General features: G+C 64.4%; 102 protein-coding genes (1 of these 102 only partly in view). 57 read left to right on the forward strand and 45 right to left on the reverse strand.

From position 1 onward, the window contains the following. Together urtB and urtA are read right to left on the reverse strand one after the other, a co-directional pair. Positions 1–1,183, reverse strand: partial view of an urea ABC transporter permease subunit UrtB gene (gene urtB, locus CIT37_RS36285; RefSeq protein ID WP_095424674.1) — the 5' portion only. 425 nt of this gene lie to the left of the window's left edge; the window shows 1,183 of its 1,608 coding nt (coding positions 1–1,183); it begins with the start codon at positions 1,181–1,183; the stop codon falls past the left edge of the window. An 84-nt stretch (positions 1,184–1,267) separates the two neighbouring features. Further along, entirely contained in the window at positions 1,268–2,590 is a 1,323-nt protein-coding gene (gene urtA, locus CIT37_RS36290; RefSeq protein ID WP_026202068.1) for an urea ABC transporter substrate-binding protein, read from the reverse strand. A gap of 480 nt (positions 2,591–3,070) precedes the next feature. On the opposite strand from urtA, the gene CIT37_RS36295 reads away from it, so the two are divergent. From CIT37_RS36295 to CIT37_RS36305, 3 genes are all read left to right on the forward strand, one after another. After that, positions 3,071–4,669, forward strand: coding sequence for a DEAD/DEAH box helicase (locus tag CIT37_RS36295; RefSeq protein WP_095424673.1), 1,599 nt, complete (start codon positions 3,071–3,073; stop codon positions 4,667–4,669). A 23-nt stretch (positions 4,670–4,692) separates the two neighbouring features. Further along, positions 4,693–4,980: a translation initiation factor IF-1 gene (gene infA, locus CIT37_RS36300; protein WP_008131890.1), complete on the forward strand. Its 288-nt coding sequence runs from the start codon at positions 4,693–4,695 to the stop codon at positions 4,978–4,980. A gap of 258 nt (positions 4,981–5,238) precedes the next feature. After that, positions 5,239–5,451 carry a cold-shock protein gene (locus CIT37_RS36305; protein WP_028142093.1) on the forward strand — a complete coding sequence of 71 codons (213 nt, stop codon included), beginning with the start codon at positions 5,239–5,241 and terminating at the stop codon, positions 5,449–5,451. Between the two features lie 102 nt (positions 5,452–5,553). On the opposite strand, the gene CIT37_RS36310 is transcribed toward CIT37_RS36305, so the two are convergent. The 4 genes from CIT37_RS36310 to CIT37_RS36325 form a co-directional block, all read right to left on the reverse strand. Next, positions 5,554–6,180 (reverse strand): TadE/TadG family type IV pilus assembly protein, encoded by a 627-nt coding sequence (locus CIT37_RS36310; protein WP_028142094.1) that lies wholly within the window; start codon positions 6,178–6,180, stop codon positions 5,554–5,556. 22 nt (positions 6,181–6,202) lie between these two features. Then, positions 6,203–6,784 (reverse strand): TadE/TadG family type IV pilus assembly protein, encoded by a 582-nt coding sequence (locus tag CIT37_RS36315; RefSeq protein ID WP_028142095.1) that lies wholly within the window; start codon positions 6,782–6,784, stop codon positions 6,203–6,205. A 229-nt stretch (positions 6,785–7,013) separates the two neighbouring features. Beyond that, positions 7,014–7,511, reverse strand: a complete 498-nt coding sequence (locus CIT37_RS36320) for a pilus assembly protein N-terminal domain-containing protein (RefSeq protein WP_038950036.1) — start codon at positions 7,509–7,511, stop codon at positions 7,014–7,016. Between the two features lie 150 nt (positions 7,512–7,661). Beyond that, the gene (locus CIT37_RS36325) at positions 7,662–8,489 is read right to left on the reverse strand and encodes a sterol desaturase family protein (RefSeq protein WP_028142097.1); all 828 of its coding nucleotides are present in this window, start codon (positions 8,487–8,489) and stop codon (positions 7,662–7,664) included. A gap of 269 nt (positions 8,490–8,758) precedes the next feature. On the opposite strand from CIT37_RS36325, the gene CIT37_RS36330 reads away from it, so the two are divergent. The 10 genes from CIT37_RS36330 (at position 8,759) to CIT37_RS36375 (ending at position 17,685) form a co-directional block, all read left to right on the forward strand. After that, a complete protein-coding gene (locus tag CIT37_RS36330) occupies positions 8,759–8,923 on the forward strand; it encodes a Flp family type IVb pilin (RefSeq protein ID WP_007599783.1) in 165 nt (54 codons plus the stop codon). A 71-nt stretch (positions 8,924–8,994) separates the two neighbouring features. After that, positions 8,995–9,141, forward strand: coding sequence for a hypothetical protein (locus CIT37_RS36335; protein WP_162832269.1), 147 nt, complete (start codon positions 8,995–8,997; stop codon positions 9,139–9,141). Between the two features lie 123 nt (positions 9,142–9,264). Then, complete coding sequence (locus tag CIT37_RS36340; protein WP_028142098.1) at positions 9,265–9,789, forward strand: A24 family peptidase; 525 nt, start codon at positions 9,265–9,267, stop codon at positions 9,787–9,789. 128 nt (positions 9,790–9,917) lie between these two features. Next, positions 9,918–10,715, forward strand: a complete 798-nt coding sequence (cpaB, locus tag CIT37_RS36345) for a Flp pilus assembly protein CpaB (protein WP_028142099.1) — start codon at positions 9,918–9,920, stop codon at positions 10,713–10,715. A gap of 11 nt (positions 10,716–10,726) precedes the next feature. Then, positions 10,727–12,202, forward strand: a complete 1,476-nt coding sequence (locus CIT37_RS36350) for a type II and III secretion system protein family protein (RefSeq protein ID WP_028142100.1) — start codon at positions 10,727–10,729, stop codon at positions 12,200–12,202. 20 nt (positions 12,203–12,222) lie between these two features. After that, positions 12,223–12,957 (forward strand): CpaD family pilus assembly protein, encoded by a 735-nt coding sequence (locus CIT37_RS36355; RefSeq protein ID WP_028142101.1) that lies wholly within the window; start codon positions 12,223–12,225, stop codon positions 12,955–12,957. Continuing rightward, positions 12,954–14,222: a CpaE/TadZ family protein gene (locus CIT37_RS36360; RefSeq protein ID WP_095424672.1), complete on the forward strand. Its 1,269-nt coding sequence runs from the start codon at positions 12,954–12,956 to the stop codon at positions 14,220–14,222. Before CIT37_RS36355 ends, CIT37_RS36360 begins: the two co-directional genes overlap by 4 nt. 21 nt (positions 14,223–14,243) lie before the next feature. Then, entirely contained in the window at positions 14,244–15,713 is a 1,470-nt protein-coding gene (locus CIT37_RS36365) for a TadA family conjugal transfer-associated ATPase (protein ID WP_028142103.1), read from the forward strand. Between the two features lie 10 nt (positions 15,714–15,723). Beyond that, a complete protein-coding gene (locus CIT37_RS36370; RefSeq protein WP_028142104.1) occupies positions 15,724–16,701 on the forward strand; it encodes a type II secretion system F family protein in 978 nt (325 codons plus the stop codon). Between the two features lie 9 nt (positions 16,702–16,710). Then, positions 16,711–17,685: a type II secretion system F family protein gene (locus CIT37_RS36375; protein ID WP_028142105.1), complete on the forward strand. Its 975-nt coding sequence runs from the start codon at positions 16,711–16,713 to the stop codon at positions 17,683–17,685. A gap of 75 nt (positions 17,686–17,760) precedes the next feature. Here CIT37_RS36375 and CIT37_RS36380 read toward each other — a convergent pair whose 3' ends face one another. Continuing rightward, positions 17,761–18,573: a tetratricopeptide repeat protein gene (locus tag CIT37_RS36380; RefSeq protein WP_095424671.1), complete on the reverse strand. Its 813-nt coding sequence runs from the start codon at positions 18,571–18,573 to the stop codon at positions 17,761–17,763. A gap of 234 nt (positions 18,574–18,807) precedes the next feature. After that, the gene (locus CIT37_RS36385; protein ID WP_018318792.1) at positions 18,808–19,011 is read right to left on the reverse strand and encodes a hypothetical protein; all 204 of its coding nucleotides are present in this window, start codon (positions 19,009–19,011) and stop codon (positions 18,808–18,810) included. A 200-nt stretch (positions 19,012–19,211) separates the two neighbouring features. Between CIT37_RS36385 and CIT37_RS36390 the strand changes: the two genes are divergently transcribed. The 3 genes from CIT37_RS36390 to CIT37_RS36400 all read left to right on the forward strand — a co-directional run bounded on the left by CIT37_RS36390 (position 19,212) and on the right by CIT37_RS36400 (position 21,901). After that, positions 19,212–20,585 (forward strand): leucyl aminopeptidase family protein, encoded by a 1,374-nt coding sequence (locus CIT37_RS36390; protein ID WP_095424670.1) that lies wholly within the window; start codon positions 19,212–19,214, stop codon positions 20,583–20,585. Continuing rightward, the gene (locus CIT37_RS36395) at positions 20,578–21,420 is read left to right on the forward strand and encodes a C40 family peptidase (RefSeq protein ID WP_095424669.1); all 843 of its coding nucleotides are present in this window, start codon (positions 20,578–20,580) and stop codon (positions 21,418–21,420) included. Before CIT37_RS36390 ends, CIT37_RS36395 begins: the two co-directional genes overlap by 8 nt. Before the next feature lie 199 nt (positions 21,421–21,619). Beyond that, the gene (locus CIT37_RS36400) at positions 21,620–21,901 is read left to right on the forward strand and encodes a hypothetical protein (protein ID WP_028142109.1); all 282 of its coding nucleotides are present in this window, start codon (positions 21,620–21,622) and stop codon (positions 21,899–21,901) included. Positions 21,902–22,244: 343 nt separating this feature from the next. Here the strand turns inward: CIT37_RS36400 and CIT37_RS36405 are convergent, their stop codons facing one another. From CIT37_RS36405 to CIT37_RS36430, 6 genes are all read right to left on the reverse strand, one after another. Further along, positions 22,245–23,882 (reverse strand): ABC transporter ATP-binding protein, encoded by a 1,638-nt coding sequence (locus CIT37_RS36405; RefSeq protein ID WP_095424668.1) that lies wholly within the window; start codon positions 23,880–23,882, stop codon positions 22,245–22,247. 4 nt (positions 23,883–23,886) lie between these two features. Then, the gene (locus CIT37_RS36410) at positions 23,887–25,065 is read right to left on the reverse strand and encodes an ABC transporter permease (protein ID WP_028142112.1); all 1,179 of its coding nucleotides are present in this window, start codon (positions 25,063–25,065) and stop codon (positions 23,887–23,889) included. After that, complete coding sequence (locus tag CIT37_RS36415) at positions 25,065–26,174, reverse strand: microcin C ABC transporter permease YejB (RefSeq protein ID WP_095424667.1); 1,110 nt, start codon at positions 26,172–26,174, stop codon at positions 25,065–25,067. Before CIT37_RS36415 ends, CIT37_RS36410 begins: the two co-directional genes overlap by 1 nt. Positions 26,175–26,176: 2 nt before the next feature. Further along, entirely contained in the window at positions 26,177–28,063 is a 1,887-nt protein-coding gene (locus CIT37_RS36420) for an extracellular solute-binding protein (RefSeq protein ID WP_095424711.1), read from the reverse strand. 14 nt (positions 28,064–28,077) lie between these two features. Beyond that, positions 28,078–29,979: an extracellular solute-binding protein gene (locus CIT37_RS36425; protein WP_038971333.1), complete on the reverse strand. Its 1,902-nt coding sequence runs from the start codon at positions 29,977–29,979 to the stop codon at positions 28,078–28,080. Between the two features lie 212 nt (positions 29,980–30,191). After that, a complete protein-coding gene (locus tag CIT37_RS36430) occupies positions 30,192–30,746 on the reverse strand; it encodes a c-type cytochrome (protein ID WP_028142116.1) in 555 nt (184 codons plus the stop codon). Between the two features lie 233 nt (positions 30,747–30,979). Between CIT37_RS36430 and CIT37_RS36435 the strand changes: the two genes are divergently transcribed. After that, on the forward strand, positions 30,980–31,720 hold the full coding sequence (locus CIT37_RS36435) for a 3-deoxy-manno-octulosonate cytidylyltransferase (RefSeq protein ID WP_095424666.1): 741 nt from the start codon (positions 30,980–30,982) through the stop codon (positions 31,718–31,720). 39 nt (positions 31,721–31,759) lie between these two features. Then, positions 31,760–32,620 (forward strand): prephenate dehydratase, encoded by an 861-nt coding sequence (locus CIT37_RS36440; RefSeq protein ID WP_028142118.1) that lies wholly within the window; start codon positions 31,760–31,762, stop codon positions 32,618–32,620. 127 nt (positions 32,621–32,747) lie between these two features. Here CIT37_RS36440 and CIT37_RS36445 read toward each other — a convergent pair whose 3' ends face one another. After that, a complete protein-coding gene (locus CIT37_RS36445) occupies positions 32,748–33,761 on the reverse strand; it encodes an LLM class flavin-dependent oxidoreductase (protein WP_095424665.1) in 1,014 nt (337 codons plus the stop codon). A gap of 398 nt (positions 33,762–34,159) precedes the next feature. On the opposite strand from CIT37_RS36445, the gene metF reads away from it, so the two are divergent. Both metF and metH read left to right on the forward strand, forming a co-directional pair. Further along, entirely contained in the window at positions 34,160–35,080 is a 921-nt protein-coding gene (gene metF, locus CIT37_RS36450; protein WP_095424664.1) for a methylenetetrahydrofolate reductase [NAD(P)H], read from the forward strand. Between the two features lie 6 nt (positions 35,081–35,086). Beyond that, a complete protein-coding gene (metH, locus tag CIT37_RS36455) occupies positions 35,087–38,938 on the forward strand; it encodes a methionine synthase (protein WP_095424663.1) in 3,852 nt (1,283 codons plus the stop codon). Positions 38,939–39,769: 831 nt separating this feature from the next. Here the strand turns inward: metH and CIT37_RS36460 are convergent. The 10 genes from CIT37_RS36460 to CIT37_RS36505 all read right to left on the reverse strand — a co-directional run bounded on the left by CIT37_RS36460 (position 39,770) and on the right by CIT37_RS36505 (position 52,459). Beyond that, complete coding sequence (locus CIT37_RS36460) at positions 39,770–40,399, reverse strand: glutathione S-transferase family protein (protein ID WP_095424662.1); 630 nt, start codon at positions 40,397–40,399, stop codon at positions 39,770–39,772. Between the two features lie 307 nt (positions 40,400–40,706). After that, the gene (locus CIT37_RS36465; protein ID WP_095424661.1) at positions 40,707–41,300 is read right to left on the reverse strand and encodes a GNAT family N-acetyltransferase; all 594 of its coding nucleotides are present in this window, start codon (positions 41,298–41,300) and stop codon (positions 40,707–40,709) included. 182 nt (positions 41,301–41,482) lie between these two features. Beyond that, positions 41,483–42,988: a glycerol kinase GlpK gene (gene glpK / locus CIT37_RS36470; protein WP_028142123.1), complete on the reverse strand. Its 1,506-nt coding sequence runs from the start codon at positions 42,986–42,988 to the stop codon at positions 41,483–41,485. 272 nt (positions 42,989–43,260) lie between these two features. Further along, a complete protein-coding gene (locus CIT37_RS36475; RefSeq protein ID WP_334262657.1) occupies positions 43,261–43,638 on the reverse strand; it encodes an endonuclease domain-containing protein in 378 nt (125 codons plus the stop codon). Between the two features lie 122 nt (positions 43,639–43,760). Beyond that, positions 43,761–44,534, reverse strand: a complete 774-nt coding sequence (locus CIT37_RS36480) for an SDR family NAD(P)-dependent oxidoreductase (protein WP_161966270.1) — start codon at positions 44,532–44,534, stop codon at positions 43,761–43,763. Positions 44,535–44,661: 127 nt separating this feature from the next. Further along, positions 44,662–45,804 carry a pimeloyl-CoA dehydrogenase small subunit gene (gene pimD / locus CIT37_RS36485; protein WP_095424659.1) on the reverse strand — a complete coding sequence of 381 codons (1,143 nt, stop codon included), beginning with the start codon at positions 45,802–45,804 and terminating at the stop codon, positions 44,662–44,664. A gap of 130 nt (positions 45,805–45,934) precedes the next feature. Next, the gene (gene pimC, locus CIT37_RS36490) at positions 45,935–47,125 is read right to left on the reverse strand and encodes a pimeloyl-CoA dehydrogenase large subunit (protein ID WP_038950077.1); all 1,191 of its coding nucleotides are present in this window, start codon (positions 47,123–47,125) and stop codon (positions 45,935–45,937) included. Between the two features lie 150 nt (positions 47,126–47,275). Next, positions 47,276–48,463, reverse strand: coding sequence for an acetyl-CoA C-acyltransferase (locus CIT37_RS36495; protein ID WP_028142127.1), 1,188 nt, complete (start codon positions 48,461–48,463; stop codon positions 47,276–47,278). Beyond that, on the reverse strand, positions 48,460–50,142 hold the full coding sequence (pimA, locus tag CIT37_RS36500) for a dicarboxylate--CoA ligase PimA (RefSeq protein WP_095424658.1): 1,683 nt from the start codon (positions 50,140–50,142) through the stop codon (positions 48,460–48,462). The genes CIT37_RS36495 and pimA overlap by 4 nt, the downstream gene beginning before the upstream one ends. A 220-nt stretch (positions 50,143–50,362) precedes the next feature. Beyond that, positions 50,363–52,459, reverse strand: a complete 2,097-nt coding sequence (locus CIT37_RS36505) for a 3-hydroxyacyl-CoA dehydrogenase NAD-binding domain-containing protein (RefSeq protein ID WP_091955910.1) — start codon at positions 52,457–52,459, stop codon at positions 50,363–50,365. A gap of 131 nt (positions 52,460–52,590) precedes the next feature. Between CIT37_RS36505 and CIT37_RS36510 the strand changes: the two genes are divergently transcribed. The 9 genes from CIT37_RS36510 (at position 52,591) to CIT37_RS36550 (ending at position 62,509) form a co-directional block, all read left to right on the forward strand. Beyond that, positions 52,591–53,457, forward strand: coding sequence for an IclR family transcriptional regulator (locus tag CIT37_RS36510; protein WP_028142130.1), 867 nt, complete (start codon positions 52,591–52,593; stop codon positions 53,455–53,457). A 66-nt stretch (positions 53,458–53,523) separates the two neighbouring features. Next, a complete protein-coding gene (locus CIT37_RS36515) occupies positions 53,524–54,321 on the forward strand; it encodes an ABC transporter ATP-binding protein (protein ID WP_095424657.1) in 798 nt (265 codons plus the stop codon). Continuing rightward, positions 54,318–55,031 carry an ABC transporter ATP-binding protein gene (locus CIT37_RS36520; RefSeq protein ID WP_018318824.1) on the forward strand — a complete coding sequence of 238 codons (714 nt, stop codon included), beginning with the start codon at positions 54,318–54,320 and terminating at the stop codon, positions 55,029–55,031. Before CIT37_RS36515 ends, CIT37_RS36520 begins: the two co-directional genes overlap by 4 nt. A 13-nt stretch (positions 55,032–55,044) precedes the next feature. Continuing rightward, on the forward strand, positions 55,045–55,923 hold the full coding sequence (locus CIT37_RS36525) for a branched-chain amino acid ABC transporter permease (protein ID WP_028142132.1): 879 nt from the start codon (positions 55,045–55,047) through the stop codon (positions 55,921–55,923). Positions 55,924–55,925: 2 nt separating this feature from the next. Then, positions 55,926–56,945 (forward strand): branched-chain amino acid ABC transporter permease, encoded by a 1,020-nt coding sequence (locus tag CIT37_RS36530; protein WP_028142133.1) that lies wholly within the window; start codon positions 55,926–55,928, stop codon positions 56,943–56,945. Between the two features lie 30 nt (positions 56,946–56,975). After that, on the forward strand, positions 56,976–58,211 hold the full coding sequence (locus CIT37_RS36535; RefSeq protein WP_028142134.1) for an ABC transporter substrate-binding protein: 1,236 nt from the start codon (positions 56,976–56,978) through the stop codon (positions 58,209–58,211). A gap of 121 nt (positions 58,212–58,332) precedes the next feature. After that, positions 58,333–59,559, forward strand: a complete 1,227-nt coding sequence (locus CIT37_RS36540; protein WP_028142135.1) for an ABC transporter substrate-binding protein — start codon at positions 58,333–58,335, stop codon at positions 59,557–59,559. Positions 59,560–59,797: 238 nt separating this feature from the next. After that, positions 59,798–61,027, forward strand: a complete 1,230-nt coding sequence (locus CIT37_RS36545; protein ID WP_028142136.1) for an ABC transporter substrate-binding protein — start codon at positions 59,798–59,800, stop codon at positions 61,025–61,027. Positions 61,028–61,225: 198 nt separating this feature from the next. Next, on the forward strand, positions 61,226–62,509 hold the full coding sequence (locus tag CIT37_RS36550; protein ID WP_028142137.1) for a glycerate kinase type-2 family protein: 1,284 nt from the start codon (positions 61,226–61,228) through the stop codon (positions 62,507–62,509). 119 nt (positions 62,510–62,628) lie between these two features. Here the strand turns inward: CIT37_RS36550 and CIT37_RS36555 are convergent, their stop codons facing one another. Further along, the gene (locus tag CIT37_RS36555; protein ID WP_038950084.1) at positions 62,629–63,165 is read right to left on the reverse strand and encodes a MarR family winged helix-turn-helix transcriptional regulator; all 537 of its coding nucleotides are present in this window, start codon (positions 63,163–63,165) and stop codon (positions 62,629–62,631) included. Between the two features lie 176 nt (positions 63,166–63,341). Here CIT37_RS36555 and CIT37_RS36560 point away from each other — a divergent pair, with 176 nt between their 5' ends. Genes CIT37_RS36560 through CIT37_RS36570 form a run of 3 tightly spaced genes read left to right on the forward strand, consistent with a single transcriptional unit; the run spans position 63,342 to position 66,887 of the window. Then, positions 63,342–64,382 (forward strand): branched-chain amino acid ABC transporter permease, encoded by a 1,041-nt coding sequence (locus tag CIT37_RS36560; RefSeq protein ID WP_028142139.1) that lies wholly within the window; start codon positions 63,342–63,344, stop codon positions 64,380–64,382. 7 nt (positions 64,383–64,389) lie between these two features. Next, a complete protein-coding gene (locus tag CIT37_RS36565) occupies positions 64,390–66,159 on the forward strand; it encodes a branched-chain amino acid ABC transporter ATP-binding protein/permease (RefSeq protein WP_095424656.1) in 1,770 nt (589 codons plus the stop codon). Further along, on the forward strand, positions 66,156–66,887 hold the full coding sequence (locus CIT37_RS36570) for an ABC transporter ATP-binding protein (protein WP_028142140.1): 732 nt from the start codon (positions 66,156–66,158) through the stop codon (positions 66,885–66,887). The genes CIT37_RS36565 and CIT37_RS36570 overlap by 4 nt, the downstream gene beginning before the upstream one ends. Before the next feature lie 176 nt (positions 66,888–67,063). On the opposite strand, the gene CIT37_RS36575 is transcribed toward CIT37_RS36570, so the two are convergent. Next, on the reverse strand, positions 67,064–67,693 hold the full coding sequence (locus tag CIT37_RS36575) for a pyridoxamine 5'-phosphate oxidase family protein (protein ID WP_095424655.1): 630 nt from the start codon (positions 67,691–67,693) through the stop codon (positions 67,064–67,066). Positions 67,694–67,813: 120 nt separating this feature from the next. Here CIT37_RS36575 and CIT37_RS36580 point away from each other — a divergent pair, with 120 nt between their 5' ends. Continuing rightward, a complete protein-coding gene (locus CIT37_RS36580; protein WP_038950088.1) occupies positions 67,814–68,698 on the forward strand; it encodes a LysR family transcriptional regulator in 885 nt (294 codons plus the stop codon). A gap of 151 nt (positions 68,699–68,849) precedes the next feature. Here CIT37_RS36580 and CIT37_RS36585 read toward each other — a convergent pair whose 3' ends face one another. Together CIT37_RS36585 and pobA are read right to left on the reverse strand one after the other, a co-directional pair. Next, positions 68,850–69,269 carry a PaaI family thioesterase gene (locus tag CIT37_RS36585; RefSeq protein WP_028142143.1) on the reverse strand — a complete coding sequence of 140 codons (420 nt, stop codon included), beginning with the start codon at positions 69,267–69,269 and terminating at the stop codon, positions 68,850–68,852. 221 nt (positions 69,270–69,490) lie between these two features. Beyond that, entirely contained in the window at positions 69,491–70,660 is a 1,170-nt protein-coding gene (gene pobA / locus CIT37_RS36590) for a 4-hydroxybenzoate 3-monooxygenase (RefSeq protein WP_095424654.1), read from the reverse strand. A gap of 252 nt (positions 70,661–70,912) precedes the next feature. Between pobA and CIT37_RS36595 the strand changes: the two genes are divergently transcribed. The 9 genes from CIT37_RS36595 (at position 70,913) to CIT37_RS36635 (ending at position 79,874) form a co-directional block, all read left to right on the forward strand. After that, positions 70,913–71,929: a TRAP transporter substrate-binding protein gene (locus CIT37_RS36595; RefSeq protein ID WP_028142145.1), complete on the forward strand. Its 1,017-nt coding sequence runs from the start codon at positions 70,913–70,915 to the stop codon at positions 71,927–71,929. Between the two features lie 225 nt (positions 71,930–72,154). Further along, the gene (locus tag CIT37_RS36600) at positions 72,155–72,664 is read left to right on the forward strand and encodes a TRAP transporter small permease (protein ID WP_018321429.1); all 510 of its coding nucleotides are present in this window, start codon (positions 72,155–72,157) and stop codon (positions 72,662–72,664) included. A 2-nt stretch (positions 72,665–72,666) separates the two neighbouring features. Beyond that, entirely contained in the window at positions 72,667–73,986 is a 1,320-nt protein-coding gene (locus CIT37_RS36605; protein ID WP_038971320.1) for a TRAP transporter large permease, read from the forward strand. A 12-nt stretch (positions 73,987–73,998) separates the two neighbouring features. Beyond that, positions 73,999–74,460, forward strand: coding sequence for a DUF3237 domain-containing protein (locus tag CIT37_RS36610; protein ID WP_038971319.1), 462 nt, complete (start codon positions 73,999–74,001; stop codon positions 74,458–74,460). A 262-nt stretch (positions 74,461–74,722) separates the two neighbouring features. Further along, positions 74,723–75,532, forward strand: a complete 810-nt coding sequence (locus CIT37_RS36615; protein ID WP_095424653.1) for a crotonase/enoyl-CoA hydratase family protein — start codon at positions 74,723–74,725, stop codon at positions 75,530–75,532. After that, positions 75,529–77,412 (forward strand): feruloyl-CoA synthase, encoded by a 1,884-nt coding sequence (locus CIT37_RS36620; RefSeq protein ID WP_028142149.1) that lies wholly within the window; start codon positions 75,529–75,531, stop codon positions 77,410–77,412. Before CIT37_RS36615 ends, CIT37_RS36620 begins: the two co-directional genes overlap by 4 nt. Before the next feature lie 27 nt (positions 77,413–77,439). Then, a complete protein-coding gene (locus CIT37_RS36625; protein ID WP_028142150.1) occupies positions 77,440–78,201 on the forward strand; it encodes an SDR family NAD(P)-dependent oxidoreductase in 762 nt (253 codons plus the stop codon). A gap of 12 nt (positions 78,202–78,213) precedes the next feature. Continuing rightward, positions 78,214–78,633, forward strand: coding sequence for an acyl-CoA thioesterase (locus tag CIT37_RS36630; RefSeq protein ID WP_028142151.1), 420 nt, complete (start codon positions 78,214–78,216; stop codon positions 78,631–78,633). An 89-nt stretch (positions 78,634–78,722) separates the two neighbouring features. Continuing rightward, entirely contained in the window at positions 78,723–79,874 is a 1,152-nt protein-coding gene (locus CIT37_RS36635) for an ABC transporter substrate-binding protein (RefSeq protein ID WP_038950093.1), read from the forward strand. A gap of 151 nt (positions 79,875–80,025) precedes the next feature. Here the strand turns inward: CIT37_RS36635 and CIT37_RS36640 are convergent, their stop codons facing one another. Then, a complete protein-coding gene (locus CIT37_RS36640; RefSeq protein ID WP_028142153.1) occupies positions 80,026–80,754 on the reverse strand; it encodes a glutathione S-transferase family protein in 729 nt (242 codons plus the stop codon). A 37-nt stretch (positions 80,755–80,791) separates the two neighbouring features. Then, entirely contained in the window at positions 80,792–81,052 is a 261-nt protein-coding gene (locus tag CIT37_RS36645; RefSeq protein ID WP_018321420.1) for a hypothetical protein, read from the reverse strand. Positions 81,053–81,164: 112 nt separating this feature from the next. On the opposite strand from CIT37_RS36645, the gene CIT37_RS36650 reads away from it, so the two are divergent. Together CIT37_RS36650 and CIT37_RS36655 are read left to right on the forward strand one after the other, a co-directional pair. Beyond that, the gene (locus CIT37_RS36650; RefSeq protein ID WP_026202551.1) at positions 81,165–81,863 is read left to right on the forward strand and encodes a helix-turn-helix transcriptional regulator; all 699 of its coding nucleotides are present in this window, start codon (positions 81,165–81,167) and stop codon (positions 81,861–81,863) included. An 18-nt stretch (positions 81,864–81,881) separates the two neighbouring features. After that, entirely contained in the window at positions 81,882–82,205 is a 324-nt protein-coding gene (locus tag CIT37_RS36655; RefSeq protein WP_028142154.1) for a YkgJ family cysteine cluster protein, read from the forward strand. Here CIT37_RS36655 and CIT37_RS36660 read toward each other — a convergent pair. After that, entirely contained in the window at positions 82,202–82,600 is a 399-nt protein-coding gene (locus CIT37_RS36660) for a hypothetical protein (protein WP_028142155.1), read from the reverse strand. The genes CIT37_RS36655 and CIT37_RS36660 overlap by 4 nt on opposite strands. Before the next feature lie 272 nt (positions 82,601–82,872). Then, positions 82,873–83,220, reverse strand: coding sequence for a DUF3307 domain-containing protein (locus CIT37_RS36665; protein WP_049801962.1), 348 nt, complete (start codon positions 83,218–83,220; stop codon positions 82,873–82,875). Between the two features lie 404 nt (positions 83,221–83,624). Between CIT37_RS36665 and CIT37_RS36670 the strand changes: the two genes are divergently transcribed. The 4 genes from CIT37_RS36670 to CIT37_RS36685 all read left to right on the forward strand — a co-directional run bounded on the left by CIT37_RS36670 (position 83,625) and on the right by CIT37_RS36685 (position 87,574). Beyond that, positions 83,625–85,070 carry a TAXI family TRAP transporter solute-binding subunit gene (locus CIT37_RS36670; RefSeq protein ID WP_038950098.1) on the forward strand — a complete coding sequence of 482 codons (1,446 nt, stop codon included), beginning with the start codon at positions 83,625–83,627 and terminating at the stop codon, positions 85,068–85,070. A gap of 223 nt (positions 85,071–85,293) precedes the next feature. After that, the gene (locus CIT37_RS36675; RefSeq protein WP_028142158.1) at positions 85,294–85,512 is read left to right on the forward strand and encodes a hypothetical protein; all 219 of its coding nucleotides are present in this window, start codon (positions 85,294–85,296) and stop codon (positions 85,510–85,512) included. Positions 85,513–85,669: 157 nt separating this feature from the next. Further along, positions 85,670–86,776 carry a cyclic nucleotide-gated ion channel gene (locus CIT37_RS36680; protein WP_028142159.1) on the forward strand — a complete coding sequence of 369 codons (1,107 nt, stop codon included), beginning with the start codon at positions 85,670–85,672 and terminating at the stop codon, positions 86,774–86,776. Between the two features lie 12 nt (positions 86,777–86,788). Next, positions 86,789–87,574: an enoyl-CoA hydratase/isomerase family protein gene (locus CIT37_RS36685; protein ID WP_095424652.1), complete on the forward strand. Its 786-nt coding sequence runs from the start codon at positions 86,789–86,791 to the stop codon at positions 87,572–87,574. A gap of 188 nt (positions 87,575–87,762) precedes the next feature. On the opposite strand, the gene CIT37_RS36690 is transcribed toward CIT37_RS36685, so the two are convergent. After that, on the reverse strand, positions 87,763–88,407 hold the full coding sequence (locus CIT37_RS36690; RefSeq protein ID WP_095424710.1) for a glutathione S-transferase family protein: 645 nt from the start codon (positions 88,405–88,407) through the stop codon (positions 87,763–87,765). Between the two features lie 88 nt (positions 88,408–88,495). On the opposite strand from CIT37_RS36690, the gene CIT37_RS36695 reads away from it, so the two are divergent. Together CIT37_RS36695 and CIT37_RS36700 are read left to right on the forward strand one after the other, a co-directional pair. Further along, a complete protein-coding gene (locus CIT37_RS36695) occupies positions 88,496–89,476 on the forward strand; it encodes a helix-turn-helix transcriptional regulator (RefSeq protein ID WP_028142162.1) in 981 nt (326 codons plus the stop codon). 138 nt (positions 89,477–89,614) lie between these two features. After that, positions 89,615–89,863, forward strand: a complete 249-nt coding sequence (locus CIT37_RS36700; RefSeq protein WP_028142163.1) for a hypothetical protein — start codon at positions 89,615–89,617, stop codon at positions 89,861–89,863. A gap of 56 nt (positions 89,864–89,919) precedes the next feature. Here CIT37_RS36700 and CIT37_RS36705 read toward each other — a convergent pair whose 3' ends face one another. The 3 genes from CIT37_RS36705 to CIT37_RS36715 form a co-directional block, all read right to left on the reverse strand. Continuing rightward, a complete protein-coding gene (locus tag CIT37_RS36705; RefSeq protein ID WP_028142164.1) occupies positions 89,920–90,867 on the reverse strand; it encodes a fatty acid desaturase in 948 nt (315 codons plus the stop codon). A 2-nt stretch (positions 90,868–90,869) separates the two neighbouring features. Further along, positions 90,870–91,892 carry an alpha/beta fold hydrolase gene (locus tag CIT37_RS36710; protein WP_095424651.1) on the reverse strand — a complete coding sequence of 341 codons (1,023 nt, stop codon included), beginning with the start codon at positions 91,890–91,892 and terminating at the stop codon, positions 90,870–90,872. A gap of 155 nt (positions 91,893–92,047) precedes the next feature. Next, a complete protein-coding gene (locus tag CIT37_RS36715; RefSeq protein ID WP_095424650.1) occupies positions 92,048–92,851 on the reverse strand; it encodes an MBL fold metallo-hydrolase in 804 nt (267 codons plus the stop codon). 152 nt (positions 92,852–93,003) lie between these two features. Between CIT37_RS36715 and CIT37_RS36720 the strand changes: the two genes are divergently transcribed. Continuing rightward, positions 93,004–94,206, forward strand: a complete 1,203-nt coding sequence (locus tag CIT37_RS36720) for an MFS transporter (RefSeq protein ID WP_038950105.1) — start codon at positions 93,004–93,006, stop codon at positions 94,204–94,206. A 130-nt stretch (positions 94,207–94,336) separates the two neighbouring features. Continuing rightward, positions 94,337–95,350 carry an AraC family transcriptional regulator gene (locus CIT37_RS36725; protein ID WP_244611330.1) on the forward strand — a complete coding sequence of 338 codons (1,014 nt, stop codon included), beginning with the start codon at positions 94,337–94,339 and terminating at the stop codon, positions 95,348–95,350. 37 nt (positions 95,351–95,387) lie between these two features. On the opposite strand, the gene CIT37_RS36730 is transcribed toward CIT37_RS36725, so the two are convergent. Together CIT37_RS36730 and CIT37_RS36735 are read right to left on the reverse strand one after the other, a co-directional pair. Continuing rightward, positions 95,388–97,001, reverse strand: coding sequence for an acyl-CoA synthetase (locus CIT37_RS36730; RefSeq protein ID WP_095424649.1), 1,614 nt, complete (start codon positions 96,999–97,001; stop codon positions 95,388–95,390). Between the two features lie 66 nt (positions 97,002–97,067). Further along, positions 97,068–97,835: a FadR/GntR family transcriptional regulator gene (locus tag CIT37_RS36735; protein WP_038971312.1), complete on the reverse strand. Its 768-nt coding sequence runs from the start codon at positions 97,833–97,835 to the stop codon at positions 97,068–97,070. Between the two features lie 165 nt (positions 97,836–98,000). Here CIT37_RS36735 and CIT37_RS36740 point away from each other — a divergent pair, with 165 nt between their 5' ends. The 4 genes from CIT37_RS36740 (at position 98,001) to CIT37_RS36755 (ending at position 104,393) form a co-directional block, all read left to right on the forward strand. Then, positions 98,001–99,206, forward strand: a complete 1,206-nt coding sequence (locus CIT37_RS36740) for an ABC transporter substrate-binding protein (protein WP_095424648.1) — start codon at positions 98,001–98,003, stop codon at positions 99,204–99,206. 239 nt (positions 99,207–99,445) lie between these two features. Beyond that, positions 99,446–100,513 carry an HlyD family secretion protein gene (locus tag CIT37_RS36745; protein WP_095424647.1) on the forward strand — a complete coding sequence of 356 codons (1,068 nt, stop codon included), beginning with the start codon at positions 99,446–99,448 and terminating at the stop codon, positions 100,511–100,513. Further along, on the forward strand, positions 100,510–103,278 hold the full coding sequence (rbbA, locus tag CIT37_RS36750; RefSeq protein ID WP_167456554.1) for a ribosome-associated ATPase/putative transporter RbbA: 2,769 nt from the start codon (positions 100,510–100,512) through the stop codon (positions 103,276–103,278). The genes CIT37_RS36745 and rbbA overlap by 4 nt, the downstream gene beginning before the upstream one ends. Positions 103,279–103,280: 2 nt before the next feature. Next, a complete protein-coding gene (locus CIT37_RS36755; RefSeq protein ID WP_038950110.1) occupies positions 103,281–104,393 on the forward strand; it encodes an ABC transporter permease in 1,113 nt (370 codons plus the stop codon). 8 nt (positions 104,394–104,401) lie between these two features. On the opposite strand, the gene CIT37_RS36760 is transcribed toward CIT37_RS36755, so the two are convergent. From CIT37_RS36760 to CIT37_RS36770, 3 genes are all read right to left on the reverse strand, one after another. Further along, a complete protein-coding gene (locus tag CIT37_RS36760) occupies positions 104,402–104,890 on the reverse strand; it encodes a DUF2059 domain-containing protein (protein ID WP_038950111.1) in 489 nt (162 codons plus the stop codon). Between the two features lie 29 nt (positions 104,891–104,919). Next, complete coding sequence (locus CIT37_RS36765) at positions 104,920–106,134, reverse strand: OpgC domain-containing protein (RefSeq protein WP_038950112.1); 1,215 nt, start codon at positions 106,132–106,134, stop codon at positions 104,920–104,922. Between the two features lie 317 nt (positions 106,135–106,451). Then, positions 106,452–109,508: an ATP-binding protein gene (locus tag CIT37_RS36770; protein ID WP_095424645.1), complete on the reverse strand. Its 3,057-nt coding sequence runs from the start codon at positions 109,506–109,508 to the stop codon at positions 106,452–106,454. A 263-nt stretch (positions 109,509–109,771) separates the two neighbouring features. On the opposite strand from CIT37_RS36770, the gene CIT37_RS36775 reads away from it, so the two are divergent. After that, on the forward strand, positions 109,772–110,263 hold the full coding sequence (locus CIT37_RS36775) for a hypothetical protein (RefSeq protein ID WP_028142178.1): 492 nt from the start codon (positions 109,772–109,774) through the stop codon (positions 110,261–110,263). 120 nt (positions 110,264–110,383) lie between these two features. Here CIT37_RS36775 and CIT37_RS36780 read toward each other — a convergent pair whose 3' ends face one another. The 3 genes from CIT37_RS36780 to CIT37_RS36790 all read right to left on the reverse strand — a co-directional run bounded on the left by CIT37_RS36780 (position 110,384) and on the right by CIT37_RS36790 (position 115,242). Next, entirely contained in the window at positions 110,384–111,280 is an 897-nt protein-coding gene (locus CIT37_RS36780) for an alpha/beta fold hydrolase (RefSeq protein ID WP_028142179.1), read from the reverse strand. Between the two features lie 697 nt (positions 111,281–111,977). Continuing rightward, the gene (locus CIT37_RS36785) at positions 111,978–113,606 is read right to left on the reverse strand and encodes a methyl-accepting chemotaxis protein (protein ID WP_095424644.1); all 1,629 of its coding nucleotides are present in this window, start codon (positions 113,604–113,606) and stop codon (positions 111,978–111,980) included. Positions 113,607–113,892: 286 nt separating this feature from the next. Beyond that, positions 113,893–115,242, reverse strand: coding sequence for an MFS transporter (locus CIT37_RS36790; protein ID WP_092215509.1), 1,350 nt, complete (start codon positions 115,240–115,242; stop codon positions 113,893–113,895). Between the last annotated feature and the right edge of the window lie 101 nt (positions 115,243–115,343).

A 115,343-nucleotide genomic window follows, 5' to 3' on the forward strand; every position in this document is an offset into this window, starting at 1 on the left:
ACACGGCGAGCGTGAACACGAGGATCCAGAGCCGGTTATAGGTGATGGTGATCTGGCCGAGCTCGAAGGCGCCGCTCATCCAGGAGGGATTGCCGACCTCGCGGTTGGTCGGGCCGAACATGGTGCGCACGGCCTGCTGCAGCACCAGCGACAGGCCCCAGGTCGCGAGCAGCGTCTCCAGCGGACGACCGTAGAGGAAACGGATGATGCTGCGCTCGATCAGCACGCCGATCGCGCCGGCGACGACAAAGGCCAGCGGCACCGCGATCAGCAGCGAATAGTCGAACAGGCCGGGATAGCGGGTGCGGATCACCTCCTGCACCGCGAAGGTGGCGTAGGCCCCGATCATCACCATCTCGCCATGCGCCATGTTGATCACGCCCATCACACCGAAGGTGATGGCGAGCCCGATCGCGGCGAGCAGCAGCACCGAGCCGAGCGAGAGGCCGTACCAGGCGTTCTGCACCATGGACCAGACCGCGAGCGAGTTCTGGATCGAGCCGATCGCGCTCGCGGCAGCCTTGGTCACCGACGCCGGCTGGTCGCCCATGCCTGTGAGCAGGGCCAGTGCCTCCTGGTCGCCGCGCCCCTTGAGGGTGGCCACCGCCTCCAGCTTCTCGACCTCGGTGGCATCAGGCTTGAACAGCAGGATGGCCGCGCGGGCGTCGCCGAGCGCAGCCTTGACGGATCTGTTGGTTTCCTTGGCGAGCGCGGCATCGACCGGCTCGAGCGCGGTCTCCTCATGCGACTTGAAGACGGATTGCGCGGCCTGCAGCCGTGTTCCGACGTCCGGCGACTGGAGCGTCAGGCTGCCGAGAGCTGCGTCGACGCTGCGGCGCAGGCGGTTGTTGAGGCGAACTGCGCTCGCGCTGTCGGGAACGCTGGCCACCGCCTGGCCGGTCGCGGCGTCGATCGACTTGCCGTCGGTACCGGTGACGTAAACCTTCTTGCTGTCAGGGTCGGCCATCAGGCGGCCGTCCTGAAGCGCACTGATGATGGGGAAAGCCAGCGGATTGCCGCTGCTTGCGACCACGCCGATCGCCTCGTCCGTATCGGAATAATCATCGTTGGCGAATTTGGCGACCGCATCCTCGAACGGACCGGCGAGGGCCGGCAGCGCGAACGCGATCAGGAACAACGAGAGCGCAAGCGAGCAGAGGCGCGCGGACAAATGGGCTGGCACTGTGAATGACCCCGGCAGAAATGAGTGGAGAAGGCGGCGGGATCGCCGCCTTCTCCGGGCGTGCTATGGCGTGTCAGATCAGGATCAGGAGCCCGAACCGAGGCACTTGTTGGTCTTGGTGTTGAAGTTGCCGCACTTCTTGCCGACCCAGTCGCCGACCAGGTCCTTGGAGCCGTCCAGTTCCTTCGACCAGGCATCGCCCGCGACGAGACCCGGGGTCTTCCAGACCACGTCGAACTGGCCGTTGCCCTTGATCTCGCCGATGAACACCGGCTTGGTGATGTGGTGGTTCGGCAGCATCTTCGACACGCCGCCGGTCAGGTTCTTGGCTTCGATGCCCGGGAGAGCGTCGATCACCTTGTCCGGATCAGTCGACTTCACCTTCTCGACCGCCTTGACCCACATGTCGAAGCCGATCACGTGCGCTTCCATCGGATCGTTGGTCACGCGCTTCGGGTTCTTGGTGTAGGCCTGCCATGCCTTGATGAACTTCTCGTTCTCCGGCGACTTGATCGACTGGAAGTAATTCCAGGCGGCAAGATGGCCGACCAGCGGCTTGGTGTCGATGCCGGCGAGCTCTTCTTCACCCACCGAGAACGCGACGACCGGGATGTCCTTCGCCTTGATGCCCTGGTTGCCGAGCTCCTTGTAGAAGGGAACGTTGGCGTCGCCGTTGATGGTCGAGACCACCGCGGTCTTCTTGCCGGCCGAGCCGAACTTTTTGATGTCGGCCACGATCGTCTGCCAGTCGGAGTGACCGAACGGCGTGTAGTTGATCATGATGTCTTCCTGGGCGACACCCTTCGACTTCAGATAGGCTTCCAGGATCTTGTTGGTGGTGCGCGGATAGACGTAGTCGGTGCCCGCGAGCACCCAGCGCTTCACCTTCTCGTCCTTCATCAGGTAATCGACGGCGGGGATCGCCTGCTGGTTCGGCGCCGCACCCGTGTAGAACACGTTGCGCTCGCTCTCCTCACCCTCGTACTGCACGGGGTAGAACAGGATGTTGTTCAGCTCCTTGAAGACGGGCAGCACCGACTTGCGCGACACCGAGGTCCAGCAGCCGAACACGACCGAGACCTTGTCCTTGGTGATCAGCTCGCGCGCCTTTTCGGCGAACAGCGGCCAGTTCGACGCGGGGTCGACGACGACGGCCTCGAGCTTCTTGCCGAGAACGCCGCCCTTCTTGTTCTGCTCGTCGATCAGGAAAAGGATGGTGTCCTTCAGCGTGGTTTCGCTGATGGCCATGGTGCCGGAAAGGGAGTGCAGCACGCCGACCTTGATGGTGTCATCCGCGGCCTTCGCGCCAGTCAATGAAGCCAGACCCAGCACCAGTCCGGCGGTCGCGGCGAGCACGCCGCGGCGGCTAAATGACGCCGCTATATCGTGAGTGGATTTGCTAAACATGAGTGTCTCATCTCCCTGACGCAGACGTGAAAAACGCTGCGAAACGGCCCCACGGCCGCCTGCGATTAACGGATTCGCAAGAACCATGCCATGGCCTGGGCACCTTCCAACCAATTGGTTTTGCTAACAAAACTGGCCGAAATCAAAGTATCCCGACCTCGAGACAGCCTAAAAATTGAGCCATCCAAATGTATGCCAAAGCGGCAGGCTGTTCATTTTCTGAGCAAAATGCCCGTTCTGGCTAAATTTCCGGCATAACTATTTCTGCACCGCAATCGCCATTTTGAACGAGCTTGCCTTGAAAGCGCCCCCTCGATGTTCCATATAAGCGGCCGAGACCTCTTGCGAATCAAGGGGTCGTTGCGAGCCGCGTGTTCTTAAGCCCTTACGGGCCTCTGGCTTGCCCCATATCTCCCAAGCCATCCGACACCCCAAACACGCAGGTGTCTTCTCGACACCCTTTTGCGTGCGCCGCGCTGAATGCGCCGGGCGCCCGCTTTTGACATGGAAAGAACCCCTCTTTTGACTTCGTTTCAGGACTTCGGCCTCGCCGAACCCATCGCGCGCGCTCTTCAAGAAGAGAATTACGTCACCCCCACCCCCATCCAGGCCCAGACCATTCCCACGGCGCTGACCGGCCGCGACGTCGTCGGTATCGCCCAGACCGGTACCGGCAAGACCGCGTCCTTCGCACTGCCGATCCTGCACCGCCTGCTCGAGCACCGTATCAAGCCGCAGCCCAAGACGACCCGCGTCCTGGTGTTGTCGCCGACCCGCGAGCTGTCCGGCCAGATCCTCGACAGCTTCAACGCCTATGGCCGTCACATCCGCCTGTCCTCGACGCTCGCCATCGGCGGCGTTCCGATGGGCCGTCAGGTCCGCTCGCTAATGCAGGGCGTCGAAGTGCTGGTCGCCACCCCCGGCCGCCTGCTCGACCTCGTGCAGAGCAACGGGCTGAAACTGTCGAGCGTCGAGTTCCTCGTGCTCGACGAGGCCGACCGCATGCTCGACATGGGCTTCATTAACGACATCCGCAAAATCGTCTCCAAGCTGCCGATCAAGCGGCAGACGCTGTTCTTCTCGGCCACCATGCCGAAGGACATCGCCGAGCTGACGAACGCGATGCTGCGGGACCCCGCCCGCGTCGCGGTGACCCCGGTCTCCTCGACCGCCGAGCGCATCAATCAACGCATCGTCCAGGTCGATTTCTCCGCCAAGCCCGCCTTCCTGACCAAGCTTCTGAAGGACGAGCCGGTCAACCGCGCCCTGGTCTTCACCCGCACCAAGCACGGCGCGGACAAGGTGGTGAAGTCACTCGAGAAGGCCGGCATCCCCGCCAGCGCCATCCACGGTAACAAGTCGCAGAACCATCGCGAACGGACGCTGGCCCAGTTCCGCTCGGGCGAGATCCGCACCCTGGTCGCCACCGACATCGCCGCCCGCGGCATCGACGTCGACGGCATCAGCCACGTCATCAATTTCGACCTGCCCAACGTGCCGGAAACCTACGTCCACCGCATCGGCCGCACCGCGCGCGCCGGCGCCGACGGCACCGCGATCTCGCTGGTCGCGGGCGGCGAGGAACTCAGCTATCTCCGTGACATCGAACGGCTGATCAAGGTGGCATTGCCGCGCGAAGATCTCCGCACCGACGCCGGCCGCCGCGATGCGGGTCCTCCCGCGCCGCAGCAACGACAGGGCCGCGGAGGCCGCCCGGGCCAACGTCCGCAAGGCGCAAGGCACGGCGAGGGACGCCACGGTGACGGGCGCCGTAGCGACGAACGACATTCCGACGGACGCCACCATAGCGCCGGCAAGCACGGCGATGGACGCCCCGGTGAAGGCCGACATGGCGGCGAAGCGCGACATGCTGACGGGCGGCCCGGCAATGGCCCGAAGGGCTCAAAGGGGTCTCGTCGTCCACGCTCTGGCGGGAAGCCGCATTCTTCTGCAGGCAGTCGTCCAGAACAGCGTTCCGCGCATAGCGCCGGGGCAGCTGATGGGATACAAGGCGTTGCCTTTTTGCGCCGTGAGAGTCGGCCGAACGGCCAACCGAACCGCAAACCCTATTCGCACTAGCCGTCCACGACCTGGAGAAATTCATGGCTAAGGAAGAGCTGATCCAGTTCGAAGGACTGGTCACCGAAATCCTCCCCGACGCACGCTACCGCGTGCAGCTCGACGCCGGACACGAGATCGTCGCCTATACCGCCGGCAAGATGAAGAAGAACCGCATCAAGACGCTGGCCGGCGACCGCGTGACGGTGGAGATGTCGCCCTATGACCTCGAGAAGGGCCGGCTGATTTTCCGCCACAAGGACGAGCGTCCCAGCGGGGTGGGTGGACCGCCTCGCCCGGGCCAGCGCGGCGGCCAGTTCCGCCGTCGCTAGGCGCTTGAGCGCGGAAGTAAGATTCCGACCTTTATGTGGATCCGCCGCGGACATCGCGGCGGATCAAAAAATCGTGCATGTCCGGATTGTTTTGAGGCCTCAATTCCGATAAAATGAATTTATCGATTTTCGGCCGGACGACATTAGCATCCACCGGTACAGCCGGTTCAGACACGCTGACGACCCTTCCAAAATTCGATCTAACCGGCCTGCGCAAGCAGGCTCTAACATTGTGTTATCTGAGAAGGGACTATCCCCGTGAGCATGGGAACCGTGAAGTGGTTTAACGCGACCAAGGGCTTCGGCTTCATTCAGCCCGACGACGGCGGCCAGGACGTGTTCGTCCACATCAGCGCTGTGGAGCGTGCGGGCCTCGGCACGCTGCGTGAAGGCCAGAAGCTTTCCTACGAGATCGTGGCCGACCGCCGTTCCGGCAAGTCGGCAGCGGACAACCTCCGCTCCGAAGGCTGAGTCCGCCGGGCGCTTGGCCCGATCGGCTCGCGCAAGCCAAAGAAAGCAAGAAGGCCGTGCGCAACGCACGGCCTTTTTCATTTTGGCGCCTGCTCGCCGATGTCAGCACGTCGTTTGGTTGTTGTTATCTGGGTAGGGATAGGGAACGCAGGCGACCTGACGCGGCCGGGTGTAGGACACATCGCTCAAGGGTAAGCTCGACTTCAACACATAGCCTACGGAAGGCGTGTAAGTGTAGCTTGCCTCGCTGAGTATGAGGTAGGTCGACGGAATCAACAGCGACGCAGGAATCATGCTGGTGACCTTGTCGCCGGGCTTGCGGGCCGAGGTCGCCAGCGTCGCTTGCGTCGCACCGCTCGCAATGGTGCCGGCCCTGCTCCACTGGATCGTGGCGATGCTGTTGGCATCGATCTGGATCTGGGAGACCGTGCCCTTCACCAGGGTAGCGTCGTAGGGCATGATGACCGAGATGCTCGCCGTGAACGTATCCTTCATGTCGGCATCGGTGAGCTTGACCGACTGCGATGCCAAATCGGACAGAGCCCGCGCGATCAACGTGACCTTGCGATCTATCGCCACGGCCGACGAAAACTCGACGGTGCCGAAGAACATCACCAGCATCAGCGGAACGATGACCGCAAATTCGGTCGCCGCGAGCGCGCGCTTGTCGGCGACGAAGTCGCGCACGGAACAACATCCATTCCGCCAGATATTCGCAATCGCCTGCATCGGTCCGCTCGGATCCATCGTCTCAGAAGGGTTCGTTCTTGAAGGCCGTGGTCGCCACCATCAGCCGTTTGTTGCTGCACCCGATATTGTAACCGAGGCCGGTGACGATGAGCGGCCACTGATAGAACAGCCGCACCACGACCACCTGGCCGGAGGTCCCGGCACTGTACTGCATGCCGGTCGGGTTGAAATTGCAGGAATCGCCGTAGTTCGTCAGGCTTAGCGCCCCGAAGGAGCTGGTGCTCACGACGTCGACGTAGAGTTTGCTGCAATCAAACAGTGCCGGGATCTGCGTGCACACATAGGCCTTGAACGTCGTCTGGTCGCACGCCATGACAACGTTGGGCGTGGTCTGACAAGCCGCCACCGAACCGCCCTGCGCTTGCGCCTGGCCGGTCAGAATCGCGCGCGCGGAATTTTGCGAGATGGTCTCGAGCACCTGGCTCGCGAAGAACATGAGCGCCGTTTCGATGATGGCGAACAGCAGCCCGAAGAACATCGGCGCGACCAGGGCGAACTCGACGGCCGCGGAACCGCGGCGGTTGCCGCAAAACCGGCCCAGCGCTTTCTGGAGTGTGAACCTCGTAGGTGCAGGCGATGGCATCGCGTCAAATTCCCCAGCAACGGGCGATCAACTGTCCCGTTCAATAGCGGAAACTGATTGTTTAAGTGTTTCAGGCGATCCGCAGCCGGCGGACCGCGCCGTTAAGAATGCGCTAACCAGCAGCGCCCCGAGCCCACGGAAAGCGCGGCGGGCGCGCAGAGCCCTCTGGCTCGCATCTGCAAAGCGGTCTGGCAGGATACTGTCCGGGCAAACCCGCCGATCGGTGCCGCTAGTTGGACTTGGGCGGACCGCCACCACCACCGCTGGCGCTGGCGCTCAGCGAGCCGGCCTGGCTCATCGTGTTGTTGAAGTAGGTGTCGCTGTCGCCGAGCGTCACGCGACGCTGGCAAAGCGGCACGCAGCTGTAGGACTCGCGCTCGATCCCGCGATAGACGGTGACGAGCCGGTCGCTCGGACCTTCGACCTGGATCTGGCGATCGACCAGAATCTCGCCGGCCCGGTCGAGCGCGATGAAATTGGTGGCACCATAGCCCTTGCCGGTCACGACGATCATGCCGCCGGGCTGGAGCGTGACGTCGGCGATCAGGGGATTGCCGACCACGATGGTCGCCACCTTGCCGGGCAGCCGCACCAGCTTGGCCTGGTCGACATTGACAGCGATGGTGTCGGCGGTGGGGTCGGCAAGGCCGGCAGCCGGCGATGCCAGCACCGCGGCCGCAACCAGAAGACAAACGCGCGCCCGACGGCGCAGCAATTCTTTACGCATACTCTTACCCCCGGGACGTCACAAACCGGCAGAAGCGACTCGATAGAGCAGAGCCAGTGCCCGACCCGGCTAACCTGCCCTTAATTCGTGAACGTTCCGCAAACTCGCCGACTATTGTTTGAACAGACTGGCGTTTTACCGCCTTCGAGGCTAGCGGCGGAATGGATAGGCGAACTGGCCCGCGATCTCCTTCGGCATGGTCGCTTCGTCCTTGCCGTAATCCTGCGGCAGTTTACCCTCGGGCATACGGAAGGTGCCGAACAGAACGTCCCAGATCGGGAACGTGCCGGCAAAATTGGTGTCGCCGCCCTCCTCGAGCGAGGTGTGGTGCCAGCGGTGGAACACCGGCGTCGCCAACAAATATCTGAACGGCCCGAAGCTCCAGTTCAGGTTGGCGTGCACGAAGGCCGAATGGAAGGTCGTGAACGGGGCGAGCCAGACCATCGCGTTCGGGGAAATGCCGGCCATCAGCAGCACGACGTCGACGCCGATGGTGCCGAGCACGAGATTGACGGGATGGAAGCGGGCCGCCGAAATCCAGCTTATCTCCTCCGAGGAGTGATGGATCGCGTGGTACTTCCAGAACCCGCCGCCGTGGAACAGCCGGTGCAGCCAGTACAGCATGAAGTCGGACAGGACCAGGAACAATACGGCCTGGACCCAGAGCGGCATCAACGACAGCGGGCCGTGGCCATTGTCGTAGAAGGCGATGAGTTCGTCGGCGTCGTGGATGTTGAAGACGAGGCTCGCGCCGACGATCAGAAGTCCGATCCGCATCGTGCGGGCGAACACCGGAACGAAGAACCAGTAGCAGATGTCGGTGACGATCTCGCGCTTGCGCCACCACGGCGCGCCGGCATTGCAGGCCCAGAAATGCTCGAGCACGGTGAAGACCGCCGCGAGTGCGAAGGTGACGGGGATCACCTTGACGATGGTCTCGCCGAGCATCAGGGCGACTTGCATGGGCAGGCTCGACATCGTCGCCTCTCTTGCGAATTCCAGCTCAGTTACGCCTACGCCGCTAAATTTAAGGGAGCGTGAAGCCGGTGCTGCGCCGACGGTACATCTGGAACCGGAACGAATTACAGGCGCCGCCTTAAGACGAAATTCACTCTGGGCCAAAGCATCGCGCCGCAAGCGGGTTTGCCCGATCGAATTAACTCTACCGAAAGAGCTCGGCTCTCATGGTCATCGGGTCAAAGACGGCGCCGAACGAGGCGATCCCCACCCCAGATGGAGTTATGTTCATGAAGAACTTGATTGCACGTTTCGCGAAGGATGAATCCGGCGCCACCGCCATCGAATACGGTCTGATCGCCGCCGGCATCGCGCTGGCCATCATCACCGTCGTCAACAACCTCGGCACCACGCTGAACGCCAAGTTCACCTCGATCAGCAGCTCGCTGAAGTAAGCGACCGACGAACGACGGCAAAAGCCCCGGATCTCCGGGGCCTTTGTTTTTCCGAAGACGGCGAGTTTCCAGTGGCGTTGCGTAAGTACAGAACCGATGCCGCGATCGCGGCAAACGAGACGGCGGCGGCTCAGGCCGGCTCGCCGGTCTATTGGGTCTGCCTTGCGCTGCTGCTTGCGACGGCCGCGCTCGCCGTGCGCATTGCCAGCCTCTGGTAACGACGCGTTCCGCGGTTTCAGCCGCGTGGGTCGCTTGCTGCCGTTGTCGGTTTGTTTAGCACTGCCGGCTAGCATCGCCCGACGCCCAATTCCCGCGGCAAACCCAGGCCTCAAGACGCAGCCATGATCCTCGACCTTGCGCGCCTTCTGCTCTTTCCGGCCCTGATGGCGTTTGCAGCCGCGAGCGATCTCTTCACGATGACGATCTCGAACCGCGTGTCGCTGGCGCTGGTCGCTGGCTTCTTCGCACTTGCCCTCGCCGGTGGCATGGCACCTTACGAGATGCTCAGTCATGTCGGCGCCGGCGCGCTTCTTTTGGTCATCGCCTTCACCTGTTTTGCGATGGGCTGGGTCGGCGGCGGCGACGCCAAGGTCGCGGCCTCCGTCGCACTCTGGTTCGGCTTCGCACAACTGATGAACTTCCTGCTCTACGCCTCGCTGTTCGGCGGGGCGCTGACGCTGCTCCTGCTCCAGTTCCGGCAATGGCCGCTGCCCTACGGGCTGGCGGGCCAGGCCTGGCTCGCCCGGCTGCATGCCAAGGAGAGCGGCATCCCCTACGGCATCGCGCTCGCACTGAGTGCGCTGATGGTCTACCCGGAGACCGAATGGGTGAAGGCGATTGATCTCGCTCACCTCGCGCTGCGCTGAACGCACCGGGTAAACCCGGCGTTAAGGCGATTTAGATACGCCTCATTAACCATGCTTTGACGAATAGCTGGTCAACTGCCGATTACGGCGGCGTCAGCGTCGCGGCGTTTTGTTGGAAAGTGAAGCGTATGAATAGGGCACGCATTGTCGTCCTGGCGGTCGCCATCTGCGCCGGCGGTGTCGCCGCGTACCTGGCGAGCGGCTCGGACAATTCTGCGCCGCCTCCGGCGCCGGTCGCGCAGCTTCCGACCGTCGACGTCCTCGTGGCCAAGAACGACATCGGCCTCGGCCAGACCGTGAAGCCGGAAGATCTGCAATGGCAGACCTGGCCGGCCGCGACCGCCAGCGCCACCTTCATCCGCCGCAACGAGCGTCCCGAGGGCGTGACCCAGGTGACCGGTTCGATCGCGCGCGCCCCCTTCATTCAGGGTGAGCCGATCCGCGACCAGAAGCTGGTCAAGGCCGAGGGCTCCGGATTCATGGCGGCCATCCTGCCCAGCGGCATGCGGGCCATCTCGACCGAAATCTCGCCGGAGACCGGCGCAGGCGGCTTCATCCTGCCCAATGACCGCGTCGACGTCCTGCTCACGCGCCGCCTCAAGAACCCGGACCAGGCCTCCGGGGGCCAGGACGTCGTCACGTCCGAGATCATCCTGGTCAATGTGCGCGTCCTCGCCATCGACCAGGCCCCGAAGGAGAAGGACGGCCAGAACGCCGTGGTCGGCAAGACCGTGACCCTGGAACTCACTTCCGCACAGACCCAGGCGCTTTCTTCGGCCCGTCAGGCCGGAACGCTCTCGCTGGCGCTGCGCAGCATTGCCGACGTCAAGATGAGCGAGATCACGCTCGACGAATCCGCCCAGAAGCGCGACGGCGTCTCGATCATTCGCTACGGCATTCCGAGCTCGACGGCGAAAGCACGATGAGGACAGGCGACATGAAATGCAGGGCAGATATAGCGACGATGCGAACCTCATTGGTCCGCGCCCTGTCGTTCTCGGCCGCCTTCGCGCTGGCATTCAACCCGGTGCTGACCCCCGTGGTCGCCGCCGACTATCGCCCCGGCGCGCCGGCCGCTGCCGACGGTCAGATGAACGCCCGCTTCCTCTCGCTCGGCATCGGCAAGTCCGTGGTGATCGACCTTCCGCGCGACATCAAGGACGTGCTGGTCGCTGACCCCAAGATCGCCAATGCGGTGGTCCGCTCGGCGCAGCGCGCCTACATCATCGGCGCCGCGCTCGGCCAGACCAACATCGTGTTCTTCGATTCTGCAGGCCAGCAGATCGCGGCCTATGACATCGCCGTCAAGCGCGACCTCAACGGTGTGCGGGCGGCGCTGAAGCAGGTCCTGCCGCATTCAGACATCCAGATCGACGGACTCGGCGACGGCATCGTCCTGACCGGCACGGCGGCGAACCCGATGGAAGCGCAGCAGGCCAACGACCTCGCCGCGCGCCTGGCCGGCGGCGCCGACAAGGTGGTGAACTCGATCGTGGTCCGCGGCCGCGACCAGGTCATGCTCAAGGTGACGGTGGCCGAAGTCCAGCGCAACATCGTCAAGCAGCTCGGCATCGACCTGACCGCGAACCTCAACTACGGCACGTCGGTGGTGAGCTTCTCCAACTCGAATCCGTTCACCGCTCTCGGCCACAACCTCGTGGACGGCAACAATCTGACCACGAAGTTCGGCGCGGCGCCGTCGGTGCAGGCCACCCTGCGCGCGATGGAAACCGCTGGCGTGATCCGCACGCTGGCCGAACCGAACCTGACCGCGATCTCCGGTGAATCGGCAACGTTCATCGCCGGCGGCGAATTCCCGGTGCCGGCGGGCTATGCGTGCGATCCCACCACGCATGTCTGTACCACCCAGATCAGCTTCAAGAAGTTCGGCATCTCGCTCAACTTCACCCCCGTGGTGCTGAGCGAAGGCAAGATCAGCCTGCGGGTGATGACCGAGGTCTCGGAGCTGTCGAACGAGAATGCGATCACGCTGTCGCAGGCCGTGACCTCGACGTCGGTGAACTCGGTGACGGTGCCCTCGATCAGGACCCGCCGTGCCGAGACCTCGCTGGAAATTCCCTCCGGCGGCGCGATGGCGATGGCCGGCCTGATCCAGCAGCAGACCAAGCAGGCAGTCAGCGGATTGCCGGGACTGATGCAGCTCCCGGTCCTCGGCACGCTGTTCCGCAGCCGCGACTTCGTCAACAACGCGACCGAGCTGGTCGTGATCGTGACGCCCTACGTCGTTCGCGCGGTGGCGCCAAAGGACCTGTCGCGGCCGGATGACGGCTTCGCCCCGCCTGCGGATCCACAGGCCCAGCTGCTCGGCAATATCAACCGCATCTACGGCGTGCCCGGCCGGACCGAGCCGGCCAAGAACTACCGCGGCACCTACGGCTTCATCACCGACTGAGGCGGAACGGGGACTTCACGATGATCACAAGACCACCCCAGCTTCGCAAACGCGCCATCCGTCTCGGTGGCGCGCTCATCGGCATGGCGCTCGCGCTCGGCGGGTGCCAGCATGACGAAGCCGTCACGGCCTCCATTCCCGACGACTACAAGCAGCGCCATCCGATCGCGATCGAGGAGCAAAATCGTTCGATCGTCGTCTTCGTCGGCCATGCCCGCGGCGGATTGACCGCCGCCCAGCGCGCGGACGTGATGGGTGTCGCATCGGCATGGTTGCACGAAGGCACGGGCGCCATCCGTATCGACGTGCCGTCCGGCACGCCCAATGCGCGTCCGGTCGCGGACACGATGCGTGAAATCCAGGCGATGCTGGCGGGAGCAGGCGTTCCGCCGCGCGGCGTCAATGTTCGGCCCTACCAGCCGGAAGACAAGCGCTTCCTGCCGCCGATCCGGCTCACTTATTCCAAGATCGCCGCGGTCGCGGGTCCCTGCGGCCTGTGGCCGGAAGACGTCGGCCCTTCGATGAAGAACAAGAGGTGGTTCGAGAACAAGGACTACTACAATTACGGCTGCGCCTATCAGCGCAACCTCGCGGCGATGGTCGACAATCCGTCGGACCTCGAGCAGCCGCGGCCTGAAACTCCGTCCTACACGCCGCGGCGCATCACCGCTCTCGAGAAGTATCGCAAGGGTGTCACGACGACGACCACCTATCCCGAGGCCGACAAGGCCAAACTCAGCGACACCGGCAAATGATCAGCTACGCTCGCCAGATACACGAAGAGCAGCCGGACGCAGCTCCTCCGCCAGTCGAGGAGCATATTGCGCCCGCGCCGCGCGTCTCGGTCCAGGCCTTCTGCGAGACCGTGGAGACTGCTGCTGCGGTCCAGTCGGCCGGCGAAGACCGCCGTCTCGGCAAGGCCCATCTGAAGATCCAGATGGGGGGCATGGCCGCTGCAACCGAGGCCTACCGCTCGGCCCCGACGCCGAACGTCATCGTGCTCGAAAGCGACGGACGCAACGACCTGCTGGGCGGGCTCGACCAGCTCGCCACCGTCTGCGACGCCGGCACCCGCGTGGTCGTGATCGGCCGCATCAACGACGTCACACTCTACCGTGAGCTGGTGCGACGCGGTGTCAGCGACTACGTGCTCGCGCCGGTCGGCGCGATCGATGTCGTGCGCTCGATCTGCAACCTGTTTTCCGCACCGGAAGCCAAGGCGGTCGGCCGCATCATCGCCGTGGTCGGCGCCAAGGGCGGCGTCGGGGCTTCCACCATCTCCCATAATATCGCCTGGGCGATCGCGCGCGACCTCGCCATGGACGCCGTCGTCGCCGATCTCGACCTCGCCTTCGGCACCGCCGGGCTCGACTACAACCAGGACCCGCCGCAGGGCATTGCCGACGCCGTGTTCTCGCCCGATCGCGTCGACACCGCCTTCATCGACCGCCTGCTGTCGAAATGCACCGACCATCTCAGCCTGCTGGCGGCGCCGGCGACGCTCGACCGGGTCTATGATTTCGGCACCGACGCCTTCGACGCCGTGTTCGACACCCTGCGCTCCACCATGCCCTGCATCGTGCTCGACATACCGCATCAATGGTCGGGCTGGACCAAGCGCGCCCTGATCGGAGCGGACGACATCCTGATCGTGGCCGCGCCCGACCTCGCCAATTTGCGCAATACCAAGAACCTGTTCGATCTGTTGAAGGCCGCGCGCCCCAACGACCGGCCACCGCTCTACTGCCTGAACCAGGTCGGCGTGCCGAAACGCCCCGAAATCGCCGCCGCGGAGTTCGCCAAGGCGATCGAGAGCCAGCCGATCGTCTCGATCCCGTTCGAGCCGCAGATCTTCGGCTCGGCCGCCAACAACGGCCAGATGATCGCGGAGATCTCCGCCAACCACAAGTCGATCGAGATGTTCCTTCAGATCGCCCAGCGCCTGACCGGCCGAAGCGAGACCAAGAAGCAAAAGTCGTCCCTGCTTTCACCCCTGATTGACAAGTTGCGGGGAAAATAAGCCGCCGCATGGAGTTGTTAAGTGTTCGGTAAGCGTAGCGGAACAGACACCGACCTTCGGGCGCCCAAGCCCGGCGCCGTGTCGCCCGAGCCTGCCCAGGCTCCGGCGCCGACGGTGTCGCGCGCCCCGCCTCCGCCGGCCGTCGCCTCGCCGCCGCTTGCGCCTGCCAAGGCGCCGCCGCCTCCGGCCATGGAGAGCCGGCGGTCGGACAATTATTACGAGGTCAAGGCGACCATCTTCGGCGCGCTGATCGAGGCAATCGACCTCGCCCAGCTCGCCAAGCTCGATTCGGAGTCCGCGCGCGAGGAAATCCGCGACATCGTCAACGAGATCATCGCGATCAAGAACATCGTGATGTCGATCGCCGAGCAGGAGGAACTGCTCGACGACATCTGCAACGACGTTCTCGGCTACGGCCCGCTCGAGCCACTGCTGTCGCGCGACGACATCGCCGACATCATGGTCAATGGCGCCAACACCGTCTACATCGAAGTCGCCGGCAAAATCCAGCGCACGGGAATCCGCTTCCGCGACAACCAGCAGCTCCTCAACATCTGCCAGCGCATCGTCAGCCAGGTCGGCCGGCGCGTCGACGAATCCTCGCCGATCTGCGACGCGCGCCTTGCCGACGGCTCCCGCGTCAACGCCATCGTGCCGCCGCTGTCGATCGACGGCCCCACGCTCACCATCCGCAAATTCAAGAAGGACAAGCTGACGCTCGATCAACTGGTCAAGTTCGGCGCGATCTCGCCGGAAGGCGCCGAAATCCTCCAGATCATCGGTCGCGTCCGCTGCAACGTGCTGATCTCCGGCGGCACCGGCTCCGGCAAGACCACGCTGCTCAACTGCCTGACCAACTATATCGAGCATGACGAGCGCGTCATCACCTGCGAGGACGCCGCCGAGCTCCAGCTCCAGCAGCCTCACGTGGTGCGGCTGGAAACCCGACCGCCCAACATCGAAGGCGAAGGCCAGATCACCATGCGCGAGCTGGTGCGCAACTGCCTGCGTATGCGCCCCGAGCGCATCATCGTCGGCGAGGTCCGCGGACCCGAGGCGTTCGACCTGCTCCAGGCCATGAACACCGGCCATGACGGATCGATGGGCACGCTGCACGCCAACAACCCGCGCGAAGCCCTGTCGCGCTGCGAATCCATGATCACGATGGGAGGCTTCTCGCTTCCCTCACGCACCATCCGCGAGATGATCTGCGCCTCCATCGACGTCATCGTCCAGGCTGCGCGCCTGCGCGACGGCTCGCGCCGCATCACCCACATCACCGAGGTGATGGGCATGGAAGGCGACACCATCATCACCCAGGACATCTTCCTCTACGACATGATCGGCGAGGACGCCAACGGCAAGATCATCGGCCGGCACCGCTCGACCGGCATCGGCCGTCCGAAATTCTGGGAACGCGCCCGCTATTACGGCGACGAGAAGCGCCTTGCCGCTGCGCTGGACGCGGCGGAAGTCGCGCCGAAGACGTGAGCAGTTCAGCATGAACATGCAGGTCCTCGCCCTCGCATTCCTTGCCACCGCAGCGGTCGGCGGCATCGCCTGGGTCTTCCTCTATCCGCTGCTGTCCGGGGAACGAAAGGCCGAAAGCCGCCGCGCTTCGATCTCCCGCGCCGAGGCGCCCACGGCCCGCCAGGCCGAGAAGACCCAGCGCTCGCGCCGCGAGCAGGTCGAGACCACGCTGAAGGATCTCGAGGCGCGACGCCTGCAGGAGAAGAGCGCTCCGCTCCCCGTCCGCCTGTCGCAGGCGGGGCTCGATTGGACGCCGCAGAAGTTCTGGATCGTCTCCGCCGCCGTGGCGGGCGCGTTCTTCGCAGCCGCTCTGTTCGCCGGCGGCGGCCTGATCGGTGCTGCCGGCCTCGCCTTTGCCGGCGGCTTCGGCCTGCCGCGCTGGGCACTGGGCTTCCTGAAAAAGCGCCGCGAGGCCAAGTTCCTGGCGGCACTGCCCGATGCGGTCGACGTGATCGTCCGCGGCATCAAGGCAGGCCTGCCCTTGTTCGAATCGATCAAGGTCGTCGCGGCCGACGCGCCCGAGCCGCTGCGCAGCGAGTTTCTGGCGATCATCGAGACCCAGGCGATCGGCATGCCGCTCGGCGAGGCCTGCTCGCGGCTCTATGATCGCATGCCGTTGCCGGAGGCCAACTTCTTCGGCATCGTCATCTCGATCCAACAGAAATCCGGCGGCAACCTCTCCGAAGCGCTCGGCAACCTTTCCAAGGTGCTGCGCGACCGCAAGAAGATGAGGGAAAAGATCCAGGCCATGTCGATGGAAGCCAAGGCCTCGGCCGGCATCATCGGCTCGCTGCCGCCGATCGTGATGTTCCTCGTCTATCTCACGACGCCACATTACATCTCGGTGCTGTGGACCCATCCCACCGGCCAGCTCATGCTGGTCGGCTGCGTCGTCTGGATGGCGGTCGGCATCATGGTGATGAAGAAGATGATCAATTTCGATTTCTGACGGTGCAGTATGGTCCAGTTTCTTGTCGCGAAACTACATGACGTCCACTTCATGACCATGATGCTGGCGGCCATTGCCGCCAGCGCCACCGTCTATACGCTGGTGATGCCCCTGTTCGCCGGCGAGGGCCTCTCCAAGCGCATGAAGGCGGTGGCAAGCGAGCGCGAGCGCATCCGGCAGCGCGAGCGTGAGCGCCTTCACAAGAATGAAAAGGTCACGCTGCGCCAGACGCCGAAGCAGCTCGTCTCCAAGGTCGTCGAGGACTTCAACCTCACCAAATGGCTCGCGCAGGAAGCTGCGCGCGACAAGCTGATCATGGCGGGTTACCGCGGTCAGGCGCCCTACATCACCTTCCTGTTTGCCCGCATGGTCGCGCCGATGGTGCTCTTCATCGGCTCGGTCGTCTACGTCTTCTTGATCGCGCATCTGCAGCAGGCCATGCCGATCAAGATCGGCATCTGCATCGGCGCCGCCTATCTCGGCCTCCAGGCGCCGATGCTGTTCCTCAGGAATGCGATCTCCAAGCGCCAGCTCTCGATCAAGCGCGCCTTTCCCGACGCGCTCGACCTGCTTCTGATCTGCATCGAATCCGGCATGTCAGTCGAGATGGCGTTCCGGAAGGTCGCCACCGAGATCGTGGGGCAGTCGATCGCGCTGTCGGAGGAGTTCACGCTGACCACGGCCGAATTATCCTATCTGCAGGATCGCAAGGTCGCTTACGAGAATTTGGCGCGACGCACCGGACTCGAGGGGGTCAAATCGGTCTGTCTCGCGCTTCAGCAGGCGGAGCGTTACGGCACCCCGCTCGGACATTCCCTGCGCGTCATGGCGCAGGAAAATCGCGACATGCGCATGAACGAGGCTGAAAAGAAGGCTGCCGCCCTGCCGCCGAAGCTGACCGTGCCGATGATCCTGTTCTTCCTGCCCGTGCTGTTCGTGGTCATTCTTGGACCGACCGGCATCAAGATCTCCGAGATGCAATGACGCGGGACCCGGGCCGCGCATGCGGCTCGCGGGCAGCTTTCAGGATGAGACGATAGAAGAGACGATCAGCTCTGATCAGTCGGGTTGGCTGAGCGAGGCCACCGGCGTCCGCTTCGGTGCGCCGCGGGGAGCGTCGCTGCGGCTGAGCATCTCCTTGAGATAGGCGACGTTGGCCGCGGCCTGATCCGGTGGCAGATCTGCCTTTACGATGGTCTCGGCTTCGGCGAAGCGGCCCTGCAGACCGACGACAAGGCCGAGATTCTGCCGCACCCGGATGCTCGCACGCGGCGAGGCGTAGGCCTGCCGCAGCGCCTCTTCGGCCTTCGGAAGGTCTCTCGACAACATGTAGGACAGGCCGAGATTGGAGAGCACACCGGGATCACCCGGTGCGATCTTGAGCGCGCTCGCGTAGTAGGAACGCGCCTCCTCGTGGCGGCCCATCTGGTCCAGTGCGGTGCCCTGCACCGAGAGCAGGCGCCAGTCCGGATTGTCAGGCGAATGCGCTTTCGACAGCACATCGTAGGCCTGCTGGAAATTGCCGTTGTCGGCGAGGGCGCGGCCATATTGGGCGAGCAGCGCCTTGTTGCCGGGATTCGCGATGGTCGCCTGCTCGAGCATAGCGGCGGCCTGGGCACGCTGACCGTTGGCGCGCAACGCCTGACCGTAAGCGAGCGCGGCATCGGCGTCCTTGGGATTGGCGCGGTAGCGCTCGCCATAGACCTCGACGGCGCGCGCCGGATCGGTGGGAGTCGCCTCCGCCCGTGGCCCGACCGAGCCCGTCACGTCGGAGAGTTTCGACATGGCCGTGCAGCCGCCGAGGCACATGGCCACCGCCGCGACCAGCGAGGTGGACGCAAGAAGCCGGGCAAGACTGAACCGTAGACGCATGACGCTTTGACTCTCGAGCCGATTGATCGAGCCGAACGCGCCAGCAATAGACTGTTAACCCTAACGGCCGGTTAACACCGCTCCCGGGCCGTGCTCTCGTCGATACTCCCGCTCGCAAGCGTCGTCAGGCTTGAGCGGTTGCAATCCAGCAGCAGGTCGAGGCCGCGCTCTCGGGAACGGCAGCCCTCAACACGAGATACGAGATCCGTGCGACGACGTTTTCGTCTTGCCCGATCAATATTCGATGGCAAGCCGTTTGCGGATTTCGTCGACGCGCCTGTCGAGCGCATCGAACCGCGCGTGGACGGAGCGGTCGTGGAGATAGAAGACGTAACCGCCGGCAAGGAACGCGAAGATCCAATGGTGGTGCTCGACATAGCCGAAAATCGCCTCGATGGCCTCGCCAATGAATGTGACCACGCTCCACACAAATTCCATTGCATTTCCTCCCGGCGCGCTTTGTCGTCGGTCGCCTGATCTCCAACTCTGGCGACCGTTGCCGGAACCTAGCATGGCCCCCTCGCCGCGAGTAGCGGCTCGCTGAACGGTGACAGCAAAGCCGATTGCAGCGGCGGCGAAACTCTGCGAAGTCTCATCCATTCGCATGACCCGTTTGATCTGACGATCCGGACCCGCCAATGCCTTCTGTCTTCGAGACGTCACCCGCCGCCATCCCGATCACCTTCGTCACCAAATCGAGCTGGGATCAGGTCGCCGAGGCGCTGCCGCCGCAGCAACGCGCGTTCGCCGCGGCATGCGCCTTTGCCGCCAAGCCGGGTGCCTATCTGGCGCTGCCTGCGCCCGACGGCGCAATCGCACAGGTGCTGTTCGGCCTCGAGGACGAGGGGGCGAGATCGCGCGACCTGTTCCGGCCCGGCGCCCTGCCCGGCCTGCTGCCGCCGGGAATCTATCGCTTTGCCAATGCACCCCACGATGCACGGCTGGCGGCGCTCGCCTTTGCGATCGGGCGCTACCGCTTCGCGCGGTACCGCAAGGCTGACAGGTCCGACGTCCGGCTGGCGCCGCCCGATGGCGTCGATGCGGCCGAGATCGAGCGGATCGCTGATGCGGCGATGCTCGCGCGCGACCTCATCAACACGCCCTCCAACGACATGGGGCCGGCGGAGCTGGCTGCCGCCGCGCAAGACCTCGCCGCAGAGTTCGGCGCAAGCTTCGCCTGCACCGTCGGCGATGATCTGGAGAAGAACTTCCCGCTGATCCACGCCGTCGGCATGGCCTCGAACCGCGCGCCGCGTCTGATCGACATCGGCTGGGGCGATCCCGATCATCCCAAGGTGACGCTGGTCGGCAAGGGCGTCTGCTTCGACACCGGCGGTCTCGACCTCAAGCCGTCGAGCGGCATGCTGATCATGAAGAAGGACATGGGCGGCGCGGCCAACGTCCTCGCGCTGGCGCGCATGGTGATGGATGCGAAGCTGAAGGTGCGGCTGCGCGTGCTGATTCCCGCGGTGGAGAACGCGGTCGCCGGCAACGCCTTCCGCCCGCTCGACATCTTTACTTCGCGCAAGGGCATCACGGTGGAGATCGGCAATACGGATGCGGAGGGCCGGCTGGTGCTCGCCGACGCGCTGGCGCTGGCTGATGAGGAAAAGCCCGATCTGCTGATCGATCTGGGCACGCTGACCGGTGCCGCGCGTGTCGCGCTGGGACCGGATTTGCCGCCCTTTTACACCAATGATGAGAGCCTTGCCGCCGACCTATCGCGCTGCGCGATGCAGGAGAACGATCCGTTGTGGCGCATGCCGTTGTGGCCGCCTTACGATTCCTGGCTGGACACCAAGACCGCTACCATCACCAACGCACCATCAGGCGGCTTTGCCGGCTCGATCACCTGCGCGCTGTTCCTGCAGCGCTTCGTCGATCAGGCGAAGAGCTGGCTGCATGTCGACATCTACGGCTGGACGCCGTCGGCAAAGCCGGCCCGTCCCGAAGGCGGCGAGTGCCAGGCCGCACGCGCCATCTACACCTTGCTGAGCGAGCGCTATGCATGATCCGCGAATAACCCCGGCGCGGGGCGACCTCGCCGCGAAATATCTCGAAGGCAAGGTCGAGGCTGATCGCTTCGTCACCGGCGAGGAATTCGAGGTGGTCGATCCGGTCGCGCCGGTGCGCGAGCAGCCGTCGTCGGGCGCGATGCTGATGACGGAGGCGCTGCGCGGCGAACGCGTCACGGTCTACGACCGCAACGGCGAGGGCTGGGCGTGGGGCCAGCTCAATGGCGATGGCTATGTCGGCTGGCTGCCCGATGCAGCGCTCATGAAACCCTCGGCGACGCCGACCCATGTGGTCAGCGCGCTGCGGACGTTCGCCTTCCCCGGTCCGTCGATCAAGCTGCCGCCGGCCGATACGCTCGTGATGGGATCCAGGCTGGCTGTGGCGCGCGAGGACGGCAGCTTCACCGTGACGCGCGATGGACAATATTTGCCCAAGGCCCATCTCGCCCCGCTCGATCATCGCGAGCCGGATTTCGTGACGGTCGCCGAACGCTTCGCCGGCACGCCCTATCTCTGGGGCGGCAAAAGCAGTTTCGGCATCGATTGCTCCGGCCTCGTCCAGGTGTCGCTGACATCAGCGGGCATCGGCTGCCCACGCGACAGCGACATGCAGCAGGCGGGGCTCGGCCGCGCGCTGGAGCCGCATGAGCGCAGCAGCTTGCTGCGCGGCGATCTCATTTTCTGGAAGGGCCATGTCGCCATCGTCCGCGATGGCAGCACGATGGTTCACGCCAACGCGCATCACATGGCGACGGTGATCGAGGCGATCGAGCCTGCGATTGCGCGGATCAGGCAGGCCGGCAGCGAGGTCGTCGCGATCAAGCGGCTTTAGGGCCGTGGATCGCGGGGATCATACCCGATCTTTGTTCTCGGCATCCGAACAGGTTTCGGACGCGGTTGCTGACGGAACCTGCGCATTGGCACCGGAAGTATGGTTTACCTTGCGGCGCAGCTACGGAACAACGTTACATCTGAGGAGATTTGCGGAACGAAACGCGGCGCCAGTCTTTCTCTGGCTTTAGGAGGTGCCCATGAGTTCTCAAGCCAGAGAAGGCGCGTGTGCGTTCGCTTGGCGAAACTATTTGCTGCTCCACAGCGGCATCAGCGAGAACGACGACAGGCGTTCCGCCCTCTACAGCTACATCTCCAATCTTCGCGGTACCGGCGAGGATGATTTCGATCTCCTGCAGATAGCCGCGGTCGCCTACTTGAAAAAGCTCGATGAATTGCATGACGACCAATGCGCGCGCCGCGCGGCAGATGAACTTCTGGCCGAGCGTTTGGAAGCAAGCAGTTCGCAACAGGACAGATAGCTTAGGTCATAACACCAGAGCGAAGGAACGAACAGCATGGCAGACGACACCAATGCAAACCGTTTCGTGCGCGACCCTCAACGGCGCATCGCCGCAGCGACAGCAATCGGCATGAATGCCTTTAGCCGATGATGCACTTCCAGGTCTCAATGCTGAGGATGTGGGCCGATAGTATCGAGAGGCTCGAGGCCAATTACGACAAGAAGCTGGAAGACACTGCGGCCACACTCGAGGAAGCGCCAGACAAGGAACGCGCCGCGTAACATCAAGGCGGGCTGCCCCGTGCAGCCTGCTCCGGCGAAACGCTCAGGGCGCCGCAATGTCGCGCGTCTGGAATGACGCGCTACGTCGCCACCGACCCGTTGCCCGCCGTCTCCAGCCGGAACGCCGCCGCGAACAGCGCGCGCGTGTATTCGGTCTTCGGGTTCTTGAACAGCTGGGCGGCCTGCCCCTCCTCGACGACCTTGCCGCCGCGCATCACGATCAGATGGCTCGCAAGCGAAGCGACGACGCGCAGATCGTGCGAGATGAACATGTAGGTGAGCTCGCGCTTGCGCTGGAGCTCGCGCAACAGATCGACCATCTGCGCCTGGAACAGCATGTCGAGCGCGCTGGTCGGCTCGTCCAGCACGACGAAATCCGGCTCCAGCACGACCGCCCGCGCGATACTGATGCGCTGGCGCTGGCCGCCGGAGAATTCATGGGGATAGCGGTGGCGGGTGTCAGGCTTCAGCCCGACGTCCTCCAGCGCCTTGACGACGCGCGCCTCGCGCTCTTCGTGCGACAGCTTCGGCTGATGCACCGAGAGACCTTCGGCGATGATGTCGGCGACCGACATGCGCGGTGAGAGCGAGCCGAACGGGTCCTGGAACACGATCTGCATGTCGCGCCGGAACGGCCGCATCTCCTTGAAGCGCAGGCCCTGGATGTCGTTCCCCAAGAACACGATACGCCCGTTTGAGGAGATCAGCCGCAGCAGCGCCAGCCCCAGCGTGGTCTTGCCCGAGCCTGACTCGCCGACCACACCGAGCGTCTCGCCCTTGCGCACGGCGATGCTGACGCCGTCGACCGCCTTGATGTGGCCGACGGTCTTGCGCATCAGGCCGCGCTTGATCGGAAACCAGACCTTCAGGTCGTTGGCGGACATCACCAACGGCGCATCCGGTTGCGGCGGCGCCGGATCGGGCTTCGGCTCCGCCGCGAGCAGGTCGCGCGTGTAGGGATGCTTCGGGCCCTTGAAGACTTGCTCGACCGGCCCCTGCTCCACGATCTCGCCGCTCTTCATGACACAGACGGTGTCGGCGATGCGGCGCACGATGCCGAGATCGTGGGTGATGAAGAGCAGGCTCATGCCGAGCCGCGAGCGGATCTCGGCGAGCAGCGCCAGGATCTGCGCCTGCACCGTGACGTCTAGCGCCGTCGTCGGCTCGTCCGCGATCAACAGATCCGGCTCGTTGGCGAGCGCCATCGCGATCATCACACGCTGGCGCTGACCGCCGGAGAGCTGATGCGGATAGCTCTTCAGTCGCGTCTCCGGCTCGGGAATACCGACCTGCGTCAGCAATTCCAGCGTTCGCCGGCGCGCCTCCGCGTTGCTGGTCGGATTGTGCAGCTGGATGATCTCGCCGATCTGCGCCTCGATCGTGTGCAACGGATTGAGCGAGGTCATCGGCTCCTGGAAGATGATGGAGATGTCGCTGCCGCGAATCTCCCGCATCTGCTGCTCGGATCGGTCGATCAGTTCCTGCCCCTTGAAGCGGATGCTGCCCGAGGGGTGCGAGGCGTTCGGATAGGGCAACAGCTTGAGGATCGAGAGCGCGCTGACGGACTTGCCTGAGCCGGATTCGCCGACCAGCGCCAGGCATTCGCCGCGCTTGATCTGGAACGAGACCTTGTCGACCGCGAGCGTGGTGCTGCCGCCCTGGTGGAAGGCGACCGAAAGGTCGCGAACGGCAAGCAGGGGCTGGTTGATCGCGTCCATCGGCTTACCTGAACGTCTTGCGCGGATCGAAGGCGTCGCGCACGGCTTCGCCGATGAAGATCAGGAGCGACAGCATGCTCGCGACCGAGAAGAAGCCGGAGAAGCCGAGCCAGGGGGCCTGCACATTGGCCTTCGCCTGCGACAGCAATTCGCCGAGCGACGGCGATCCCGGCGGCAGGCCGAAGCCCAGGAAATCGAGCGCCGTCAGCGTCATCACCGAACTCGACACGATGAAGGGCAGGAACGTCATGGTCGCGACCATCGCGTTCGGCAGCAGGTGGCGGAACATGATGACGGGGTTGGAGACGCCGAGCGCCCGCGCCGCCTGGATGTATTCGAAGTTGCGTCCGCGCAGGAACTCGGCCCGCACCAGACCGACCAGCGAGACCCAGGAGAACAGCAGGAGGATGCCGAGCAGCACGAAGAAGCCTGGCACGAGCACCGAGGACAGGATCAGGAGAAGATAGAGCGAGGGAATCGCCGTCCAGATCTCGATGAAGCGCTGGAAGATGAGATCGACCCGCCCGCCGAAATATCCCTGCACCGCTCCTGCTGCGATGCCGATGACGGACGAGACGATGGTGAGGCAAAGGCCGAACAGCACCGAGATGCGGAAGCCGTAGATCAGCCGCGCGACCACGTCGCGCCCCTGGTCGTCTGTCCCCAGCCAGTTGTATTCGAGGTCGCGGCAGCTCTTCAGCCCCTTCTTCTCCACCACCGGCTTGCATTGCGCTTCGGTCAGCATCCAGGTCGGCTTCGACGGCGCCGGCGTCGGCAGGTCGAGATTGTGGGTGTCGTAGGAGTAGCGGATCAGCGGCCAGACGATGGTGCCGTTCTTGTCCTTGATCAGCTTCTGCAAATAGGGATCGCGATAGTCGGCCGCGGTTTCGAAGTCGCCGCCGAAGGTGGTTTCCGAATAGGTCACGAAAGCGGGCCAGTAGAGCCGGCCGTCGAACTTGATCAGGAAAGGCCGATCGTTGGCGATCAGCTCCGCAAACAGCGAGACCACGAACAGGATGATGAAGATCCAGAACGACCAGTAGCCGCGGCGGTTGGCCTTGAAGTTCTGCCAACGCCGCCTGTTGAGCGGCGAAGGCGCGAAGGGCTTGCGCGTGATCGGAACGACCTCGCCCAGCGGGGACTGGGTCGTGGTCTCGATCGGCGTCGGCGCGGTAATCGTCATCAGACCTCCCGCGCCTCGAAATCGATCCGTGGGTCGATCCACATATAGGTCAGGTCGGAGACCAGATTGATCACGAGGCCGACCAACGAAAAGATGTAGAGCGTGCCGAACACCACGGGATAGTCGCGATTGAGCACGCTCTCGAAGCTGAGCAGCCCAAGCCCGTCCAGCGAGAAGATGGTCTCGATCAGAAGCGAGCCTGAAAAGAAGGCGTGGATGAACGTCCCTGGGAAGCCCGCGATCACGATCAGCATCGCATTGCGGAAGACATGGCCGTAAAGCACCCGGCCCTCGCCGCAGCCCTTGGCGCGCGCAGTCATGACGTATTGCTTGCGGATCTCGTCCAGGAACGAGTTCTTGGTCAGGAACGTCATGGTCGTGAAGGCACCGAGCCCCATGGCGATCAGCGGCAGCGCCAGATGCCAGAAATAATCGATGATCTTCCAGTACCAGGGAAACTGCGACCAGCCGTCGGAGGTCAGTCCGCGCAGCGGGAACCAGTTGAAGAAGGAGCCGCCGGCAAACAGGATGATGAGGAGGATCGCGAACAGAAAGCCTGGAATGGCATAGCCCAGCACGAGAACGGTCGATGTCCAGGTGTCGAAGCGCGTGCCGTCCTTCACCGCCTTGCGGATGCCGAGCGGGATCGAGATCAGATAGGTGATCAGCGTCAGCCAGAGACCGAGCGAGATCGAGACCGGCAGCTTCTCCTTGATCAGTTGCAGAACGCTGACGTCGCGGAAATAGCTCTTGCCGAAATCGAAGCGGGCAAAGTTCCAAACCATCAGCGCGAAGCGTTCCGGCGCCGGCTTGTCGAAGCCGAACTGTGCCTCGAGCTTCTTGATGAAGTCGGGATCAAGGCCCTGCGCGCCGCGATATTTCGAGTTGATGGCATCGCCGCCGGCCCCGACCTGCCCGGGCGCGCGCTGCGCAAAATCGCTGCCGCCCGAAATGCGCGAGGTGCCGCCGGTGTCGGCCCCCGAGAGCTGCGCGATCACGCGCTCGACCGGGCCGCCGGGCGCGAACTGCACGACGACGAAGGAGACGAACAGGATTCCGAGCAATGTCGGGATCATCAGGAGGATGCGGCGGGCGATATAGGCACTCATGGCTATTTCGCCTGCTCGAGCTTGGCCGCCTTGGCGCGGTCGGACCACCAGATGTCGGGAGCGCCGACGCCATTGGCGTAGCGCGGCAGCTTCTGGGAATGGCTGAACTGATCCCAGTACGCGAGCCGGTGCGTCTTGTTATACCATTGCGGCACCCAATAGCGGCCGGCGCGGAACAAGCGGTCAAAGGCACGGCAGGCGACAGTCAATTCCTCGCGGCTCTCGGCTGCCATGATCTTCTCGATCATGGCGTCGATCGCCGGGCTGGCGACGCCCGCGAGATTGTACGAGCCCTTGGTTGCCGCGACTTGCGACGAGAAGAACGCCCGCATGGCATCGCCGGGCGTTGCCGACATGCTGAAGCGCTGGATCGTCATGTCGAAGTCGAAATCTTCCACGCGCGCGCGATATTGCACGGCATCGACGAGGCGGAGGCTCGCCTCGATGCCGAGCGTCCCCAAATTCTTGATATACGGCGCGTGATGCGGCTGGAGCGAGGGCTCCTCCGCCAGGAATTCAATCTTGAACACCTCTCCGCTCGGCAGCATTCGCTTGCCATCCTTGATCGGAAAGCCGGCTTCGTTGAGCAGCTGCTGCGACTTGCGCAAGAGCGCGCGGTCCTGCCCCGATCCGTCGGACACCGGCGGTGCGAAGGGCGCAGCGAACACCTCCTCGGGAACCTGACCGCGGAATGGCTCGAGCAGCTTCAGCTCTTCCGGCGAAGGAGGTCCGTTGCTCGCCATGAGATCGGAGTTCTGGAACGGCGACACCGTACGGGCATAGGCGCCGTACATGATGGTCTTGTTGGTCCACTCGAAGTCGAAAGCGTCGATCAGGGCCTCGCGTACGCGGGGATCCCTGAATTTCTCGCGCCGGGTGTTGATGAACCAGCCCTGCGCACCGGACGGCGTGTCGTCGGGCACGATCTCGAGCTTGACGCGGCCGTCCTTCACGGCCGCGAAGTCGTACCGCGTCGCCCATATGCGCGAGGTAAACTCTTCCCGGTAGAGATAGTTCTTGCCGGTAAATCCTTCGAAAGCGACGTCGCGGTCGCGATAGAACTCATAGCGCACGACATCGAAATTGTAGGTACCGCGGCAGGGCGGCAGATCGGCAGCCCACCAGTCCTTCACCCGCTCATACTCGATATAGCGATTGACCTCGAACTTGCCGACCTTGTACGGACCCGAGCCCAGCGGGATCTCCAGAGACGATTCATCGAACGGGCGAGACGCATAGTACGCCTTCGAGAAGATCGGCAGGCTGGCGGCATAGAGCGGCACGTCGCGCGCCCGCCCCTTGGCAAAGGTGACGACGAGCGTTGCATCGTCGGCCGCCTCTGCGCTGACCATGTCGCGCAGCTGCACCAGGATCAGGGGATGTCCCTTGGTCTTCAGCGTCATCAGCGAAAACGCCGCATCCTGCGCGGTGAGCTTCGTGCCGTCGTGGAATTTCGCCTCCGGACGCATCGTGAAGCGGTAGACCAGCTTGTCCGGCGATATTTGAACGGATTTGGCGGCAAGCCCGTACATCGCATCAGGCTCGTCGCTTGCGCGCACCATCAGCGGCGCGAAGGTCATGTCCATGCCTTGCGCGCCGTCCCCCTTCAGGATGAAGGCGTTGAGCGAGTTGAAGGTCTGGTAGGATTGGTTGTAGGCGCGCACCGACGGAATGAGCGAGAACGTGCCGCCCTTCGGCGCATCGACGTTGACGTAGTCGAAATGGTGGAAGTCGGCGGGATATTTGAGATCGCCGAACGCCGAGATGCCGTGAGCTTCGATCCCCGCTTCCGATGCATGCGCTCCGCGCCACGGCTGCGCGCCCAGCGACATCCCGAGGGTGCCGCCGACACCGAGGGCCAGCACGTGGCGGCGTGACATCTGCGTCATGCGGGGAATGTCCTTCACGACTTCTTTGCGATCCGCGCCGCCTTCTCTGCGTCGTACCACCAGATGAACGGGAAGCCGGATTGGCCGTATTTGGGCATTTCCGTCGGCCGGCCGAAGCGATCCCAGCGTGCCGTACGCACCTTGTTATAAGTCCATTGCGGCACGACATAATGATTCCACAGCAGCACGCGGTCGAGTGCCTTGGTGGCCGCGACGAGATCGTCGCGATCGGCGGCGTAGATCACCCGCTCGATCAGCTTGTCGATTGCGGGATTCTTGATGCCCGCAATGTTGCGCGAGCCGGCGATGTCAGCCGTCTTGGACGACCAGAACTCGCGCTGCTCATTGCCTGGCGACTGCGACTCGCCCCACGAGTTTGTGACGATGTCGAAATCCCACTCGCGCGTCCTGTTCTCGTACTGGGTCGGGTCGACCGTCCGCACGTTGACGGCAATGCCGAGCCGCTCCAGGGACGGCTTGTAGAACAGCGTGATCCGCTCGAAGCTCGGATCCGAGTTCAGCAGTTCGAGCGTGAACTGGACGCCGGTCTTGACGTCGGTCAGCTTGCGGTCGCGCACCTCGTAGCCGGCCTCCTTGAACAGGCGGAGCGCCTCGCGCAGATTATCGCGCACGGCTTCCGGATTGCCGCCGACCGGATTGGTGTAGGCCGTGGTGAAGACTTCGGGCGGCACCTGGGTGCGGACGGTCTCGAGGATCTCAAGCTCCTTGCCCTGCGGCAAGCCGGTCGCCATGAGTTCGTCGATGCCGTCGAAATAGCTGTTGATGCGCTTGTACTGGCCGTAGAAGATCTGCTTGTTCATCTCCTCGAAGTCGAACGCGTAGTTGAGCGCGCGCCGCACGCGCGGGTCGCTGAACTTGCCGCGGCGCAGGTTCGGCACGAACGCCTGCATCACGCCCGAGCTGCGATTGGCGAACTCCTCGAGGATCACGCGCTTTTCGCTCACGGCCGGGAAGTCGTAGGCGGTCGCCCAGTTCTTCGCGCTGTTCTCGGTGCGCCAATCGACCTGGTCGGCCTTGAAGGCCTCGATCGCGACGGTGGCGTCGCGGAAATATTCGTAGCGCAGCTCGTCGAAATTGTTGCGGCCGACATTGGAGGCGAGGTCGCGGCCCCAATAGTCCTTGACGCGCTCCAGCGCGATCGACCGTCCCGCAACGAAGTCCTTGACCCTGTAGGGGCCAGAACCGAGCGGGACTTCAAGCGTGGTGGCGGACACGTCGCGCTTGCGGCCCTGCGCGTCGGTCCCTTCCCACCAATGCTTCGGCAGGACTGTGAGTTGCCCGACGATCTGCGGCAGTTCGCGGTTGCCCGGCGCGTCGAATACGAATTTCACCTCGCGCTCGCCGAGCTTCTCGGCCTTCACCACATGGCTGTAATAGGCCGAGTACATCGGGTGGTGCTTCTTGAAGGAATCGAGCGAGAAGATCACGTCATCCGCGGTAACGGGCTTGCCGTCGTGCCATTTGGCCTCCGGCCGCAAACGATAGGTGACGAAGGAAAAATCGTCCGGATGGCTGACGGCCTCGGCGAGCGCGCCGTACTCGGTCGAGACTTCGTCGAGCGAGGGCGTCGTGAGGGATTCGTAGATGAATGCGACGGCGCCGGCGACCTGCCCCTTCACGCCCGACACGACGATATTGAAATTGTCGAAGGTGCCGACCGCGATCTGGCGCGCGACGCCGCCTTTGGGCGCTTCAGGATTGACGTAGTCGAAGCGCGTGAAGTCGGCGGGGTACTTGACCTTTCCGAACAGCGACAAAGCATGGCGCCAAGGAAGCTCATTCGCCGATTGCGCCTCGGCACGGCCGACGACGGAAAGGCCCGCTACGGAACCGAGGGCGGGGAGCGCTGCGGCCGCAGTGCCGGTGAGCAGGAGATCGCGTCGGGTTATGGCCAAATCAATAGTCCTGTCTTGAAGGAGGCTACTCCTTTAAGGTCCCAATATAGGCGAGGTTTCGACCGAATATGTTGCTTTTTCCTCATCTTGGAAGGCCGGGCGGCCTGTCTGATGCGGCCAAACGCCCCGATAAACTCGCCGCGAGGCCCGGATAAGCAAACGGCCAGGCTTTTCAGCCTGGCCGCATATTCCAAGATCGGGTTCTTGAGGCCTTACTTCGACGCGGTCGGCAGCGGCTGAGGATGCTCCGACAGCGAGTTCAGATAGGCAATGACGTCGGCGCGCTCGGAATCCTTGGCAATGCCGGCGAAGCCCATCGCGGTGCCCGGGATGAAGCCCTTCGGATTGGCGATGAACTTGTTGAGGTCGTCGAACGTCCAGGTACCGCCCTTGCCCTTCATGGCAGCGGAGAAGTTGAAGCCGCCGCGGCCCTCACCCCTCTTCTCGCCGACGACGCCATAGAGATTCGGACCGACGCGATTCGGGCCACCCTTCTCGAAGGTGTGGCAGGCGCCGCACTTCTTGGCGGCGGAGGCGCCCTTTTCGACGGAGGCGGTCTGGAGCAACTTTTCGATCGGCTCGGAGGCCGCGGCGGCAGCGCCGCCTTCCTTGCCGTGGCCGGCATCTTCCTTCACGGCGATCTCGAAACCCGGCTTCTCGAGCGGCTTCGGCGTGAACAGCGCGTTGGCGGTGAAGCTGGTCACCAGCAGAAGGAGACAGGTGCCGAGCACAGCACCGAGAATTTTATTGAGTTCGAAAGAGTCCATTTCCGGCCAGGCCCCACACCGCAAGAAGAATCGAGCGGCCAGGCGGCCGCCAGGACGAGCCTCGGGAGAATCAAGCGTTCCCTATCGTTTCCCCGAGTTTTGCCATTGAGATATCGGTTTGCCCGGGGTCTGGCAACCCGTATAAGCGACCCGGCTTTCGGCCCGTCCCCACCCATTTCCCGGCGCGGAAAACGCCCCGTTTCCAGGCTCTTGACCCCAGACCTTTGAACCCGATGATCGATCCTCGCATCCTGGTGCTGATCCCGGCCCGCATGGCCGCCACCCGCCTGCCCGGCAAGCCACTCGCCGATATCGCGGGATTGCCGATGATCGTGCACGTGCTGCGCCGCGCCGAGGCCGCGGCAATCGGCCGGGTCGCGGTCGCGACCGATACGCCCGAGATCGCTTCGGTCGTGACGGCCCATGGCGGCGAGGCTGTGATGACCAGCCCCACACACCCCTCCGGCTCCGACCGCATCCACGAGGCCATGCAGAAGCTCGATCCGGACGGCAAGGCCGAGATCGTGGTCAATCTGCAGGGCGATTTCCCCACGATCACGATCGACAACATCCGCGAGGTGCTGCCGCCGCTGCAGGACCCGGCCGTGGACATAGCGACACTGGCCTCGCAGATCCACACCGAGGAGGAGGACCTCGCCCCGAGCGTCGTGAAGGCGATCGGAACCTCGCTCGGCGGCAAGCGCATGCGTGCACTTTATTTCACCCGCGCCACCGCGCCGACCGGCGATGGACCGCGTTACCACCATATCGGCCTCTATGCCTATCGCCGCGCCGCGCTGGAGCGTTACGTTTCGCTGCCGCCCTCGCCGCTGGAATTGCAGGAGAAGCTCGAACAGCTCCGGGCGCTCGAGGCCGGAATGCGCATCGACTTCACCATCGTCGACACCGTCCCCCGCGGGGTCGACACGCCGGCGGACCTGGAAACCGCCCGCAGCATCCTTTCCAAATCCTGAGCCGCTGTTACAAGGCCGACCCAGGAGCACTTTTAAGACATGAGCAAGATGAAGATCGCATTCCAGGGCGAGCCCGGGGCCAATTCCCACATCGCCATCGTCGAGGCCTATCCCGACGCCGAGCCGATGCCCTGCGCCACCTTCGAGGACGCGCTGTCGGCGATCTCCTCCGGCGAGGCCGATCTCGGCATGATCCCGATCGAGAATTCGGTCGCGGGCCGTGTTGCCGATATCCATCACCTCTTGCCGGCCTCCGGCCTTTTCATCATCGGCGAATGGTTTTTGCCGGTCCGGCATCAGCTGATGGCGGTGAAGGGCACCAAGCTCGACGACATCAAGAGCGTCGAGAGCCATGTGCATGCGCTCGGCCAATGCCGGCGCATCATCCGCAAGCTCGGCGTCAAGCCGATCGTGCATGCCGACACCGCCGGCAGCGCTCGCGACATCTCCGAGCGCAAGGACAAGACGGTGGCCGCGATCGCCTCCCGCCTCGCCGCCAAGATCTACGGCCTCGACATCCTCGCGGAGGACATCGAGGACGAGGCGCACAACACCACCCGCTTCGTGGTGCTGGCGCGCGAGCCGAAATGGGCCGCCCAAGGCTCCGGCCCGCTGGTCACGACTTTTGTGTTCCGGGTGCGCAATTTGCCGGCCGCGCTCTACAAGGCGCTCGGCGGCTTTGCCACCAACGGCGTCAACATGACCAAGCTCGAAAGCTACATGGTCGACGGCAATTTCTTCGCAACGCAGTTTTATGCCGACGTCGACGGCCACCCCGAGGACAAGGGCCTCGCCTTCGCGATCGAGGAGCTGAAATTCTTCTCGCGCGAATTCCGCATCGTCGGCGTGTATCCCGGCCACCCCTTCCGCGCCACGTTCAGCGAAGCGCAGCAGGATTAGTCGCGTGTCCCGGACGCGCGAAGCGCGAGCCGGGACCCAGGGGCCAAGATACCCGGAGGCGCGATGGGCCCCGGCTCTGCAGCGCATCGCTGAAGGAGCGCTGCGCTGCGTCCGGGGCACGATATTCTTACGCGGTCGCTTTAAGCCCGAACGCCTCGGCGAGCAGCGAATACGACTTCTTCCGCGCCTCGTGATCGTACACCGCTGTGATCGCCATCAGCTCGTCCGGCTTGCTCGCGTCGATCAGCGGCTGCAGTTTCTTCCGTACCGTCGCGGGGCTGCCGACGAACAGGCGGGAACGGTTGCGGAGGATCGAGGTGCGCTCGGAGTCGGAGTAAGGATAGGCCTGGGCCTCCTCGACGCTCGGCAGCGGCAGATATTGACCGCGGTCGCGGCGCAGCCGGTTGAGGTCGAACGAGCTGGCAAGGCGTTCGGCCTCCTCATCGGTATCGGCGGTGACGACGGCGACCGCGAGGATCGCTTGCGGGCTCGCACGCCAGGCCGAGGGCTGGAAGCGGTTGCGGTAATGCACCATCGCGTCGACCGCGTCGTGGGACGCGAAATGATGCGCGAAGGCGAAGCCCATGCCGACCTGTGCCGCCAATTCCGAGGAATAATCGCTGGAGCCGAGCAGCCAGATCGGCGGCAGCTTGGTGTCGTCGGGCATGGCGACGACGTTGTGGTAGGGGTGCCCTGCGGGGAATTCACGGGTCTCCCACAGAATCAGCTCGTGCAGCCGCTCCAGGAAATCATCGCCCTCGCGGCGGTCGAGCCGGCTCCGGAGCGCATAGGCGGTGGCGCCATCGGTGCCGGGCGCCCGGCCAAGGCCGAGGTCGATACGGCCGGGAAACAGCGCCTCCAGCATCTTGAATCGCTCGGCGACGACCAGCGGGGCGTGGTTGGGCAGCATCACCCCGCCGGAGCCGACGCGGATATGCTTCGTCACCGCCGCGATCTGGCCGATCATGACGTCTGGCGCGGGACTCGCGACCGAGGCGAGGTTGTGATGCTCGGCGAGCCAGTAGCGGACATAGCCGAGCCCATCGACATGGCGCGCCAGGTCGATGCTGTTGCGCAGCGCCGCGGCGGGCCTGGTGCCTGTGGTGACGACGGAGAGGTCGAGGACTGAGAGCGGGATCATGGCGCGCTAACCTAGTGGAGGGCCGCGCGGCGACAATGGGGCGGCTGCGCAGATCTGACGTGTGCAGACCGCGAGCCCGCGCAGTCGACCGAAGCGAGGCGGTGGGCCAAGAGCAGTCCAAACAACATTTCTTTCATATTGCCCACCTACCGTGCCCGCCCCGGCCAGCCCCCAATTTTCTGACAAATAGTTGAAATAGCTAGATTATTGTAAGTCCACCGACATCCCACTCAAATCGATAGACGCTCAATAATTCATCTATTGTCGACAGAAGTGGGCCATTTCCCATCCCTGATGGGCTGTCGATCAGACCGCCTTTGCCCTATCTTGGGCTCTCCCAAGCTGGACCTGACCGTCGGCCGCCAGGATCTGGCGACACATCTGGAGCGAGTGGTGCCATGACCGATCTGACGATTCCTGCCCGAGCCGACGGGCAAGACGGGCACCTGAAGCGGCCTGCGATCTCCTTCGAGTTCTTTCCACCCAAGACGGAAGATATGGAGCGCAATCTCTGGGAGACCATCAACCGGCTCGCTCCGCTCGACCCGAAATTCGTCTCGGTGACCTACGGCGCCGGCGGCTCGACCCGCGAGCGCACCCATTCGACCATCGCCCGTATCCTGAAAGAGACCGCCCTGCTGCCGGCGGCGCACCTGACCTGCGTCGGTGCCTCGCGCGGCGAGATCGACGAGATCGTCGACCGCTATCACGAGGTCGGCGTCCGCCATATCGTGGGCCTGCGCGGCGATCCCGCCGGCGGCATCGGCACGCCCTATGCCAGCCATCCCGACGGCTATCAGAGCTCGGCCGAGCTCGTCGCGGGGATCAAGAAGCGGCATGCCGACATCGAAGTGTCCGTGTCGGCCTATCCCGAGAAGCACCCCGAAGCGCGCGACTTCGATGATGATATCGACACGCTGCAGGCCAAGGTCGATGCCGGCGCGACGCGCGCGATCACCCAGGTGTTCTTCGACAACGACCTCTACTTCCGCTATCTCGACCGCGTGCGGGTGCGCGGCATCAACATTCCGATCGTGCCGGGCATCATGCCCATGCACAATTTCAAGCAGGCCCGCAATTTCGTGACGCGCGCCGGCACCACCGTGCCGGACTGGTTCGCCGCGAAATTCGAAGGCCTCGACGAGGACGCCGAGACCCGCAAGCTGGTGGCCGCAACCGTCGCGGCCGGCCAGGTGCAGAAGCTCGCCAAGCACGGCGTCGACACTTTCCATTTCTACACCATGAACCGCGCCGATCTCGTGTTCGCGATCAGCCATCTGCTCGGCATTCGCGCCAAGAGCGCCCAGAAAGCGGCCTGAGACAACATGACCGTACCTGTTTCCGCGAAACGTACTGCCCTGCTGAACGCCGCGCGCGAGCGCATTCTCGTGCTCGACGGCGCCATGGGCACGATGATCCAGAACCTGCAGTTCGACGAGGCCGCCTTCCGCGGCGAGCGCTTCAAGGACTTTCATCGCGACCTGCGCGGCAACAACGATCTGTTGATTCTGACCCAGCCGCAGGCAATCGAGGACATCCACGCGGCGTATTTGCGCGCCGGCGCCGACATCGTCGCGACCAACACCTTCTCCACGACGTCGATCGCGCAGGCCGATTACGACCTCACCGACATCGTCTACGAGATGGCGCGCGAAGGCGCCCGCCTCGCCGGCAATGCCGCGCGGCGCGTCGAGGCCGAGGACGGCAAGCCGCGCTTCGTCGCGGGCGCCATCGGCCCGACCAACCGCACCGCCTCGATCTCCCCCGACGTCTCCAATCCCGGCTACCGCGCCGTCACCTTCGACGATCTGCGCAAGTCCTATGGCGAGCAGATCAACGGCATGCTCGACGGCGGCGTCGACCTCTTGCTGGTCGAGACCATCTTCGACACGCTGAACGCCAAGGCGGCGCTCTATGCGATCGCCGAGATCACCGAAGCGCGCGGCATCGACATGCCCGTGATGGTGTCGGGCACCATCACCGACAAATCCGGCCGCCTGCTCTCGGGCCAGATGCCGGAGGCGTTCTGGAATTCGGTGCGACACGCAAAACCCGTCACGATCGGCTTCAACTGCGCGCTCGGCGCCGAAGATCTGCGCGCCCATATCGCCGATATCGGCCGCGTCGCCGACACGCTGGTCTGCGCTTACCCGAACGCCGGCCTGCCCAACGAATTCGGCCAGTATGACGAGACGCCGGAATATATGGCGCGCCTGGTCGGCGAGTTCGCTGCGTCCGGCCTCGTCAACATCGTCGGCGGCTGCTGCGGCACCACGCCGGAGCATATCGCCGCGATCGCAGCTAGCGTCGCCCCGCACAAGCCGCGCATCGTGCCGGAGATCGAACCGCGCCTGCGGCTCTCCGGCCTCGAGCCCTTCATCCTGACCGACGCGATCCCGTTCGTGAACGTCGGCGAGCGCACCAACGTCACCGGCTCGGCCCGTTTCCGCAAGCTGATCACGGCCGGCGACTACACGGCGGCGCTGCAGGTCGCGCGCGACCAGGTCGAGAACGGCGCGCAGATCATCGACGTCAACATGGACGAGGGCCTGCTCGACTCTGAAGCCGCGATGGTGACGTTCCTCAATCTCGTCGCCGCCGAGCCCGATATCGCCCGCGTCCCCGTGATGGTGGACTCCTCCAAGTTCTCGGTGATCGAAGCCGGCCTGAAATGCGTGCAGGGCAAGCCGGTCGTCAACTCGATCTCGATGAAGGAAGGCGAGGAGAAGTTCATCTTTGAGGCCAAGATCGCCCGCCGTCATGGTGCGGCTGTGGTCGTGATGGCGTTCGACGAGGTCGGCCAGGCCGACACGTTCGCGCGCAAGACCGAGATCTGCAAGCGCGCCTACGACATCCTGGTGAACAAGGTCGGCTTCCCGCCCGAGGACATCATCTTCGATCCGAACGTCTTCGCGATCGCGACCGGCATCGAGGAGCACAACAATTACGGCGTCGATTTCATCGAGGCGACGCGCTGGATCCGCCAGAACCTGCCCGGCGCGCATATCTCGGGCGGCGTCTCCAACCTCTCCTTCTCGTTCCGCGGCAACGAGCCGGTGCGCGAGGCCATGCACTCGGTGTTCCTGTATCACGCCATCAAGGCCGGCATGGACATGGGCATCGTCAATGCCGGGCAGATGATCGTCTATGACGACATCGATGCCGAGCTGCGCCAAACTTGCGAAGACGTCGTGCTCAACCGCGACCCGGGCGCGTCCGAGCGCCTGCTGGCACTCGCGGAAAAATTCCGCGGCAACAAGACCCAGACCAAGGAAGCCGATCTCGCCTGGCGCGAATGGCCGGTGGCGAAGCGGCTGTCGCATTCGCTGGTGCATGGGATCACCGAGTTCATCGAGCAGGATACCGAGGAGGCCCGCAAGGCGTCCTCGCGTCCGCTCGACGTGATCGAGGGCCCGCTGATGGCCGGCATGAACGTGGTCGGCGACCTCTTCGGCGACGGCAAGATGTTCCTGCCGCAGGTGGTGAAGTCCGCGCGCGTGATGAAGCAGGCGGTGGCCTGGCTGATGCCGTTCATGGAAGAAGAGAAGGCGCGCAATCTCGCCAACGGCATCGGCACCGAGGGCTCCTCGTCCGCCGGCAAGATCGTGCTCGCGACCGTCAAGGGCGACGTCCACGACATCGGCAAGAACATCGTCGGCATCGTGCTCCAGTGCAACAATTTCGAGGTCATCGACCTCGGCGTGATGGTGCCCGCCGCCAGGATCGTCGAGACCGTGAAGGCGGAGAAGGCCGACATCGTCGGTCTCTCCGGCCTGATCACGCCCTCGCTCGACGAGATGGCGTTCTTCGCCGGCGAATTGCAGCGCGAGGGCCTCAAGCTGCCGCTCCTGATCGGCGGCGCCACCACGAGCCGCGTGCACACCGCAGTCAAGATCGACCCGAGCTATCGGGCCGGCCCCGTCGTGCATGTCAACGACGCCAGCCGCGCCGTCGGCGTTGCGTCCTCGCTGCTCTCGCCCGAGAAGCGCGAAGCCTATGCCGCCGAGGTGCGTGCCGAATACGCAAAAATCTCGGAGGCACATCTGCGCGCGCAGGCCGACAAGAAGCGCCTGAAGCTTGCTGCCGCCCGCGCCAACCGCGTGCCGGTGGACTTTGCCAAGAACAAGCCGGTGAAGCCGACCTTCCTCGGCATCCGCAGCTTCGACGACTATGACCTCACCGAACTGGTCGACTGCATCGACTGGACGCCGTTCTTCCAGACCTGGGAGCTCGCGGGGCGCTTCCCCGCCATCCTCGACGATGCCAAGGTCGGCGAGGTCGCGCGCTCGCTCTATGACGACGCGCGAAAAATGCTCGACACTATCGTCAAGGAAAAGTGGTTCCGGGCGCGCGCGACGATCGGCTTCTGGCCGGCGAACGCGGACGGCGACGATATCGCTGTTTACGCCGACGAGAGCCGGACCAAGAAGATCGCGACGCTGCACACGCTGCGCCAGCAGCTCGAGAAGCGCGAAGGTCGGTTTAATGCCGCGCTCGCCGACTTCGTCGCGCCCGCGGGCGTGCCCGACTATGTCGGTGGCTTCGTCGTCACGGCCGGCATCGGCGAGGATGCGGTCGCCGACCGCTTCAAGATGGCGAATGACGACTACTCCTCGATCCTGTGCAAGGCGCTGGCCGACCGTCTCGCCGAGGCCTTCGCCGAGCGCATGCATTCCCGCGTGCGCCGCGAATTCTGGGCCTACGCGCCGGACGAGACGCTCTCCAACGACGAGCTGATCCTCGAGAAGTATCAGGGCATCCGCCCCGCGCCCGGCTATCCCGCGCAGCCCGACCACACCGAGAAGGCGACGCTGTTCGAGCTGCTCGATGCGGAAGCAACCTGCGGGGTGAAGCTGACCGAGAGCTTTGCGATGTGGCCGGGCTCCTCTGTGTCCGGGCTCTATTTCGCCAGCCCCGAGAGCTATTATTTCGGCGTCGGCAAGATCGAGCGCGACCAGGTCGAGGACTATGCCGCACGCAAGGGCATGAGCGTCGCGGAAACCGAGCGCTGGCTCGCGCCGGTGCTGAACTACATCCCGTCGCGAGAGGACAGCGACAAGGCCTTTGCGGCAACGGCGGCGAATGACGAGACGTCGAAGGATCTCGCCTCGCATCCGCCGGGCTGCACCTGCGCGGTGCACCTGGTCTGGCAGAAGAAGCGCGCTGGCGCGGGATAGGGGCTCGCGCTCTCCCCTTCATGGCGAAGGCCTCCGTGTCCCGGACGGCGCGGCATCGCGCAAGCGACGTGGCGCCGAGCCGGGACCCAGGAGCCGCACGGCACGCGGCAAGATGGGCCCCTGCTCTGCAGCGCACCACCCCGGACGATGCTGCGCATCGCCGGACCGCTGCGCTGCGTCCGGGGCGCGAGTCCTTTGTTTAATAGACACACCTTTGCATCCTCGCGGCGCTTCCGCCCGAGCTTTGCGCTTCGCGTCACGCCCTCATAGCGAAAGGGCGCAGGGAAGGCCGGGCGCCGGCTGGCACCCACGGTCCGTCGTGCGATGAGATGCACACGCAATGCACAACGGATCAACAGGTGAAGCCGAAACGTCCGGCCTTCCCTGCGCGATGGTCTGACGGCGTATGGCGCGCTCTCCCCGGAGACGAGTTCCTGCTTGCCTCCGTCACCTCGCGGATTGGCGATGCGCTTCGCCCGGTCGGGCTTGGCGCACCTCCGCAAGGCTTGACTGTAGCAACGACAGCTAGGACCACGCGATTTGGCCGTACGCATCAGCGCCGCTCGTCTGCACGCCGCCGGGACCTCACGGGGTTCTCCCGCCCTGCTCCCGCCTCTCGTGCACGACGCTGCCGCGTCCACCGCTCCCCGATCCGCGGCTCGTGACGACGTACGACCGCCCCTTTCGCCGGATCAGGATGGGCGACACATACGCCGAAACCGAATTTCGGTAAAGTGGAATATTTTGATCGAGGCTGATTGACCCAGCGCTGGCGTGTTTTGCCCGTCAGGCAACCCACGATCTGGTAGCTTGGGGCCGAGCACCGGGGCCTCACCCCTTCGGCGGGGCCAGTGGCTGCACGATCTCCTGGAACGGCGCCAATGCCTCGCAGCGCTCGCCGTGGGCTGCCAACGCCGGATAGCGCGACGCATCGAATAGCTGCGGATGCGCCTCGCGGGTGAAGCGGACGACGCAGGCAACCGCAACGTCGGCATGGCCGATCCGACCGCCCAGCCAGTACGGCGTCGTCACCTTGGCGCGCTCGGCCTCGAGCACGGCGAGCACGTCCGCAATCTGCGCCTGGCAGCGCGCGACCCACAACGCGAGCTGCTCCTTCCGCAGCACGCGCTCGTAGAGCAGGCTCACCGCCTTGTCACCGAGACCGGAAGCGAGCGCGCAGATGCGCAAATGCCTGCGCCGATCAGTGCCGCTGCGCGGCAGCATCGCCTTGTCCTCGCCGACGAGTTCGTCGAGATAGTCCAGGATCACCGTGCTCTCGATCAGCGCCTCGCCGTCGTCGAGCACCAGCGTCGGCACGCGGCGCAGCGGATTGTACGGCGCGATCTTGTCGGCGTCGCCGAAGGTCGACCACGGCCGGTGCTCGAAGGGAAGGCCGTAAAGCCGCAGCGCGATCGCAACGCGGCGGACGAAGGGGGAATCATATTGGCCGATCAGGAACATGGTTCTCGCTCTTCCAGCGGTTGGACGTGGCAGGGCCGTCCAGTTCACCGCCAATGCACGCTGCCTGCAACAACTATGTTGGAACCGGAGCATTGCGCGTGACGCAACAACGAGAGATCAATAGACAATGTACCAGCCGGAGCTCCTCTCATGAATCTGCGATCTCTCCTCTCGCTCGTCCTGCTCGCAAGAGCGCGCACCTCAGGATGACGGCGGAGCGTGTAGCAGCGGACGAGCTTGGCCAACATGTGCTAGAGCGAGATGCGGCGACGGACCAGCCGCTCATCTGAGCTACATTGCTCACGCGCTACCCGATAACAGGCACATGCTTCGCCGCGTCGCGCGGCGCGGTGCCGTCGAGGCGCGGATCGTCGGCGATCTCGATCTGGCGGCGGAACGGGCGGAAGCCGGAGCGCTGGTAGAAGGCGACGGCGGATGGGTGGTCGAGCGTGCAGGTGTGCACCCAGACGCGGCGGACGTCGCGCGACCAAGCGAGGTCAAGCGCGCGGTTCATCAGGAAGCGGGCCGCTCCCGTGCCGATCAGAGGCGCGGTGACGCCGAAATAGGCCAGCTCGCACTGACCGGCCTCGCGAAAATCCAGCTCCAGCAGGCCTTCGTCGCGGCCGTCTACGGCGAGTGCATAGACCTCGACGCCCGCTGCGTGGATGATTGCGGCGAGCTCTGTGTCGTTCATCCGCGCCCGGGAGAACCACAGCCATTCCTCGCCGACGCGGCGGTGGAGATCGCGGTACCAGTCGAGCGCGGGCGCATCGACCTTGCGCAGGACCCACGCACCGGGAGGATCGTCACGGCGTGCGGGAGGCGCGGTCATCTCAAGGTGGGTGACGACGGCGGCGATCTTGCCGGTGGGGACGTCCGAATAGCCGTCGGGGAGGATCATTGCGGTTTCCTGTGGAGCCGAGTGCGAGCTACATATCCGATGTCGTCCCGGCGAAGGCCGGGACCCATAACCACGAATGTGGATTACTTTGCGAGGCTGGAACGACGGGTCCCGTTCACAACATCTGCTGCGGAGTATGGGTCCCGGCCTTCGCCGGGACGACTCGGAGAAAGAGAGGCGTACTACCCCTCCCCCTCGTCGCTCGCCAGCACGCCCTTCACCGCGCGCGCCCACCCCGCGAGCTTTCGCTCGCGCGTGGCCTGGCTCATGTTCGGCTTGAAGCGGTGCTCGAGGCGCCAATTGTCGGCGAACTTTGTGGGCTCGGGATAGACGCCGGCCTGGAGGCCAGCGAGGTAGGCGGCGCCCAGCGCTGTCGTCTCCTGGATCACGGGGCGATCGACCGGCGCGTCCAGCAAATCTGCGAGGCGCTGCATGGTCCAGTCCGATGCCGTCATGCCGCCGTCGACGCGGAGCACGACGCTGGCGGTCTCCGAGCTTGGCCAGTCGGCGCGCATCGCGGCCCAAAGGTCGAACGTCTGGTAACAGACGCTTTCGAGTGCGGCATGGGCGAGTTCGGCGGGGCCGGTGTTGCGGGTGAGGCCGAACAGCGCGCCGCGGACGCGCGGATTCCAATAGGGCGCGCCCATGCCGACGAAGGCGGGGACGAGATAGACGCTCTGCATGGAGTCCGACTGATCCGCCAGAGGTCCGGTCTCGGCGGCGTGCTTGATGATGCCGAGGCCGTCGCGCAGCCATTGCACCGCTGAGCCGGCAACGAAGATCGAGCCTTCGAGCGCGTAAGTGCGCTTTCCGTCGAGCTGATAGGCGACCGTCGTGAGCAGCTTGTTCTTCGACACGACCGGCGTGGTGCCGGTGTTGAGCAAGGCAAAGCAGCCGGTGCCGTAGGTGGACTTCATCATGCCCGGGCGGAAACAGGCCTGGCCGATGGTGGCGGCCTGCTGGTCGCCGGCGATGCCTGAGATCGCGATCGCGCCGCCGAACAGATCGGGCGTGCTCTCGCCGAAGCGGGCAGAGGAATCCTTCACCTCTGGCAGCATCGAGCGCGGCACGCCGATGATCTCCAGCAGTTCGTCGTCCCACTGTCCCGTGTGGATGTTGAACAGCAGCGTGCGCGAGGCATTGGTGGCGTCGGTGGCGTGCACCTTGCCGCCGGTGAGGCGCCAGAGCAGGTAGCAATCGACCGTGCCGAACATCAGCTCGCCGCGCGCCGCGCGCGCCCGCGCGCCGGGGACGTGGTCGAGGATCCAGGCGACCTTGGTGCCGGAGAAATAGGGATCGATGATCAGGCCGGTCTTCTGCGAGATCACGGGCTCGCGGCCATCGGCCTTGAGCTTGGCGCAGATGTCGGCGGTGCGGCGGTCCTGCCAGACGATGGCGCGGTGCACGGCCTGCCCGGTGGCGCGGTCCCACACCACGGTGGTCTCGCGCTGGTTGGTGATGCCGATCGCCGCGATGTCCTTCGCGGCGATGCCGGCCTGCTCGATCGCCTCGCGGCAGACCATCACCGTCGAGGTCCAGATGTCCTCGGGCTCGTGCTCGACCCAGCCCGAGGCCGGGAAATGCTGCGGAAACTCCTGCTGCGCCTTCGCCGCGATGGATATGTCGCCGCGAAACACGATCGCGCGCGAGGAGGTGGTGCCCTGGTCGATGGCGAGGACGAAAGACATGGCGGCTTACCCTTGGCGTTTTCCCTGAGGGGGTCATTGTGTCGCGGCAAAGAAACGGGATTGCCGGTCCGAGGTCAAGGCGGGTCTCCTCTTACCCTCCCCTGGAGGGGGAGGGTCGGCTCACATTGAGCGCAGCGAAATGCGAGACGGGGTGGGGTGACGGTCTCTCCTCATCGAACACTGCCCGAGCGGAGAGATCACCCCACCCCGCTCGCGCTACGCGCGATCGACCCTCCCCCTCCAGGGGAGGGTAAGAGAAGAGACGCGCACCGCTACGTGCGACGGTGCTTCAAAGGTGTGATTTCAGCTTCACGCGATCCGTACAACTCGACATAGATGCGTTCGAGTACGGCGGTCAGGTCGCTCCCGATCTCAGAATTCCAGAAGCGGATGACGCGGTAGCCTTCGTTCTCGAGCCAGCGTTGGCGCTCGAGGTCGCGGGCAGCCGTATCGTCTTCGTTGTGATGCCCGCCATCGAGCTCGATGATGAGCCGCTTGGCCGGACAGAAGAAGTCAACGACGTAGGGGCCGATCGGCGCTTGTCGGCGGAAGTGCGATCCGTCCATCGGGAGGCCTTTGAGCGCACGCCATAGTATCCGCTCGTGCGGCGTCGCGTTCGCCCTAAGCCTCTTCGCGGCGGCGCGTCGGATTGATGTTGAGACCATTCTTGTGGCTTCACCCCACCCCGCTCGCGCTTAGCGCGAGCGACCCTCCCCCTCCAGGGGAGGGTGAAGTGAAGCGCCACTTCACTACAATTACAAGTCGCTAGAGTCTACACCGCCGCCGTGGTCACGCCGCCGTCGATGACGATGGTCTGTCCGGTCATGAAGCTCGACGCATCCGAGGCGAGATAGGCGACCGCGCCGGCGATTTCGTCGGGTTCGCCGATGCGGCGCAGCGGCGTGGTGGCGGTGCGGCGCTTCAGCACGGCTTCGTCTTCCCACAGCGCGCGGGCGAAATCGGTCTTGACGAGGCCGGGCGCGATGCAGTTGACGCGGACGCCTTTCGGGCCCCACTCGCCGGCGAGCGAGCGGCACAGCGCGAAGTCGGCCGCTTTCGAGATGCCGTAGGCGCCGATCACGGTGGAGCCGCGCAGGCCGCCGATCGAGGAGATGATGACGACGGAGCCGCTGCCGCGTTCCGCCATTTGCGGGATCGCGAGCGCGGAGAGCCAGATGTTGCTCTTGACGTTGCTCCCCATGATCTTGTCGAAGGCCTCGTCGGTGATGTCGAGCAGCGGGCCGTAATAGGGATTCACCGCGGCGTTGCAGACGAGGATGTCGATCTTGCCGTAATGCTTCGCGGCGCCCGCGATCAGCGCCTCGACCTCGGCCTTGCGTGCGATGTTGCATGGGATGACGGTGGCGTCACCGCCGGCCGCCTTGATGCCGTCGACGACCTCCTGGCAGGCGTCGGCCTTGCGCGAGGACACCACGACCTTGGCGCCGAGCTTGGCGAGGAGTTCAGCGGAGGAGCGGCCGATGCCGCGGCTGGAGCCGGTGACGACCGCGACCTTGCCGGTGAGATCGAACGGGGTGTTCTTCATTGTCGGCTCCTTCTTCCTGGTCATTCCGGGGCGCGCATAGCGCGAACCCGGAATCCATTTCACCGCGCGTATTGCCGCCCGATGGATCCCGGGTTCGCGCTACGCGCGCCCCGGGATGACAGCGAGGCTAGATCAACCCGCCACCATCAGCGACGCGGCGCTGGTGGTAGTCGGTGTCACCGAACGAGTTCTCGATCATGGTGAGGCGCTTGAAGTAGTGGCCGATCTTCGCCTCCATGGTCATGCCGATGCCGCCGTGCAGCTGGATCGCCTGCTGTCCGACGAATTTCAGCGACTTGCCGATCTGCACCTTGGCCGCGGCAATGGCATTGCTGCGCTCCTTGGCGTTCTCGAAGTCGTTCGCCATGGTCGCGAACATCGACATCGAGCGCGCCTGCTCGGCCGCCACGAACATGTCGGATGCCCGGTGCTGCAGCGACTGGAACGAGCCGATCGCGACGCCGAACTGCTTTCGCGTCTTGATGTACTCGACGGTGGTCTTGAGCGACTCGTCCATCAGGCCGACCGCCTCGGCGCAGAGCGCGACGCGGGCTTCGTCGACGACACGTTCGATCAGCGCGAGCGAATCGTCGGGATTGCCGAGCACGGCATCAGCGCCGACCTCGACACCGGTGAGGGTGATGTCGGCGGCGTGCAGGCCGTCCTGGGTCGGGTAGGACTTCCTGGTCACGCCCTTGGCGTTGGCAGGAACCAGGAACACGCCGATGCCGGTCCTGTCGCGACGCTCGCCCTTGGTGCGGGCGGTGACAACGAGCGTGTCGGCGTTCTCGCCGTTGAGCACGACGAATTTCTCGCCGTCCATGACGTAAGCCTCGCCCTTCTTCTTCGCGGTGGTCGCGACGTCGAAGAGATCGTAGCGCGAGTTCTTCTCGAGCTGGGCAAACGCCAGCGTCTTGCTGCCGTCGATGATGCCGGGCACGTGCGCCGCCTTCTGCGCGTCGGTGCCGGCATGGCGCAGGAAGCCGCCGCCGATCACGACCGTTGCCAGATACGGCTCGAGCACCAGCGCCTTGCCGAGCGCTTCCATCACGATCATGGTCTCGACGCCGCCGCCGCCGAAGCCGCCATCGGCCTCGCTGAAGGGCAGGCCGAGCAGGCCCTGCTCGGCGAGCTTGAGCCAGACCGCTTTGCTCCAGCCGCCCTTCTCCTTCATGTACTTCTTGCGGCTTTCGAAATCGTAGGAATCGGTCAGCAGGCCGTCGATGCTGTCCTTGAGAAGCCGCTGCTCCTCGTTCAGATCAAAATCCATGTCTTTGGTTCCTCGTACCCGGAATTTCTGCTTCGTCATCCCGGGGCGCGCGTCGCGCGAGCCCGGGATCCATACTCCCGATCGTGGTTATGGATTCCGGGCTCGCGCTGCGCGCGCCCCGGAATGACGCCTAGAGCCCCAGCACCGCCTTGGCGATGATGTTGCGCTGGATCTCATTGGAGCCGCCGTAGATCGAGACCTTGCGGTTGTTGAAGTAGCTCGGCGCGATCTGGGCGGTCCAGTCCATGGCTTCGTTCGAGCCATCGTCGCCGTGCACGTCGAACGGCGCGGCGAACGGTCCGATCACTTCCATGAGCAGCTCGGTGGTGGTCTGCTGGATCTCGGAGCCCTTGATCTTCAGCACCGAGGAGGCCGGATTGGGCTTGCCCTTGCCGTGCTTGCCTTCATCCGCCACGACGCGCAGCTGGGTGAGCTCGAGCGCCTTCAGCTCGATCTCGCAGGCGGCGAGCTTCTCGCGGAAAGCGGCGTCCTGGATGATCGGCTTGCCGCCGGATTCCACCTTGCCGGCGAGATCGCGGATGCGGCGCAGCCGCTCCTTGGAGACGCCGACACGGGCGATGCCGGTGCGCTCATTGCCGAGCAGGAATTTTGCGTAGTCCCAGCCCTTGTTCTCCTCGCCGATCAGATTCTCGTAGGGCACCTCGACGTCGTCGAAGAACACTTCGTTGACCTCGACGCCGCCGTCGATGGTCTGGATCGGGCGCACCGTGACGCCTTTCGACTTCATCGAGAACACGATGAAGGAGATGCCCATCTGCTTCTTGGCGCCGGGATCGGTGCGGCACAGGCAGAAGATCATGTCGGCGTGCTGGGCCAGCGTGGTCCAGGTCTTCTGGCCGTTGATGATCCACTTGTCGCCCTTGCGCTCGGCCTTGGTCTTGAGCGAGGCGAGGTCGGAGCCGGAGCCGGGCTCGGAGAAGCCCTGGCACCACCAGTCGTCGACATTGGCGATGCGCGGCAGGTACTGCTTCTTCTGCTCCTCGTTCCCGAAGGTGTAGATGACCGGGCCGACCATGCTGACGCCGAAGGCGAGTGGCTGCGGCGCCGGATAGGACTGCAGTTCCTCGTTGAAGATGTAGTGCTGCACGCTGGTCCAGCCGGTGCCGCCATATTGCTTGGGCCAATGGCTGACGCCCCAGCCCTTCTTGTTGAGGATGCGCCACCAATTCACCATCTCGTCCTTGCTGAGGTGACGCCCCTCGACCATCTTGCGCCGCGTATCCGGCGGCACGTTGTCGCGGAAGAACTGCCGCACTTCCTCGCGAAACGCCTGCTCTTCTTTCGTGAATGCGAGATCCATCGGATCCTCCTGTGAACAGTTTTGTTCTTACCAAATCCGCCGTCATTCCGGGATGCGCCGTAAGGCGCAGGCCCGGAATCCATATCCCCGATTGGTGGTTACGGATTCCGGGCTCGCCGCTTTGCGGCGCCCCGGAATGACAGAAACGTTTTACTGCAGCACCTCGAACAGCCCTGCCGCGCCCATGCCGCCGCCGACGCACATGGTGACAACCGCGTACTTTGCCTTGCGGCGGCGGCCTTCGATCAAAGCGTGGCCGGTGAGGCGCGCGCCGGACATGCCGTAGGGATGGCCGACCGCGATCGCACCGCCGTCGACGTTGATCTTCTCGGGGTCGATGCCGAGCTTGTCGCGGCAATACAGCACCTGCACCGCGAAGGCTTCGTTCAGCTCCCAGAGACCGATGTCGTCGACGGTGAGGCCGTGGCGCTTGAGCAGGCGCGGCACGGCGAAGACCGGGCCGATGCCCATCTCGTCCGGCTCGCAGCCGGCCGAGACGAAGCCGCGGAAGATGCCGAGCGGCTTGAGGCCACGCTTGGAGGCTTCCTTGTCGCTCATGATGACGGAGGCGCTGGCGCCGTCGGAGAGCTGACTGGCATTGCCGGCGGTAACGGTGAATCCCTCGCCGCGCACGGGCTTGAGGCCGGCGAGGCCTTCGATCGTCGTCTCGGGACGCGGGCCCTCGTCCTGCGACAGCGTGACGTCCTTCATCGAAACGGCGCCGGTGGCCTTGTCGGTGACCGCCATCTGCGTCGTGATCGGCGCGATCTCCTCCTTGAACTTGCCGCCCTGCTGGGCGGCCGCAGTGCGGCGCTGGCTCTCCAGCGAATATTCGTCCTGCTTCTCGCGCGAGATGCCGTAGCGCTTGGCAACGACTTCCGCCGTGTCGATCATGGGCATGTAGACCTCGCTCTTGATCTTGAGCAGCGCAGGGTCCTGGGCGTGGAAGCCGTTCATCTTGTCGTTCTGCACGAGACTGATCGACTCGCCACCGCCGCCGACCGCGATCTCGACGCCGTCAAAAATCACCGAGCGCGCGGCGAGCGCGATCGCCTGCAGGCCCGAGGCGCATTGCCGGTCGATCGTGGTGCCGGCGACGGTGACGGGAAGGCCGGCGCGCAGCAGCGCCTTGCGCGCGATGTTGCCGCCAGTCGAACCCTGCTGCAGCGCCGCGCCCATCACGACGTCCTCGATCTCCTTCGGATCGACCTTGGCGCGCGCGACGGCTTCGCCGATGGCGTGGCCGAGCAGGGTTGCGCCCTCGGTGGCGTTGAGCGCGCCGCGATAGGCCTTGCCGATCGGGGTGCGGGCGGTGGAAACGATGACGGCGTCGGTCAAGAACGAGCTCCTGATGCGGGTTTAGTGGATTGTGACGGTTTCTGCTGCTGGCGCAATTCGTGGCGCGACAATTTTCCGACAGGCGTTCGCGGCAGATCGTCGACGAATTCGACCTCGGCCGGCAATTCGTGCTTGCCGAGCTTGCCGGCGAGCTGCGCGCGCAGCTCGTCGAGCGAGAACGGCTTTGCCTCCGGCTTCAGCTTGATGAAGGCCTTGGCGGCCTCGCCGCGGTACTGGTCGGGAATGCCGAGCACGATCACCTCGTGCACGCCAGCAATGGTGTAGATCGCCTGCTCGATCATCTGCGGATAGACGTTGAAGCCGCCGGAGATGATCATGTCCTTCTTGCGGTCGACCAGGAAGAAATAGCCGTCGCTGTCGACATAGCCGATGTCGCCGGTGAGGAAGCGGCCGTCGACGAAGGCGTCCGTGGATCCCTCCGGCTTGTTCCAGTACCCCTTGGTGACGTTCGGGCCCTTGATGCGGATCTCTCCGACCTCGCCCGGCGCAAGCACGCGCTTGGGATCGTCGAGCGCGACGACGTCGAGCTCGATGCCGGGCAGCATCAGGCCGATCGAGCCGGGCTTGTCGGGGCCGGTGGGCGGATGGCCGGTGCCGGGCGAGCAGGTCTCGGTCATGCCCCAGCCGCTGCGCAGCTTCTTGCCGACCTTGCGCTCGAAGAAATTCGCGATCTCCACCGGCAGCGGCGCGCCGCCGGAGCCGATGGTGGCGAGCGAGGAGAAGTCGCGCTTGTCGAGATCCGGCAGTGCGGCGATCGCGATCCACATCGTCGGCACGCCCGGAAAATAGGTCGCGCGCTTGACCTCGATGTCGCGCATCACGGCTTCGACGTCGAAACGCTGATGCAGCGAGATCAGATTGCCGCGGCTGAGCGACGACAGCAGCACCACGGTCAGCGCGTAGATGTGGAACAGCGGCAGCACGCAGATCACGCGCTCGATCGTCTCGCCCCGCGCGGCGCGCGATGGCTTGCCCCAGACGTCGTAGATCGACACCGCCGAGGTGAGATTGCCGTGGGTCAGCATCGCGCCCTTGGGCAGGCCGGTGGTGCCGCCGGTATATTGCAGCAGGGCGACGTCGTCGGCAATGACGACGGGCCACGCCGCCGGCGCGGTCGCGCCCTCGGTGAAGGCCTTGAAGGTGACGATGCGGGGATCATCCGGGATCGCCGCCTGCGGCGTGCCGACCTTGCCCCAATGATCGTCCTCGCAGACGACGAGGCGGTCGATCAGCCCCTTTTCAAGGAACTTCAGCGCGGTCGGCAGCAGGGCGGCGAGGTTGGAGGTGACGAGCAGGCGCGAGCCGGAATCGGAGATCTTGTGGGTCAGCGCGATCTCGCCGTCGAGCGGGGAGAGATGCGCGAGGCGGGCGCCTGCCTTCAGCGCGCCGAGAAAATTGACGGGATGGTCCGGCGAGTTGCCGAGGAACAGCGCAACGGACGTGCCCTTGCCGCAGCCGGCGCGCAGGAACGCCGCCGCCGCACGCTCGGCCTGAGCTGCGAGCTCGGTGTAGGTGATCGGGCGATCGCGGAATTCCAGCGCGGTGCGCGTGCCGTATTCGGCGACGGCCTTCGACAAGAGGTCAGGCAGCGAGCCCTGGACGATGGTGTCGTCCCACCGCACGCCCTCGGGATAAAACTGTTCGCCGGGATGGGTCATTGGCGATCGATACTCTGCAAAACGGTAATCGCCGGGTCGTGTGAGGTGGACACCGGCGGACGGGCTCCCTTCCCCCTTGTGGGGAAGGGTTGGGGAAGGGGGTAGCCACGAACACTGACCTCGCCCGGGGCCACCCCCCTCCCTGCCCCTCCCCTACAAGGGGGGAGGGAACGGAGAGAGCTTTGCCCGGAGCGCGACATTGCAGCAGCTACCAAACCGATCAAGCCGCCTTCGACGCCGCCGCCAGCGAGGCGAACGTCTTCCCTTCGGCCGCGAGCTTCTTCAGCAGCGGTGCGGGCTCGAGGCTGGGGTCGTTGGTCTCCTTGGCGTAGAAGGCCAGGCGATCGGCGATGTGCTTGAGGCCGACGCTGTCGGCCCAGAACATCGGGCCGCCGCGGTAGATCGGCCAGCCATAGCCATAGAGCCAGACCACGTCGATATCGGAGGGACGTGCGGCGATGCCCTCTTCGAGGATCTTCGCGCCCTCGTTGATCATCGGATACATCATGCGCTCGAGGATCTCGTCATCGCTGACGACGCGCTTCTTGCGGCCGAGACGGGCAAGCGTCTCATCGATCAGCTTCTCGACCTCCGGATCGGGCAGCGCCGAGCGGCTGCCGGCTTCGTACTTGTAGTAGCCCTTGCCGGTCTTCTGGCCGAAGCGGCCGGCCTCGCACAGCGCGTCCGCGATCTCCGACTTGATGCCGCGGTCCTTGCGCGAGCGCCAGCCGATGTCGAGGCCGGCGAGGTCGCCCATCGCGAACGGCCCCATCGGCATGCCGAACTTGGTGACGACAGCGTCGACCTGCTGCGGCAGCGCGCCTTCGAACAAGAGCTTCTCCGACTGCTTGCCGCGCTGGGCCAGCATGCGGTTGCCTACAAAGCCGTCGCAGACGCCGACCACGGCCGGCACTTTCGCGATCTTGCGCGCAATGTTCACCGCGGTGACCAGCGCGTCCGGCGCGGTCTTGTCGGCGCGGACGATCTCGCACAGCTTCATGACGTTGGCCGGCGAGAAGAAGTGCATGCCGAGCACGTCCTGCGGACGCTTGGTCGACTTCGCGATCTCGTCGATGTTGAGATACGAGGTGTTGGAGGCGAGCACGGCGCCGGGCTTGACGTACTGGTCGAGCTTGCCGAACACTTCCTTCTTCACCGCCATGGTCTCGAACACCGCTTCGATGACGAGGTCGGCATCGCCGACATTCTCGATGCCGACGACGCCGTTGATCAGCGCCATGCGCTTGGCGGGCGCATCGGCCGGGATGCCGCCGCGCGCGGCGGTCGCTTCCCAGTTCTTCTGCATGATGCCCATGCCGCGCTTGAGCTGCTCCTCGCCGGTCTCGATCAGGGTGACGGGAACGCCGGCATTGGCAAAGGACATCGCGATGCCGCCGCCCATGGTGCCGGCGCCGAGGATGGCGACCCGGTTCACGGGACGCGACTTGGTGCCGTCGGGAACGCCCGCAATCTTGGCAGCCTCGCGCTCGGCGAAGAACGCATAACGCTGCGCCTTCGACTGATCGCTGGCGACGAGCTTCAGAAAACCCTCGCGCTCCTTCTTCAGGCCTTCGTCGAAAGGTAGGTCAATGGCGTAGCCCACGGCGTCGGCGGCAGCGAACGGCGCCTCCAGGCCGCGCGATTTCTTGGTCATGGCGGCGACTGCATTGGTGAAGATCGAGCGGTCGGCCTTGGCCGCCGCGATCTTGGAATCGTCGTCGCGCAGGCGCCGCAGCGGACGCTTCTCGGCCAGCAGCTTGCGCACGAAGGCCTCGCCGCCCGATGCCGGTCCCTCGATGATTTCCTCGATCAGGCCGTTCTTGAGCGCTTCCGCAGCACCGATGGGATCACCGCCGACGATCATCTTGACAGCGAGTTCGGGACCGACCGCGCGCGGCAGGCGCTGGGTGCCGCCGGCGCCCGGCAGCAGTCCGAGCTTCACCTCGGGCAGGCCGAGCCTGGCCTCTTTCACCGCGACGCGGAAATGGCAGGCGAGCGCGACCTCGAGGCCGCCGCCGAGCGCGGTGCCGTGGATCGCGGCAACCACGGGCTTGGGCGAATTCTCGATCTCGGACAGCACGTCGTTGAGGGCCGGCGCCTTCGGCGGCTTGCCGAATTCGGTGATGTCGGCACCGGCGATGAAGGTGCGGCCGGCACAGGTCAGCACGATGCCCTTGATGGCGGGATCGGCAATTGCGGCCTTGATGCACTCCAGGATGCCGCCACGGACCGCGGCACTCAGAGCATTGACCGGAGGGCTGTCGACCGTGACGATCCCGACCTCGTCATGACGCTCAAGCTTGACCACTTCGCTCACGGTGTTCCCTCCTTGGTGGGGATTTACTTTTGTTCGATTTCGCGGTGCGGAATTTAATTCCGCATCTTGACGGCAGGGTTATTTTGAAGCACGTGGCTTGTCAACGACTCCGCGCAAGAAGCAGATCAGGGATGAAGCGTACAGGAAAGAAGACTGCGACCGATCGGAATTTCGTCGTCGCGCTTTCCCGCGGACTGGACGTATTGCGCGCATTCCACCCCAATGACGGCCTTCTCGGCAATCAGGAGATTGCGGCTCGCACCAATCTGCCGAAGCCGACCGTGTCGCGGCTGACCTACACCTTGACCAAGCTGGGCTATCTTGCGCCGGTTCCCCGCTTCGAGAAGTACCAGCTCACACCCGCGGCGATGTCGCTCGGCTACGCCGCGCTCGCCAATCTCGGCGTTCGGCATTTGTCCGAGCCGTTCCGCGAGGACGTGATGCGCGCGACCGGCGGCGCCGTCGCCGTCGGCGGCCGCGACCGTCACAGCATGATCTATTTCGGGCAAAGCCGCGGCAGCGAGACCGTCGGGGTTCAACTTGACGTCGGCTCCCGCGTGCCGATTGCAACCAGCGCGATGGGCCGCGCCTATTTCTGGGCGCTCGACGACGCGGACCGCGCAGACCTGTCGCGCCTCTTGCGCGAACATTACGGCAGCCGCTGGCCCAAGATGCGCGACGGGCTGGAACGTTCCGGCGAAACCGTCGCGAAATACGGTTTTGCGATCTCCGTCGGCGACTGGCACGACGACATCGGCGCCGCCGGCGTCGCACTCAGGCTCAACGACGGAACCGGTCCCTACGCATTCAATTGCGGCGCGCCCGCATTCCGCTTCACGGAAGAGCGTTTGATCAACGACATTGGACCGCGTCTCTTAGCGATGGTAAGGAACATCGAAGCGGCGCTCGGGGGTCTAATGCCGCATTCCAAAAAAGACGTCAGCAAAAAGCTGAAATCAGGAGGAAAAGTTGCGCGTGTGGCCGAGGGATTCAGATAGCCTTTGTCATCATCGGGAGCGGTTCGCATCGCCCCTTCGCTCACTGAATGACGTGAGCGAGACGAGATGACGCAGGCACAGCTCGCGCAGGGGACATCGCCCCTGCTCGCGGTTCGCGACGTCAGCGTCGTGTTCGGCGGCATCATCGCGCTCAACGGCGTGTCCTTCGACATGCACAAGGGCCAGATCCTCGGCTTGATCGGCCCCAACGGCGCCGGCAAGACCACGCTCTTCAACTGCCTGTCCCGGCTCTACCAGCCGTCATCCGGCGACATCCTGATGGAGGGCGCGAGCATCCTGAGGCGGCCGCCGCACCGGATCGCCGAGATCGGCATCGGCCGCACCTTCCAGAACGTGGCACTGTTTCCGAATCTCTCGGTGATGGACAACGTCCGCGTCGGCGCGCATTCGAGGACCTCGAGCGACATCATCAGCGACTCCCTGAAGCTTGCCTGGGTTCGCCGCAGCGAAACCAGCGTCAACAAGAAGGTGCACGAGATCCTTGCCTATCTCGACCTCGAGGACGTCGCCTACACCGTGGTCTCCGGCCTGCCCTTCGGCACGCAGAAGCGCGTCGAGCTGGCGCGCGCACTGGCTGCCGATCCCAAAATCCTGCTGCTCGACGAGCCCGCCGGTGGCCTCAACCACGAAGAGGTCTACGTGCTCGGCGACCTCATTCGCCGCATTCGCGACGACCGGCACATGACCGTGCTGCTGGTCGAGCATCACATGGGCCTGGTGATGTCGATCGCCGACCATGTCGTTGCGCTGAATTTCGGCAAGAAGCTCGCGGAAGGCACGCCGGCCCAGGTGCAGGCGGACCCCGACGTCATCAAGGCCTATCTCGGGAGCAAGGACCAATGACGACATTGCTCAACGTCAAGGACCTGCGCGCTTATTACGGCCAGGTCCAGGCGCTCCATGGCCTGTCCTTCTCGCTCAACGAGGGCTCGCTGGTGACGCTGCTCGGGGCCAACGGCGCCGGCAAGACCACCACGCTGCGCGCGATCTGCAACATGGTGCGCTCCACCGGCGGCATCGAGTTCGACGGCAAGCCGCTGAACAACCGCTCCACCGAGAGCATCGTGCGGTTCGGCATCGCCCACGTGCCGCAGGGCCGCGGAACCTTCACCACCATGACGGTGGAGGAGAATCTCCAGCTCGGGGCCATCACCCGCAAGGACAGCGCCGGCATCGTCTCCGACATCGAGCGCATGTATGCGCATTTCCCGGTGCTGAAGCAGCGCCACACCCAGCAGGCCGGCACGCTCTCCGGCGGCGAGCAGCAGATGCTCGCGGTCGCCCGCGCCCTGATGCTGCGGCCGCGGCTGATGCTGCTGGACGAGCCCTCCTTCGGCCTCGCGCCGCTGGTGGTGCGCGACCTGTTCGGCATCCTTGGCAAGATCAACCGCGAGGACAAGGTGTCGATCCTGGTGGTCGAGCAGAACGCCCAGCTCGCGCTGGAGCTCGCCGACCAGGCCTATGTGATCGAGACCGGCCGCATCGTGATGTCGGGCAACGCCAAGGACATCGCGAACAACGAAGAAATCCGCAAATCCTATCTGGGTTACTGAGGGAGCCGGGACAATGGAGCTGTTCACCAACCAGGTCCTGGCCGGCATTGCCACGGGCGCGATCTACGCCTGCATGGCGCTCGCCGTGGTCATGATCTACCAGGCCATCGACCATCTCAACTTCGCGCAGGGCGAGATGGCGATGTTCTCGACCTTCATCTCCTGGCAGCTGATGCAATGGGGCGTGCCTTATTGGGCCGCCTTCGTGATCACGCTGGCCTTCTCCTTCGTCGCCGGCATCGCGATCGAGCGGATCCTGTTCAAGCCGCTGACAAAGGCACCGGTGCTGACCAACGTCGCCGGGTTCATCGCGCTGTTCGCGATCATCAACTCCTCGGCGGGCCTGATCTGGGACTTCACCATCAAGCAATATCCGACCCCGTTCGGCTCCGCGCCGTTCCTCGGCAGCCAGCTGATCTCGACCCACCAGGCCGGCATGATCGGCGTCACCATACTGCTGCTGCTCGGGCTCTATTTCTTCTTCCAGTACACGCGGATCGGTCTTGCCATGCGCGCGGCCGCCTCCGTGCCTGAATCGGCCCGCCTCGTCGGCATCAACACCTCCTGGATGATCGCGCTCGGCTGGGGCATGGCGACCGCGATCGGCTCGATCGCCGGCATGCTGATCGCGCCGGTCGTGTTTCTCGAGCCGAACATGATGGGCGGCGTGCTGATCTACGGCTTTGCCGCGGCCGTGCTCGGCGGACTGACCAGCCCGTTCGGCGCCGTGGTCGGCGGCTTCCTGGTCGGTGTCTTCGAGAACCTCGCCGGCACCTACATCCCCGGCGTCGGCAACGAGCTGAAACTCCCGATCGCGCTCGCGCTGATCATCTCCGTCCTGGTCGTCAAACCCGCCGGCCTGTTCGGTCGGCACATCGTCAAGCGAGTTTGATCATGAGCGCTGCAGAAGAAGTCGTTGCAGAAGGCCACCAGGCGGTCGAGGCCGTTCCGAAGCGGGCCATGACGCTGGGCACCGGCACCTCGCTGGTGGTGCTCGCGGCGCTCTTGATCGTGCCGATGTTCGTCAAGAACTTCGTCATCTTCCAGATGACGATGCTCCTGATCTACGGGCTCGCCGTGCTGGCGCTGAACATCCTGACCGGCGGCTCCGGCCAGTTCTCGCTCGGCCAGAGCGCCTTCTACGCCGTCGGCGCCTATACGTCGGCGGTGCTGATGGAGCACGCCAACATCAACTACGCGCTGACCATTCCGATCTCCGCCGTGGTCTGCTTCGGCTTCGGGTACCTATTCGGCAAACCGGCGCTGCGGCTGTCGGGCGTCTATCTCGCGCTCGCGACCTTCGCACTCGCGACCGCGATGCCGCAACTGCTGAAGCTGAACTTCCTGGAACACTGGACCGGCGGCGTGCAGGGCCTCGTCGTCACCAAGCCGGATGCGCCGTTCGGCCTGCCGATGTCGCAGGACACGTGGCTGTACTACTTCACGCTCATCGTCACGATCGCGATCTACATGCTCTCGGTGAACCTGTTGCGCTCGAGGTCGGGCCGCGCCTTCATGGCGATCCGCGACAACGAGATCGCGGCGTCCTCGATGGGTGTCAACGTCGCACTCTACAAGACGCTGGCTTTCGGCGTGTCGGCGGCGATCACGGGCATTGCCGGGTCGCTCGGCGCCATCGCGGTGCAGTTCGTGGCCCCCGACAGCTACACCATCACGCTCGCGATCTCGCTGTTCCTCGGCATGGTGGTCGGCGGCGTCGGCTGGCTGCCCGGCTCGTTCGTCGGTGCGGCCTTCATCATCTTCGTGCCGAACATGGCGGAGAGCATCTCCAAGGGCCTCTCCGGCGCGGTGTTCGGTGTGCTGCTGTTCCTCGTCATCTACCTCGTGCCGCACGGCGCAAGGCAGATCGCGATCATTGGCCAGCAACTCGTCGGCAAGCTCAAAAAGAACTGAAGTCCCGTTAAATTAAGCAAGGAGACCGAATTGCATTTTGGAAGAACACTGCGAGCCGCCGCGCTGGTCACGGCAACGGCGGCCATCACTCTCACCTCCGGCGCGGCACTCGCCCAAAAGAAATACGACACCGGCGCAAGTGACACCGAGATCAAGGTCGGCAACATCATGCCGTACAGCGGTCCGGCGTCGGCCTATGGCATCATCGGCAAGACCGAAGAAGCCTATTTCAAGATGATCAACGACAAGGGCGGCATCAACGGCCGCAAGATCAACTTCGTCACCTATGACGACGGCTATTCGCCGCCGAAGGCAGTCGAGCAGGTCCGCAAGCTGGTCGAGAGCGACGAGGTGCTGGCCGTGTTCAATCCGCTCGGCACACCCTCGAACAGCGCGATCCAGAAGTACCTCAACGCCAAGAAAATCCCGCAGCTCTTCGTCGCCACCGGCGCCACCAAGTGGAACGATCCGAAGAACTTCCCCTGGACCATCGGCTGGCAGCCCTCCTACCAGAGCGAAGCCCAGATCTACGCGAAATGGCTGATGAAGGAGAAGCCCGACGCCAAGGTCGCGATCCTCTATCAGAACGACGATTTCGGCAAAGACTACCTCAAGGGCACCAAGGACGGTCTCGGCGCCAAGGGCGCGTCCATGATCATCATGGAAGAGAGCTATGAGGTGTCCGAGCCGTCGATCGACGGCCATATCGTCAAGATCAAGGCCGCCAATCCCGACGTGCTGCTGATCTATGCGACGCCCAAATTCGCGGCGCAGACCATCAAGAAGACGGCCGAGCTCAGCTGGAAGCCGCTCCAGATCCTCACCAACGTCTCGATCTCGGTGGGCAGCGTGATGAAGCCCGCCGGCTTCGAGAATGCACAGGGCGTGCTGTCGGCGGCCTATGCCAAGGACTCCACCGATCCGCAGTGGGCCAACGACCCCGGCATGAAGAAGTGGAACGAGTTCGTCGACAAGTACATGCCGGGTGCCGACAAGTCCGACACCAGCATGGTCTATGGCTACGGCGCGGCCTCGACCCTGGCCAAGGTCCTGGAGATGTGTGGTGACGATCTCACCCGCGCCAATCTCATGAAGCAGGCGGCTTCGCTGAAGGATTTTGCGCCGGATACGCTCCTGCCCGGCGTCAAGATCAACACCAGCGCTACCGACTTCGCCCCGATTGCGCAGCTGCAGATGCAGCGCTTCAAGGGTGAGAAGTGGGAACTGTTCGGCGAGATCATCAGCGGCGACGTCGCCTCCGAGTGACACGCTGACGCAATAGTCCGGCCCTCGAGAAGCCCCCGCGAGCGATCGCGGGGGCTTTTTGTTGACGGCAGGCGCCAATCTTGTTCAATGCGGCGCCGATCCAACTCGGGGCAGGAGAACAATGTCCGCCGTTCGTTTTCAGGTTGCGGCCCTCTGGACCGGGCTCGCTTTGTGCACTGCGATGAGCAGCCCGGCACTGGCGCAGAAGAAGTACGACAGCGGCGCATCCGATACCGAGATCAGAATAGGCAACATCATGCCCTATAGCGGCCCGGCCTCGGCCTACGCCGCGATCGGCAAGGCCGAGGAAGCCTATTTCCGCAAGGTCAATGCCGAGGGCGGCATCAACGGGCGCAAGATCAAGTTCATCTCCTATGACGACGCCTATTCGCCGCCGAAGACGGTGGAGCAGGCGCGCAAGCTGGTCGAGAGCGACGGGGTGCTGCTGATCTTCGGCTCGCTCGGCACGTCCACCAACGGCGCCATCCGCAAATACATGAACGAGAAGAAGGTGCCGCAATTGTTCGTGGCGAGCGGCGCCTCGAAGTGGAACGATCCCAGGCAATATCCCTGGACCATGGGCTGGCAGCCCAGCTACGCGAGCGAGGCGCGGATCTACGCCAAATACATCATGAAGGAGAAGCCGGACGGCAAGATCGGCGTGCTCTACCAGAACGACGATTTCGGCAAGGATTATCTGAAGGGGCTAAAGGATGGCCTCGGGCCCAAGGCCTCGATGATCGTGCTGGAAGAGGCCTACGACACGTCGGAGCCCGCCATCGACGAGCACGTCGTGAAGCTGAAGGCCTCGGGCGCCGACGTGTTCATCAGCATCACCACGCCGAAATTCGCCGCGCAGGCGATCAAGAAGGCGGCGGAGATCAACTGGCATCCGGTCCACATCGTCTCCAACGTCTCGGCCTCCGTCGGCGGCGTGATCGAGCCGGCGGGCCTGGAGATCTCGCAAGGCCTGCTGTCGGCGAGCTACACCAAGGACGGCTCCGATCCGCAGTGGAATGCCGACGACGGCATGAAGAAATTCTATAACTTCCTCGCGCAATATGATCCCAAGGCCAACAAGCTCGATGCCGGCGTCGTGTTCGGCTATGCCGCCGCGCAGACCATGGTCAAAGTGCTGCAGATGTGCGGCGACGACCTCACCCGCGAGAACGTCATGAGGCAGGCAGCCTCCTTGAAGGATTTCGAGCCCGACACGCTGCTGCCCGGCATCAGGATCAACACGGCGCCGGACAATTTCGCCCCGATCGAGCAGTTGCAGATGATGCGTTTCAAGGGCCGGAAATGGGAGCTGTTCGGCGACATCATCTCGAGCGAGATGGGCCACTGAAGCGGCGCAACCCAAAATCGCTCCAGATTGGTTAAACAACTCAAGACAGCCGGACCTTCTCGCAGTCGCACACGAGAGCCGGCCGTCCCTGACTACTAAAGACGCAGCCCCCGCGACGCCGTCCCGGGGGCTTTCTGTTGAAGGCATCAGCCAAATCGTATTGAATTGCGGCAGCGTCGCCAAGAAAATCGAGACAAGAAAAGGGGCGCATACACACCAAGAAAATAGGGAGATAGGAATGCCCGCTGTCACCGGCAAACTTGCAGCCGCATCGCTGGCGCTTGCGCTCATTGCGGCCTCGGCCTCCACCGCATCGGCCCAGAAGAAATACGATACCGGCGCGACCGATACGGAGATCAAGATCGGCAACATCATGCCCTACAGCGGACCGGCCTCCGCCTACGGCATCATCGGGCGGACCGAAGCCGCCTATTTCAAGAAGATCAACGAAGAGGGCGGCATCAACGGCCGCAAGATCAATTTCGTCTCCTACGACGACGCCTATTCGCCGCCGAAGACGGTGGAGCAGGCACGCAAGCTGGTCGAGAGCGACGAGGTTCTGCTGATCTTCAATTCACTCGGCACGCCGCCGAACTCGGCCATTCAGAAATACATGAACTCGAAGAAGGTGCCGCAGCTGTTCGTCGCGACCGGCGCCACCAAATGGAATGATCCGCAGAACTTCCCCTGGACCATGGGCTGGCAGCCCAATTACCAGAGCGAGACGCAGATCTACGCGAAATACATCCTGAAGGAGATGCCGAATGCCAAGATCGGCGTGCTCTACCAGAACGACGATTACGGCAAGGACTACCTGAAGGGCCTGAAAGACGGGCTCGGCGCCAAGGCCGCGAGCATGATCGTGCTGGAGGAAAGCTACGAGACCTCCGAGCCGACGATCGACAATCACATCGTGAAGATGAAGGCGACCGGCGCCGACATCTTCATCAACATCACCACACCGAAGTTCGCGGCACAGGCGATCAAGAAGATCTCCGAAATCGGCTGGAAGCCGACCCACTTCCTCAACAACGTCTCGGCCTCGGTCGGCAGCGTAATCAAGCCCGCCGGCTTCGAGAATTCGCAGGACATCATTTCGGCTGCCTACCTGAAGGACGTGTCGGATCCTCAGTGGAAGGACGACGCCGGCATGAAGGGTTTCCTGGAGTTCATGACGAAATACTTCCCTGAAGGTGACAAGCTCGACGGCGGCACCATCGTCGGTTACGGCGTGGCGCAGACGCTGGTGGAAGTGCTGAAGAAGTGCGGCGACAATCTCACGCGCGAAAACGTCATGAAGCAGGCGGCGAGCCTGAAGGACTTCCGCACCGAGGTGCTGCTGCCCGGCATCAAGATCAACACCGGCGCGAACGACTTCGCACCGATCAGCTCGCTTCAGCTCATGAGGTTCAAGGGCGAGAAGTGGGATCTGTTCGGCGACGTCATCAGCGCTGACGCCGGCGGCTAGCCTCCAGCTGGATCGCAGTGTTCAAAAGGGCCCTCCGCGAAATCATCGCGGAGGGCTTCTTGCTACGCGGCGATTATGATCACGCGATTGCATATTCGAATGATGACACAGCCGGCTTACGCTTTGGCCGCCGATGCGCTAGGCAGGTGAACGGCGGCGTGTGTCGCCAGTTTGTTCCGTCTGCCGAAGGCCATCGTCATGACCGACCGCCGTCCCCTGCTCCGCGCGCTCTACGACGCCGCCGTTGCCGCTGCCCATCCCAATGTGGTGCTGGCGCCGCATTTGGGGCCCGCGCCAAGAGGACGCGTGATCTGCCTCGCCGCCGGCAAGGGCGCGGGCGCCATGGCCGCGGCAGCCGAACGGCATTATCTCGACACGCTCAAGCTGGCGCCGGAGCGGCTCGTCGGCATCGCCACCACGCGCCATGGCTACGGCGTGCCGACGCGCCGCATCCGCGTGGTCGAGGCCGGGCATCCCGTGCCGGATGAGGCTGGCCTCAAGGGCGCGGCCGACACGCTCGCGCTCGCAGGCGAGGCCGGGCCGGACGATCTGCTCCTGGTGCTGCTCACCGGCGGCGGCTCGGCGAACTGGATCGCGCCCAGCGACGGTATCAGCTTCGCGCAGAAACAGGCGGTCAACAAGGCGCTGCTACGCTCGGGCGCGCCGATCGGTGAGATGAACGTCGTGCGCAAACACCTGTCGCGAATCAAGGGCGGACGCCTTGCGCGTGCCGGCAAGAACGCCGCCCAGATCGTGACGCTCGCGATCTCCGACGTGCCGCATGACGACGCTTCCGCGATCGCCTCCGGCCCGACCGTGCCCGATCCGACCACGTTGGCCGATGCGCGCGCCATCGTCGCGAAATACAAGCTCGACATCGACGATGCCGTGCGCCGCGCGCTCGACGATCCCGCCAACGAAAGCTGCAAGCCCGGCGATGCCGCCTTTTCGCGCGCGCATTTCGAATTGATCGCGCGGCCCAAGCAGTCGCTCGACGCCGCGGTGAAGCTCGCGCGCGAATCCGGTTACGAGACCATCGACCTCGGCGCCGATCTCGAAGGCGAGGCGCGCGAGGTCGCCGCCGCTCACGCCAGCCTGGCGCTGCAAGCGCGCGCGCAAGGCAAGCGCCTCGCGATCCTCTCCGGCGGCGAGCTCACCGTCACGGTGCGCGGCAATGGACGTGGCGGGCCGAACCAGGAATACGCGTTGGCGCTCGCCGCTCTGCTCAAGGACACGCCTGACATCTCGGCGCTGGCCGGCGACACCGACGGCGCCGACGGCGGCGCCGGCAACCCCACCGACCCCGCCGGCGCGCTGATCGACGCGACGACGTTCGCAAAGATGAAGGCGCAGGGGCTTCAGCCGCAAGCGTACCTGGACAACAACGACGCCACGACGTTCTTCGAGGCGACCGGCGACCTGCTGCTGCCGGGCCCGACGCTGACCAACGTGAACGACATCAGGGTGATTTTGGTGGATTGAGGCTGAGATTTCTCCCCCGTCATGGCCGGGCTTGACCCGGCCATCCACGCCTTCCCTCGCTGCCCAAAAACGTGGACACCGGGCCAAGCCTGGGCATGACGCGGACGTAGAGCGCCGCCTCAGAACTCGTTCGCGACCTTCGCCAGCATCGCGATCAGGGCTTCGCGGTTGGCCTGCCCGAGCAACTCGTTCAGCCGGGCCTCGTGCTTGGTGGCGACCAGCTTCTTGGCGCGGGCCAGCACCGCCTTGCCCTTGTCGGTCAGCACTAGGATGTGCGAGCGGCGGTCGTTGGTGGAGCGGATCCGCGCGCAAAGGTCGCGGCTCTCGAGATTGTCGAGCATGGCCACGAAGTTCGGCCTGAGGATGCCGAGGGTGGAGGCGATCTCGGTCTGGTTACGGCCGGGATTCTTCTCGACCAGCAGCAGCACGGAGAACTGCGCCGGCGTGAGCTGGAGCGAGGCCATGCAGCGCAGGAAGTTCTCGAACACCTTGAGCTGCGCCCGCTTCAGCACATAGCCGAGCTGTTCCGAGAGCTCGCCGAGCTGGAGCGCTTCGCCAGCAGCCCCCTGGCCTTGCGCCTCGGCCGCGTCCTTGCGGCCCTTGGCCGAGTCGGCAGGCTTTTCGGAGGACTTTTCAGCGGCTTTGGAAACGGTCATCGCCTCGTGCTCGTAATCCCGCTAAATTCGGGAGGGATCGTTCCCGCCCTTGATGTTATATTTGATAATTGTTATGGACCATATCAAATATCGCATGCGTTTTTCAATGGCTGTGAGCGGACCGTCCACCGCGATCGAGGGGACCGGTCCGTAATCTTTAGGGGGAGCGTCCGGTCTTGAATACCACCATCATGCTGTTCCTGGTGCAGGACGGCATCACCAATGGCGCGATCTATGCGCTGCTCGGCCTGGCGCTGGTGCTGGTGTTCGCCGTCACCCGCGTCATCCTCATTCCCCAGGGCGAATTCGTCACCTATGGCGCGCTGACCTACGCCTCGCTGGCCGCAGGCCAGATGCCGGGCACGGCAAAGCTCGCGCTGGCGCTCGGCATCGGCGCTTTCGCCTTCGACCTGTTCGTCGCGCGCAAGGCGCTGCACGGCCGCCTGATCGTGCGCAGCGCCCTCACCAATATCGTGCTGCCAGCCATCGTGCTGGCGCTGACGGTTTACTTCGCAGCCCAGAAGCCGCCGGTCGCGGTCTCGATCGCGCTGTCGCTGATGATCGTGGCGATGATCGGCCTCTATCTCTACCGCGTCGCATTCCAGCCGCTGGCACACACCTCCGTGCTGGTGCTGCTGATCGCATCCGTGGGCGTCCATCTGGCACTGCAGGGCCTCGGCCTGCTGTTCTTCGGCGCCGAAGGCCAGCGCGGACCTGCCGTGCTGTCCGGCGCGTTCACCGCGGGCTCGCTGCGCTTCACCGGCCAGAGCCTCACCGTCTACGGCATCACCATCGCCTTCATCGTCGCCCTCTGGCTGTTCTTCGGCCTGACACTCTACGGCAAGGCGCTGCGCGCAACCGCCGTGAACCGGTTAGGGGCGCGGCTCGTCGGCATCCGCACCACGCTGTCGGGGCAGATCGCTTTTCTGCTGGCATCCGTCATCGGGGCGTTGTCGGGCATCATGATCGTGCCGATCACGACGCTCTACTATGACAGCGGCTTCCTGATCGGCCTGAAGGGCTTCGTCGCCGCCATCATCGGCGGCCTCGTCAGCTACCCCTTAACCGCCGCCGCGGCGCTGGTCGTCGGCCTCGTCGAGGCGTTCTCGTCCTTCTATGCCTCCAACTACAAGGAGGTGATCGTTTTCATGCTGCTGATCCCCGTGTTGTTGCTGCGCTCGCTCGCCGCGCCCGCCGTCGAAGAAGAGAAGGACTGAGGCTGAAATGCAGAGCCGCCTTCCCATCATCGTCTTCGCAGCCGTCATGGCCTTGATTCCGTTCGTCCCCGGCATGCCGCCGTTCTGGATCGTGCTGCTCGACAATATCGGCCTCGCGGCCCTCGTCGCGATGGGCCTCGTGCTGCTGACCGGCGTCGGCGGCCTGACCTCGTTCGGACAGGCAGCCTTCGTCGGCTTCGGCGCCTACACCACCGCGGTGCTGTCGACGGCCTACGGCCTGTCGCCCTGGCTGACGCTGCCGCTGTCGCTATTGGTCAGCGGATCGCTGGCGGTGCTGCTCGGGCTGATCACCGTCCGTCTCTCCGGCCATTATCTGCCGCTGGGCACGCTCGCCTGGGGGCTCGGGCTGTTCTATCTCTTCAGCAAGCTGGAGTTTCTCGGCCGTAACGACGGCATCTCGGCGATCCCGCCACTGTCGATCGGCACGTTCAAGATGCTCTCGCCCGGCTCGATCTATTACGCGATCTGGGTCGCCGTGATCGTCTCGGCGCTGCTGACGATGAACCTCTTGGATTCCCGCACCGGACGCGCCATCCGCGCGCTACGGCGCGGCCATGTCGCCGCCGAGGCGTTCGGCGTGCACACGCCGCGCGCCAAATTGCTGGTGTTCATCCATGCCGCCGTGCTCGCCGGCCTCTCCGGCTGGCTCTACGCGCATCTCCAGCGCGCGGTGAACCCGACGCCGTTCGGCGCGCAGGCCGGCATCGAATATCTCTTCATCGCGGTGGTCGGCGGCGCCGGCTATGTCTGGGGCGGCGTTTTGGGCGCGGCGATCGTCGTGGTCCTGAAAGAGGTGCTGCAGAGCTATCTGCCGCTGATCCTGCCCGGTTCCGGCCAGGTCGAGACCATCGTGTTCGGCATCATGCTGGTGGCGCTGTTGCAACTTGCGCCCGGCGGCCTCTGGCCGTGGCTGATGTCGTTCCTGCCGGAGCGGACCAGCGGCAAGAAGCCGGACACCTCTCTGAAGCTGGAGCAGCGTCCGCGCGCGCCCGGCGAGTCCAACATCCTGCTCCAGGTCGACAAGGCGCGAAAACAGTTCGGCGGCGTGGTCGCCGTCAACAACGTCTCCTTCGACGTCCAGGCTCGTGAGATCGTCGCGCTGATCGGCCCGAACGGCGCCGGCAAGAGCACGACCTTCAACCTGATCACCGGCGTGCTGTCGGCCACGTCAGGCTCGGTCTCGGTGCTCGGCAAGAAGGTCGACAAGGCGCCGCCGCAGGAGATCGTCAAGCTCGGCATCAGCAGGACCTTCCAGCATGTGAAGCTGGTCCCTGACATGACCGTGCTGGAGAACGTCGCGATCGGCGCGCATCTGCGCGGCCATTCCGGCCCGATCGCCTCGATGCTGCGGCTCGACCGCGCCGACGAAGCCAAACTGCTCGCGGAGGCCGCCCGCCAGATCGAGCGCGTCGGCCTTGCCGACCACATGCACCAGCTCGCAGGCAGCCTCTCGCTCGGCCAGCAGCGCATCGTCGAGATCGCCCGCGCGCTCTGCGTCGATCCGATGCTGCTGCTGCTCGACGAACCGGCCGCCGGCCTGCGCCACATGGAAAAGCAGCAGCTCGCCAAGCTGCTGCGCGACTTGCGCGACGGCGGCATGAGCGTCCTCCTGGTCGAGCACGACATGGGCTTCGTGATGAACCTCGCCGACCGCATCGTGGTGCTCGATTTCGGCACCAAGATTGCCGAAGGCACCCCCGCCACGATCAAGACCAATCCCGAAGTGATCAAGGCCTATCTCGGAGTGGCGGCATGAGCGCGCTGTTGTCGGTCACCGACGCCCATGTCGCCTACGGCAAGGTCGAGGCGGTGCGCTCGGTCTCGCTCGAGGTCGGCGCGAATGAGATCGTTACCATCGTCGGCGCCAATGGCGCCGGCAAGACCACGCTGCTCTCCGCCATCATGGGCATCCTGCCGCTGAAAGGCCGGGTCACTTTTGCCGGCCAGGATCTCGCCAGGCTCGACATCGAGGACCGCGTCGCGATGGGGCTTGGCCTCGTCCCGGAGCACCGCGAATTGTTCGTGACCATGAATGTCGAGGACAATCTCGAGCTCGGCGCCTTCCGCATCGAGCGAAGCAAGGCGAAAGCCTCGATGGAACGCGTCTACACGCTGTTTCCGCGGCTCAAGGAGCGCCGCAAGCAATTCGCCGGCACGCTCTCCGGCGGCGAGCAGCAAATGCTCGCGATGGGGCGCGCGCTGATGGGCGAGCCGAAGCTGCTGATGCTGGATGAGCCGAGCCTCGGCCTCGCCCCGATCATCGTCGCCGACATCTTCCGCATCGTCACCGAACTCCGCGCCAGCGGCGTCTCGGTGCTGCTGGTCGAGCAGAACGCGCAGGCCGCGCTGAAGATCGCGGACCAGGCCTATGTGATGGAGCTCGGCGAGTTCGTGCTCTCCGGCAAGGCCAGCGATATCGCCGCGAACGAGCGGGTTGCGGCCAGCTATCTCGGCTTCCAGCACGAAGGTGAGAGCGTGATCTGATTCTTACCCTCCCCTGGAGGGGGAGGGTCGCTTCGCAAAGAGCGCAGCGATGTGCGAAGCGGGGTGGGGTGACGGTCCCTCCGCGTAGAACACTGCCCGTGTTGAGAGATCACCCCACCCCGCTCGCGCTCCACGCGACCGACCCTCCCCCTCCAGGGGAGGGTAAGCGCGCGGCGTTACGTAGCTCCTGTCACCTTACCGCCCTTCAACGCCGCCACCTCGGCCTCCAACTCTGCAATCCTCGCGTCCCTCACCGCCAACGCCGCTGCCACATCGCCTGCGTCGAACTTCTGCGGAATGTGCTGCGGGCAGTTGGTGTCCCAGGCCGCGATCTTGAACAGGATCACCTGCTCCGGCCGGGCGCGGTAGCCCTTCGGCATCAGCGATGTCGTCAGCTCCTCGTCGTCCTCGACCACGCGCGCCTCGCCCCAGATCTTGACCCGGCGGCGATGGGCGTAGTCCATCACGAAGATGTAGGCCTTGGGATTCTCGGACAGGTTTCCCTGCGTGATGTATTGCCGGTTGCCGGCGTAGTCCGTGAAGGCCAGCGTCTGCTTGTCCAGCACTTTCAAGAACCCTTTGGGACCCCCGCGGTGCTGGATGTAGGGCTGGCCGTCGGCCGAGGTAGTGGCGAAATAGAAACTGTCGGCGTCAGCCAGGAACGACGCGAGATTCTCATCGACCTCGGTGCGCCAGCCGCGCTGCTCGGCGTGAGCATAGCCTTCGCGTGATCCCTTTCGGGTCTGGATCGATTTCACCGCCGGCGTGAACGCCACGTCGCTGGCGTAGGTGTGAGTTGCCGTCATCGGAACATCTCCTGAAATCCCGGCGCATGTCTGCGTTTATCCTCGATAAAATGTACCTCCCGGCGGCCAAAACAAACTACCGGCTTGACACTTCATCGTTGCGATATATGCAATAATGAGATGGACCGCCTCGAAGCCATGCACGTCTTCGTCACCGTTGCCGATCTGCGCGGCTTTGCGCCGGCGGCGCGCAAGCTGCACCTGTCGCCCTCGGCGGTAACGCGGCTGATCGCGGCGCTGGAGGAGCATCTCGGCGCCCGGCTGCTGCAGCGGACCACCCGGCAGGTGAGATTGACCGACGTCGGCACGCGCTATCTGGAGCGCGCGCGGCGCATCCTCGCCGATGTCGAGGAGGCCGACGGCTCGGCGCGGGAGGAGCGCCACCGGCCGAGCGGACGGTTGGTGGTATCGGCCCCGGTCGGCTTCGGCCGGCTGCATGTCGGGCCGGTCATGACCGACTATCTCAAGCGCTATCCCGAGGTCGGCGGGGAATTGCGCTTGTCCGACCATCTCGTCAATCTCGTGGAGGACGCCGTCGATGTCGCGGTGCGGATCGGTCATCTCGCCGATTCCTCGCTGGTGGCGCGCCAGGTCGGCGAGATGCGGCGGATCGTGGTGGCGACGCCGGGCTATCTGAAGCGCCACGGCGAGCCGAAGACGCCGGACGCATTGCTCGGACACCAGACCATTCAGTTCGGGCCCTTCGCCAGCTGGCACTTCGTGCACGACGGCCGCGACATCGAGGTCACGCCATCGCCCCGCTTCATCAGCAACAGCGCCGACGCCGCCCTGCAATATGCCGAAGCCGGCGGCGGGGTGACGCGCGTGCTGGCCTATCAGGCCGCCGAGGGGCTGAAGCGCGGACGGCTGAAAATCGTGCTGGCGAAGTACGAGCAGCCGGCGCTGCCGATCCACATCATCTACCCGACCTCGCGGCTGCTCTCGGCCAAGGTGCGCGCGTTCGTCGATCTCGTGGTGGAGACGGCGGAGTGGAAGTTTGGGTAGCTCTCGTGCCCCGGACGCATCGCAGCACGCAGTGATGCGATGCCGAGCCGGGGCCCAGAAGGCGGCGCGATATCATGCCGAGGCATGGGTCCCGGCTCTGCGGAGCGGCACTTCGCGCCGCACCGCGTCCGGGACACGGAGAGCGAGAGCGTCACCCCTTCTTCGGCACCACCCGAAACGTGCCGCTGGCGCGCGCGATCACGGCATCGTCGGCTTTGACCAGGCATTGTGCAAAACAGATCGTAGAGCCGGTCTTGATCGCCTCACCTTCGACCGAGAGCCATTGGCCGATCTCGGCGGCGCCGACATAGTCGACCGACAGCGAGATCGTCACGAACGACGTGGTCCAGCCCGTTGCCTGGGCGCAGCTATAGCCCATGGCGGCATCGGCCAGCGCGGCGATCAGCCCTCCGTGAATCAGCCCGCGCGCGTTGGTGTGCGGCGTCGCCAGACGCAGCCCCACGGTGACGCCCTTGTCGGACTTCTTCGAATAGAGCGGCTCCCAGGGATCGGTGAGCGGCGCCTTGCGGAAATGCGGCTCGAAGCCGGTGGGGATGTCGGGAGAGGTCATGGCGGTCTCGCGTTGCTGGTCGCCGGCATTGAACGCGATAGACGTGACGGTTGCATCAATTACAAAGTTTCAAACGGAATTTGCGCGAGTGTTTGAAACGGAAGGCGCCACAATGACGGCGCCGTAGGGTGGGCAAAGCGAAGCGTGCCCACGCGCGTTCGCAATCATGGGAAGGTGGTGGGCACGGCGCAAGAGCGCCTTTGCCCACCCTACGGACTGTCTTAATACGGCAACCCCACATAATTCTCCGACAGCGACGTCATCGCGGCCTGCGACTGCGTGACGTAGTCGAGCTCGGCGAGCTGGATGCGCGCGCCGATGGTGCCGGTGTCGGGGAATTTGTGCAGCATCGAGGTCATCCACCAGGAGAAGCGCACCGCCTTCCAGACCCGTGCCAGCGCCGTGGTGGAATAGGCGTCGATGCCGGCGCTGGATTTCTCGTCGTAGAATTCGCGCAGCGCGCCCGACAGATAATGTGCGTCGCTGGCGGCGAGGTTCAGTCCCTTGGCGCCCGTCGGGGGCACGATGTGGGCGGCGTCCCCGCACAGGAACAGCCGGCCGAAGCGCATCGGCTCGGCGACGAAACTGCGCAGGGGCGCAATGCTCTTCTCGATCGAGGGGCCCGTGACGAGGCTGTCGGCCGCCTCCCGGTCGAGCCGGCGCTTCAATTCGTCCCAGAAGCGTTCGTCCGGCCATTGGTCGACATGGTCGTCGAGCGAACACTGCACATAGTAGCGGCTGCGTCTGGTCGAGCGCATGGTGCAAAGCGCAAAGCCGCGCGCGTGGTTGGAGTAGATCAGCTCATGGCTGACCGGCGGCGTCTCCGACAGGATGCCGAGCCAACCGAAGGGATAGACCCGCTCGAACTCCTCGATCGCCGAGGTCGGAACGCTGGCGCGGCTGACGCCGTGAAAGCCGTCGCAGCCGGCGATGAAGTCGCAATCGAGCGTGTGGGTGACGCCGTCCTTCTCCCAGGTTACGCGCGGGTGACTGCCGTCGAAATCATGCGGCTGAACGTCCTTGGCCTCATAAACCGAGATCAGACCGGCGGCCTTCCGCGCATTCATCAAATCGAGCGTGACCTCGGTCTGGCCGTAGATCATGACCGTCTTGCCGGTCGCACCCTTCATGTCGATGCGGTGACGGCGGCCGGAAAAGGCGAGCTCGATGCCTTCATGCACCAGGCCTTCGGCATGCGCCCGCGCCCCGGCGCCGATCTGATCGAGCAGCGCGACGGTTCCCTCCTCGAGCAGACCGGCGCGGATGCGACCGAGCACGTAATCCGGGCTCTGCCGCTCCAGAATGACATTGTCGATGCCGTAAGCGTGCAGCAGTTGCCCAAGCAACAATCCGGCCGGTCCGGCCCCGATGATTGCGACTTTTGTCCGCAATACTTGCTCCTTCCGATCCTGTAGGCTTTGCTCGCGGCTCGCTTGTCGCGTTGCTCCGCGCACGATAATTATATCATATAACGGTTGGGCAAAAGGGGAGGGCCGTCGCCGGGCAGCGACAAATCCATGCAGCATGGCTGACGCAGACGGCCGCGCCAGTTCCGGCTTGAACGCGCCGGCCGATTAGATAACATGTTAATTAACGAGACCGGGCCATCGAAGCCCGCCGTCGAAAACAGGGAGAGACGTGTGATGAGGAAAGCCTGTCTGGCGTTGCTGCTGGCCGCAAGCGTGACGCCTGCCTTCGCGCAGGACAAGACCTTCGATTTGAAGATCTCGCACTGGGTGCCGGCTTCGCATCCGCTGCAGAAGTCGCTGGAAGACTGGGCTGCCGCGGTCGAGAAGGATTCCGGCGGCACCATCAAGGGCAAGGTGTTTCCGGCCCAGCAGCTCGGCAAGGCGTTCGACCATTACGACATGGCGCGCGACGGCATCGCCGACGTCACCTATGTCAATCCCGGCTACCAGCCCGGCCGCTTCCCGATCGTCGGCGCCGGCGAGCTGCCGTTCCTGATCTCGGACGCCAAGGGCGGCTCGATGGGGCTGGACGCCTGGTATCGCAAATATGCCGAGAAGGAGATGAAGGACGTCAAATACTGTCTCGCCTTCGTCCACTCGCCCTCCTCCTTCCATTCCAAGACCAAGAAGATCGTGCTGCCTGAAGACGTAAAGGGCATGAAGATCCGCCCGGCGCATGCCACCATGGCGAACTTCGTGACCTCGCTCGGCGGCACCAATGTGCAGTCCTCGGCGCCTGAGGTCCGCGACATCATCGAGCGCGGCGTCGCCGACGGCGTCACCTTCCCCTGGGGTTCCCTGGTGCTGTTCGGCATCGACAAGGTGACCAAATACGACATGGAGGCGCCGCTCTACACCACGACCTTCGTGTTCGTGATCAACAAGGACAAGTACAACGCGATGTCCGACAAGCAGAAGGCCGCGATCGACAAGAACTGCTCGGTCGAAATGGCGGGCGTGGTCGGCGAGCACTGGGGCAAGTTCGAGGATGCGGGCATCGACAAGGTGAAGGCGGAATCCGGCCACGAGGTCTACAAGCTGGCGCCCGAGCAGACCGCCGTCTGGAAGAAGGCCGCCGAGCCGCTGGTGAAGACCTGGTCCGAGGGCGCCAAGAAGGCCGGCGCCGATCCGGACGCGGCGCTTAGCGAGCTGAAGGCGTCGCTGAAGAAGTACAACGCGTTGGCGGAGTGACGCCGCGACGCGATCGGTCCTTCCTCCCCCTCTCCCCGTCCTTACGGGGAGAGGGTTGGGGTGAGGGGCTGCGTCCGCAAAAAGAGTGACAGATGGACTCGCGGAGAGTCCCCCTCACCCGCATCGCATCTCCGATGCGATGCGGCCTCTCCCCGCACGCGGGGAGAGGCAAGAGCCGCCGCCGGAGTCGAGAGCGAGAATGACGACACTCGATAGGACACACCCATGAAGCGCTCCTGGATGGACCGCATCATCGACACGATCGAATGGATCGCGGCCGGCTTCGTCGGCATCGTCGCGCTCGACATCTTCCTGTCGGTGCTGCTCCGCAACACGCTGAATTATTCGATCCCTGATTCGTTCGACATCGGCCGCATGCTGCTCGGCATCCTCATCTTCTGGGGCATCGCCGCGACCTCCTATCGCGGCACCCACATCACGGTGGACCTCGTCTGGGGCAATGTCGGGCCGCGCCATCAGCGCTGGATCGACGTGTTCGCAACCCTGGTGCTGCTGTTCGTCGTGACCGTGCAGACCTGGACGCTGTTCGACAAGGTGCGCGGCACCTACAACGACAACGTCCTGACCTTCGACATGCACATGCCGACCTGGCCGTTCTTCGCGATCGCCTGGGTCGGCGACGTCTGCGCCGTGCTGCTGATCGCGATCCGCACCTACCGCCTGATCTTCCACCCCGAAGATATGCACGATCCCAAATTGAAGGCGACGGAGTAATCATGAGCACCGATGCCGTCGCCGTAATCGGCTTCGTTTCCCTGTTTGTCCTGATGCTGCTGCGCGTGCCCGTCGGCATGGCCATGGGCCTCGTCGGCGTGTCCGGTTTCGCCTATCTCGTCAACGGGACGGCCGCCCTGAAGCTGGTCGGCCAGACCTCGATGCGCACGGTCACCGACTACACCTTCGGCGTCATCCCGATGTTCCTGCTGATGGGTTCGTTCGTGTCCAATTCCGGCATGAGCCGCGAGCTGTTCCGCGCCGCCAACGGTTTCGTCGGGCATTTGCGCGGCGGCCTCGGCATCGCCACCGTCGGCGCCTGCGGCGGCTTTGCCGCGATCTGCGGCTCGTCGGTTGCGACCGCCGCGACCTTCTCGGCCGTCGCCTATCCCGAGATGCGCCGTTTCGGCTATCCGCAATCGTTCGCCACCGGCGTGATCGCGGCGGGCGGCACGCTGGGCGCGATGCTGCCGCCCTCCACGGTGCTCGCCGTCTACGGCATCATCACCGAGCAGGACATCGGAAAGCTCTTCATCGCCGGCATCATCCCGGGCCTGCTGGCGATGAGCATGTACATGATCACGATCTTCCTGATCGGCTATTTCCGTCCCGACTTCCTGCCCAAGGGCAAGGTGACGCCGTGGCGCGAGCGCTTTGCCGGCCTGAAGGAGATCTGGGCGCCGGCGCTGCTGTTCATCTTCGTGATCGGCGGCCTCTACGGCCTGCCCTATTTGCCGCGCTTCACGCCGACGGAGGCGGGCGGCGTCGGCGCCGCCGGCGCGTTCATCATCGGCGTGCTGACGGGCCGCCTCGACCGCGAGAAGATCCTGGCCTCGCTGCTCCAGGCGACGCGCACCGCGGCCGCCGTCTTCACCGTGCTGATCGGCGCGCTGATCTTCGGCTATTTCCTCACGGTGACGCAGACGCCGCAGAAAGTGACCGAATTCCTCACCGGCCTCGGTCTCGGCAGCTACGGCGTGCTGGCGCTGATCATGGTGATGTATCTCGTGCTCGGCTGCCTGATGGACGCCATGGCGATGATCATCCTCACCGTGCCGATCATCTTCCCCGTCATCACGCATCTCGGCTTCGACCCGATCTGGTTCGGCGTCATCATCGTCATGACCGTCGAGCTCGGCCTGATCCACCCGCCTGTCGGCATGAACGTCTTCGTCATCAAGAGCGTGGTGAAGGACGTCTCCTTCTCCACGATCTTCAAGGGCGTGATTCCGTTCGTGGTCACCGACCTGATCCGCCTCGTGATCCTGATCGCCTTCCCGCTGCTGGCGACCTGGCTGCCGACGCGGATGATGGCGAATTGACAGGGTGAAGCGATGACGACACCGACGCTCGAGACGAAGTACGTCTTCACCATCACCGCCAAAATCGGCGAGGTCGTCACCGCCGGCGAGACCGGCATCGGTGTTCGCCGCATCATCCCGATCATCGGCGGTGAGGTCACGGGCGCGATATCAGGCAAGGTGCTGCCGTTCGGGGCCGACTTCCAGACCATCCGCCCCAACGAGCTGATCGACCTGGAGGCGAAGTACGCCTTCGAGACCGACGACGGCGCCGTTGTCTATGTCGAGAACAAGGGCATGCGCTTCGGACCGGTCGAGCTGCTGCAGAAGCTCAAGCGCGGCGAGCCGGTCGATCCCGAGCTGATCTATTTCCGCACCGTGCCGCGGTTCGAGACCGGGCACGAGAACTATCGCTGGCTGATGCAGCACATTTTCGTCGGCTCAGCCGCGCGCCATGCGGATCGCGTCGTGATCGACGTGCATCAGGTGATGTGAAGGGCGGCGGCCTTTCAACGCTCTCCGCTCGTCGTCCCGGCGAAAGCCGGGACCCATACCGCGTGATCTATCGGTTGCCGGCGGTCGGAATACCGAACAATGGGTCTCCGCCAGATCTCTCCCTGGGGTTAAGGCTCCCTGCGTCCCGTGCGCGATTGCGCGCTAGGCAGGGACGACATTGTGTGCGGAGCAGCATTCTGCCGCCCCACCTTGACTCCCCCGAAATTCGTTATACAACATAACTATTCTGACAAGGACGCAAATGACACAGGGAAACGCCGGAACCGCTGACGCGGGCGCCTCCGGGCTACTCCGGATCGAGAGGGCGGACCGGGTTCTGACCGTGGGTCTGAACCGGCCGGCCAAGCGCAATGCGCTCAACGACGGCATCATCCTGGAAATCGGCGAGTGTTTTGCGTCCCTGCCCGAGGATATCGGCGCGGTCGTCATCCACGGCATCGGCGACCATTTCTCCAGCGGCCTCGACCTCTCCGAGCTGACCGAGCATGACGCGACCGGCGGCCTGCTGCATTCCCAGATGTGGCACCGGGTGTTCGACCGCATCCAGTACAGCCGGGTCCCCGTGATCGCGGCGCTGAAGGGCGCCGTGATCGGCGGCGGGCTGGAGCTTGCCTGCTCGGCGCATATCCGCGTCGCCGAGCCCTCGACCTATTTCGCGCTTCCGGAGGGACAGCGCGGCATCTTCGTCGGCGGCGGCGGCTCGGTGCGGCTGCCACGATTGATCGGCGTCGCCAGGATGATGGACATGATGCTGACGGGCCGCGTCTACAGCGCGACCGAAGGCGCCTCCTACGGCTTCGCGCAATATGTCACGGAGGCCGGCAACGGGCTCGGCAAGGCGATGGAGCTTGCGACCAAGGTCGCCTCCAACGCGCCGCTGACGAATTTCGCCGTTCTCCAGGCGCTGCCGATGATCGCGGAGGCCAATCCGCAGACCGGCCTGCTGATGGAATCGCTGATGGCGACCGTCGCGCAGAGCGACAAAGAGGCAAAGCGCAGGATCCGCGAATTCCTCGAACACAAGACCGCAAAGGTAAAGCCCAAGTCATGAGCGCGCAGCCGTCCTCTTCCAGCATGGAGCGCGGCGCGAGCACTTTCCCGCTGCGGCCCATTTCATTCGGCGATCCCGTCGTCGACATCGAACGCCGCGACGACGGCACGATCTACCTGCGGCCGAAACAGGCGCTCGGCGACTATCCCGTTCGCCTCACCGACCGCCTGCATCACTGGGCCAGCACCACGCCCGACCGCGTCTTCATGGCCGAGCGCGAAGGCGGCCGCGGCTGGCGCAAGATCACTTACGCCGAGCTGCTGGTCGCGAGCCGTCACATTGCGTCCGGCCTGATTGCGCGCGGCCTGTCGGCGGAGCGGCCGGTCGTCATCCTCTCCGGCAATTCGATCGACCACGCATTGCTGGCGTTCGGCGCGTTCTATGCCGGTATTCCGTTCTGCCCGGTGTCGCCGGCCTACTCGCTGGTGTCGAAGGATTACGGCAAGCTTTCTTACCTGATGAAGCTGCTGACGCCCGGCCTTGTCTTCGCCGAGGATGCCGACAAGTTCGCCGATGCGCTTGCCGCCAACGTCTCGCTCGGGACCGAGATCGCCGCGTCCTACGGCGAGGTGCCAGGCCGCGACGTCACCCTGCTCGCCGACCTCATGGCAACGCCGATCCGCAGCGATCTCGACGATGTCCACGGCAAGATCGGCCCCGACACGATCGCGAAATTCCTGCTGACCTCGGGCTCGACCGGCAATCCCAAGGCCGTCATCAACACCCAGCGCATGATCTGCGCCAACCAGGTAATGCTGCGCGAGACGCTCGCCTTCCTCAAGGACGAGCCGCCCGTCATCATCGACTGGCTGCCCTGGAATCACACCTTCGGCGGCAACCACAATATCGGCCTGACGCTCTATAACGGCGGCTCGATGTATCTGGACGCCGGCAAGCCGATGCCCGGCGGCATCGAGGAGACCGTGCGCAATCTCCAGGAGATTTCGCCGACGGTCTATTTCAACGTGCCCAAGGGCTATGAATCGCTGCTGCCTTATTTGCGCGACGACCAGGGCCTGCGCGCAAAGTTCTTCGACCGGCTGCACGCGATGTTCTTCTCCGGCGCCGCGCTGTCGCCATTCATCTGGAACAGCCTCGACGAGCTCGCGGTGAAGGAAAAAGGTTATCGGGTTCCGATGCTGACCGGGCTCGGTGCGACCGAGACCGCGCCGTTCTTCATGTCGGTCAATCCGCGCACCAGCCGCTCCGGCCATGTCGGCCTGCCTGTTTCGGGCAACGACGCAAAACTGGTGCCGAACAACGGCAAGCTGGAAGTGCGCGCCAAGGGGCCGAACGTCATGCCCGGCTACTGGCGCCAGCCCGACATCAGCGCAAAATCCTTCGACGAGGAGGGATTTTACATGATGGGTGATGCGCTCAAGCCCGCCGATCCCGATGATCTCAACGCAGGCTTCGATTTCGACGGCCGTGTCGGTGAAGACTTCAAGCTCGCCAGCGGCACCTGGGTCAGCGTCGGCCCGCTGCGCGCGCGCCTCACGGCCGCCTGCGCCCCGCTGGTGCGCGACGTCGTCATCGCCGGCATCAATCGTGACGAGGTCTCGGCGCTGGTCGTGCTCGACCTCGACGGCTGCCGGCTGATCAATCCGACGCTGCCGACCGACGATCTCGTCGTCGCAACGCGCGACCGGCTGGTGCGCGAGGCTTTTCGCGAGCGCCTGACCCGTTTCCTCAGCCAAGCCACGGGTTCCTCGACCCGGATCACGCGCGCGATCCTGATGGACGCGCCGCTCTCGATCGACAAGGGCGAAGTCACCGACAAGGGTTCGATCAACCAGCGCGCCGTGCTCGAGCACCGCACCGAATTGATCGAGGAGCTCTACGCTGCCAATCCGTCGGACCGTGTGATATCGGTCGGCTAACCCGGACATAAGCCACAGGAGAACGCCATGTTGTTGAAAGATCAGGCAGCCATCGTCACCGGCGGCGCATCGGGGCTTGGCGCCGCCACCGCGCGAAAACTTGCGGCGCAGGGCGCCAAGGTCGCGGTCTGCGATCTCAATGCCAAGCTCGCCGAGACCGTTGCCGCCGAGATCAAGGGCGTGGCGATTACCTGCGACGTCTCCGACGCCGCTTCCGCTGAAGCTGCGATCGCGCAGGCGACCAAGGCTCTTGGCGCGCCGCGCGTGCTGGTCAATTGCGCCGGCATCGGCGTTGCCAAGCGCGTCGTCGGCCGCGACGGCCCGATGGCGCTCGCCGATTTCGACAAGGTGATCAAGGTCAATCTGATCGGCACCTTCAACATGCTGCGCCTGGCCGCCACCGAGATGTCCAAGCTGGAGCCGCAGGCGACCGGCGAGCGCGGTGTCATCATCAACACGGCCTCCGTTGCCGCTTATGACGGCCAGATCGGTCAGTCCGCCTATTCGGCTTCCAAGGGCGGCATCGTCGGCATGACGCTGCCGATCGCGCGCGAGCTGGCGCAGTTCGGCGTCCGCGTGCTGACCATCGCGCCCGGCCTGTTCCTGACCCCGCTGCTCGCGAACCTGCCGCAGGAAGCCCAGGACTCGCTCGCCGCCGCGATCCCCTTCCCGCGCCGGCTCGGCCATGCCGACGAGTTCGCCGCGCTCGCGCTGCACATGGTCGAGAACTCCTACCTGAACGGCGAAGTGGTGCGCCTCGACGGCTCGCTGCGCATGGCACCGAAATAAGGCGCGCGACACATGTTCGTGAACCGGCGCGACGTACAGATCCAGTGGGGCGATTGCGACCCCGCCAACATCGTCTACTACCCGCGCTATTTCGCGATGTTCGACGATTCGACCTCGACCCTGTTCGAGGTCGCCGGATTCTCCAAGCAGGATCTGGTCCGCAAATACGGCCTGGTGGGCATCCCCATGGTCGACACGCGGTCCAAGTTCTACATCCCCTCGACCTATGGCGACTGGATCACCATCGAGACGAAGATCGAGAGCATCAAGCGTTCGAGCTTCGAGGTGAAGCACAACGTCTACAAGGGTGACGCGCTGGCGATCGAGGGTTTTGAGACCCGCGTCCTGGTCGGTCGCGATCCCGTTAACCCCGACAAGCTGAAATCGGCACCGTTCCCGGCGGAAATGGTAGCCAAATTCACGGGGAGTTAAATCCGGAGCTAATCGCCGCATCGCCAAAAGAGGGGGCTGAATTACCCCCCGATTTCTGCTTTCAAAGAAACACGTAAGGGGAGGAATAGATGAAACGCTTTTACTTGACCGCCGCCATCACCGCGGCGACGCTTGCCCTGCCGGCGCTGCCCGCGCTGGCCCAGACCAGCGAAATCACCATCGGCATCACCACCACCACGACCGGCCCCGGCGCCGCGCTCGGCATTCCCGAGCGGAACGCGCTGGAATTCGTGCCGAAGGAAATCGGCGGCGTGCCGCTGAAGGTGATCGTGCTCGACGACGGCGGCGATCCCACCACCGCGACCACCAACGCCCGCCGCTTCGTGACCGAATCCAAGGCCGACATCATCATGGGCTCGGCGCTGACGCCGCCGACGATCGCGGTCTCCAACGTCGCCAACGAAGCCGGCATTCCGCATTTCGGCCTGGCGCCCTTCCCGATCACGCCCGAGCGCATGAAGTGGTCGGTGGCGATGCCGCAGCCGATCCCGATCGTGGGCAAGGTGCTGTACGAGCACATGAAGAGCAAGGGCGTGAAGACGCTCGGCTATATCGGCTATTCCGACTCCTATGGCGATCTCTGGTTCAACGACCTCAAAGCCCAGGCCGTGCCGATGGGCATGACCATCGTCGACGAGGAGCGCTTCGCCCGTCCCGATACGTCGGTGACCGGACAGGTGCTGAAGCTGGTCGCCGCCAACCCGGATGCGATCCTGGTCGGCGCGTCGGGCACCGCGGCCGCGCTGCCGCAGACCGAGTTGCGCGAACGCGGCTATCAGGGCCTGATCTACCAGACCCACGGCGCCGCCAGCATGGACTTCATCCGCATCGCCGGCAAAGCGGCCGAAGGCGTGCTGATGGCGTCGGGTCCGGTGATGGACCCCGAGGATCAGCCGGACGAAGCCGCCACCAAGAAGCCGGGTCTCGCGCTCAACGCCGCGTATGAGGCAAAGTACGGCCCGAACAGCCGCAGCCAGTTCGCTGGCCATTCCTACGACGCCTTTGAGATCCTCAAGCGCATCATCCCGACCGCGCTGAAGACCGCAAAACCCGGTACGCCGGAATTCCGCGAAGCGATCCGCCAGGCCTTGCTGACGGAGAAGGAGCTGGCGGCGAGCCAGGGCGTCTACAACTTCACCGAAAAGGACCGCTACGGCCTCGACGACCGCTCGCGCATCCTGCTGACGGTGAAGAACGGCAAGTACTCGCTGGTGAAATAGACACGGCGAAAGTTGAGAGACAACGAGAGCCGGCCCGATGGGCCGGCTCTTTTGTTTTTCGGATTTGAGATCGAGCTGCGGGCCCCAGGCGCCGGTGCGCCCCTTCTCCCGCTTGCGGGAGAGGGGCACCGAGCCCGCGGATACGGCGGCCTCAAGCCGCCTGCCGCAGCGGGGTCCAGGCGAATTCGGGGTAGTAGTTGTCCATCATGCGATCGACATAAGCGGTGAGGTTCGGAAAGCCCTCGGCGCGCTCGCGCAGGGCCGATTCGAAGAACGGCGAGAGGATGCCGGCGAGCATACCGAAGGCGGTGGCGTCGACGCCGCAGGGCTTGTTGCCCATCAGATAGGATTTGTCGCCGAGCTGCACCGAGAGCGCGAACAGCGAGCGCACAGCGAGCTCGACATCGTCATCGGGCCCATGGCGGCCGAGGCCCGAGAGCAGATAGTTCTCGGCGACGCGGAATTGCGCATCCTCGCGCAGTTTCTCGCGGTTGTGCTCCGGTGCGCCGTCGAAGAAATGCGCAGGCCCCTTGGCGAAATTGACCGGATCGACCCAGCGCGCCCCGACCAGCCCCCAGTAGATGTGGTGCTCGATCATCCGTTCGAACGCCCAGGCCTGCGCGCGGTCGGTCAGCGACAGCCCGGCATCGAAATCAAAGCCGTATCGGCGCTCGATATGGGCGCGGATGAAGGTGGAATCGGCCACCGCCTCGCCGCCATCGTCGATGAAGGGCAGCTGCCCCTTGGGCGAGGCGGGCGGCATTGCCCGCTCCTTCCGGTAAGGCAGTCCCGCCATCTTGAGCTGCACCTCCGTCTTGGTGACGAAGGGGCTGATTTCCGGCAGGCCGAAGCCGGTGCCAAATCCGTAGAGCGTGATCATGAAAGCTTCTCCTGAACCACCGAAAAGTTGACGGAACCTAGTGCCGGGCTGCTGCCACCATGGTGGCAGCAGCCGTGATATCTTCTGCGAAACGGGCCCCCCGCCAGGCACGGCCCATCACATGGCGGACCAGCGCGTCCGCAGCCTGGATCAGCGGGCGTGCCACCACGCTCGCAAGGGCAAACCGGAGGTCGACGGCCATGAGATCGAGCGAAACGAGGCGGCCGAACGCCGATGCGGACCACGCCTGTGCCCGCAACATCGGAATAGCCGGGCCGAAATGGGTCGGAATGATCATGGACAAATCCTCTTCAGTCGATGTGTTGTCCCGGTATAGAACCCCCCTGCTGCCAACATCCTGTCAGCAGCCGCGCGCCACTTTCTGAAAAGATCACCGACAAGGGACCAGCATGAGACGCGCCGACCGGCTGTTTCAAATCATCCAGGTGCTGAGGCGCACGCGTAAGCCGCTGACGGCGGACGCCATCGCGGCCGAGCTCGAGACCTCGAAGCGCACGATCTATCGCGACATCGCGACGCTGATCGGCCAGCGCGTGCCGATTCGCGGTGAAGCCGGCATGGGCTACATCCTGGAAAAGGGATTTGATCTCCCGCCTTTGATGCTGACGCCCGACGAGATCGAGGCGGCGGTGCTGGGCGCCCAATGGGTCGCCGGCCATGCCGATTCGGCACTCGCGCGCGCGGCCGAAGATCTGATGGCCAAGATCGCCGACACCGTGCCCGAGCGCCTGCGTCCTTTCGTGCTGGAGCCGGCGAGCCGGGCTCGGCCGAGCTGGAACAGGGAGCCGGACCGCCTGGACATGGTACGCACGCGCACCCAGATCCACGAAGGCAAGAAGATCATGCTGCGCTATCGCGACGAGCAGGGCCGCGCCAGCGAGCGCATGATCTGGCCGATCTCGGTCGGCTATCTCGAAGCCGTGCGCCTGCTGGCAGCCTGGTGCGAGCTACGCGGCGACTTCCGCAGCTTCCGGACCGACCGCGTGGTCGACGCCAACTATCTCGACGAGAGATATCCGGAGCGGCGCGACGTGCTGCGCGCGAGATGGCGGCAGAGCCTGGTCTGGGGCCCGCCCAAAGACACCTGACAAGGACATGTGAGGACGATGGAAGAGAACTCCCCCGTCGATCTGTCGAGCTTTTGCCAGAGTTGCGGCGCCTGCTGCGGCTATTCGGCGAACTGGCCGCGCTTCTCGATCGAGAGCGACGAAGAGCTTGCCGCGATTCCGGAAGCGCTGGTCAACGACCGCCAATCCGGCATGCGTTGTGAGGGCGATCGCTGTTCGGCCTTGCAAGGGGATATCGGAAACGCGACCGCATGCGGCATCTATGCGATGCGGCCGGAGGTGTGCCGCACCTGCATGCCCGGCGACGCCGAATGCGCGATGGCGCGGCGGAAGTTCGGGCTTCCGGCTATCGAAGCAAGTTAGGCCGGAACGGCTTCGCCGATTTCGTCGTCGATTTCGTCGTCCAGCGGTGCGAGCACCGAGAGCGGCTTGGTCGACAGCGTGATCGGCTTGCGCCCGCCCGATAGCGACGGCGAGGATTTCGCCGTGCCTTCGCGCGACAGCGCATAGAGCGTCGAGCCGACGCGGCCGCCGTTTTCGATCAGGTCGCGCTCGTTGCAGCTCCCTGCGATCGCGACCGCCAGCGAGTGCAGATGGCTGCGGCGATAGCAGAACAGCGCCAGCCTGGCGCGCGCGTCAGGAGAAACACTCTCAACCAGCCTCGGCAGGCCACCCTCGCTGGCGCGATACATCTCGCCAAGGAGCTCGTCGCGAACCGGGCAGAAATCGCTCTCAAAAGTGTCGCGGCTTGAAAACATTGCAGTTCTCCCTCGTGTGCGGAAGATGCAGCGCAATTCTCTAATGAAAGGTTAACCACGCTGCCCGGTAGTCACCCGGGGTGCTTGCGCGTGGGCCGCGAATCGGAGGCGGCGCGGAGCTCTCCGCGGCCATCCTTCGAGACGCCCGCCTTCGGCGGGCTCCTCACAGGATGAGGTCTGGAACTGCTGACAGACTATCCCCTCATGGTGAGGAGGCGCGTAGCGCCGTCTCGAACCAGGCAGGCCCGACCGTCGCCCCGAGGCCACTACCCTCAGTTCGCCGCCATGAAGATGGAGAGGCCGAAGCCGGTGAGATGGTGCAGGGCCTGGTCGACGCCGATCAGGGTCCAGAACCAGGGATGCGCAAGGTCGACGCCGAAATTCGCCGAGACCAGTCCCTTGGCGCGGTCGATCGTGATGTGGATCACGAAGTCGATAAAGGCCACGAACCAGAATTTCGGCGCGACGATCAGGATCAAGGGCAGCGCAACCGCAAGGTGAATCAGGCAATGCACCAGAAGCGGCAGGGCCCAGCCGTGCTTCTGGTCCTTGCCGTGCGCCATCCAGGCCGTCTGGAGAACGAAATCGGCGATGATGTGCTTGAAGGTGAGCAGCAACATCCAGCCAATGAGCGCTTCGACCGGAATCGCCGATGACATGGGTGGAAACGACAAAGCCGACGCCCTCATTGAGGTGACAAGAAAAATTGGAGCGTTCAGCGCAACTTCTTCTTGGACCGGTCAAATCGCCGGGACCTTCGATTTATGACATCTCCCGCGGCGGAATGCAGCCGGGGGGAACCGGAAAATCGCCAAGTGTGGCTAACCGGTGATAGGATGACCTTTCGCCGCGTCCGCGTCGAGTAAGGTTACCCTCGGCTCGAAATTTGCATTCCGGTCCCGGCGCGCTATCATTGCCGGTACAGAATATCATTCTTTTTTCAGACGTTTAGGAATTGCAGGGCGCCCGCCGCGATCACGTCCGCGAGCCGTCCGTCATCGGAGAATAAGGCCAGAGTGCTGCCATGAGTACTGAAGGCCCCACCGCATCCCCGATCGAGCCGCCGCCGCGGCGCCCCAAGGTGATCAAGACCAATCAGCAACAGGTCTTCCTCTACGTCGTGCTGACCCTGCTGCTGTCGCTCGCCACCGTCTGGGGCGGCCGTGCCATGCTGCACAATTCGGAGACGCTGACCTTTGCCGTCGGCGCTCCCAACAGCGACGAGGCGCTGTTCGCGGCAAAGCTCGCCGCCCTGCTGAAGAGCAACGCCTCGCGCTTCCGGATCAAGGTCGTCAACAACGCCGACAACGCCAAGGCGCTCGCGCAGTTCGACCGCAAGCAGGCCGATCTTGCCGTGCTGCGTACCGACGCCAAGGTGCCGCTGCGGGCGCGCACGCTCGCGATCCTCGAGCACGACCTCGTGCTTCTGCTCGGTCCCGGCAACAAGAAGATCAAGTCGATCGCCGAGCTGAAGAAAAAGAAGGTCGCCGTTCTCGCCGAGAACGAATCCTCCCTCGCCTTCGTCCGCGGCATCCTCGACATCCCCGACGGTCCGGACGCCGCCAAGATCCAGATGGCGCCGCAGGGCACGACGCTCGACAAGCTGTTTGCGCCGTCAAACGGCTTTGGCGCGGTGATCGCCATCGTTCATGCCTCCAGGGCGGTGCGCGACAAGGCCTATGAGCAGGTCGCCAAGCGCGGCGGCTTCACGCTCAACGCGATCGACGAGGCCAAGGCGCTGGCGCGCAAGCTCCCGGGCATTTCCAGCGAGACGCTGACGGCAGGCACGCTGTCGACCTCGCCGCAAATTCCCGACGACGACCTCGACACGGTCGGGCTCGAATGGCTGCTGGTCACGCAATCCAGGATGTCCCCATCCACGGCGGGCGAGCTGGCACGCACCATCTACGAGAACAAATCCGCGCTCGGGCTCGACAACGGCTTTGCCAGCAGAATTGAGCCGGCCTCGACCGAGAAGGACGCCTTCGTGATGGCGCACCAGGGGGCGGCCGACTACATCAACGACGACACCAAATCGTTCATGGATAAGTACAGCGACCTGATGTATCTGGGCGCCGCCGCGCTCAGCGTCATCGGCTCGATCTTCGCGGCGATCTACGCCAAGATCACCCGCATCGCGCCGGAGAAGGCCAGCGAGCTCTCCACCGCCATCCTCGACATCGGCGAGCGGATCGAGCACGCCCACTCTCTGGACCAGCTCGAATGTCTCCAGGACGAGCTGGAGGGCATCTTGCGCGGCGCCGTCATCGGTCTCAGGGACGGCACGATCAGTACCGACGGGCTCGACACCTTCAAGCTCGGTTACGAGTTCGTCCGCGACGAGATCGGCATGCGCCGCGACTATCTGAAACGCCATGCCGGCGAAACCGAGAAGACGGTGCAGGGCGGCGGCCCTGCCCAGCACGACGACAGCAATGTCGTGGTGGTGAAGACCGCCCAGAGCGCCTGACGGCCGCGCCGGTTGGCGCCGCCGCTGCAATGCCGAAGGCGTTGCGGCGCCGAGCCGGGACCCAGGAACCGCAGCTTGCGCTGCTGGATGAGCCCCGGCTCTGCAGCGCATCACTCCGTGCTGCGCTGCGCCCGGGGCACGAGAGAGAGATCGTGACGACCGCCCGTCTGGAACCCAGCCCATCTGCAACCGTTGGTTTCCGGTTGCAACCGGAGACCGCAGCATGCGTGCACTCCTCATCATGGTCCTTCTGGGAATGCTGGCGGCGGCCGGCTACTTCGCCTATTCCGCAATGGCGGTCGAAGGTGAGCCGATCCCGACGGAAGGCTATGTGGCGCTGGCACTGGGCGCGGGGTTTTCCGTCATTGTCGGCGTCGGGCTGATGGTGCTGCTGTTCTTCAGCAGCCGCCGTGGCTACGACGAGCCGCCGCATTTCAGGTAAGGCACCACGCCAGCGACGGCGGCACGGACCGGCAGGCGCAGCAGCGTCGTTCACCCAGCCTGCCCGTCGTTGACGGCCCCCGCCCGGGCGGGCACTTTGACACCGGCGTCCCCGCCGGGACCCGAAGACTTGTCTCAAGATCGAGCCGCCTTTCCGCATGTCCAAGCCGCTGATTTCCGCTCTGGCCCAGTTCGCGGCCGCCACGGCCGGCCGCAACATGACCAAGGCGGCCTATGTGGCTGTGACGGTCGGCGTGCTCAGCATGGTGTTGCTGTCGGACAAGCGCGCCCAGGAGGCGCACGGCTGGTTCAACGCCCTGCTCTGGACCTGCCTCGCCTATTTCGTGTTCGAATGGCTGGTGCGGCTGCGCCACATGACGCAGCAGGGGCGGCTCTCGCTGTACATGTCCTCCTCCGCCGGACTGGTCGATGCGATCGGGGCGCTGGCGGTGCCGGTCGCGCTTCTCTTCGGCGCCGAGCCGAAGACGGCCTGGCTGCTCAGCGTGCTCTGGGTGCTGAAGGTGGTGCCTGGCATCCCCGGCCTGCGGCAGCTTCGCCGCGTGCTGGTGCTGGAATCGGGCCCGCTGGTCAGCGTGCTCGTGATCTTCCTGATGGTGGTCTTCCTCGCCTCCGTCGCCGAATATTTCCTGGAGCGGGACGTGCAGCCGCAGACTTTTGGCAGCGTGCCCGCCGCGCTGTGGTGGGCCGTCGTCACACTCACGACCACCGGCTACGGCGACGTCGTGCCGGTCACGCCGCTCGGCCGCATCGTGGCGGCCGCGGTGATGATCTCCGGCCTCGGCGTGTTCGGCCTCTGGACCGGTATTTTGGCGACCGGATTTGCCGCCGAGACGCGGCGCGACAATTTCCTCAAGACCTGGGAATCCGTCAGCAAGGTGCCATTCTTCGCAGCGCTCGGGCCCGCTGCGATTGCCGACGTCACCCACATGCTGCGGACCATGGAGCTGCCGGCGCGCACCATGATCATTCGCAAGGGCGCGCAGGGCGATTGCATGTATTTCATCGCCGCGGGCGAGGTCGAGGTCGAACTGCCCGGCAAGAAGGTCCAGCTCGGCGAAGGCGCCTTCTTCGGCGAGATGGCGCTGCTCGGCAACAACAAGCGCGGCGCCAACGTCTCGACCACGAAAGTGTCGCGGCTTCTGGTGCTCGACCTCGTCGACTTCCGCGTGCTGATGGCACGGCATCCCGATCTCGCCGAGACCATCGACGCCGAGGCGAAACGCCGCGCGCTCGAAAACAGATAAAAGGAGACAAGAATGTCGGACATCACCGACGCAGCCACCGGCCCCGTGCTCGAACGTGACGGCGCCCGCGCCACCATCCGCCTCAACCGGCCCAAGCATCTCAATCGGCTGCAGGCCGAGGACCTCGACGACCTCGTCAGACTGTTCGATCTGATCGAGGCCGACCCAGCCATCCGCGTGCTGGTGCTGACCGGCACCGGACGCGCCTTCTCGGCCGGGTATGACCTCAATTCGGTCGCCGAGCGCGCCGTCAGCGCCAACGAGCAGCAGAGCGCGGGCTCTGCGTTCGAGGTAGTCGTCAACCGGCTGGAGGATCTGGGCGTGCCGACGATCTGCCGGCTCAACGGCGGCGTCTATGGCGGCTCGACCGACCTCGCGCTCGCCTGCGATTTCCGCATCGGCGTCGACACCGCCGAGATGTTCATGCCGGCGGCGCGGCTCGGGCTGCATTACTACAGGAGCGGCATCAAACGCTACGTCACCCGGCTCGGCGTCGACAATGCGAAGAAGCTGTTCCTGACGGCGCAGAAGATCAGCGCGCCGGAGATGCTGCGCATCGGCTATCTCACCGCGATGGTACCGGTGGAATTCCTCGACGAGGAGGTCGACCAACTCGCCAACATCCTCGCCGGCAATGCCCCGCAGGCGATGCGCGGCATGAAGCGCGCGATCAACGAATTCGCCCGCGGCGAGCTCGATGACCGCGCCGCCGACCAGCGCCACCGCGACAGCATGCGCGGCGACGAGATCAAGGAAGGCATCAAGGCGTTCGCGGAGAAGAGAGCGCCGAGGTTTTGAATTTCTCTCGCTGTCGTCCCGGACAAGCGCGCCCTAAGCGCGCGCCGATCCGGGACCCATAACCACAGGGAGTGGTTACCGCGCCGGGCTGCTAACTCCGAGTCTTCGGAAAATATCTCCCTGTGGTTATGGGTCCCGGGTTCGCGCTACGCGCGCCCCGGGACGACAGCGGAGAATGAGGCGCCTGCTCAGCCCCCAACCGCCTTCGCATGCAGCGCCGCCATCTCGTCGTCCGCCGCATTGATGCGCTGGAATGCAGGCCGCGCGGTCATGCGTTCGGCATAGCGGACGAACACGTCCTTCTTCGGTACGATGCCGAACATCATGGTCCAGCTGAACGCCACGCCCCACAACACATCGGCGGCCGTCATCCGCTCGCCAAGCAAATAGGGCCCTTCCGACAGCTGCGCTTCCAGCGCGCCGAGCATGGTGTCGTAGTCGGCATAGGGCGACTGCGTGATCGGCGCCGGCTCGCGCTGCATGAACTTGTCGATCAGCGCGGGCTCGAAGGATGAGCCGTAATAGGCGATCCAGCGCAGATAAGGACCGCGCAGCGGATCGTTCAGGGCGGGCGTCAGACCTGCCTGCGGGAAGAGATCGGCGAGATGGATGGTGATCGCGACCTGCTCGGTCACCAGGGCATCGCCGTGGCGGATCGCCGGGACCTTGCCGAGCGGATTGATGGCGAGATAAGCGGGCTGACGCTGCTCGCCGGCCTTCATGTTGAGGACATGCAGATCGTAGCGCGCGCCCAGCTCCTCCAGCAGCACCCGCGTGCCGGTGGCGCGGCTTTGCGGCGAGTAATACAGCGTGATGCGGTTCGGATCGGTCATGGCAGGTCTCCATCGGGCCAGCGGGCGGTGGGGCAGCTTGTAGCGGGCCATACCTGACATCCTGTGTCAGGTATGGTTTAAGCAATCCATGCGCGCGAGCCGAATGTTGTCGATCCTCACCACCCTCCAGGCCAGGGGGCAAGTCACCGCGCCCGAACTCGCGGAGGCCTGCGAGGTCTCGGTCCGCACGATCTATCGCGACATCGACGCGCTCGCCGCGTCCGGCGTTCCGGTTTACGCCGACCGTGGCGCGGAGGGCGGCTATCGGCTGCTCGACGGCTATCGCGTGCGGCTGAACGGCCTGTCGCAGAGCGAGGCCGAGACGCTGTTCCTGGCGGGCTTGCCGGGCCCGGCGGCGGCGCTCGGGCTTGATGCGGCAATGATCGCCGCGCAGAACAAGCTGATGGCGGCGCTGCCCGTCCATCTGCGCCAGGATGCCAGCCGGATGCAGGAACGCTTTCATCTGGATGCGCCGGGCTGGTTCGGCGAGGCCGAAGAGCCGAAGCATCTGCGCACGATTGCCGGCGCGGTGCTGCGCGGGACACTGATCAAGATCCGCTACCGGAGCTGGCGCGCGGAGAAACAGCGTCGCCTCGCGCCGCTCGGCCTCGTGCTGAAGGGCGGGAGCTGGTATTTCGCCGGCCAGGTCGACGCCAGCGTGCGCACCTATCGCGTCGCGCGCGTGCTCGACTGCACGGCGCTCGACGAAGGCTTCGATCGTCCCGCCGATTTCGATCTCGCCGCCTATTGGCAGGCCGCGACGCTGCGTCTCGAGGCCGAGATGCATCCCAATGTCGCGATCGTCCGGTTGTCGCCGTTCGGCGTCAAGCTGCTCGACGCGCTGAGCCAGCCGTACATCAAGGCGCGCACGCAGCTCGAGGAGACCGCTGATGTGGACGGCTGGCGCATTGCGCGCGTGCCTGCTGGCAAGACGTCCTGGCACGCCGCGGCCGAATTGTTGCGGCTCGGCCCCGAGGCCGAGGTGCTGGAGCCCGCCGACCTCCGCGACAAGATGGCGGAACTGACGCAGGCGATGGCCGCGCGCTATCGCGCGGCGCGGAAAACATGAGGCCGGCATCTTTCGCCGCAGCCCACGAAACATTCCTGAAACACGATTCTCCTCCTCCCGGGTGAACGCATTCGCGTCTCGGCCCGACCGAGATGCAGGGACACAACAACGGCCTTAGCGCCACACTGGAGAATGAAGATGTTTCGTAAGCTTGCTCTCGGCCTGATCGCCGCCGGTTCGCTCGGCGTTGCCGCTCTCGCGCCCACCGCCGCCTCGGCTGGCGGTTTCCACCATCACCATTGGGGTCATGGCTGGGGTCCGGGCTGGGGCTTCGGCGGCGTCTACGTCAACACCGGCGTCAGCAACTGCTACCAGGAGCGCCTCGTTCGGACCCGCCATGGCATGCGCGTCCGCGTCGTGAATGTCTGCGCGTACGGAATCTACTGATATCTCGCCTTCCAAACAAAGCTCCGGTCGCGCTGCGGCCGGAGTTTTGCGTTTGGTTAACGGCTCCTCAGATTCCGGCGAAACCAGACCCAGGTTTCGCGCGTCGTCTGGATGTAGCCGCGGCCGCGATAAACGATCTCACCGTCGACGATCTCGTTCAGCTTCGGCAGCGCGTGAAACGGTATCGAGGGATAGGCGTGGTGCTCGACATGGTAGGGCATGTTCCACGCGAACCATTTGACCACCGCAGCGGTGTAGGTGGTGCGGGTGTTCTGAAAAGCACTGCGAGTGCGCTCGCAGCCGGTATGCTCGGCATAGAGATAGGGCCGCAGGAACAACTGCCCGATAACAAGCGGGACGAGCCAGACCCAGAGCAGCAGCGCTGACGAGAACCACAGCGAGAGCGCGAGCAGCAGGACATAGACCGCGACATAGATACGCGCCTCTCTCACGATGACGGCGCGCTTGTTTTCGGGGATCCAGGGCACGGTGACCCTTCCGGTGACCGCATGGCCGAGCATCAGCCGGAGACGGCCGGCGACCTGGAGCAGGCCGCTATAGGCGAGCGCGAGCTGCGTGTCGGATGTCGGTTTCACCCCGACGATCAACTCCGGGTCCTTGTCCGGATCCTGGGTGTAGCGGTGATGGTCCCAATGAAACAGGCAGTAATATTCGTAAGGCAATCCGATGAGGAAGGCCGAGAGATAGCCGACGACGAGGTTGAGGCTGCGGCTCCTGAACGCAGTCTTGTGCGCGGTCTCGTGCACCGCCATGAACAGGAAGGCGACGACATAGCCCTGCACCGCCATCAGCGGCAGCGCCCAGAGCACGCCCCAGGTCGACGAAACCTTCCAGATCAGCGTGCCCACCAGCACGATCACGCCATAATGGCCGAGGCTCTGCGCTGCGCCTCTGACATCGGAGCGGGCCGACAATTCGCGCAGCATGGCGGGCGTTAGCGGCTTCAGGCGATGGCCGGACTCTGAAACGGCTGTGTCGGTCATGATCATTTGCCTGCCTGCTTGCCAAGTAGGTCCGCGATTTCGGCCTTGATGAAGGCCTGGTCGCGCGGATTGCCAACGGGATTGCCGGCGCGATGGCCATGCAGCGACGGGATCGGATGCAGCACCGCGGATTTCGCGTTGACCAGTCGGCCGAGCTCGTCCTCGTTGTCGCGGACATCGAAATAACGGTCGGTCGCGCCCGGCATCAGCAGCATGTGCGCCTTGATCGCCGCCAGCGCCCGATCGAAATCGCCAGCGAAGCTCGCACAGCGGCTGATGTCGCCGTTCTGCCAGATGCCGATCTGTGCCAGCAGATCATTGGCGTCGCGCCGGGCAAACGTCGCGTCCCAGACGCGGACGAGGTAATCTTCCAGCGAGGTGAAGCCGGCCTCGCGCCAGAGCTCATCGCGGTAGAAGCCGTGCGACATCGCCCAGCCGGCATAGACCCGCCCCATGGCACGATAGCCGGCGACCGGTTTCTCGGCGAAGCGGCCGTCGCGGAAGGCGGGATCGGCGGTCAGCGCGGCCTTCACGCTTTCAAGGAAAACGTAATTGTAGGGCGCGCAGCGGGCACTGCCGCAGACGACGGCTGCGCGCTCGACCATGTCGGGGTGCAGCGCCGCCCAGTGATAGGCCTGCATGCCGCCCATCGACCAGCCATAGACCAGGGCCAGCTTTGAAATGCCGAAGCGCTCGGCGAGCAGCCGGTGCTGGACCGCAATCGCATCGTGATAGGTCACCGCGGGGAACGGCGCTGCGCTATTCGACGGCGAGGACGACAGGCCGTTGCCCAAGAGGTTCGGGATGATGATGAAGTAGCGCGTGGGGTCGAGCACGCTGTCCGGGGCGATCAGCCACTCGGTGTCAAAATGCTGCGCGCTGAACGAGGTCGGATAGAGGATGACGTTGTCCTTTGCAGCGCTCAGCGTGCCATAGGTCTTGTAAGCAAGCTTCAGCGAAGGGAAAACGGTCCCGGACTGGAGCACAACTTCGCCAGCCTCGAAGATCTCGTAGTGCGCCGTCATGAACCGAACTCCGCTTACGCGGCCGCAGAGCGCCGCGGCTTCCACGATGCATCGATCATGCCGGGCTCGCAGCTGCGTCATTGCAGCAGATTTATAACTGTACTTATAGTACAGTTATTCGAGGCCGGCAAGATAAATCAGATCCGCTCGCCGGCTCAGGCGATGGCGGCGACGTAGCGCTCCACTGACGCCGCGAAGGCGGCCTTGGCGCCGCTGGCGATGTTGCGGCCCCACCAGGCGCCATAGATGCGATCGAAGGCGAGCGGCTCGACGGCGGCCGCAATCCGCCGCACCGCAGCTGCATTGAGCGGCATGTAGTTGGGATAGGAATACATGAAGCTGACGAAGCGGCGGTCCATCGTCACCTGGGCGATGTCGCCGGTGAGCAGCGCGCCGCTGCCCTCGGCACCGCGTTGCCAATGCAGCATGGTGGCGCCGGCGAAATGACCGCCGGTGCGTAGCAGCAGCACATCGTCTGAGATGCGGTGGCTCTCGCCGGTCCAGTGCACGATCGAGGGATGCGGCCGCGTGACGAAAGCGCGATCGTCGGCATGCAGATAGACCGGCACGCCGCCAAAGGTATCGCTCCAGTCTGCGACCGCGCCGTAGTAATGCGGATGCGAGATCGCGATCGCCTTCAGCCCGCCGAGCGCCGCCACGTACTGGATGGCCTCATCGGTCGCGAGCGGAATGCAATCCCACATCACGCAGCCGTCGCCCTGAGGCACCAGCAGCGCGCGCTGTCCGATCGCGAAGCTCGGCTCCAGGCCGATCCCGGTGAGGCCAAGATCGTCGCGTCCCACCAGTCGATGGCCCCGCGCGAGCTCCTCGCGCGTGAGAAAGGTCTGCCCCTTCCAGTTCACGAACTGCCGTTCATCCTCGCAGATCACGCAGGAGGCGGGCGGATTTCCGACGTTCGGGAATTGCGCGCCGCAGGTTTCGCAGGTCCAGAGAGGCATGACCAGAACTCCGTGGGAAGATCGCAGGATGACATTGCGACCGCGCTTTCGGCAAGATCGGAACCAACGCGCCCAGCGCTCGTTACGTTCAGGTCCACGCCGGAAGGATGGTCAAGAGGATCGCGACACACGAAGAGCATGTTTAGGTATCGATGACATCGCGGCCTCCCTCCTCGTCCCGTATCTGGCCTCTGTTCGCGCTCAACTTCTTCATGGCCGACATGCAGTCGGGCATTGGGCCGTTCGTCGGGGTCTTCCTCCAGGAGCGCGGCTGGGCGACCGGGTTGATCGGCACCGCGATGACGATCGGCAATGTCGCGGGCATGCTGGTCACGACCCCGATCGGCGGCTTCATCGATTCCAGCCGCAACAAACGGCTATGGGTCGTCATTCCCGGCATCTGCGTCGTTCTCGCCTCCGCCATCATCCTGATCTCGCAAAACTTCTGGGCGGTGACGTTCTCGCAAGTGGCGCAATCGCTGGCGAGCGCCGCCATCGTGCCGGCGGTAACAGGCATCACGCTCGGCATCGCCAAGCAGAAGGGGTTCAACGCGCTCAACGGCCGTAATCAGGCCTTCAACCACGCCGGCAACATGGTCGGCGCGGCATTGTCCGGCTATCTCGGCTACAGGTTCGGCTATGTCGCCGTGTTCGTGCTGGCGGCCGTGTTCGGCGCCATCGCGATCGCCTGCGTGATGATGATCCCCGCCAAAGCGATCGACGACCGTGCCGCACGCGGCAGCAAGGAAGACGACTCCAAGGCTCCGCCGGATGCGATGACGATGCTGCTCAAGCACAAGGCTCTGCTCGTGCTGGCACTCGCGCTCGCGGTCTTCCACCTCGGCAATGCCGCCATTGTACCGCTCTACGGGCTTGCGGCCGTGGCCGAGGGACAGGCCAACGGCCCAAGCTTCGTCGCGACCACCGTGGTGATCGCGCAAGGCGTCATGATCGTGACCTCGCTGATCGCGATGAAGGCCGCGAGCAAGCGCAACTATTGGCCGGTGATCCTGGTGTCCTTCATGTTCCTGCCCGTCCGCGGCGTGCTGGCCTTCTTCGTGACGGGATGGTGGGGCGTCATACCGATGCAGGTGCTCGACGGTATCGGCACCGGCCTGCAGACGGTCGCCGTTCCCGGTATGGTAGCGCGCGCGCTGAACGGCAGCGGCCGCATCAATCTCGGCCAGGGCGCCGTGATCACGGTGCAGGGCATCGGCGCCAGCCTCAGTCCCGCGCTCGGCGGCTGGATCGCGCAATGGATCGGCTACGGGCCGACCTTCCTGCTGCTCGGCGGCTTCGGCCTCGCCTCAATGGTGCTGTGGCTGGCATTCGGGGCGGCAGTGAAGAAATTCTGAGGCTCGCCGCCACTCGAACGCCACGGCGCAAAGTGCTTTTGCAGTCCACGCACATGGGGACTGCGGCACCTGGTCGCGGTCTCTGGGCGCCGTTGCGAGTGGCTTATCACGCAATCCGCCGCTTTTGCCGTTGCGGCGCACCGGCCTGACGATACAACCTGCCATAAACCGTCAACACCTGCGCTTCCGATCGATGATCCAGCCACAACTCTCATTCGATGGCGACCCGAATGGCCCGGCCTATGAAAGATGGCGCGAGCAGTTTTGCCGTCAGGTGGCCAACGTCGATTTCGTGCCGGTCGGAGAAGGGCGCGTTCACCGAACCATTGCGCCGGCGATTCTTCCCCGCATCAGGCTCTCGGCCTCGTTCGGCTCGCCGATGTCTTTCGTGTCGTTGGGGACCAACGACGAATTGGTGATTACGATGTCGCCCAATTCGGCGCTCAGCGGGGCCATGGGAAAACGCCCGCTGGAGATCGCCGCGGGCGACGTTACGATCGGCGATCCCTCGATCAAGGGCGCGCACATCACTCAGACAGGGTTTGGCAATTTCCAGACTGCGCTGTTGCCGCGCAAGGCGCTGCTGCGCGCGTGCCCGAATGCAGAGGATTTGATTGCACGCTCAATCCCCGGCGCCAATCCGATCACATCGATGTTCCTGCGCTATTATGATCTCGCGCATGAGTATGCCGACAAGCTCGGCCCCGCGGAGCTGGACGCGGTCTCGCAGCACCTGTTCGACCTTTCGGTGCTGATGATCGGAGCGCGCGGCGATGTCGCCGAGCAGGCTCGAATGCGAGGCCTGGCGGCAGCGCGTCTCGAAACCCTCAAGTCCGACATCCTGGCGCAGCTTGACAGCCCCGCGCTGTCGCTCACCGTCCTTTCAGCCGCGCACCGGATCAGCCCGCGCACGATCCAGCTATTGTTCGAACAGGCCGGCATCACCTATAGCGGCTTCGTGCTGGAGCAGCGCCTGCTGCGTGCCGAACGCCTGCTGCGAAATCCCGCCATGCGCATGCGCAAGATCATCGAAATCGCGCATCTCGCGGGCTTTCACGACGTATCCTACTTCCATCGCGCATTCCGCCGCCGCTTCGGACAGACGCCCGACGACGTCAGGAAGCTGGCCGGCGACGCCGGCTAGCGAACTCGATCACGACGCAGCCAAAGGCCGCCCGGCCTTACGCGCCAAAATTCTTCTGGATCGCCTTGTCGAGCGTCTCGCCGCCGACGAAGCGCTGGCGCAGTTCGCGCTTGAGCAGCTTGCCGCTCGGATTCTTCGGCAAGGCATCCACGAAGATGACGCGCTTGGGCACCTTGAAATGCGCCATCTGGCCGGCGCAGTGCTTGATGACGGCGTCCTCGTCCAGCTTTTCGCCGCTCTTGACCACGACGATGGCGGTGACCGCCTCGATCCAGCGCGGATCGGGCAGGCCGACGACGGCGACCTCGGAAACCGCCGGGATACGATATACCATCTCCTCGACCTCGCGGCTGGCAACGTTCTCCCCGCCGGTCTTGATCATGTCCTTGACGCGATCGACCACGGTGATGTGGCCCTCTTCGTCGACGGTGGCGAGATCGCCGGAGTGAAACCAGCCGCCGGTGAATGCTGCCGCGGTCTTCACGGGATCGTTGTAATATCCGGACAATAGATGCGGCGAGCGGTGCACGATCTCGCCGACCTCGCCGACCTCAACGTTTTCCATTGACGTGTTGACGACGCGCGTCTCGACATTGAGCACCGGCTTGCCTGCCGAGCCTGCCTTTCGGAGCTGGTCCTCCGGACGCAGCACGGTCGCGAGCGGCGCGATCTCGGTCTGGCCGTAGAAGTTCCAGAATTTTACGGCGGGCAAGCGGCGCTGCAGCTCGAGCAAAACTTCCACCGGCATGATCGAGGCGCCGTAATAGCCCTTCTGCAGGGACGACAGGTCGGACTTGTCGAAATTCGGCGAGCGCAGCATCGCGATCCAGATCGTCGGCGGCGCGAAGAACGAAGTGATCTTGTGGGCCTCGATCAGCGCCAGGATGTTGTCGGCGGTCGGCTTGCCCGTGATCACCCCGGAGGCGCCGAGATACACTTGCGGCCCCAGAAAGACGTCGAGCTGAGCGCAGTGATAGAGCGGCAGCGCGTGCAGGAACTTGTCATCCACGCTCATGCCGCCATCGATGATGCAGCTGACATACTGCCACATCACCGCTTCATGGGTCAGCATCGCACCCTTGGGCAGCGATTCGGTGCCCGAGGTGTAGACGATCTGCGCGAGATCGCGGCTGTCGACCGAGGCTTCCAGGAATGAGCCGTCGGAATGAAGTAGATCGTCGAAGGTGGTGAGGCCCGCCGGCGCCGACGCGGGATCCTCGCCCGGCAGCCAGATCATCTTCTCGACGGCGCAATCCCTGGCGCTGGCCGCGCGCGCGGGCTCGACGAAGTCCGGCCCCGCCGCGAGCAACTTTGCGCCGGAGCTTTTCAGGATGAAATTGATCTCGTCCGGATTGAGCATGAAGTTGATCGGCACCAGCACCGCGCCGATCCGCGCCACCGCGAAGCGCAGCGCGGCGAAGGCGTGCGAATTGCGCGACAGCACCGCGAGGCGATCGCCCTTCTTCACGCCGAGCCCGAGCAGACCGCGGCCGAGCCGGTTGCAGATCGCATCCATCTCGGCAAAGGTCCAGCTCACATCACCGCAGCTCACCGCAAGCTTGTTCGGCTCACGGCCCCCCGAGCGGCGCAGGAGATCGCCGATGGAATGTTCGCGCGCTTTCGAGATGGTGGCTGCGGTGTCGCCTGTCATGTGTCCCTCCGTGTGATGTCTTGATTAGTTGAATTTCTTGTTTGAAATCTTGCGTCTTGTTTTGCGCTACCGGCGCCGGGCCGCCTGCGCGTGCTCCATGTACATGTGCTCGACCGAGCGATCGAGCGAAGCAATCTTCTCGAAGCCGCGGCGCCAGTCCTGCAAATGCCGGCGAGTCCAGAGCACGCCGGCCTCGCGGTCGCGGTCGCGGATCGCGTCAATGAGATGGCGGTGCGCCGCGACGAGACGCGGGCCGCCTTCGGCGACACCGGTCACGATCATCTCGGTGGTCGGATAGAACAATTGCGCCGCGGGCTCGCGCGCGAGCTGGAGCACGCGGTTTTGCGAGGCTTTTGCGACCAGCACGTGGAATTCGGCATCGCATTCGGCCAGCAGCGCGGGATCGCCGACCACGGCCTCGCTGCGCGCGAGATTGCCGGCGAGCTCGGCGAGATTCTCCTCGCTCGCACGCTCCACCGCGCCCTCGATGCTGGCTACCTCCAGCGTCATCGAGGCCTCATAGAGCTCGCGGAACGTTACCTCGTGCAGGACCAGCGCGCGGCTGAGACGGCTTGCGAGTTTGCTGTAGCGCGGCAGGCAGGCGTGCAGGCGGCGCGAGGAATCGCGCCGGATCAGCCCGCCCTCCTCCAGCACACGGATGCCCTCGCGGATGGTCGAGCGATTGACGCCGAACTGGCGGACCAGATCGTGCTCGGTGCCGATGGGATCGCCGGGCTTGATGCGGCCATTGACGATCTCGCGCTCGATGGCGTCGGCCACCTTCTGATAGGCCGGCGCGACATCGATCGGTCGGAACAGCGGCGCGACAGGCAAATCGGCCTCCAATGGTGATTGTCGGACAAAGTATAAGCGTCGCCGCAGAATGCGTCAAACTGCGCCATTCCTGCGACAGAGGCAACAAATTGACTCTGCCGGAACCGAGTTCTAACTTTGTCGGACAAAGGGACAGAATAGTCCCGCTCAAGAGGAAACGTATCCATGAGATCTATCGCAGCACTCGTGTCTGCGGCCGGCTTGCTGTCGGCTGCCCTGATCACCCCCGCCTCGGCCCAGCAGGCGCCGCTCAAGATCGGCGTGCTCTCCGACTTCTCCTCCGTCTATTCCGACATTGGCGGCATGGGGAATGTCGAGGCGACCAAAATGGCGATCGAGGATTTCGGCGGGCAGATGTTCGGCAAGCCGATCGACATGGTCTCGGCCGACGTGCTCAACAAGCCCGACGTCGCCTCGACCATCGCCCGCAAATGGTGGGAGACCGAGGGCGTCGACATGATCATCGACCTGCCGACGTCGGCGACCGCGCTTGCGGTGATGGAGCTGTCGAAGCAGTACGAGAAGATCATGATCGTGACGGATGCGGCCAGCTCCGACATCACGGGAAAATCCTGCTCGCCCTACACCGCGCACTGGACCTACGACACCTACGCCAACGCGCACACCGTCGGCAGCGCCATCGTCAAGAACGGCGGCGACACCTGGTTCTTCCTCACCGCCGACTACGTGTTCGGCCATTCGGTCGAGCGCGATACCGGCGATGTCGTGAAGGCTGCGGGCGGCAAGGTGCTCGGCAGCGTCAAGCATCCGCTCAATACCGCCGACTTCTCCTCGTTCCTGCTTCAGGCCCAGGCCTCCAAGGCCAAGATCATCGGCCTCGCCAACGGCGGCGGCGACACCATCAACGCGATCAAGCAGGCTGGCGAGTTCGGCATCGTCGCCGGCGGCCAGAACCTGGCCGCGATCGTGATGTTCATCTCCGACGTGCACAGCCTCGGCTTGAAGCTCGCGCAAGGCCTGATCATCACGGAGGCCTATTACTGGGATCTCAACGACAAGACCCGCGCCTTCGGCAAGCGCTTCCTCGAGCGCGTCAAGCGCATGCCGACGATGAACCAGGCCGCCACCTACAGCGCGACGCTGCATTACCTCAAGGCCGTGCAGGCCGCCGGCACCAGGGACACCAAGACGGTGATGGCGAAGATGCGCGAGCTGCCGGTGAAGGACGCCTTCACCGACAACGGCGTGCTGCGCGAGGACGGCCGCATGGTGCACAGCATGTACCTGTTCCAGGTGAAGAAGCCCGAGGAATCCAAAGGGCCGTGGGATTACTACAAGCTGCTCGCCGAGGTGCCCGCCGACCAGGCGTTCCGGCCGCTGAAGGATGGCGGCTGCCCGCTGGTGAAATAGGGCGGCCCGGATCGAGCCGATAGCAATCCGTTCAGCAATCCTCGCTCGTCCGCTTGCAATCACGGCGGACGAGCGGCGACGCAGAGCCCAAATTTGAGGCAGATACGCCTCGCGCCTCCGTCTGATCTGCATCAAGTTGCGATGCAAAATTCGCTGCAATGTTGAGCCTGCCTTTCCGCACCATCAGCGGCCGGGTTCGTGTCTCAACAGTGGGCGCCGCCTCACGGCGTTTTGATCAAATGAACTTCACTCCGGGTCGCGTCATCGCCGCGATCGCCGTCCTCGTTGCTGGCGGCGGCTATTACTATTGGCAGCACCGCGATACCAACACGCTGCCTGCAGGCTTCGCCCGCGGCAACGGCCGCATCGAGGCAGTCGAGATCGACATCGCGACCAAGACGCCGGGCCGGATTCGCGAGATCCTGGTCAACGAGGGCGACTTCGTGCGCGCGGGCCAGATTCTGGCGCGCATGGACACCGAGCAATTGCAGGCCCAGCGCCGCCAGGCCGAAGCACAGCTGCAGCGCGCGTCCATCAACGTCGAGACCGCCAAGAGCCTGGTGAACCAGCGCGAAGCCGAACGCAAGGCCGCGGAGGCCGTGGTCGACCAACGCATCGCCCAGCTCGACACCACGAGCCGCAAGCTCGATCGTTCCGAACAATTGATCAGAACCAGCGCGGTATCGCAGCAGGTGCTGGACGACGACCGCTCTGCCAACGCCACGGCCAAGGCGGCGCTTGCCGCGTCCCACGCTCAGGTCGCGGCATCCGAGGCCGCGATCAGCTCCTCCCGCGCCATGGTGATCGACGCGGGCGCTTCGGTCGACGCCGCGAAGGCCGCGATCGAAAGCATCAATGCCGACCTCAATGACAGCGTGCTGAAGGCGCCGCGCGACGGCCGCGTGCAGTATCGCGTGTCGCAGCCCGGCGAGGTGCTCGCCGCCGGCGGCCGCGTCCTCAACATGGTCGATCTCGGCGACGTCTACATGACGTTCTTCCTGCCGACGGCCGATGCTGGCCGCGTCGCGATGGGCGCCGAGGTTCGCCTCGTGCTCGACGCCATCCCGCAATATGTGATCCCCGCCAAGGCCACCTTCGTCGCCGACGTCGCGCAATTCACGCCCAAGACCGTCGAGACCGAGGAGGAGCGTCAGAAGCTGATGTTCCGCATCAAGGCACATATCGCGCCCGAGCTGCTGCGCCAGCACATCGAGCACGTGAAGACCGGCCTGCCCGGCATGGCCTATGTGCAGCTCGATCCGACCGCACAATGGCCCGACAATCTCAAGATCAAGCTGACGAGATGAGCGCGACTGCCACAGCCGATGCATCGGCTGCCGCCGGCAGCGTGGTGCATCTGGAAGGCGTGGGCCTGAGCTATGGCAAGGCCCGGGCGCTCGATGCCATCACGCTCGACCTGCCGTCCGGCTGCATGGTCGGACTGATCGGCCCCGACGGCGTCGGCAAATCGAGCCTGCTGTCGCTGATCGCCGGAGCCCGCGCGATCCAGGACGGACGCATCCACGTGCTCGGCGGCGATATGGCAAGCTCGCGCCATCGCCGCAACGTGTGCCCCGACATCGCCTATATGCCGCAGGGGCTCGGCAAGAATCTGTATCCGACACTGTCGGTGTTCGAGAACATCGACTTCTTCGGCCGTCTGTTCGGACACGACAAGGCCGAGCGGCACAGGCGGATCGCCGGCCTGCTGCGCGACACCGGGCTCACGCCCTTCGCCGACCGGCCGGCGGCAAAACTCTCCGGCGGCATGAAGCAGAAGGTCGGCCTGTGCTGCGCCCTGATCCACGATCCCGAACTCTTGATCCTGGACGAGCCGACCACCGGCGTTGATCCGCTGTCGCGCCGCCAGTTCTGGGAATTGATCACCTCGATCCGCGATAGCCGGCCCGGCATGAGCGTGATCGTCTCGACCGCCTACATGGAAGAGGCCGCGCAGTTCGACTTCCTGATCGCGATGAATGCCGGCCGCGTGCTGGCGACCGGAACGCCTACCGAGCTCAAGCGGCAGACCGGCGCGGATACGCTCGATGACGCCTTCATTCGCCTTTTGCCCGACGCGGATCGCAGCAACTACACCAATGTCGTCATCCCGCCGCGCGCCGAGGACCATGACGAGATCGCGATCGAGGCCGACCACCTGACCCGACGGTTCAACGGCTTCGTGGCCGTCGACGACGTCAGCTTCCGCATCAGGAAGGGTGAGATCTTCGGCTTCCTCGGCTCGAGCGGGTGCGGCAAGACCACGACCATGAAGATGCTCACGGGCCTCCTGCCGGTGAGCGAAGGCACCGCGCGGCTGTTCGGCAAGACCATCGATGCCGGCGACATGTCGGTGCGGCGGCGCATCGGCTACATGTCGCAGGGCTTCTCGCTCTATTCGGAGCTCACGGTCGCGCAAAATCTCGATCTGCATGCGCGGCTGTTCGAGCTGCCGGCGGAGACCATCGCCCCGCGCATCAGCGAGATGATCAGCCGGTTCGACCTCGCCGACGTTACCGAGGCCCTGCCCGATGCGTTGCCGCTCGGGCTGCGGCAGCGATTGTCGCTGGCGGTCGCCATGATCCATGCGCCCGACATCCTCATCCTCGACGAGCCGACCTCCGGCGTGGATCCGGTCGCCCGCGACCGCTTCTGGCAGATCCTCGCCGAGCTCTCCCGCAAGGACAACGTCACCATCTTCGTCTCGACCCATTTCATGAACGAGGCCGAGCGCTGCGACCGGGTCTCGCTGATGCATGCGGGCAAGGTGCTGACGTCGGACACACCCGCGGCGATCGTGGCCGCACGCGGCACCGCGACGCTGGAGCAGGCCTTCATCGCCTGCCTGGAAGAGGCGATCGCGGATAAGGCGGAGCCGGCCGGCCAGCCTGCGATCGCATCGCCCCTACCGGCCGCGACAGCGCAGCCGCCACGCAAGCGCGGCGCGACGTTCAATCCGACCCGCATGCTCGCCTATTCCCGGCGCGAGGCACTCGAACTGCGGCGCGATCCGATCCGCGCCACGCTCGCAATCCTCGGCAGCGTGCTGCTGCTGTTCGTGCTCGGCTATGGCATCAGCATGGACGTCGAGAACCTGACTTTCGCCGTGCTCGACCGCGACGACAGCGCGATCAGCCGCGATTACAGCCTCCAGATCGCGGGCTCGCGCTACTTTACCGAAAAATCCCCCATCACCGACTATGCCGATCTCGACCGTCGCATGCGCGCCGGCGAGATCGGGCTTGCCATCGAGCTGCCGCCGGGCTTCGGTCGTGACGTCAGCCGCGGCCGCCATGTCGAGATCGGCGCCTGGGTCGACGGCGCCAATCCGACGCGGGCCGAAACGCTGCGCTCCTACGCCCAGGCGATCCACGCCACCTGGCTCGCGCAAAAGGGCCGCGAGCTCTATGGCGAGGCGGCGATCGCCGGCGCCTATCAGCTCCAGCTGCGCTACCGCTACAATCCCGATGTCATCAGCGTCGTCGCCATGGCGCCGGGCATCATTCCGCTGCTGCTGATCATGATTCCGGCCGTGCTCGCCGCGCTCGCGGTCGTGCGCGAGAAGGAGCTCGGCTCGATCGTCAATTTCTACGTGACGCCGGTGACGCGGCTGGAATTCCTGCTCGGCACGCAGCTGCCCTATGTCGTGCTGGCGTTCGGAAATTTCCTCCTTCTCGTCGGCTTTGCCCTCGTCGTCTTCCGTGTCCCCTTCACCGGGAGCTTTCCGACCTACGCGCTCGCCGCGCTGCTCTACGTCACGGCGACGACCGGCATGGGGCTGGTGATCTCGGCCTTCATGAGCAGCCAGATCGCGGCCCTGTTCGGCACCGTTCTGGTCACGCTGATTCCGGCCATCCAGTATTCCGGGCTGATCGATCCGGTTTCCTCGCTGCAGGGACTTGGTGCCCTGGTCGGGCGGCTCTATCCCACCACCTATTTCGTCACGATCTCGCGCGGCACCTTCTCCAAGGGCCTGGCGTTCGACACCCTCCACAACGATCTGCTGGCGCTCGCGATCATGGTCCCCGTCCTGGTGATTGCCGGCGCGATGCTGAAGAAACAGGCCCGCTGACCATGCGCTTCGACAATTTGTTTCAGCTCGGCATCAAGGAATTGCGCGGCCTCGTGCGTGACCCCATGCTGCTCGTGCTCATCGTCTATTCCTTCACGCTGGCGGTCTATGCCGGCGCGAAGGCGCTGCCGGAAACGCTGAACCGCGCCGCGATCGCGGTCGTTGACGAAGACCATTCGCCGATCTCGACCCGCATCGAGATGGCATTCACGGCGCCCTACTTCTCCGTACCGCGCATGATCTCGCAATACGACATGGACCGGCGGATGGATGCCGGCCTCGATACCTTCGCGCTCGACATCCCGCCTGACTTCCAGCGCGACCTGCTGGCGCGCAAATCGCCCACGATACAGCTCAACGTCGATGCGACCCGCATCTCACAGGCGTTCAACGGCGGCGGCTATATCGAGCAGATCGTCAGCGCGGAAGTCGCGGAGTTCCTGGCGCACACGCGCAATGCCCAGACCGCGCCGATCGAGCTGACGCTGCGGGCGCGATTCAATCCGGAGCTGAAGAAATCCTGGTTCGGCGCCATCGACCACGTGATCACCTCGATTACGATGCTCTCGATCATCCTGACCGGCGCGGCGCTGATCCGCGAGCGTGAGCACGGCACCATCGAGCATCTGCTGGTGATGCCGGTCACGCCATTGGAGATCATGGTGAGCAAGGTCTGGTCGATGGGCGCCGTGGTGCTGGTCGCCTCCGCGCTGTCGATCGCCTTCGTCGTCAAGGGCTGGCTGGAGGTGACGATCGACGGCTCGCTGGCGCTGTTCCTCGTCGGCGCCGCGCTGCAGCTGTTTGCCACCACCAGCATGGGCATCTTTCTCGCCACCGTCGCCGGCTCGATGCCGCAGTTCGGGCTGCTGCTGATCATGATCCTGCTGCCGCTGCAGACCCTGTCGGGCAGCATGACACCGCGCGAGAGCATGCCGCAATTCGTCCAGGACATCATGCTCGCGGCGCCCAACACGCATTTCGTGATGCTCGCCCAGGCGATCCTGTTCCGCGGCGCGGGCCTGGAGGCCGTGTGGCCGCAGCTGGTCGCGCTCGCCGTGATCGGCAGCGTCTTCTTCGTGATCGCACTGCGGCGCTTCCGCGCGTTCCTGGCTTAGCCCGCGGCTCAGAGCTTGTGGCCTTTCTGGCGCAGCGCCTCGATCAGGCGCTGCTTCAATTCGTCGGCGGCCTTCTGGCTGACATCCTGGCCGATCTGCGCACTCGCCTGCGCCAGCGCATCCGACTTCTCCAAGAACTTCTTCCCGGCCGGCTGGGCATAGAACGCCTCGATCTGGCGCAGCTCGTCCACGCTGAAGCTTTGGGCATAGAACGCCGCGATCTGCTCGACCATGGACGCAACGAACGGAGCATAGATCTCGGAGCCGGGTGCCGTCACCGCATCGTAGTCGCGCTCGATCTCCGGCCTGTCCTGCGCGACCACGGGCCGGAGCTTGAGCAGGAGCTGCGGCAGCAATGCGCGGTACTGATCGGCGATCTTCAAGGTGACGACGAGCTTGCGCGCCGCGCTCATCGCCTCCGGCGACGGCGCCTGCGCCGATGCACCGCAGACGAGAAACAGGAGAGCGCCGGCGATCGTCAACAAACGTTTGGACATTGGGCTCTCCAGGACATGCGGACGATGCTTCAGCGGCTCGCGGGAGCCGCGCCGGCGGTCGCGGCCTGCGCGCTCTCGACCATCTCCGGCTCCTCGACCTCCGTCACCTTCACGAACAGGTTCGGCACACGCTCGGCGCGGTCGAGCAGCCAGGCCGCGCCGACCATGATGACGATGCCGACGATGGAGACGGCGAGCTGCTCCCAGATGCCCCTGGTGTACTGCGTCAGGATCCAGTGCGCCGAGAACGACAGGAACACGCCGAGGCAGAAGATCGGCAGCGAATGCTGGCCGCAGAGGATCACGGGGCGCAGCCAGGCCCCATGCAGCGCCCGCCATTTGCGCGAGAGGAAGTGGGTGACCCAGATTGCCAATGCCAGGAAATGCGTGAAGCGCAGCATGTCGAGATCGGTCTTGTCGATCGGGTAGATCGCCTTGATCATCCATTTCGGGATCAGCGCCTCGAGCGCTGGGACGTGCCAGGTCATCACGATCAGCAGCGCGAACACCAGCCAGGCCGCGGCCAGACCCATCGCCGCCCTCGACCACACCCACCTCGCGATCTTGTCGATCTGCCCGACGCCGCACCAGGCCGCAAACACGAACATCAATTGCCAGCAGAACGGGTTGAAGTACCAGGTCGTGCCGGGCGGGTAGGAAGCGACGTTCCAGTTGAACCAGCGCGACAGCACATAGAGCACGACCGAGGCGGCGAGCGTCAGGTTGGGCCGGCGCACCAGGCACCAGACGATGAAGGGCGAGGCGAGCACCAGCGTGATGTAGAGCGGCAGCACGTCGAGATTGACCGGTTTGTATTTCAGCACGATCGCCTGCCCGATCAGCTCGTCCGGATGCGCCAGGAAGTTGAACACGTTGAACTCGTGCTGGTACATCGGATTGTCGAAGCGGCGCGCGGTGCGGGCGATCTGCGCGGTGAACAGCAGAAACAGCATGATGTGCGCGACATACAGCTCGGCCGCACGCCGCCACAGCCGCTTCATCGCGGCGAGAAACCAGCCGCCGGCGACGATCGGGCCGTAGATCCAGCCGACCAGATAGCCGGAGATGAAGACGAAGAACTCGGCGGCGTCGCTGAAGCCGTAATTGCGCAGCGTCAGCCAGGCCACGACGTCGTGCGGGATGTGGTCGAGGAAGATCATCCACAGGCCGATGCCGCGGAAGAGATCGAGCCTGAGGTCGCGCTCGACCGGCGCCAACAAAGCTGACTGGTCCCGTGTGATCATGGCCCCGCCTCATCCGGTAGGCGTCGCGCCATGGCGGCGCCGGCAAAATGCGATGCTAAGAAATCGAGATCAAAAGTCACCTGGCCCTGCGGCTAGTCACCGACGGTAGCCCACCTTGGCGTCGGTGCAAGGGGTTCGTCACTGCGGTGAGCGAGGCTGCCTCTCGCAGCCGCCTGGAGGCGGCGCCCGATCAATTATGCGAAAACAACCCCATGCACAGTAGCTAACCCCTTGTGCTACCTACAAGATTCATTCGGCATTTTGGGCCGACGGTTCGGTCCCGCGGCGACAAGGTGCAGACCCGGCGGGACGCGGCGTCAGATGAGCTCGCTGCCCTGGGCGAGCACCTCGGTCAGCATCGCCTCGGCCTTGCGCTGGAGCGGCAGCGCGCCGCTTTCGGAGGCGATCGCGATGGCCGCGCGCAGCGCGGTAAGGATGGCCGCCCTGCTCTCCGTACTGGAGATGGGCGTCACAACGGCTTCGCCGAACAGGGCCTCGGCCTCGAGGCCCGAAAACCCCTGCTGGCGGGCGGTGTTGCGCGCCTCGCGCAGCATGTTCTGCGCAGCCCTGACATCGCCGAGGCGGCAGGTCGTGAGCGCAAGGTAGATCGAACTGCGCAGCACCGCCGAGGTGTAGCCGACCGCCTTGGCCTCCTCGCGCGCCTCGGTCAGCATGCCGCGCGCCCGGTCGAACAGGCCCTGCTCCAGATAGGCCATGCCGAGGTGGCAGGCGAGCACCGGCACGAACAGGCGGATGCCGTGCTTCTGCGCCAGGACAAACCCGTCTTCGAGAATGGCGGCGGCCGCCGCCGGGTCGCCTCGACCGAGCATCAGCCAGCCGCCGCAATAGGCGGCGGCGACACGGTCGTAGGGGCGGCCGGTCTCCTCCGCGATCGCGGCGGCCTGTTGCTGGAGCTGCTCGGCGGCGTCGAGCTCACCCATGACGGTGTGGGTGATGCCGTTCATCATGCAGCAGAGGAGGAGCAAGGATCGTGGAGTCGTGCCGATCGGGGCACTCGATGCCGAGCCCACGAGACCGGCACGTGCCGCGGCCAGCATCTTCTCGGCGCTTTGATAGCGGCCGCAGAGAAAATAGGCCTGCCCAAGACCATATTGCGCGAGATTACGCCAGCCGGGATTGCCTGAGCTTTCCGCCAGACGCACGACCTCTTCCCCGATCGCGACAGCTTCGACCGGCGTTCCGTAGAAGTTCTGCGCGCCCGCTCTCACGGTCATGGCCGCGATCTTGCGCCCGATGTCGTCGATTGCATCGGCGCGCCGTTCGGCTTCGCGTCCCAGATCCAGGGCTTCGGCGACGCGCCCCGATCCGGCAAAGGCCAAGCGCGCCTCCATCCGGAGATCGATGGCGTCCGCTTCTCGCGCTTGCGTCACCGGGGTCTTGTCGAGAGACCCCATTGCGATCTCGAAATAGTCGACCGCGTCGGCATAGGCTGAGCGCACCAGACATTTTCGAGCGGCGCTTCTGCCATGGTGAAACGCCTTCTGCCAATCCTTCGCCCTCGTCGCGTGATAGCAGAGCGCGTCCGGCCCGTCGTTCGATGCCTCGTCGTCCTCGAGCGCTGCGAGGATGCTGGCATGGATGCTCTCGCGCACCTTTTCGACCATGGAATCGTAGGTCACCTGCCGGACCATCTCGTGCCGAAATTCGAGCGAGTCCTCCAACTCGCTATCGATCCTGACGAGCAGTTCGGCCCGGTCGAGCGCGGTGAGGCAATCCTGCAGCACGCCTTCCGGCAAGGCCGCGATCTTCCGGAGCAGGGCCTGGTTTGTCCGGGGACCAAACGCCGCGGCGATCTGCAGGAGCGATCGTTCCTGTCGTGACACGCGATCGAGCCGCGCCGCGATCACACCTTGGATGCTGGTGGGAATGCCGAGCTCTTCCACGGGACGCGCAAGAGACAGGTCGCCCCATTGACCGAGGAGCATGCCGCTATCCTTCAGACTGCGGCAGACTTCCTCGATGAACAGCGGAACGTTGGCGGTATGGGAGATGATCCGGTTCTTCAGATCCGCGTTGGTGGTGGCGGGGCCGAGCATTTCGGCGAGCATGGCCAAGCCCGAATCGTCGTCGAGGGGCCGCATGGCCACGATCTCTGCGTGACAGCGCGCAATCCACACCGGCATCCCGTTGGGCCGCGTGGTCAGCAGCACGAGCAAATCGGGACATTGCAGCGCGGAGAGCGTGGCCATGACCGCATCGCTGGCCCGATCGATCCAGTGCAGGTCCTCGATCAGAAGGATCGTGCGCTGACGACGGGCGATGCTCTCGACGATCGCGCAGCTAGCATCTGAAATCGCGCGCCCGCGCGCGTGCGGCTCCAGTTCGTCCCATTGCGGATCGGAGATCGGCAGGTCCAGGACCGCGTCGATGGCTCGCTGCTGCACGGCCGGCAACGCCCCTCTGGGATCATCCGCCCTGGCCTGATCCCTTGCGGCCGACTCGAAGATCGACAGCAACAATCGCTTGAGGGCGCTGTACGGCGCGCCCTGGAGATTCGGACTGCACTCGGCATCGATCAGCCGCCAGCCGCTGGCGCGAAGGTCCTGCGCGAACTCGTGCGCAAGCCGCGACTTTCCGATGCCGGCGTCACCCATGAGCAGAACGGTCTGGCGGCTGGCGCTGACCCTTTCGGCCGCACGCCACAGCAAGGCCCGCTCCGTCGTGCGGTCGACAAATCGGGAAACACTGCGCGCACGCCGGACCCGCCAGCTCGAAAGATCGCTCGCGCCCATGACCCGGTACACAGGCATCGGCTCGCCGAAACCGCGGAGCGTCTTGCGGCCCAGGAATTCGAAGCGGACGTGTCCATCCGCGAGCTTTTGACAGGCCTCAGAGACGTAGACCTGGTTCGCCTCGGCCGCCGCTTCCAGCCGCGCGGCCAGATGCTGGGCCGCCCCGCCGATCTCATAGACCTTGGAGAATTCGCTGGCGACCATGTAGGCGACCACATGGCCCGAGTGGAGCCCGACCCGGACCTGAAGACCGGGATCGCCCAGGCTGCCAACACGCCGGACGAGCTCGATGGCCGCGTGGCAAGCGAGCGGCGCGTGGTTGTCGTCGGCGATCGGGGCACCGAACACGGCGGCCAGCCCGTCTCCCAGCTCCTTGCTGACAATGCCACCGAACTGGCGCACCGCTCCTCTCATCGCCGCGAGAGCCGGCTCGAGGCGCGACACCGCGGCCTCCGGCTCCAGCTCGGCGACAAGTCCTGTGGAATCGACGACGTCGGCGCGCAAAATGGTCACGAACCGCCGTTCGCTGTCGGGCTCAACGCGCTCGCGGACCGCCGCTCCGCATTTGGAGCACCAGCTATCGCCCGGACCGATCGCCGACTGACACGCGAAGCAATGCATTCCAGCGCCTTCAAACGACTGCCTCAGCAGTCTTCGCTACCCGCGCCCGCGAGACATTCGGCTTACATTACCAATAGGGGACTGCATGGCAATTAGGCTTGCGGGATACGCGACCTTACCGGATGGTAGCTCGCTGGACGAAGTACAGTCGTGGGTGGTAGCGTGCCTGCACACAACAAATTGTGTGATCGGCCGCCGCATCGCGCGTATTTGCGGCCACACGCTACGGTTTTTGACAAACAGACATATCGAGGAAAGAGGCGATGGCCGGACTGGTATATAGCGGCAAGGCATTTCGAGACTTGATGAACGCCAATTACTATCCCCTGGCGAACATGAAAAAGAGCGTCGCCAAGCTCAAGGCATCCGACGACATCGACCTGCCGACCCTGGAATACGGCCAGTACCATTTGATCTTGAACCCGCCGTCGAGGTGGCCGCAGGGCAGCGCCAAGTACTGGCACAAGGAGAAGGGCCGCGCCCGCGTCGACCTCAGCACCCAGCCAAACACGGCCCCGCTCTCCAAGGACGAGCCCGGCGTCATCCCCCTGACACGATGTGACCTGCTCGATGCCTGTGTGCGGAAATGCTTCAACTCCGAGCCGCCAATCCCGATGAAGACGAAGATCATCACCCACGCGGCAAGCGATGCCTATGCCCACCGACACGAGATCCGGTTGGAGTGGGAATACAAGAAAGGCTCGGACAAGCCGACGCTGCTGAACCTGACGATGGTCTGTCCGTACAGATCTTGAACATGACCCGAGCTCGCAGAAGCGGATGCTAGCAATGCTAGGCGTCCGCTTCGAGGCGCTGGCAGCGAGGCCTCGGTCTGCGCGCTAACACCCCGGCGCCGACGCGGGCTGGCATTGCTGCTACCGTCTGCCGAAAAACCGGTTCAATTCGTCTGCAGTCTGCTGCGAAAGCTCCTCCGGAAAGAAGTGTCCTCCATCGAGCGGCTTCCCTTGCACGTCATCGGCCCAGCTCCGCCAAAGCCCCAAGGGACCGCCCTCGCTCGCGTACCACGCGTTCAACGGGCCGCGACCACTCCAGAGAACCAGGACAGGGCAATCAATCCGCCGGCCGGAATTGCGATCCGCCAGATCGTGCTCGTGATCGATCGTTGCCGCCGCGCGATATTCCTCGCAGATCGCGTGAACATGCGCCTCATCGCGCAACGCCTCGACATAGGCTGCCCGGACCGCCGGACTGAAGCTGCCTGCTGCCGAACCCCAGCCATGGAGGGCATTGTCGACGACGGCGTCGGGAGCTGCGGACAAGAGCCGCTCAGGAAGAGGCTCTGGCTGCGCAAGCAACGACCATGGCCAATAGCCGACCGCCAATTTCTTGTCGGCGCGCTCCCAGGCATCGGCGATCGGAACGACGTCGAGGACGGCGAGCCGCTCCACGCGTTCGCCGTGGTCGAGTGCGAGCCGGTAAGCGACACGGCCACCGCGATCATGGCCGGCGACCGAGAAACGGTCGAAGCCAAGGCGCGTCATGACGGACACCATGTCCTTTGCCATCGCACGTTTGGAATATGGCGCGTGGTCGGGGCCTGAGGGCGGACAAGCGCTGCGCCCATACCCGCGAAGGTCGGCGCAGACCACGGTGAAGTCTTGCGCGAGCAATGGCGCAACGTCTCGCCACATCAGATGCGTCTGGGGAAATCCGTGCAGCAGGAGAATGGCCGGTCCCGACCCGGCCCGACGTATGAAGATCCGCGCTTCCTCCGCCTGAATATCGGCGGCCTCGAAATCCTCGAACTTCATTGGACCAGCCCTTCCGAATGACAGACGCCCGGAAAGCAAGTGCCGGATGGGCCCGGCGACAAAGATGACGCGCGGATCGAGACCGTGTTCCTTCAATCATGAGTGCTGTTGCGCGCGGCATGCACGCCCATGGAGCGGCGGCCCGTCATGTCCTATCCGAACCAGCACCAAAGAATCGCAGCTCCGCGCGATCGCCCTCAAAACAAAAATGGCCCGCGTGATGCGGGCCATTTTCGTCTCGGATCCGGTGAAATCCGAATTTGGTTGCGGGGAGGCGCAACCACCGATACCGACATTCGGTTCAAGTTGCGATCTGACCGAGCCCCCGCCTCTCGAACGCGGTGGCCATCCTCTAAGCTATTGATTTCACTGATAGCAATAGGCGTTTCCGTCACGCTTTGTTCACGGTCGTTTCACCAATTCGTTGCGACGTTCTTGAGACCGCGACCCGTTGGGGCGGGATGGCACCTGCAACCGGGCATTCCTATGGAGCACAAGATAAAACTGTCAACCTCGACAGGGAAAAAGAAACATATCTCTTAAAAAAGGCGACCCAACGCATCAAAACATCCAATGGTCGCGTGATCATCACGTAAGAACTTCCCACCCAACGCCATGTGAAAGGCGGAGTTGCCTCGCGTTGGGCGCGGAGGTCTCAAGTGCCCACGAGCGATGCGCCGCTGGCAGGAACGTCCGGTCAGGCGGCTCGCATTTTGGTCAGAAATTGGTCTACCGCCGTACGCAGCATATCCGACTGATTCTCCAACCCGCGCGCGTTAGTGAGAACGTCGCCGGCTGCTGTACCGGTGGCGGCCGCAGCGGTGCTGACGCTGCCTATATGGCCTCTGATTTCGCTGGAACCCGCGGCAACGGACTGGATGTTGCGCGCAATTTCGCTTGTCGCAGCACTCTGCTCCTCGACCGCGGAGGAAATGCTCAGCGTGATGTCACTCATCCTGGCGATCGTTTGCGTAATTCCGTTAATGGCGAGAACTGCGTCGTTTGTAGTTGCCTGCATGGTCTCGATCTGCGCGGAGATCTCCTCCGTTGCCTTTGCCGTCTGATTGGCAAGCGCTTTAACCTCGGCTGCCACGACAGCAAATCCGCGTCCGGCGTCGCCGGCACGCGCCGCTTCGATCGTCGCGTTGAGGGCCAGGAGATTGGTCTGCGTGGCGATACTATGGATGAGCTGGACGACTTCGCCGATCTTTTCGGCTCCGCTTGCCAAGACCTGCACCGTAGCGTCTGTGCGCTCAGCGTCACCAACAGCTTGGCGCGCGACCTCAGTCGACTGCAACACCTGTTGCGATATCTCCCTTACCGACGCAGATAATTCTTCGGCGGCGGCGGCTACCATTTCGACGTTCCCGGACGCTTTTTCTGACGCAGCGTCGACGGTGGACGCGCGCAGACTAGCATCGCTGGCGGTCGTGGTCATAATATCCGCTGTGCCCTGCATATCGGCGGCTGAAGCGGCGACCGCACGAACGATGCCATCGACGCTTTGCTCAAAATCATTCGCAATGCTCTCCAAGGTGGCACGGCGCTCGGCAGCCGTGCGTCGTTGAGCTTCGGCCTCGACCTGCTCCAGCCCCCGAATGCGAATCGCGTTGTCCTTGAACACTTGGACGGTCGCGGCCATTGCGCCGATCTCATCTTTCCGACCTACACCTGGAATGTCCTGTTCGAGTTCGCCGTCAGCGAGCCGCCTCATGCACGTGCCAAGTACTGCCAACGGTTTAGTGATGCTGCGGCCGAGGAACCAGGCGATGACACCCGAGACCAGTCCGATCACGATGATGGCACCCCCGAGCGACCACATGATCGGTTGCAGCTTGGCATCAAGATCATCCAGATACGCGCCGGAACCGACGAACATGTCCCATCCGGGAATGCCTACCGCGTAGGACAGCTTCCTGATCGGCTCCTTTTCGCCGGGCCTCATAAACTCGTAACGCAGCACGACATCGCCGTTCGCCGCCACGCCGTCCCGCAGTTCGCGGATCAGCGCACGTCCGTTGGTCTTGCCGTCAAGACGATTGACCCCAATTGTCTTTGGATCCTGAGAGGCGACCGCGACACCTTCCATGGTATTTGCGAAAATATAGCCCGCGCCCTTGTCATATGTCATCGTCTGAGCACGGCGGGAGAATTCAGCAATTGCCGCCTCTTTGGTGAGTTGGCCTGCCTCGACTTGCTTCTGCAAGCCTAATGCAAAGTTCTTGGCGATCTCGACGATGGCGCGGGTCTGTTCGACACGCGAATTGATCATTTCCTTCTGCATCAAATAGCCCGCAAGCAATCCAGCTGAGAAGAGGCCCAGCATCGAGATCGCAACTAGAATGCTGATCTTGGGAGTGATCGGCAGGTTATTGAGTGATTTCAAGGAACGTCTCCAAGGCAACTGCCCGGCGGGCTCAGGCGCATAGATTATTGCTTGTATACAAGTGATCGGTTTTAGGTTTCGTTACAGCCGCTACAAGTCGGCCAACACTTGCGCCATGTTGACCAGGATCGGATGACGGAGTGCCAGCTCCTTTCCACTGCGCATGCATCGACGAGATGAGCAGGTCGACAACCCTCATCTCGCCGGTCAAGCCCTTCCACCAGCGTCAAACGCTCGACACCGACGCAGCCTTCATCGTGGCCTCCGTTTCCGTGTCGACCTTGAAGCCCTTCGCGGACAAATCCCGGCCGAGGGTCTCGGGCAGCAAAAGAGAGGCGAGAATGAAGACGGCCGCAGCGGGAAGGGCCACCGCAACCATGCCGTTGAGAAGGCTTCCGCCGAAATGGGCGGCCGCAAGTGGCACGATCACAGGGGCTATGCTGCCGAGCCCGCGACCTCCCATATAGAATGTAGACACCGCTGTCGCACGCAGGTTGACCGGATAGAGCTCCGAGATCCAGACGCCCGTCACACCCAGCGCGACGTTGCCAATGCCGAAGCCGATGTAGAGCCAGAACATCGGCCACTCAGTCTTCGATCCCACGTAGAGCTGGCTCCCCCACACAGCCATACCGACCAAAGACCCGACCCAGAACAGCGCGGGCACGAGGGCTCCGAAGCGGCGGCCAGCCCTGTCGTTGAAAAAGCCGTTCGCGAGGTAGCAAATGCCGCTGACCACCGAGAGCAGAACGGCTGTCGTGCGAACGACATCACCTGGCGTATGCATATCGCGCAGCAGCAGTGTCGGAATAAAGGAGACTACGCTGTAGTAGCAGAGCATGTAGCTCATCAGCCATACGAAGGCGATGACGGTCTGCCGTGCCAGCCCATTGCGGAAGAGATCCGCAAGGGGAAGTGTGCGGGCTTCTGCGGTGACCTGACCGGCCTTGCGTTGCGCCTCATACTCCAGCCAGATCTTGGATTCAGGCATAAAGAAACGAATGAAGATGATCAGCAGGATGGGCACACCGCCACTCAGTAGGCCGATGCGCCAGCTCCACTCGTCGCTGAACGTCGCAATCAGCCAGATGCCAACGATTGAAGCCGTGGATGACGCGATCACGGCACAGCCTTGGAGCGCGGCCGCGCCCAAACCTCGGCTGCTCTTTTTCCAGGCCTCGTTGAAGAGCACCATGCCTACGCCATACTCGCCGCCAAGACCGATGCCCGTGATCAACCGCAGCACGGCAAGCGACCAGTAATTCCATGCGAAGGCCGAAATGATCGCGGCAACCGAGAACAGCGCGATTGTGAGTTGAAGCGAGGTCTTTCGGCCAAGTCGATCACCAACGATCCCAAACAGCGCGCCGCCAATGGCCGACCCGAACAATGTCAGAGCCTGCAGTGAACCGACCTCGGCCAACGATAGCGACATCGACCGTTGGATCGCGGGCAAAAGAAACGGAAAGATCAGAACGTCGTAGAAGTCGAGAATGTAGCCCAGCATCGCCGAGATCATAATCGAATACCGTTGCCTCGCCGTGTAATCTTCCGAAGTTCCGATCGCCGTAGACATGTGGTGCGCTTCCCGTTGAGAGAACTGGACAATTGATGGTCGTTATCGAAACGCTTTCCGCGTCGTTGGGAGTCGCAAATGCGGCTCCGAGCACCGATTTT

Source organism: Bradyrhizobium ottawaense (assembly GCF_002278135.3).
In the GTDB taxonomy this organism is placed as follows: Bacteria; Pseudomonadota; Alphaproteobacteria; order Rhizobiales; family Xanthobacteraceae; genus Bradyrhizobium; species Bradyrhizobium ottawaense.

Excerpts from the sequence above, each read along its gene's own strand:
- urtA (WP_026202068.1), bottom strand. The coding sequence starts at position 2,590 with ATGTTTAGCAAATCCACTCACGATATAGCGGCGTCATTTAGCCGCCGC.
- CIT37_RS36295 (WP_095424673.1), top strand. The coding sequence starts at position 3,071 with ATGCGCCGGGCGCCCGCTTTTGACATGGAAAGAACCCCTCTTTTGACT.
- infA (WP_008131890.1), top strand. The coding sequence starts at position 4,693 with ATGGCTAAGGAAGAGCTGATCCAGTTCGAAGGACTGGTCACCGAAATC.
- CIT37_RS36310 (WP_028142094.1), bottom strand. The coding sequence starts at position 6,180 with ATGCAGGCGATTGCGAATATCTGGCGGAATGGATGTTGTTCCGTGCGC.
- CIT37_RS36315 (WP_028142095.1), bottom strand. The coding sequence starts at position 6,784 with ATGCCATCGCCTGCACCTACGAGGTTCACACTCCAGAAAGCGCTGGGC.
- CIT37_RS36320 (WP_038950036.1), bottom strand. The coding sequence starts at position 7,511 with ATGCGTAAAGAATTGCTGCGCCGTCGGGCGCGCGTTTGTCTTCTGGTT.
- CIT37_RS36325 (WP_028142097.1), bottom strand. The coding sequence starts at position 8,489 with ATGTCGAGCCTGCCCATGCAAGTCGCCCTGATGCTCGGCGAGACCATC.
- CIT37_RS36330 (WP_007599783.1), top strand. The coding sequence starts at position 8,759 with ATGAAGAACTTGATTGCACGTTTCGCGAAGGATGAATCCGGCGCCACC.
- CIT37_RS36340 (WP_028142098.1), top strand. The coding sequence starts at position 9,265 with ATGATCCTCGACCTTGCGCGCCTTCTGCTCTTTCCGGCCCTGATGGCG.
- cpaB (WP_028142099.1), top strand. The coding sequence starts at position 9,918 with ATGAATAGGGCACGCATTGTCGTCCTGGCGGTCGCCATCTGCGCCGGC.
- CIT37_RS36350 (WP_028142100.1), top strand. The coding sequence starts at position 10,727 with ATGAAATGCAGGGCAGATATAGCGACGATGCGAACCTCATTGGTCCGC.
- CIT37_RS36355 (WP_028142101.1), top strand. The coding sequence starts at position 12,223 with ATGATCACAAGACCACCCCAGCTTCGCAAACGCGCCATCCGTCTCGGT.
- CIT37_RS36360 (WP_095424672.1), top strand. The coding sequence starts at position 12,954 with ATGATCAGCTACGCTCGCCAGATACACGAAGAGCAGCCGGACGCAGCT.
- CIT37_RS36370 (WP_028142104.1), top strand. The coding sequence starts at position 15,724 with ATGAACATGCAGGTCCTCGCCCTCGCATTCCTTGCCACCGCAGCGGTC.
- CIT37_RS36375 (WP_028142105.1), top strand. The coding sequence starts at position 16,711 with ATGGTCCAGTTTCTTGTCGCGAAACTACATGACGTCCACTTCATGACC.
- CIT37_RS36380 (WP_095424671.1), bottom strand. The coding sequence starts at position 18,573 with ATGCGTCTACGGTTCAGTCTTGCCCGGCTTCTTGCGTCCACCTCGCTG.
- CIT37_RS36385 (WP_018318792.1), bottom strand. The coding sequence starts at position 19,011 with ATGGAATTTGTGTGGAGCGTGGTCACATTCATTGGCGAGGCCATCGAG.
- CIT37_RS36390 (WP_095424670.1), top strand. The coding sequence starts at position 19,212 with ATGCCTTCTGTCTTCGAGACGTCACCCGCCGCCATCCCGATCACCTTC.
- CIT37_RS36395 (WP_095424669.1), top strand. The coding sequence starts at position 20,578 with ATGCATGATCCGCGAATAACCCCGGCGCGGGGCGACCTCGCCGCGAAA.
- CIT37_RS36400 (WP_028142109.1), top strand. The coding sequence starts at position 21,620 with ATGAGTTCTCAAGCCAGAGAAGGCGCGTGTGCGTTCGCTTGGCGAAAC.
- CIT37_RS36405 (WP_095424668.1), bottom strand. The coding sequence starts at position 23,882 with ATGGACGCGATCAACCAGCCCCTGCTTGCCGTTCGCGACCTTTCGGTC.
- CIT37_RS36410 (WP_028142112.1), bottom strand. The coding sequence starts at position 25,065 with ATGACGATTACCGCGCCGACGCCGATCGAGACCACGACCCAGTCCCCG.
- CIT37_RS36415 (WP_095424667.1), bottom strand. The coding sequence starts at position 26,174 with ATGAGTGCCTATATCGCCCGCCGCATCCTCCTGATGATCCCGACATTG.
- CIT37_RS36420 (WP_095424711.1), bottom strand. The coding sequence starts at position 28,063 with ATGACGCAGATGTCACGCCGCCACGTGCTGGCCCTCGGTGTCGGCGGC.
- CIT37_RS36430 (WP_028142116.1), bottom strand. The coding sequence starts at position 30,746 with ATGGACTCTTTCGAACTCAATAAAATTCTCGGTGCTGTGCTCGGCACC.
- CIT37_RS36435 (WP_095424666.1), top strand. The coding sequence starts at position 30,980 with ATGATCGATCCTCGCATCCTGGTGCTGATCCCGGCCCGCATGGCCGCC.
- CIT37_RS36440 (WP_028142118.1), top strand. The coding sequence starts at position 31,760 with ATGAGCAAGATGAAGATCGCATTCCAGGGCGAGCCCGGGGCCAATTCC.
- CIT37_RS36445 (WP_095424665.1), bottom strand. The coding sequence starts at position 33,761 with ATGATCCCGCTCTCAGTCCTCGACCTCTCCGTCGTCACCACAGGCACC.
- metF (WP_095424664.1), top strand. The coding sequence starts at position 34,160 with ATGACCGATCTGACGATTCCTGCCCGAGCCGACGGGCAAGACGGGCAC.
- metH (WP_095424663.1), top strand. The coding sequence starts at position 35,087 with ATGACCGTACCTGTTTCCGCGAAACGTACTGCCCTGCTGAACGCCGCG.
- CIT37_RS36460 (WP_095424662.1), bottom strand. The coding sequence starts at position 40,399 with ATGTTCCTGATCGGCCAATATGATTCCCCCTTCGTCCGCCGCGTTGCG.
- CIT37_RS36465 (WP_095424661.1), bottom strand. The coding sequence starts at position 41,300 with ATGATCCTCCCCGACGGCTATTCGGACGTCCCCACCGGCAAGATCGCC.
- glpK (WP_028142123.1), bottom strand. The coding sequence starts at position 42,988 with ATGTCTTTCGTCCTCGCCATCGACCAGGGCACCACCTCCTCGCGCGCG.
- CIT37_RS36480 (WP_161966270.1), bottom strand. The coding sequence starts at position 44,534 with ATGAAGAACACCCCGTTCGATCTCACCGGCAAGGTCGCGGTCGTCACC.
- pimD (WP_095424659.1), bottom strand. The coding sequence starts at position 45,804 with ATGGATTTTGATCTGAACGAGGAGCAGCGGCTTCTCAAGGACAGCATC.
- pimC (WP_038950077.1), bottom strand. The coding sequence starts at position 47,125 with ATGGATCTCGCATTCACGAAAGAAGAGCAGGCGTTTCGCGAGGAAGTG.
- pimA (WP_095424658.1), bottom strand. The coding sequence starts at position 50,142 with ATGACCCATCCCGGCGAACAGTTTTATCCCGAGGGCGTGCGGTGGGAC.
- CIT37_RS36510 (WP_028142130.1), top strand. The coding sequence starts at position 52,591 with ATGAAGCGTACAGGAAAGAAGACTGCGACCGATCGGAATTTCGTCGTC.
- CIT37_RS36515 (WP_095424657.1), top strand. The coding sequence starts at position 53,524 with ATGACGCAGGCACAGCTCGCGCAGGGGACATCGCCCCTGCTCGCGGTT.
- CIT37_RS36520 (WP_018318824.1), top strand. The coding sequence starts at position 54,318 with ATGACGACATTGCTCAACGTCAAGGACCTGCGCGCTTATTACGGCCAG.
- CIT37_RS36525 (WP_028142132.1), top strand. The coding sequence starts at position 55,045 with ATGGAGCTGTTCACCAACCAGGTCCTGGCCGGCATTGCCACGGGCGCG.
- CIT37_RS36530 (WP_028142133.1), top strand. The coding sequence starts at position 55,926 with ATGAGCGCTGCAGAAGAAGTCGTTGCAGAAGGCCACCAGGCGGTCGAG.
- CIT37_RS36540 (WP_028142135.1), top strand. The coding sequence starts at position 58,333 with ATGTCCGCCGTTCGTTTTCAGGTTGCGGCCCTCTGGACCGGGCTCGCT.
- CIT37_RS36545 (WP_028142136.1), top strand. The coding sequence starts at position 59,798 with ATGCCCGCTGTCACCGGCAAACTTGCAGCCGCATCGCTGGCGCTTGCG.
- CIT37_RS36550 (WP_028142137.1), top strand. The coding sequence starts at position 61,226 with ATGACCGACCGCCGTCCCCTGCTCCGCGCGCTCTACGACGCCGCCGTT.
- CIT37_RS36555 (WP_038950084.1), bottom strand. The coding sequence starts at position 63,165 with ATGACCGTTTCCAAAGCCGCTGAAAAGTCCTCCGAAAAGCCTGCCGAC.
- CIT37_RS36565 (WP_095424656.1), top strand. The coding sequence starts at position 64,390 with ATGCAGAGCCGCCTTCCCATCATCGTCTTCGCAGCCGTCATGGCCTTG.
- CIT37_RS36570 (WP_028142140.1), top strand. The coding sequence starts at position 66,156 with ATGAGCGCGCTGTTGTCGGTCACCGACGCCCATGTCGCCTACGGCAAG.
- CIT37_RS36575 (WP_095424655.1), bottom strand. The coding sequence starts at position 67,693 with ATGACGGCAACTCACACCTACGCCAGCGACGTGGCGTTCACGCCGGCG.
- CIT37_RS36580 (WP_038950088.1), top strand. The coding sequence starts at position 67,814 with ATGGACCGCCTCGAAGCCATGCACGTCTTCGTCACCGTTGCCGATCTG.
- CIT37_RS36585 (WP_028142143.1), bottom strand. The coding sequence starts at position 69,269 with ATGACCTCTCCCGACATCCCCACCGGCTTCGAGCCGCATTTCCGCAAG.
- CIT37_RS36595 (WP_028142145.1), top strand. The coding sequence starts at position 70,913 with ATGAGGAAAGCCTGTCTGGCGTTGCTGCTGGCCGCAAGCGTGACGCCT.
- CIT37_RS36600 (WP_018321429.1), top strand. The coding sequence starts at position 72,155 with ATGAAGCGCTCCTGGATGGACCGCATCATCGACACGATCGAATGGATC.
- CIT37_RS36605 (WP_038971320.1), top strand. The coding sequence starts at position 72,667 with ATGAGCACCGATGCCGTCGCCGTAATCGGCTTCGTTTCCCTGTTTGTC.
- CIT37_RS36610 (WP_038971319.1), top strand. The coding sequence starts at position 73,999 with ATGACGACACCGACGCTCGAGACGAAGTACGTCTTCACCATCACCGCC.
- CIT37_RS36615 (WP_095424653.1), top strand. The coding sequence starts at position 74,723 with ATGACACAGGGAAACGCCGGAACCGCTGACGCGGGCGCCTCCGGGCTA.
- CIT37_RS36620 (WP_028142149.1), top strand. The coding sequence starts at position 75,529 with ATGAGCGCGCAGCCGTCCTCTTCCAGCATGGAGCGCGGCGCGAGCACT.
- CIT37_RS36625 (WP_028142150.1), top strand. The coding sequence starts at position 77,440 with ATGTTGTTGAAAGATCAGGCAGCCATCGTCACCGGCGGCGCATCGGGG.
- CIT37_RS36630 (WP_028142151.1), top strand. The coding sequence starts at position 78,214 with ATGTTCGTGAACCGGCGCGACGTACAGATCCAGTGGGGCGATTGCGAC.
- CIT37_RS36635 (WP_038950093.1), top strand. The coding sequence starts at position 78,723 with ATGAAACGCTTTTACTTGACCGCCGCCATCACCGCGGCGACGCTTGCC.
- CIT37_RS36640 (WP_028142153.1), bottom strand. The coding sequence starts at position 80,754 with ATGATCACGCTCTACGGATTTGGCACCGGCTTCGGCCTGCCGGAAATC.
- CIT37_RS36645 (WP_018321420.1), bottom strand. The coding sequence starts at position 81,052 with ATGATCATTCCGACCCATTTCGGCCCGGCTATTCCGATGTTGCGGGCA.
- CIT37_RS36650 (WP_026202551.1), top strand. The coding sequence starts at position 81,165 with ATGAGACGCGCCGACCGGCTGTTTCAAATCATCCAGGTGCTGAGGCGC.
- CIT37_RS36655 (WP_028142154.1), top strand. The coding sequence starts at position 81,882 with ATGGAAGAGAACTCCCCCGTCGATCTGTCGAGCTTTTGCCAGAGTTGC.
- CIT37_RS36660 (WP_028142155.1), bottom strand. The coding sequence starts at position 82,600 with ATGTTTTCAAGCCGCGACACTTTTGAGAGCGATTTCTGCCCGGTTCGC.
- CIT37_RS36665 (WP_049801962.1), bottom strand. The coding sequence starts at position 83,220 with ATGTTGCTGCTCACCTTCAAGCACATCATCGCCGATTTCGTTCTCCAG.
- CIT37_RS36670 (WP_038950098.1), top strand. The coding sequence starts at position 83,625 with ATGAGTACTGAAGGCCCCACCGCATCCCCGATCGAGCCGCCGCCGCGG.
- CIT37_RS36675 (WP_028142158.1), top strand. The coding sequence starts at position 85,294 with ATGCGTGCACTCCTCATCATGGTCCTTCTGGGAATGCTGGCGGCGGCC.
- CIT37_RS36680 (WP_028142159.1), top strand. The coding sequence starts at position 85,670 with ATGTCCAAGCCGCTGATTTCCGCTCTGGCCCAGTTCGCGGCCGCCACG.
- CIT37_RS36685 (WP_095424652.1), top strand. The coding sequence starts at position 86,789 with ATGTCGGACATCACCGACGCAGCCACCGGCCCCGTGCTCGAACGTGAC.
- CIT37_RS36690 (WP_095424710.1), bottom strand. The coding sequence starts at position 88,407 with ATGACCGATCCGAACCGCATCACGCTGTATTACTCGCCGCAAAGCCGC.
- CIT37_RS36695 (WP_028142162.1), top strand. The coding sequence starts at position 88,496 with ATGCGCGCGAGCCGAATGTTGTCGATCCTCACCACCCTCCAGGCCAGG.
- CIT37_RS36700 (WP_028142163.1), top strand. The coding sequence starts at position 89,615 with ATGTTTCGTAAGCTTGCTCTCGGCCTGATCGCCGCCGGTTCGCTCGGC.
- CIT37_RS36705 (WP_028142164.1), bottom strand. The coding sequence starts at position 90,867 with ATGACCGACACAGCCGTTTCAGAGTCCGGCCATCGCCTGAAGCCGCTA.
- CIT37_RS36710 (WP_095424651.1), bottom strand. The coding sequence starts at position 91,892 with ATGACGGCGCACTACGAGATCTTCGAGGCTGGCGAAGTTGTGCTCCAG.
- CIT37_RS36715 (WP_095424650.1), bottom strand. The coding sequence starts at position 92,851 with ATGCCTCTCTGGACCTGCGAAACCTGCGGCGCGCAATTCCCGAACGTC.
- CIT37_RS36720 (WP_038950105.1), top strand. The coding sequence starts at position 93,004 with ATGACATCGCGGCCTCCCTCCTCGTCCCGTATCTGGCCTCTGTTCGCG.
- CIT37_RS36730 (WP_095424649.1), bottom strand. The coding sequence starts at position 97,001 with ATGACAGGCGACACCGCAGCCACCATCTCGAAAGCGCGCGAACATTCC.
- CIT37_RS36740 (WP_095424648.1), top strand. The coding sequence starts at position 98,001 with ATGAGATCTATCGCAGCACTCGTGTCTGCGGCCGGCTTGCTGTCGGCT.
- CIT37_RS36745 (WP_095424647.1), top strand. The coding sequence starts at position 99,446 with ATGAACTTCACTCCGGGTCGCGTCATCGCCGCGATCGCCGTCCTCGTT.
- rbbA (WP_167456554.1), top strand. The coding sequence starts at position 100,510 with ATGAGCGCGACTGCCACAGCCGATGCATCGGCTGCCGCCGGCAGCGTG.
- CIT37_RS36755 (WP_038950110.1), top strand. The coding sequence starts at position 103,281 with ATGCGCTTCGACAATTTGTTTCAGCTCGGCATCAAGGAATTGCGCGGC.
- CIT37_RS36760 (WP_038950111.1), bottom strand. The coding sequence starts at position 104,890 with ATGTCCAAACGTTTGTTGACGATCGCCGGCGCTCTCCTGTTTCTCGTC.
- CIT37_RS36765 (WP_038950112.1), bottom strand. The coding sequence starts at position 106,134 with ATGATCACACGGGACCAGTCAGCTTTGTTGGCGCCGGTCGAGCGCGAC.
- CIT37_RS36770 (WP_095424645.1), bottom strand. The coding sequence starts at position 109,508 with ATGCATTGCTTCGCGTGTCAGTCGGCGATCGGTCCGGGCGATAGCTGG.
- CIT37_RS36775 (WP_028142178.1), top strand. The coding sequence starts at position 109,772 with ATGGCCGGACTGGTATATAGCGGCAAGGCATTTCGAGACTTGATGAAC.
- CIT37_RS36780 (WP_028142179.1), bottom strand. The coding sequence starts at position 111,280 with ATGAAGTTCGAGGATTTCGAGGCCGCCGATATTCAGGCGGAGGAAGCG.
- CIT37_RS36785 (WP_095424644.1), bottom strand. The coding sequence starts at position 113,606 with ATGCTGGGCCTCTTCTCAGCTGGATTGCTTGCGGGCTATTTGATGCAG.
- CIT37_RS36790 (WP_092215509.1), bottom strand. The coding sequence starts at position 115,242 with ATGTCTACGGCGATCGGAACTTCGGAAGATTACACGGCGAGGCAACGG.